This window comes from Alteromonas sp. KUL49 (genome assembly GCF_006538345.1).
Taxonomy (GTDB): Bacteria; Pseudomonadota; Gammaproteobacteria; order Enterobacterales; family Alteromonadaceae; genus Alteromonas.
In genome coordinates this window covers 1-115,343 of the sequence record NZ_BJKL01000005.1, presented here as the reverse complement: position 1 = coordinate 115,343, position 115,343 = coordinate 1, and the positions used below count along the sequence as shown (strand labels likewise).

Below are 115,343 nucleotides of genomic sequence, written 5' to 3'. Positions count from 1 at the left end.
GTAACTATGATCCCACCAACTGTGTACTTATGCTCTGTAACACCAGAAGGAAGTGACGCTCGCTCGTACGTACCACCAATAAAGAGTTTATCGGTAATACCATCACTGGTGACTAAGGTTTGGCGATAGAGTTGACGCGCTGTACCGTACTTGAAGTTTACGGTTGTACTGCCCTTTTTAATTTGCGTAGGTAAATCGAAACTAGAATATGTAAACGTTCTAGAGCCGTCACTTTCAACGTTACCACGATTATCGTAAGAGAAACTGTAAGACAAGCCATTTCCACTCACACTTTTAAGTTCATTGGCTACATTATTGTCGTAAGTGTAATTAAGCCCATTGTTGGTTTCGATATTGCCCAATCTGTCGTATGTATAACTCTCTTGTATGTTTGAGCCGCCGATATTATGAGTTCTGCCATCCAAGCGATTCATATCGTCGTAAGTGAACGTTTCTAATGAGTTTTGAGCACTGCTAGTAGCACTGTAAGTATTGCTGCGCGTATTTATATTACCATTAGTGTAATAGGTATAATTCTGGCTTCTTACTACATTACTGGAACCATCAGAAACACCAATGAACTTTAACCAGCCAGTATTATCATAGAAATCTTTTACTTGAGTAACGCCATTGCCATAAGACACACTCGTGACTTGACCACGGGCATTAATGCTATCGACGTGCTGATACACCTTTCCTTCGTCGCGATGCCCAGAGGTAGCGTTAACTACTGAATCTGGGAACCCGAGTGACGTGTAGGTATTTTTAACGGTGAATCCATTTGCTGGGTAAGTGGTAAAGCGCAAGCGATTAAATTCATCGTAGCTGAATCGAGATTCGAACACTTCGCCGTCTGCTATGTAGGTTTGTGACTCTACTTTACCAAAGCTTGTAAACGTATAACTTTCTGAATAGTTTGGTGTTCCTGAAGCACTCGACTTACCTTCGTAAAGAGCTACCGCGGTAAGCTTTCCGTCGGCATATGCTTGGCTGTCGTTATACGTCCACAGCGTAAAGCCGTCATCATCCTTTCTAGTTAGTTTTCGGCCCGCATTATCATAGGTAAAGGTTGTAGTTTGACCACTGCTGTTGGTTTGCGATACCAGCTCACCAAAGTCGTTGTAGTCGTAAGTCCAAATACCTTTGTTTTCATCGTCAGTTTTTACTTTTCTGCCGTATTTATCAAAGGTATTTACTACTTGAGTATGTGAATAACTTGACGAATCTTCATAAACATTAGCCTTCCATAGATTCAGACCAACCGTATATTGATAGTCTAGTCTTGCCAGTGTTACTGTATTTTTACGGTCGAGAATTCGATACGGCTTACCCGTCCAATTGATGTACTCCACCAAACCCACACCATCTTGGTCGTGTTTATCAATACCCTGATGATTAGTGCTTTGCCAGTAGTTGTAGTTAGTGAAGCTTCCATTGGGATTGGTCTGTTTCTGAACTCGCCCCATTCGGTCGTATGTCATCGATGTATAATACGTTGAATAGGTATCACTATTTGCTTCACTGCTGACATTGATGGGCTCGTAAGAGAACTTGACCCGTCCGTTGCTATCATACGTTTTTAGCGTGACCGTCCAATTTCCCGAGTGATTTTGTACACGAGTCGAAACTTCGCGCCCCCAAGCATCAAACAATACTTGTTTTTCAGGGGCCCCGGAAGACACTTCAATGGTGCGATAATACGCATTGCTATTTGGGCAAGATACAGAGCTACAATAACTGTGGTACGTATACGTTTCTAGTGTTGGATCGTCTTCATCAGCGCCGGTCACTGTTTGACGTGTTTTGGTACCAAATTTATCAAAATACACATGGGTGGTAATTCCATTTGAATCTGTTGATGATATCTCGCGGACTCGGCCGGCATCTGAACCGTTCATACCGATAGTTATGGATGTCGCTGTATGCCCAAGTGCATTGGTTGTAGACTCAACATATCGACCTCTCGAATCTTCAAAAGAAGAAAATTGAGTTCTAGTCTGAGAGACAGAGTTATTTGCATCAACATGGCCAACTACCTGAACTGACTCTTTGTTGCCAAATTTATCATAACCATAAGTTGTAGTGAGTAATCCATCATTTGACGTTTTTAGCAGTAGGTCGTTGTAATACGTGAATGTACTAGTTAGCGAGGTCTGCGCTGGCTCATAGCTGTTATAACGGTAGTCCTTTACCACAGTTGTTTTCATCAAGCGGCCGAGTCTTTTATAACGGACGGAATTACCATACTCACTGGTTGCTTCAGTATATGAAAATTGCGTATCGGGATTTGACGCATGCTGCATCTCAATCCGCGAGTAGGTTTGGTTGCCATACGTGTCGTATTCAAATTCAGACACAACTCGTCCATACCTCAACGTAGACGTAACACTGTCATTGATGGAATATGATTCTTCGATAGAGCTCTCTATGTAGGGGAAGAACCCTTTGTCAACCGTGGTTAAATTGGCCAGCGTATTCTCAGAATAACTGATTAAATTACCGCCTTCGCCAATAGACTGTATGGTTTCTAACGGCATACCAATAAATGGGAATTCTTGGGAGTAACGCGTTTCGGTGGTTATACAATCATCGGGATATGTTGTAACGCCGGGTTCTGACGTACCGTTCAGGATGATTTGGACTTGAGTCACACAAGATTGCATATCAAGGCTTCTAACCACCTCGAACCCAAGCATACCTCGACCTTTTTTGTTGAGTAGCAATCCGCCGTACTGGTAGCGAACAGTATTGGTATTATTGACACTGCCTGTAGTGCTGGGAGAGGTATCAGATGTGGCTTCACTTACAACGAAATATGCGCTTTTAGGTGAAAACAAATCTGGAATCTCATCGCCGTTCTCGTCATAGCGAAAGCTGGAGTCTTGCTGTGTATAGGTAAATGTGTTGGTAATGTTGGTGTAGTTGACACGGGTTTCTAAACCAAAACCATTAGTGATTTTGCTGATAACATCTTCCGCATCATTAACAATGCCGCCACCAGCGAAGAGACGCCAATTACTGTGATACTCTAGATAGTCGAGCTTCCCGTCACCATTAACGTCGGCAAAACGGCGATGCTTCTCTCGATTAAAGCTATAACTTCCGCGCTGTTGAAATATAAGCTCGGACGCATTATCCACAAAGCCAAGGGAAAAGTAGCTCAGCCAAGCCGAGCCGTTACTATTTGGAATAAGTAGGTCGGTTCGCCCATCACTATTTACATCAAGGAATACGGCGTAGTCTTCATCGTAATCGCCTACACTTAGGTTAGCTACGCCTCCACTGTTAGTTAAGCGCTCAACCATTTTCACAGCCATCAGCTGCGTACCATCTGATAAACGGTAAGCCCAGCCGTTATTAGTAGGATAGATAATATCGCTTAACCCATCGCCATTTAGGTCAACAATCTTCAAATCAAAGGTGTAGGTCACTCCACCGGGGCCTGTTGAGCTGAGAGTTTTAAGTGTTTGAAGCTCCGTTAAGCTGTCTTCTCCAGTAGAGACATATAGTTTCCAAAAGTGGGTCTCACCTTCAACCCACTCTCCGAGAATATCTCGTTCACACTCGATTCGCCCTGAGACATGAATTCTTACTCCTCTGTACAAGCAATGTGAATTATTCTCGATAATTTTGAAGATTAAATCAGATCGACCATCACCATTAACGTCAAATGAAGCGGCATTCTTGAGATTTGCAGTGGAGCGGAACAGTCGCCCTATACCAAGGTCAGGAACTAGGCCGGAAGCGGACGATAACGATGAATCTTGTGAAATATCGGCTATTACTTTACTTGCGTTAAAAGAGCCGTCGCCATTGTTTCGGAAGTATTTGAGATCTCCACCCTCAACTATGACAAGGTCAACAAGAGCATCACCGTCTACGTCGAGTAATTGTGTTTTACCCTCTAGCCCAGTTGCTTTAATTCCGGTATCGATAGTCTTTATTGTTTTTGGAAAGTCGTAACACTCACCGCGACTAACACAGTTTCGAACTGTGACTTGGCGCTCGAACCCATAACTCAAAATATGCCAATTACTCGACGTATTCTGAGCCACAAGAAGGTCTTGTACACCATCACCGTTGTAATCGAATACAAGTGAATATTCGGCATTATCAGTATGCCCCGATCCTAATGTAGTCGCACTTCCGCTGAAATTTGGCCCAAGTTTGACCTTCCAAGCACTGTTCTCTGTATATATTGCATCAGCAAATCCGTCACCATTGATGTCGAATATTTGAGACGTACCTGGGTCATTGTGGCTACCAAGACTATTAAACGATGTTCTAAAAGGCTTAAATGGATCGGTATTAACTACCTCGTAATCTATTTCATCACCATCTTCATCTTCATATGAAAGCGTTGTAGAACTTGAGGTTACCGGCGCACGTTTGTCCCAATGGAATGTAAGCGGTCGTAGACAATCGTTGCTTTCATTGTCTTCAACACACTCGGTTATAGTTTCTAGATAGTTGCGTTCTTCATGAAAATTGGACTCAAAATATCCCAATGTGTATTTACGGTGCTGTTCTCCGTCAATACTAACCGTAATGTTTTTCAGTAGTTTAGTTGCTTGCCACGGGTAACCGGCTGTCCAACCACTACGCGGCTTTTTATTTTGTGCGTAATCAAAACGAATACTAGCGTATGGAGATAGTACGGGTGATACCGCAGTGTTTCCAGTATAGACAATTTCAGATAGGTTATGCTCTCCATGCGGTTCATTATTATTGTAACGATACAGTATGTAGTTGTCTCTGATGTCTCTAACAGCCTTTAACGCCCAGAACTTTGCTATGTTAGAGTCTTCGGTAGTCTCATGAAATGCATCCTCGCCTGTATCGTCACTGCCATTCACCTTAAAGGAATACTTGAGTAACTTTTCCGAAATCGCTTTATCGTTAGAATCTGTTTCTCGATTAGTTTTCCCGTAATAGTGAATCTCACCTGCCTTATTCTCAACGGTAAAGCCAACTAAGTGGCCCCCTACGTAATTTGGTCGTACATACAACTGCGAGTCGACTTCAGTATGATAAACCGCTGAAGTGCTCCAGTATTGAGCGTCAGTTTTTTCTTCATAGATCTCACCTGTTGCGCTCGGCGTTTGTAGAGTTGCTCTTCCATTTAGAATAAGGCGTTGGCCGTCTAAACAAAGTCTATCGCTGTTGGTATAGTTAACACCGCTAATTTTGCCATCGTGAATAAAGGTTTTTGGGCATCGAGCAATAGAAGAACTTGCAGCTAATGACCAACCATGACCAACAAGGCCACTTCCGCCCTGACTGCTATACTGTAGACTTACCTCTGGCTGAACACCTGCAGTACCAGCGGGGATACTGATTGGTACAGAATAAGTGGCGGCACCAGACTCAGACACCCTAAATTGCCCGCCAGTAGCTCCAACAAATTCCCGAGTGCTATCAGAAACTGTCGGGGTACGTGTACCAGATCGGTCTAGCACTTCAATGTTTGATGTATAAGTTTGATCTGAGCAAGCGAGTTCTCCGCTCTGAAAACCTGAAACATCACAACCGCTACCAGTCATACAAGCTGAGACTTGATACCTGTAAGTGCCTGATGAAACGTCTGAAATTAGGATTTGATTGTCATTTGATGAAACGAGATCCGCTGTTTGGCACGCCCAACCACTGAAGCTACCTGTATCCTCATTATAAGCGCGGTAATAGTAAGCCTGATTTGAGGTAGTGTCGCCCACGCTAATCGAAACCGTTGAACCGGTGGAGTATGGGCTTGACGTTAAATCGTTGATATCGGGAAGAGGAACAAAGATAGTCAGGTCGCCGTTGCCTACCGGAACCCATGTTGATGCCATGGAGAGCGAACTGCACAGCATAGTTGCCACTAAAACAGACTTAAATACGGACGTCATTTGATTCCCTTCTAACTATTTTCTAATTCTTACAGCAATTTTTTCAAACAAGAGGTCTTGTTGATAACCCCTTCGATGTGTCGACGTATTAATCAAACTAAAATGCACTAAAAACGTTACGAATTGACATCGACTTTTAGGACAAACGTCAAAACTAACTTATTAATTAACAGATTTGATTATCATTCTTTTACATATCCCCAGTCCCAAGATTCCATCACAGAATACACTGAGCAAGTGCCCGTTCCAGCGACCCACATTTTTTTCTTCGATGTATAAGCTGTCAATGCAGTACTTAAAATAGCTTTACCACCGTCTGTTTTAGTATCGAAAGCAAGCATGTTTTTGTAAAAATCAATTGTGCACGAGGGTAAGCCAGTGGAGGATGCGGTTAAACTTTTATCGAACTCAACATAACCAATGCCACTCGCATCAACACGAACCGACTTAACCAAATACATATTCGCAATTCCAACTGAGCAGCACTCAAACGCCATCAAAAACGTAAAAAGTGTCAATACAAATTTCATAATTCTCATACGATATTAGTCCTTAATACTTCCCCAAGAGTAACTCTCGATTGTGCCGTATACAGAGCATGTGTTGGTACCTGACGCCCAAATACGTTTTTTAGTTGACAGTGCAGCTAACGCGATGCTCAATATGGCCTTGCCTCCATCAGTATTCGCATCAAAAGCGAGCTTATTTCTTTGCGTTGAGCCACAAGACGGGAGCCCCGTAGAGCTTGCATTTAACGTACTTGAAAATTGAATCCATCCTTTTCCTGATTGGTCTGCTCGAACAGCCGTAACGTAGTAACTGTTTGCAATTCCTGAGGAATAAGCATTAACACTAACAAACAAAGCCAAAACCACTAGCATGCGTTTAATCACAACAGATTTCCTTACTCGCTAAAGATCAAAATTCAAAGTAACAATTGGGACGGTCGAAAATCAATGCAGACTAAACGAGTTAATTGATATCAACTAACCGCTAGTCACTGCGGAAAAATTTTATAGCAAGCGGATGAGAATAAGGGAAAAATTCGAATTGAAAAGTTCCTTTTCTCTACTACCACACAACCAGTCCTAAGTTGAGGAAATCTAAGTTAAATTAGGGTCTGATGTTAGTCAAGTTAAAGTTATAGTTCCCCTCGAATGACTCGGATTATAAAGTACCTGCCTGATTAATTTGATGATAAAACAACATTTAGAGCTCTAGGTCGTCCACTCACACGCCTCTCATCTAGCAGTCAAAACTGTCCCTTCCGTCAGTATTTAGCGCTCTATGTGCTTGATAAACTTTCACTGACTTCAAAAGTCACCAACCAAACAATAGAAGGATTTAAATATGTTAGTGGAACTATCAAACGAGGATGCTTCACAAGTATCTGGAGGTTATTGGGCACACGTAGCTATCGCAATTGCTGTGGCTGACGCGGCCTATGATTTCTATCAAGGTTATTCAGACCACAGACGATAAGGAGACAGTGATGAAAACAACACTTTCAACGGAAGAAATTAACCAAGTATCAGGCGCAGGTTTATTTTATGACTTAGGCGCTTTCTTTGCCCAAGTGGGTAACGCAAGTGATTCAATTTACAACCAGTATGGCAATACTAATCGCAACGATCACTGGTAATGGGCATCTAGCCTTGAGACTGTAAAGCACAAAAAAGGAGTCAACATGCTTACTAAACACTCACCAATCGCTCTTAATCTTGCTGCTGGCATTTTTATTTGCAGAGCGCTCTACTCTCTTGTAACCCAAGCAGAAACGAGCGTTTACTTGGGAGAGCTTCAGGTTGGGTTGCTATTTTGCTTGTTGGCTCTTTGTACCAAGATTTATAACAAAACTTAATTCGCGGTGGATAATGGCTACGTGGACTATTTTAAGATTAAGTTATTTTTCTTCAAATAAGCCGTGTTTTTCTAGCGCATTGTTAATCGCCTCTTCTACATCTTGGGCGATGGTTTGGTGTCGTTTGTGAATAAATGGAAACATGTCTAATGTTTCAACATTAGACACCCTAGCTAGGGTATTTCCTACCGATTTAGCATTATATTGATACACAAATAAGTCACCCGATATCATGGCGTCCACTTTTTCGTTGAGTACCAATTGTAAAGCGTCGTCTTTAGACCAGGTGGTAACGATATTAGTGAGTGCATACTTCTTTACGTAGTACTCGCTCGCGAGCGATCCGCGTTGATAAGTAACACTGTAGTTGTTTTTCTGAGCACTGATATCACTGAAGCTCTGCTCGTTCTTGTCTAGCACCCACAATGCAATCTGAGACGAAAGCAGAGGTGTTGGTATTTGGATTAAATCGGTGGCGATAGGCATATCTTTGAACATTGCAATTTTGCCGCAAAGCCCATCAACAGTTCCTTTATCAGCCTCTTGCATTGCTCTGGCAAGGCCCAAGGGAACCATCTCAAACTCCATTCCCAACTCGGCAAATGCCGTACCGTAGATTTTCTGAAAATAATTTTGCATATTTTCAGGTAGCTCGGCACAAGCAAACACAATTTTTGTAGAATTAGAGTCGGCATTCACCGAAGAAATACTGGCAAACAAAAAAATGAGGCTCGCTAAGTAAGTTGCAAAACTCCGCGGAAAGGCTGGGTATCCAAACATCAAACGACAACAAAAAAACACGTAGTGTTTAAGGTTAGGACTATTCGTATATCAATGCAATTTATACTTCAGGCCGTTTCCCTTGGGATTTTACGTTTCGCCACACGGAAACGCTTTAAAGATTAAAATCACAGAAAAAATCACCACACACTTGGTATACATGCTTGTAATTGCTACCAAGTGCGGTGATGTAAAGACTACAGAGGAAAGTGTTTTAGCGTTGCGCAACTAGGCTGGTACCTCGATGCCATCTTCTCTCATCCTTGCGAGCTTGTATCGTAACGTACGAGGGCTTATACCCAGTTTTTCAGCAACATCTTTGCGTTTACCATTGCAGAGTGTAAGTGTATCTAGAATGATTTGGTGTTCCTGATAACGAAGCTCTGAACCCAAGCGACTTGTCTCTTCAGGTTCCGGCATAACCTCAACTTCAGGCTGAGTATCCATAGCCATATCTATCATCAAATCACCGGCATCAATTTCTCCGTTTTCACACAGAATAAGTGCTCGCTGAATGACGTTTTCGAGTTCGCGTACGTTGCCCGGCCAAGTATATTGAGCCAGCTTGCTCCTGGCTGCGGCACTCAAACGCACATTACCTAGCCCTTGGTTTTGTGTATGACGCTGAATGAGGTGTTCTGCCAGTGGCACAATATCACCCGGACGTTGCGCCAGCGGTCGCCATGTAAGTGGGAATACGTTCAAACGATAGTATAAGTCTTCTCTGAACTCACCAGCATCCACCGCTTTGCGAAGATCTCGGTTGCTTGTGGCAATAACACGAACATTAAGTTTAATGTTTTTACGCCCACCTAATCGCTCTACTTCTCGCTCCTGCAATACTCGCAGCAGCTTTGCTTGTAAGGCTAAATCCATTTCTGTGATTTCATCGAGCAACAAGGTACCGTTTTGCGCCTGCTCAAACTTACCCGGACATGCTTGGATAGCGCCTGTAAATGCGCCCTTTTCGTAGCCAAAGAGTGTGGCTTCAAGCATATTCTCTGGAATTGCTGCACAGTTAATGGCGACAAACGGGGCTTCGTTTCTCGCCGATTGATCGTGAATATAGCGAGAAAGTACTTCTTTCCCCGAACCACTTGGTCCTAAAATCATTACGGTAGCTTCTGACTTTGCCACTTTTCTCGATAGCGTGAGCAATTGCAAACTAGTAGGGTCCGCCACGATTGGCGTTCTCGATTCTACCTGTTGAGCAGGTGCATACCGACCTACTAGGTTCAACAATACCTCTGGCGAAAATGGCTTAGACAAATAGTCTGTCGCACCGTCACGCATCGCTTTTACCGCGTCATCAATGGTGGCATAGGCTGTCATTAGCAACACCGGCATATTGGGGTATTTAGCCTTAATGTTTTTAAGCAGTGTGAGGCCGCTCATTTCACCCATTTGGATATCGCTCACCACAAGATCTATCTTGCGCGCTGCCAAAATCATCAGTGCTGACTCAGCACTGTCGGCGTCGACGACGTTGTAGTCACCTAGCAGTAGCGTATCGTAGAGTGCTTCACGTAAGCCTGCGTCATCTTCAACAATTAGAATGGTAGTTTTTGACATTAGGGCGTCCTCTTTAATCAGGCTACGTTCTTCGAAAGAACGGTATTATCTAGGTTAGTTTGCGGTGAGCATGGTAACGCCACCGTAAAACACGCACCTCGTTCTTTCATATTGGTCACAGTAAGATTGCCATGGTGTGCTTTGACCACAGATTTAACCACGGCCAGTCCTAACCCCGTACCGTGAGTTTTAGTGGTAAAAAACGGTTCAAAAATCTTGGCTTTGATTTGCTCAGGCACACCTTGACCACCATCAATGACAGATATTGCTAGCCCTTGATGGGCAACAGTCGCGCGCACGGTAACGTCATAGCCCTTAGGAGTGACCTGACTCGCATTGTGAATAAGATTTAGTAATGCACCTTGTAACGCTGTTAGGTTTCCAGTAAAGCAAACATCACTCTCAAACCCCTCAAAACAAAGCGGTTGAGCTTGCTGACTTGTCATGCTGAGCGCACTTGGTTCGATGGCGTCTTTAAGCTGCTCAAGACTGATATTGGTAACGACTTGATCTTCACCAGACTTGGCAAACAACAACATGTCATTCACCTGACTCTCAAGTTCCTTCAAGCGATCTGTCAGTTTGTTAGCAAACTGTTCGCCCGCTTCTTGAGGTAAGTTTTTACGAGTTAGGTTTGCGGCATATAGCATTGCCGCAGATAATGGTGTACGGATTTGATGCGCCAACGATGCAACCATTTTGCCCAACGAGGACAAACGCTGCATATGGCTTACACGAGCCTGCAACTGACGAGTCTCAGTAAGGTCAGTAATAACGATTAGTTGGCCAGGTTCACCTTCAAGTGGAGTAATCGAGAGCTTTACTCTGCGCCCATCAACCAAAGAAACTTCGTGACCATCGTCGGCACGAGGCTTAAAAGAGCGAGCAATAATGGCGCGCCATACTTCTTCTTCCAGTGGCTCGCCCAATAAAGCTTTGGCTTGATCATTGGCCTGTTTAACTACGCCTTTGCCATCAATAACGATAACACCTGCGGGCATTACCTTAAGTAGATGGGCCATACGACTTGCTTGTTGACGAAGAGAAACGAGTTCTGCGGTACCGGTCTTATCATCGTCATCAGTGTTAACCGCAGGTGAACGTTGCGAGTTCAGTGGAACACTTGTATCAGACGTAAGAGTGTGAGTATCAAATACAGACCAAGATGAATCTGTTGGTTCGTAGTGACCGCTATCGTATGCCATGGCATCCTCGTCAAATGTTAGACGTTTTATTACCTATGACATGTACTAGCAGGAGGTGTGCCAAATATTTAAGTCAATTAATTCAAAATGTTATGATTATTTTTCAACAAAAAAAGACGTCAAAGTCCTGACGTCTACGCTTCTTCAACCCGTTGGATATCATACTTACGCATTTTTTCGACCAAGGTCGTTCTACGCATGCCGAGTTTGTCAGCGGCTCTTGCTACCACCCAATCTTGATGCTCTAGCGCCTGCTTAATCAAATTAATCTCAAGCTCGGACAAGTATTCTTTTAGGTTAACACCTTCTTCAGGAAGCTCAGAGCTCACTACCATTGAAGATTCTGCATCTAGCGCAGAGTCGTCAACGTCTTCGGCGTTCTGTTCTTTTGCTGCGGCTTCTGCAAACAACGCATTAAAGGCGTCGCGCTCAAGCAGCTCTTCAGGGTAGTCAGGCTCGTAGGCTTGTATTTCGCCGTATTGGTATTTTTCAGGAAGGTCGGTAACGTCTACGATTTGACCCGGGAACAAAATAGTTAATCGTTCAACAAGATTAGAAAGCTCACGCACATTACCCGCCCATTGATGTTCCATCAACGACGCAATGGCTCTCTCGGTAAAATGAACCCCGTCAACCCCGTCGCCTTGAATTCGACTATTGAGTTCTTGCAGCAATAGCGGGATATCGTCTTTGCGTTGACGCAATGCTGGGCTGTCGATTGGGAACACGTTTAAGCGGTAGTAAAGATCCTCTCGAAACTTATCCTCTTTGATCATCGTTTCTAAGTTTCTGTGAGTCGCTGCGATTATACGCACATTGCACTTGAGGGGTTTATTCCCTCCTACTCGCTCATAGGTCTTTTCTTGCAATACGCGAAGCAACTTCACTTGCATCTGCAATGGCATATCGCCAATTTCGTCGAGGAATAAGGTACCGCCTTCGGCTAATTCGAAACGACCTTTACGGGCACTGATGGCCCCAGTAAATGCGCCTTTTTCATGACCAAACAACTCACTTTCTAGAAGCTCACCGGGAATAGCACCACAGTTCACTGGAATAAATGGGCCATCTTTGCGCTCAGACAAGAAATGGACATTACGTGCAACCACTTCTTTACCTGTGCCTGATTCACCAAGGATCAACACCGTAGCATCGGTTGGGGCAACTTGCTCAACAAGCCTACGTACAATTTGGATTTGTTCGCTTTTACCAACCAAACTGCGGAATAAACGGGTTTTAGCGCCACCGCCGCGAGGAACATTAGGTTTTCTTCGAGAATACTCCTGACAACGATGAATTGCTTGAGTGAGTACAGGATAGGTTAGCGGTAGTGTGGCAACACTCACTAAATTACAGTCGGGTAAACTTTCACCGTCAGTAGGTTGAATAGCCACAAAAGGGATATGAGGAAAAGTCGCTAAAAGCTTTTTCACTTTAGCGGGCTTCACAAAATCAATTAACACAGCGTCAGCACTTTTGTCTTTTAAGTAAGCCTCACACTCTGAAACACTTCGTGCTTCGCAAGACTCGCCCAAGAAAGTGACGACAGTTTGTAAGCTGTGAATTAAGTCCTGGTTATCACTAACCAGTAAAATATCCTTCATCAAATCCCCAAAACGCTTTGTTATTATTTACAGTTTAGCGCATCTGCAAATTGTAACTGTAAAAGATCACAGCGCAACCTGTGATTGAGGAAATATGGAAATAAAACGCCAATATTGGTCTTTAGTACAATGAGTTTTGTAGATTCGTAGCGAACAAAAGTCGTACGCTTGCTCGCTACGAATGCGATTAGCTCAGCAATGCCAACACCTGACCTTGTTGCTGGTTTGCTTGGGCCTGAACCGATAGAGAAGCCTGCCCTAATACGTCATTTGAGGCTTGCTCAGATGCAGCTTGCGCGTAATCTAAGTCTTGAATTCTGCTACGTGCTGCCGACGCACTTACGTCTGCTTGCGTCAAATTGCGCGCAGTGCTCTCTAACCCGTTTTGAATCGCTCCCAAATCACCTCTGGCGCCACCAATAGTCTCAATGGCTGCATCTGTAGCGTCCAATGCGTCGTTTACGCTTGTACCTGAAGTAAGGTCAATAGATAAAACGTCAGACAACTGTGAAGCAATATCAAGCGTTTCGATATCTCTTGTATCTCCTGCACCCGAGCCTACTTGAAAGCTGAGTGAGCCGTCTTCTGACAACAATGGCTTTCCACCAAAGTTAGTCTGTTCGATGGTCTGAGTGATGTTGTCTTGTAATTGGGTAATTTCAGATTGAATAGCCTGTTTATCGCTATCGCTAAGGATGCCGCTGCCGGCTTGAATAGTCAGCTCTCGTATGCGGTTAACATCTTCGTTAATGCCACCCAACCCGCCTTCAGCCACCTGTGCTAGCGAGATACCATCGTACACGTTGTTAACGGCTTGACGATTACCTTCAATCTCTGAGGTTAGCCTGTCGATGATCTGTTGCGCAGCGGCGCCGTCTGCGGCACTGTTGATTTGCTTTCCAGAAGCTAGCTTCTCAGATAGCTTTTCCTGTCGCTGTTGGATTTGCTCAATCAGCGAAAGCGAATTGTCTGCATTAAAGTTAATCATTAAACCTCTCCTCTACCTTAAAGAATAATAGCAGACAAATGCTCACAAAGTAAGCAACTCGATATTTTTTCCGTATACAAAATCATACGCAAGTATTAGTATCCAATATCGCGCTATACAAGCCTTTGCGGCTTATTAAAGGACCATGCAATTTGGTCGATAAAAAGAATATAAACAGCGGAAGTATCGGTAACAATGAAACTCAAAGCAGCCGTATTGAAACAATGTGGTCAGCCACTGGACATCGTAGAAAATATTGAAGTACCAGTGTTAAGGCCAGGTCAAGTTCTCGTCAAAATTCATTACGCCGGAATTTGTCATAGTCAGCTAATGGAAATGTCGGGCGGGCGAGGCGAAGACCGCTATCTCCCCCATATGCTCGGACATGAAGCTACGGCAACGGTTGTTGAAGTGGGCCGCGACGTCACCACTGTTGCTCCAGATGATACCGTGGTGTTGAGTTGGATTAAAGGTACTGGTATCGAAGCCGGAGGTAGTGTTTATGAGTCGCCGATGGGTTCGATCAATGCCGGCGCGGTTACCACGTACAGTGATTATGCCGTAGTGTCAGAGAATCGTTGTTATATACTTCCCAAAGGTATTGGCTTAAGAGAGGGAGTATTATTCGGCTGTGCTATGCCCACTGGTATGGGTATGGTTCAGAATCAACTCTCTGTTTTGCCGCAACATTCTATCGGTATTCTCGGTCTTGGTGGTATCGGAATGTCGGCACTCATGGCCGCAGTTGAATGTGGAGCAAATACAGTAGTTGCCATAGACACAAACGAGGACAAACTTACACTCGCGAAAACTATTGGTGCTCATGTTTGTATCAATCCGCAAAAAGTTTCTCTTCTCGATGCCGTAAACGAAATCACCGATGGTCGCTTGCTTGATTTTTGTATTGAAGCTGCCGGTAGCTGTCGCACCATCGAATCAGCGTTTTCCATTGTTAATCGCAATACGGGTAAGTGTGTTTTCGCCTCTCATCCCAAACACGGTGATAAGATTCAGCTTGATCCTTTTGAACTCATTTGTGGCAAAACTATTCAAGGCTCTTGGGGCGGTGGTGCAGATCCACAACAGCTTCTTCAACACGCCTCATGCTGCAGCAGTTCGTCATTACCGCTACACTCTTTATTATCAGACGATTACAACTTGAATAATATAAATCAAGCGGCTGAGGATTTGCGCCAACAAAAAGTCGTTCGAGCGATCATTAAAATATCAGAAAAGGTGTAATGGCATGAGTACTAAGGACCAGCAAATTCAGCAACTCATTGATGCTCGCAACAGCGGAAAATCAATATGCTTTGTTTCTGGGAACTTTAATATTATTCACCCTGGGCATTTGCGCTTTTTGCTATTCGCGTCGGAACAAGCCGATATATTAGTCGTTGGTTTGTACGACCGGAAAGATTCATTGCATGCTTTTTTTGACAATGAAGAGCGAGTAATGGCCCTGCAAGCGTTGTCTTGCGTTGATGATGTGATTGTCGTTAATGGCGATAGGCTGAAGGTTATAGAAAAAATTCAACCCGATGTGGTTGTAAAAGGGAAAGAATTTGCTTCGGCACAAAATCCTGAGACGCCGATTGTTGAGACCTATGGCGGTCGTCTGATTTTTAGCTCTGGCGACAAATTATTATCTAGCCGTGAGCTACTGTTGCAACAAATTAACGAAGATTCTCGTTTGTCGAGACTGCTTCAAGGCTATCACGAGCGTTACAACATTAGCCGACCTACGCTTGAGCAGCATTTAGATAAGTTTAGCGCTCTTAATATTGCGGTTATCGGCGATATTATTGTTGATGAATATCAAGAGTGTATGGCGATTGGTATGTCGCAGGAAGATCCGACTATTGCTGTCAGTCCACTCGAGTCTTTTAGCTATTTAGGGGGCGCAGGCATTGTTGCAGGGCACGGTGCCAGACTCGGCGCCAACGTGACCTTCTTCAGTGTGTGTGGTGAAGACAAACACGCCGCTTTCGCGAAGAACAAACTTGAAGAGTACGGAATTGACGCTGTTGTCAAAGAAGATACCTCTCGCCCTACCACGCACAAATTGCGGTATCGAGCCAAAGACAAAACTCTGTTGCGCGTTAATGAATACCGTCGTCACGACATTGATTCACCGCTCATAAATTCGTTTGTTAACGATTTTGAGCAACGTGCGTCTTCCTTCGACCTTGTACTATTTGCCGATTTTAACTATGGCCTATTGTGTCCTGAACTGGTGACGCGAATCAGCCATATTTGTCACGCACAAGACATTCCTATTGCGGCCGACAGTCAAACGTCTTCTCAGATGGGTGACCTTGGAAAATTCAAAGGGTTAATGTTGACAGCCCCTACAGAACTAGAAGCTCGGCAAACCATACAAGATGAGAGCAGTGGCTTAATTGAAGTCTCGAAGAGCTTATCTGAAACATTGGACGCGAAAAATGTATTGGTAACGTTGGGCGGAGAGGGTGTACTCATACGCCATCTTAATCCACAAACCAATGTTCTTGATACAGATAACCTACCAGCCTTTGCCGATTCAGCTATTGATACCGCAGGTGCGGGTGACGCTATGTTTGTTACCACTGCGCTCATGCTCGCAAGTGGCGCAAATATTTGGCAGGCGGCATTTGTGGGAAGTATCAGCTCGTCAATTCAGGTGAGCGTGCGTGGAAATGTGCCCATTTCTAAAAGTGCAATAAACAAGAAGCTTAGTGAGCTATTAAATTGAAAGTAGTGTTATTGGCTGCGGGGTTTGGTACTCGATTGAAACCGCTCACCGACAATACGCCAAAGTGTTTGGTACCTATTAACGGTCGCCCGCTATTAGATTACTGGCTAGATATGCTTAGTACTAGCCCTCACGTATCTGAGATATTTATCAACACACACTACTTATCTGAGCAGGTGGAAAAGCACCTCAATGACCATTGGGCACACTTGTCCAATCTCACTGTGTGGTATGAAGAAATACTGTTAGGCACTGGGGGAACCATACGAGCACACATTCCCGAACTGGCAGATGACGATGTAATGGTTATACACGCCGACAATCTCTCGTCATTCGATCTAAAAAACTTTATTGAACATCACAATAATCGACCTACGCATTGTGAAATGAGTATGATGCTTTTCCGCACTGATACACCGTCTTCTTGCGGGATTGTCGAACTAGAAAACAATACAGTGACAGCGATGCATGAGAAGGTAGTCAATCCGCCCGGAAATCTTGCCAATGGCGCTGTGTATATCTTTTCACCAAAAGTAATAGACTGGCTTTCTACTACAGCGTTTTGTGATATCAGCAACGATGTCATTCCAATGCTTCTTGGAAAGATCACGGCATGGACAAACACCAGATATCATAGGGATATTGGTACGCCTGAAAGTTACACACAGGCACAAATAGACTTCAAAGCGCTGGCATAACGCACTAGCTATCAAACCCAAAGTGCGTTACACCACTCACCGCTATTGAATCTCTATCGGAATGAGGTCATGTCGTAGTTTAGGTTTTCGTAACTCGCGATAGTGTTAAACTTTTTATCGAAGTGCTCTAGAATGTACTCGAACATAAAACGGCGAGGCTCATCCCAAAAATCATTGTAAATGTCGCTTAAGCTTTTGGGCACAACCACATGGTGACTATTTATTTTTCCGAACTCAAAAACATTACTTAAATAGGCGTCGGTAACGTCTAGCGTCGGGCACAAGTAACTCACAAAGCGTTTAAACTCAGTGGGTTCCGTTGTTAGAGACTCATAAAAGAACAATTTTTCTTTGTCTAAAGTAAGTAGATCAATCTCGTACTTGAATACGCGATAGCAAACTACGGCAAACTCAACTTGTCCGTGAGAAAAGCACGTTCCATATTTGTCTAAAAATGCATTAAAGAAGTCAGGAATTTCCTTCAAAAGTAAGTTCAGGTTTCCACGATAACGTTCATACTTAGGTGGAGCGTTATTGCGAGTTTTTGATTCTGACTGCGAATTTATTCTAAACACTGGGTGTCTAAGCAGACCTGCGAATTGCCCTCCCTTGGATTCAATAGGCTGCTGCATTTCGGTCCCATGCCAAGGAGTAATGTGAATGGTTCCCACATAGTTACCAGATTCAGCGACCTTAGTTGCTAGCGATGTTGCAAGTGCTTCCTCGCTTTCTAATGTGCTTTTGTCCTCAGTTTCTTCATTTGCATGCCAAGCTGTGATGCTCTCATTTAAGTTGAGCACACGAGATACCCATTTCGTTGCACTTGAGCCAGATGAGGCAATCATAAAACAGTTTGGAGTCATTCTACTCTTCCTTTACGTTGGTAACGCTTTAATGTCGGCTGAAACCGTGAAGACTTTAGCATGGGATACTTCGTGAAGTTCGTAATACTGACGATGTCCCGTCCCGCCGAAAGTTCTAACGTGTTATTATTACTTAAGTTATCTTAACCTTTTCCGATAACAAACTTGTACCCTAAATTTAAGTTCTGCGGAACCTGTAATTAGTGTCATACGTCAGCAGAGATGTTCACGCTAGTTGCCTCAACGAGTACTAATTTGACTATGAATATACTTGGATTACACAGTGGTGTTACGGCGAATCAACACGACCCAGCGGCCGCTCTTATTATCGACGGCACCATCGTTGGCGTGTATGAAGAAGAGCGCTTTTGTCGTGTTAAATCTCCTAGGGGAACGCTTCCAATCCGAAGCACTTCAAACCTGTTGAAAGACAACAACCTCACGATGCAAGATATCGATCTTGTTGTTCACTCTGGTGTGACTTTTGGCGACTTATTACCTCGTTTAGAGCGATTTTTACGTCACTATTTTGGACACGTACCAAAAATCGAAATGGTGAATCACCAAACTGCCCATCTTGCTTCTGCTTACTACTGTTCCGGTTACGATGAAGCTATGTGTATTTCGTGGGATGGATACGGAGATGGTTTAAGTAATCAATTTGGCGTTGGTAAAGCGGGTAAGCTCAACATTTTGGATTCGTATCCAGCCGACCAATCTATCGGTCAATTCTATACCAGTATTACTTCATTCCTCGGTTTTAAACCCGACGAAGACGAATACAAAGTCATGGGTTTGGCTAGTTTTGGAACGCCGGAGTACGATTTGTCGTCGTTAGCACGGCCAAGCGACAACGGCTACATAGTTAACAGAGAAATATTCGAAGCTTCTCCTAAAATCATGTGTAGCTTTGAACCCGCTTATAACCATGTTCACACACAGCTTTTAGGCGAGCATAGAACAATTGTCGAGCCTATTACGCAGCGTCATATGAATATTGCGGCATCGGCGCAGAAAGCACTGGAAGACTGTTTAGTCTCTCTGGTGACAAAGCTTCACAAAGACACCGGTCTAAGAAAGCTCTGTATTGCTGGCGGAGTTGCTCTTAATTGCTCAGCTAACAAAGTCATCTATGAGTTGCCCTTTATTGACGAACTGTTTGTACAGCCAGCCTCAAGCGACCGTGGGCTAGCGCTTGGTTGCGCCATTCTTGGTGCAGTTGAAGAGGGCTATACCGACTTTACCCTTGAGCATGCATACTATGGCCCGAGTTACTCGAATGACGAGTTAGAAAAAAGCCTGCAATTAGTGGGTATCCCTTACACTGAAGTAGCGTACCCCACCGAAGAAGCCGCAAAGCGACTTGCACAGGGTCAAATTTTAGGTTGGATGCAGGGTAGATCAGAATTTGGTCCAAGAGCGCTGGGACATCGTTCAATTCTTGCCGATCCGTCTTCACCTACCATGAAAGACAAAATCAATGCGCGAATTAAGTTTAGAGAGGAATTTCGTCCTTTTGCTCCCGCAGTAATGGCTGAAGAAGCAAAAAACCTTTTTGAAATGAACCAACTATCCCCCTTTATGACAATTACGTTTAACGTAAAAGAAGAGTGGCAAAAGAAGATACCTGCTGTTAATCACGTCAACAACACAGCTCGAGTGCAAACAGTAGCGAAAATGGACAACTCGAACTTCCATCAGCTCATTAGTGACTTCAACAATATTACGGGTGTTCCTACGGTATTAAATACCAGTTACAACGTAATGGGGCAACCCATTGTAGAGACAGCGAAAGATGCTTTGACCACGTTTGCTTCCAGTGGAATGGATGCAACATTCATTGGTCCGTTTTTAGTTAACAAAGACAAGCTGTAATGCCGCAGTGCTTTATTATTGCTTCTCTTGGCCGATGCGGTTCAACGTTTTTGAGCCGCTCGCTAAATCAATACCATAATGTCTTTTGCGATCATGAATTAGTTGTTCGTGAACCAGAGTACGTTCGAGAAGGTCATATCAACTTGACCATAAACGACAGTAACTTTTCGTTTCGCAACACTATTCAAAGGCTTGCTGGATCGTCTTCTATATGCGGTAGCAAGTTATCCATCCCCCATTATCAATGGGATGATACTGACTTGCTCTCAAAGCTTGTCGAAAAAGTCAGTAATGAAAAAATCGCGGTAGTTCATTTGTCTCGATGCTTTTTAGAACACTTTGTATCGAGAAAGATCGTTGAAGCCAGCGGCGTGTGGCATGTTTACGAAAACGATGACTCACCGGACAAACTCAAACGTTCGCTAGCGCCAAAGTCACTGCGAATCTCGGTGCAAGAAGCCAATCAGTTTTGCCAGAGTGCGTTGAGAGCCGAAACAGAGCTCGCTAAACTTACAACGTTGACTGACTATAGGTTCTTCGACTACTCAATGTTAACGGCTAAGAGCGATGAGATTCGTGCATTTTTAAATATTGATGGTTCCGTAGTCACGGGTGAAAGTAGTCAGTTGCAGCTTCCAACTAAGTCAATTGGAACACCTCATCGCAATCTCATTGCAAACCTAAGTGAAGTATCATCACTTTTTGCCGATTGGAACCACCAAAGAGAAACCCTGCTGTATGAACAACTTTAGTCATCCAGACCACAAAGTCGCCGTAATAGGTACAGGAGGTAGTGCAAAAGCACTGCTAGAACACGAAGAAATAAACGGTGAGATAACTTATTTCTCCTCAATGGATTCCGGTTCATTTAACGGACGTCCTATTCATGCACTTTCGTCAATGCTCACCCGTAATTTCGACGCTTATATCGTTGCGATTTACGACTATTCTGAGTTGTTAGAAGTGCTTGAAAAATTGCCACAAAATAGACTCTATTGGTTCGACAACACACAGAAAAAACTGGTAAAAATCGGCGACCTTTACAATGATAAAAATCAATTATCGATTAAAGAAAGTCAAATACTGACAGTAATTTACGACTTCCGTGTAACGCCTCCAACTTATGACTTTCTGAATTTTATGGTTCACGCCAAGTTAACAGCAAATAAGTTAGGGCTAACCACGATAAAGGTCATTTTTTGCCCGGGGGACAAAGCGGGTTTTCGCGAAGATATTTCATTTTTTTCTATTGATGAAATGAACTTTAGATTTAATAACCTATTGCTGCCCTTAATTTCTCTCGTTGATAAGCACGCGAACTTTTCAGTTTGCCGAACAAGAGAGGAAGCTAGGCTACTCTACCGACAAGCATCTCACCGGTTTCCGTTGGAACACAATTTCTTGCGACCTAAAGCTGTTCACTTTTTTGACGAACTACTTCGTTTTCATACCAGCGGCACATCAATAGCAATACTAGAATCCTCGGCTTTTTATCAAGAAAAAGTGAAGTCGTGGGCTAGCGCTAGAAAAATTACGCTAGATAAAACGGTTGTGGTCACACTAAGAGAATGTGATGCTCATCACGAACGAAACAGTCACTTACCCACGTGGAAGTCAGTATGCATGGAGCTAATATCCAAGGGAATGAACGTGGTGGTCATTAGAGATACAGAAAAAGCTTTGTTGCCGCTGAATTGGGATGGTGTATACGAGTGCTCAGAGGCTGCATTATCGGTACATATGCGCTTTGCACTTTACGAGCTATGTCACATAAACCTAATGACGAGTAACGGCGCCCAAGCACTTGTGTCTCTGTCGCCCCGCTGCAAATATATTCTGTTTGGTATGTTAAATCCCAGTTGCACGTCTAACACCGTCAGTCACCTCACAAGAATCGGTATTGTTCCTGGAAGTGACCAGCGAATAAGTGCCCGAGAAGGTCAGTATCTGGATTGGAACGCCATTACAACCGAGAGTGTGATGGCCGCCATGAATCGATTTTTTAACGTGTAGTTACTAACCGTGCTTTGGTTAACGCGCTTTTAGCGCATATCTCTCTGCACGTAACAAAGAAACGACAATAGATTCCAAATCCTCGTCGGTGTATTTCTCGTGAAATAGAATATTGATACTTCTTTGCCTGTGTCGAGTAGCATTTGGGGTGGAAGACTGACATCCCGCCTGCTCTTTAAACCAATCCCACTCGCTAACTACATAACGATAATCTGGATTTATCGAGGTTTGCTCGCCATGCAAAGCATGCTTTAGACGCTCAACCTGATGGTCACTTAGGTTGTCACTGAGTTTCACGTTGTGGAAAAAATATGATGACACCGATTGCTCAATCGGCAATACCGGAACGAAGGTTTCTGAGTTAGCTAGCAAGGTGTTGATATAGTCCACCTGCCTTTGACGAGTTTCGATAACACTTGGCAAGGTATTGAGTGACTGTAAACCCAGTGCACAAGAAATTTCGTTGGCGTTGTAATTGAGCCCAGGACCAAGGAAGCTACCAGGGTCGCGTTGATTGAATCCTTCATTTCCGAAGGGTTTTCTGCGATCAGCGAGACCTCTTACAACCCAATAGTCACTTTCATCCTGACAAAGCACCACTCCTCCCGTACTACCCGTCGTATGGTTCTTGGTAAACATGGTAGAGAACACTGCAAACTCGCCGAAGCTTCCCACCATCTTACCACTGATAGAACCGCCATGAATTTGCGAGCAATCTTCTATAAGCCTTATTTGATGCTTACTGAGTATTTTACAGATAGCCGGCATATCGAGTGCCAATCCACCAACGTGGGTGAGCACTGCTGCTTGAATATCTTGCCCATGCTCATCAATAGCCTGATTGATAGTCTCTGCGTCTAGGTTAAAGCTTCCTGATGCAGAATCACATATAACTGGGGTAAGTCCAGCGAGCATAACTGCTGACACAGACCCTGGGTCAGTCACAGGTGACACAAGAACCTTTGCTCCCGGAGCTAAATTTAGCGCTTGAACTGCAAGGTATACAGCAACAGATCCAGAGTTTACGGCATCGGCATATCCTCCCCCGTAAAAATCGGCAAAAGCTTTACAGTACTCGTCTTCAAAATGTGCTTGATAAGGAACGTCTTGTTGTTGTTGCCAATAAAACTCAAACACTTTTTCGACCTGAGCTAGTGCTTCCTTACCCATTACGTCACGACAGGGGAAAGGTGAATGCCGGACGGGGCTTCCTCCCACTACCACTGGTTTAGAAATTAATACCTCAAGACTCGCCTTGTCAAAATACTGCATTTAAAAAGGTCCTTTAAACCATGCTCCAGGAATATCATGATGTTGCGATGTTTGAAAATCTTCATCTATTTCAACACGTACACCCAAGGCATTCGCCACATTGCTTACAATGTTCTTTGCATTTTGGTAATACGACTGCGTCAAAAAGTAACTGGTTGGTTCTGGGTAATTAGGCAGCGCTAAGCGCATCGGTGGTAATTTAAGAGAAGAAAAACAGTGCTCCGTAACGCTACTAGACAACTCGGCAGCGACAGAAAAGTGCTTATGAGCACTGTCACATATGATCGCGCGCCCTGTTTTATTGACCGACTGATAAATACTCGTCCAATTATCAGGATCCAGATGAACAGTCTCTAAAACGTCTACATGAATTCCTTTCGTTGCCAAATAGTCCGCTGCTACCAGTGACTCAACTAACATGTAGCTATTGGCGATAATCGTACAACTATCTCCTTGGCGATGCACACGAACAGGTTCTGGAGCACTGTCTATCGCCACCACTTGCTCGGGTTTACACGTTTGTTCATGAAGCCACCGGTGCTCAATAAACAGCACTGGGTTGTCATCCATTATTGCATCGTACAACTGACTGGCAACAGCGTCTGTTGTACTTGGAACAACAACTTTCAATCCTGGAACATGAGCAAACCAAGATTGCAAATTCTGTGCGTGGGTCGGCCCTTGCCCCCAACCTCGACCAACAATGACTCTTACTGTTAACGGTACTTTCATTTCACCGTTGAACATGTAATGCCACTTAGCGGCGTTATTCACCAATTGATCCATTGCCAGTAGAAAAAAGTCCATGCGTTGATGACTCATCAATACGCGACTACCCGACAACGCCGCACCAATACCGATACCAGTCATGGCGTTTTCCGCTGTTGGCATATCGAAGACGCGATCTGAGCCAAATTGCTCTGCTAGTCCAGACGTTGTGCCAAATATTCCTTTGGGGTCATCGATGCCTAAACCAAAACTAAGCATGGCGTCGTCTTGTTTCATAGCTTCGTGCTGAGCAAAATTAATTTGTTCTTTAAACGTAGTGAAATCAGGCATAAAGATAATCCCCATTGTTGACTTCACTGGGCTCAGGAGCACTTTCGGCAAAGTCAAAGGCCTGTTTAACTTCTGAATCGATTTCAGTAGTCATAGCCCTAAGCAGTGATTCAGAAACACCATTGGCCAATAACTTATTGTATGCCCGATCTAAGGGGTCATTAGAAATCCAATGTGCTACTTCTTCAGACGGTCGATAGCCCAAATCGTCGTCAAAATTCGGGCCACAATGTTCTCTGTGTCGATAAGTGTGGCATTCTATCAACGCAGGCCCCTTGCCAGAGCGAACGCCCTCTAAAAGGCTTTGTGTCGCATCTACTACTTGCTCTACGTCGTTGCCATCAACTTCTACTGCATTCAATCCAATCGAGTTTGCAAGTGTTACGATTGAACGTGAATCCGGTTGACGCACCGACAACGGACTGTATACGGAGTAACGATTGTTTTCACACACAAACAACACTGGCAGCTTACGCAGTGCAGCAAAGTTTGCCGACTCATAAAAAGCGCCTTCTTCGGTCGCACCTTCGCCGAAGTACGTCACCGAGATTTCGTCGAGCTTTTGCACTTGTTGATGAAGACCATTGCCCACAGCTAACGGAATACTGTTACCAACAATTGCCGTACTGGCGACAAACCCCACACTTAAGTCACTTAAGTGCATTGAACCACCACGCCCGCCAGTGCACCCCGTTGCTTTACCATAGAGTTCACTAATCAAGGCGTCCAATGAGCCACCTTTCGCCAAATAGTGAGCGTGTGCTCTGTGAGAACTGTATGCTTTGTCAGCATTTTTCAAGCATGCAGATACACCTACAGCCACTGCTTCTTGGCCTATCGACAAATGAGTTGGGCAGCGCATTTTCTGTTCGCTATATCGCGCTGCAATTGCTTCTTCGATACGCCTGATTCGCAAAATTCTGCGATAATGCTCTAGTAATTCACTCATGGAATAAACCAATAATAATCGCCGGTGTAACCTACTTCTTTAAAAAATGCTTTCCATTCATCAACGTGCATAATGGTTTTCGCCGTGAGGTTCCACTCATACATACGAGCTTCCTCTTCTTCATTGCGATAAGCATCAACGGTGATAAACGCATTTTTACGAGAAACGCGAGTAATTTCCTGAAGCGCTTGACCGCATTGGTCTCGCTCCAAGTTATGTATAGTGTTTACGCTCATGACCAAGTCAAAGCTATTATCTTCAAAAGGTAACTCGCTGGCACACCCGACTTGCATTAGCTCTGCCACTTCTGGTTTGGCGTTGGCTATTGCGTACTCAGAAATATCAATGCCCTTACATGCAATTCCCGGAATGACTTGTTGTAAGTCATATAAAAAGAAACCTTTTGCACAACCCACATCGAGTACGTTGCTATTGGCCGATAACCCGTATTGTGCTTTTAAATCTGGTACCACAGGTTGCCAAAACCGCGCGTTGTAATTGAAGCCGCCGTATCCATACTGGCGTTCGCCATCGAAAAATTGTTCTCCAAACTGACGCGCAATAGCACGCACTTCCGGCGTTTTTTCTTCACTGCGCGCCTGAGTGTTACGCTTCGTTTTTGGGTAACTACGCAGTAGATCTATTTCCATCGTACAAGTACATCCTATTCTTTATGCTGGTATGTCAGCGCCTGACTCTTTAAAACATCAAAATTGTTTTTCACCCACTCAAGGGTTTGCTCAAGTCCAGCCTCTAAACTAATTTTGTCTTGCCAACCTAATTGAGTTCTCAGTTTGGTCGCATCTAGAAGGTAAGCAGAATCTTTACCCGGTCTGTCGTCTGTAATTTCACATACTTCATGCACGTCAACTTGCATGAAATCACAAATCATCTCCACTAGCGCTCTAATCGTCACCGTTCGCACTGTAGAGATATGGTAGCTCTCACCAAGAGTACCCTTTTCGCTTATTAGCTGTGTGGCGGTAGATACGTCATCTATATGAATGAAAGAACGCTCAGAATGTCCACCACCGTGCAGGGGCAGTTTTTGATTGAGTAAAATACTCATCATTGTTTTGGGAATAATCCGGTACAGCTGCTGACCTGGTCCGTACACATTGGCGGCTCTCGTCGACACCACTGGAAACTGATGAACATCAAAAAATGTTTGTAAGCTCATATCTGCCGCCGCTCTCGACACGGCATATGGTGTACTCGGTTGGTAATGATCGTGTTCAGCGACACTGCCTGACATAGAACCGTAGACTTCTGGCGTCGAAATATGTACGTATTTATCAAGATAGTCTTTATGTCGCAAACAATTATGAAGCTTTACCGTAGATACAGCATTGGTCATAAACCAATGTTCAGGCCAATCCCAAGACTGTCCAACCATGCTCTGTGCGGCAAAGTTAACAACGGTGGGCACTTTATGCTTGTCTAACAGCGCTTCTATTGCCAAGAGGTCTTTATTCAAGTCCAATTGGTGAAATTCGAGTGTGTTTTGCTGTCCCCATTTGTAAGGAAGTAACGCGTCAACAGGCTCGGGAGAACGACTAATAGCGATAACGCGCTTTTCTTGCGCGAGTAGGTGCTTGACATAACTTGCACCAGAAAAAGAATTACTGCCAATGACGGCTATTGTCTCGCTCATTGTGCCAGCTCTCCACATAAATATTGCATCAACATATGTCCCACGATTAACTGAAGATCTTCAGCGACTTGCATATCATTTACATCGTTGTGAATAGCATAATCAGCCAAGCTTAGCGCCTTCCCGCCAGAGAATCCGAGTATGGCAAAGCTCTGCATTTCTAGACGTTTTGCCTCGGTAAGCGCGTTCACTATGTTTGGGGAGTTGCCACTTCCTGACAGCACTATCAATACATCGTCCTTGACCGCTTTTACAGTCAGTTGGTGGGCGAAAATATTGTCATATCCAATATCGTTGCCTAAGCAAGTAATGACTGCCGAATTCGCGGGTAATGCTTCAACATTTAACGCTTTAGAACCATCAGGGCAAATTCCGTACAGAAAGTCGTTGGCTAGGTGAATTGCGTTACCCGCGCTTCCGCCATTGCCACAAATGAACACCTTTCGCCCCTCTCGAGCACAACTTAATAGCGTACTCGCCAGCGTCTCAATGACCGCACTATCGAGTAATTCAATTTGCTCGATAATGCGCTGCTGATAACGTTGAATAAGGGATTTCATTAAAGTACTTCCTGCTGCATCCACTTGAGGTTGTACCAACGATCCTCGTTTTTAAGTTCTCCGCGCTTGAACGCCTGTGTAATTTCGTCGATGGCGTGCTGCACGGTTTTCTTTGGTTTGAAGCCAGTGGCGAGCAACTTATCAGAGTTAATTCGATATGAGCGGGGGTTCATTTGAAGGCGTGACAATAATTTCTGTATCGATCCCTTTGCCAATTTGTTCTGCAATATCAAGAATGGTGATATTTTCGAACCCAGCGTTATACACGCCTGTGTTCTGAGGGTTATCCAATAAAAATAGATACAAGTCGGTAATATCATCGATGTGGATGTTAGGTCGTGCTTGTTTTCCGCCAAATACAGTGATGACGCCGTTCAATAGCGCCTGCATTGTTAGCATGTTTACTGCTACGTCCAAGCGCATACGCGGAGACAATCCGCAGACCGTAGCTGGACGAACAATTTGCACTGTCATTCTATCTGAGTAGCTCAACAACACGCGCTCTGACACCATTTTCGTCTTGTTGTATTCAGAAATTGGTTCCAAGCTCAGATCTTCGGTAACCTCATCTTCGTCTTTTACCCCATATACGCTACCTGATGACGCATATATGAAGTGCTTAATCCCCTCTCTGGCAGCGCGGTCTGCAAGCTGCATAGTGGCTAGCGCACTCACCTCCCAGGTCAGTTTTGGATCTAAATCGCCACACGGGTCGTTTGCAACCGATGCCAAGTGAATAATGGCATCGATTCCTTGAAGATTAATCGACGCTGTATCTCTAACATCATGTTGAATAACATTTAAGTTATCGTGGTCTGGCAAAAAATTACCAAACCATTGGATATCTAATGCATCAACTTCATGACCTTGTTGCAACAATTTAGGGATTAACACCGAGCCCTTGTAACCACATGCACCGGTAACCAAAATCTTCATAATCAATACTCTTTTAATAAATCTCGTGTTCTACAACGGCATAAGCCTGAAATGCACTTATGCCATGTAAACACATTGAATTCCTTGACTCTCTAACGGCTCTGCTAAGTTTTTAGAAGACCCGACAGAGGTTAAAATCACAGTGTCTTTTGGGAGAAGATTCGCCAATTCGGGAGAAAAAACAGGAATATTATCAATACTCTGTCCTAATCGCGCTTGCGAATCGATAAATCCAGCAACGTCAATCCCCTTGCTTGATAGCGCTTTGTGCAACTGCAATGCAACAACACCCGTGCCCCAAATAAATATTCTGTCATAGTTGGCCAACTGAGCTAACTTAGTCACCAACTTGTTAATATATGATTGTGCAACAAGCTGCATATCGGCCTGAAATGTCAAATCACTAGACTTTCTGTACTTCTCGACAAGATTAAACAAGCCAAATCGCTTGTTCTGCTCCCACTGACTGCATTGTCGCAGTATTTCACCAACATCTAATGCTCTCTCTAATGCGATCTCGAATTTATTCAGCAATGCGCCAGCGTCATACAACTCAGCCATTTCGCTCCATAGGAAATCAGCGATGAGATCTTGTTGAGCGTCAATACTGTGCTTAAACACTTCAGTTGCCGCAAATATTTGTGCTTTGCCTGCTGCCAGATGTTGTGAAGCTTCTGTGCTCTGATCATTCAACAACGCTATTTTGGCAAGAAAATAATGGGACTCGATAGCCTTAATATTCAACACCGAACAAAAAGCAGAGCAGTCCGCTCTTGTCACTAACAAGAAATACCGACTCGCCTCAGCAAACTCTCCGTTTTCTAGGTATTTACATGCCGCTAAGAAAGCCAATGAAACATACCAGCGCAACGTAAAGGGTGCCATGAGATCGGTTGATAACACTACCTCTAGCCCATCACTGGCTTGTTTCAGCCAGTTTCGTTGCAACGCTGTATTATCTTTTGGTAAGCCATACCCCATTAATGTCAGCAGCATAAGCGTATCAGAAGAGCCAGTCTGAAGCAGTTTTGAAACATACTTCAGCCGTACGTCACTGTCTTGAATACGCTGACCAACTTGCACGACTTGTCTGTGTAACCACGGATTGGCATAGCCCGAGGCAAAATCAACAAATTGCGGCAACTCTCCCTGAGCATACTGAGGATTCTGATAAGGAAATTTTTGCTGTTCAGCCCAAAGCGGATGGGTAAGATCTGGAGTAGCAACCACTACAAGCCATTCGGTTTCAGTTTCTGGAGCTTCAATTGCAGATTTTTCAAAGCGTCTAGGTGATTGGGGTAGTTTGAAACCACCTGGTGCAGTTTGATGATACCTTGCTTCAATGAGAAAGCCGTATTGCTCAAACAAGTTCTTAAACTTGTGCCAGTCGAACTCATGAAAATGATATGGGTTTGGGTCTTTACCGGTCTCATCTACCCACATGTAGGGAACACTTGCTATCACTCTGCCATCAGGCTTTAAGCAACGCAAACATAGCTTGAAAAATGAATGATAGTCTTTCACGTGCTCGATGGTTTCGAACGAGGTAATTAGGTCAAAGGCTTCGAAGTTAGTATCGGCATACTCATCAATATCTAAGGTCTGATAATTCAGTTTATCGTGGCCATACACTTGATTAGCGTAGCCTACACTGTTCACGCAAATGTCTACGCCCGTTACGTGACTTACACTATCATTCAGTGACATCAAGTAACTGCCGTAACCTAGTCCGCAAGCGCAGTCTAGCAGGTTGTCACCAGGGCGTATAAATGACTGTGCAAACGCATAGCGATATACATGTCCATCCGAGCGACTAGAGAACTCTCGTAACATATCCATGTGCAGATCACGCTCGTCCAGCAGGTTGGCCAACGTACACAACGAATGACCAGTTTGCTTTATACGTCGAAAAGTTGTTGTGGTAAAACGTCGATTATCAGTAAGAGGGGCATAATCCCTTTTTAGCCATTCTCGGACATCTAGGTGAAAATCCGCATGGTAAAAAGTATTTTCGATGTCTTTCTGAGTATTCGTTTCTTGCGCTGTTTGTACCACAGTAACATAGCACTCTTTGGTATCATCTAAGTGACTTAGAACATGGTTGATTACCACACTGGTCTCGTCAGTCGTGCACACAAAATGACGTGCCATTTGATTCGATTCTGGGTCGTCGACTATGAGCTTACTCACCGGAAGGGTGTGCCCGAGCCCATCAAGACTTTGTTGAGATAAAACGGAAAAATATTGCGTATTACTATACGGTGTCACGGGTAAACCTTGTTGAGTATGTGTGTTCATATTATTGGTATCACTCCGTATAGATTACTGACATTCACTACAAACTAAGTATTTCAATCGGCTTTTGAGATGTAACTGACGACTGTTCATAGATATTGCGCGCTATTTCATCTTTGAAAGCGAACGAAGAGATAAGTATCTTTTTGCACCCACCCGCCAGTGCAGATTTCAGCGATTGAACCTTGAACCCTGCAACGTCATATTCACCAGAGATCTCTGCTTTTCGATCAATCACTTGCTCTATATTCAAATTGTATTTTTTCACATAGGGTAATAATTTTTCAAAAAACAGTCCCGCGCCATAGACAGAAAAGGTTTCCCAATTCTGCTCTAGTACGCGCTCCACTAAATTGAGTACGTCGCCGTCGGTATCCATTGACAGCAAACCGTACTGCCTACTTAAAAACTTCTCATCAGTTAGGGCTATTGCCGCCTGAGGCCAGTGAATTTTACCTACTTTAACTTTAGGGTACTGGCAAAACTCCTGATAAAAGCCCTCGAGCGGCCATTCGACGATTTCACGAACTTGGGAGTCAGTGATTATTGGATACATATCGTTTGAGCCGAAGTTATCTTGATGCTGAATAGCAGTAAACAGCTCAGCTTCTACCCGTGTAGGCAACTGCAAATAGCGATACAACACTGGCAACACATTGTCTACTTCGATAGTCGGCAATTGGTACTGATGGTAAACATCGAAGAAGTGCTTTAAGCCTGCGAAGAAGTCATTAACATATTGGCTGTTTTCAGGTAAACCCTCAGCTTGTTCTGGGGAAGCGAGTTCGTCACTACCATATCCGATAACTGTACCGCAGTCTCCGACCAAGAAGGGCTCAATGCACTCTGGAGAGCGAGATAAAAGTTGGCGTATATTTCGGGTATCTGATTGCACGTTTATGAAGCTGCTATAACAAGATTTGCTCGAATAGCGATAAATACGCTCTGACGAGTAGAACAGCAAATTAGCACGGCTCTGCATGCCCATTATTGCTTCTATATGATGTGGAATGGTGCCGCCATTTCCCAAGTCCAACACCACAGAATCACTCAATGATGTTTTGATATTTGCGTTGTAGTAGGTAGTGAAACGAGAGCGCTGAGCAGCGATATAAGCGCTTAACTGTGCTTTTTTACCACGTGCGTTTTCGGTCAATAACTTAAGTAAGTTCTCACCTTGCTCAAATAATCCATCGGTGTCTCTGATAGCCACAGCAGCATACCGAGTGAGAATATCATCCTCATCGAGATGAAAATCTCTGTAGAAATCTTGAACAGAGTAACCTCTGCGCTGAACAAGCACATAGATGAGATCCTCAAACCAATGAGTCTCACTAGTGTCGATTGCTGGCCAAAATGTGGACTTACGTGATGCATAAAGCTTTTTAACGTTTAGTCCAGAAATACCTCGCTGAGTCAGACGCCATTCAATAATGGGGGCAAAGACCTCAGCTTCACGCATGAGGCATAGTATTGATTGACTCTGAGTGGCGAGTGCTTTGTCAATTGCCCAATCAGCGAAAGACAACAGTATCGGCCCCCATACGAAACTACCAACATCAAACGCAGCAGAGCGGTTTTGATGATAATGAGACGCTGATATGAGTCGCGCAGCATTGAAGTTTTGCTGAACAGAGAACAATGAACTTTCATGTCGAAGAATTTCAGATTCATTCAGCACCCCTCTAAGAAGTGCCGCATGAATCCCGGCTTTCTTGGCCATTTCACCATCGGAAACTGGGTTGTCGCCAATGTGTAACCACCCCGACGGGTCTAGCTTTTCAGATTGCCTTACATGCTCGAAAAGCTGACCGGATGCTTTGTTGCAGCCGTGTTCCGATGACACATACAACGGCAACGTAACAAGGTGACTACAGCTACTGAAAAATGTACGTCGAATTTGCTCAGCGCTCAGATACATGTCGGATATAAACAGAACGTTTGTACCATTACTGACCAGCGCATTCAGTAGGTCTAGTATGTCCTGATTAATAAAGCTTAACGCAGATTCCGTTGCTAATTCAGCTGTTAATAATCGTTGTTGAGTAGCTTGAGGGAATGGCAATGCTGAGATAATTTCTTCGAGAGTCACCTCTCCACTGGGAGCGTCGCGCTTAACACTTTGTTCAGTGCTTTCTCTCAATTCTTTATATTCAAATGCACTTAATGGAAGGGTATTTTCGTCCTCAATATTTTGGTAGGCGGCGACAAACACATCTGTAGGTTTACCGACAACACGGTGAACAATGGTATCGAAGATATCAAAAGAAACCGTCGTTATTCCGTCTTTCTGAACCTGTGCTAACACAGATGAAGTAAAGGGCGTCAAACCAAAATCCCCCGCTCTGACAACATTTTGTGCAACAGTGACTTAGCATAGGTTTGGTCTTTTGCGCTCAATGGAACACGCACCTGATCACTTTTCAGTACGCACACTTGATTAAATAAACGGTCCATCCAAAGCAAGTCTCCGTCGCGAATAAAACCAAAATTCGCCGGGCTATTGCCTTTCAACGTGGCAGAGTGTGCAAAATAAGCGAAGTCTCTATCATCATTGCCCAGCGTGTTACCCAACAAAGATGGGGCATAGTCGATACCGAGTAAGTCAAAAAAAGTGGGAAATAAATCAAAATGACAAGAATGCTCGATGGAGCGCGATGATAAACTCGGATGACTCAGCATAAACGGTACACTAATCTGAGGCAAAATGACTGAGTTGCTGTGAAAGCTGTACCCGAACTCTCCAAAGGACTCACCGTGGTCGCCGGTAAACACCACAATCGTATTGGATAGGTCTACTTTTTTGCTGAGCTTATTGAGAAACTCATCTAAGATAAAATCGACCTCTTCCACAGCGTTGAGATATTTGGCTTTATCTCCCCCACTATGTCGATTGAAGCGCTCTGTATCCACAACCTCGTAAGGCATATGAGTCTGGTCATTTATCACGTGTAGAAAGAATGGGTTTTCACCCACCTGCTCTGCGATATCGTCCACCATATTCCAAAGCCGATAATCAGCTTTTAGTCCATTGGCAGGAATATCTTTACTTCCCCAAACACGGTCAAAGCCGATACGTTGCAACAAACGTTGATAGTCATAAAGCCCTGTATCAGCACTGTCTAAAAATAGGGTTTGGTAGCCATTAGCCTTGAGATGTTTGATGTACCTTGGGTCTTTCCCTGGAAACAAGGAATCTGTTTTGTTGTATGGGTTATTCGAGTAATACCCGGTGTACATCTGATTAGTAGACACTGTGGTATTAGGGCAGAGGCTATAGTGATTTTGTGATATCCAACTATGCTGGTGAAACCTTTCGGCGAGGCGTGAAATTGCCCCTTTTTCAGTGTAAGGATTGATGTAGCAACCCAAGGATTCCATAGTTACTAGGATTATGTTGGCATTTTTGCACGCCCCGTAGTACTGACTCGTGCTGCCTTTAGATACTTCAGGGGTAACATGTGCCTTGTGTTCATCCCTGGGCGAAAACGACGAAGATGCCTTGAATGAGTCATCCACCATTATGTTGCCCAGTAACGTCGGAGACGTCATAAATGGATGTTGTGAAACAAATAACTTTCTCAGTACGGCAAGCAAAACGATAGTGCCTACCAAAACAACATAAGCCACAGCAAAAGCACTATTCAACACTGATGGCAATGACACAGGTAACGTTGCTAAATACGCCCCAACAGCACTCAGCACAAGAATTGGTAGAGTTCCTACTGATAGATGTAAACGACACAGCCCAGCTACACACAAACACAAAGCTAGAATGTGAACAATATATTCTCCCGCACCAAACAACACCACGTATAAGGAGACCAACCAAACCACAGGGATAGACAACGCTAGAGGAAAACGGTGAAAGAGCGACAATAGATGAGGCATACCTTTGGCCAAACCTTTACTGCCAGTGAAGAACCAGGATATTGTCTGCCGATTTATTTCAATACGATACTGCACGAATAGGATAGCATCCGCCCACACCAGTAAACCATAGAGCCCTAGAACCGCAAAAGTGAAGACTGACAAAGCTACTGTATTGACGACAGATGTGATGCACACAACTGCCGCGGGAATAAGTAAAAGTAGGAGGTCATCTAGATTGAGTGCTTTCGATAGCGCGCCACGCTGGCTCCTCACCGACTTAATGCAGTGCACCGTTCCAATACTGATAACCAGCGTTATAAAAGCATTAGTAAGGTAATACAACATCTTCCTCAATCTAGGTTTATATGGCGCGTTAGGAGGGTAAATAAACGATAACCATCCCATTCAGGTGTAAAAGACAACGCTTTGCCAAGAGATACACACCTATCAACACCCTGTATCGACGGCTCAGCCAGTAACTTTAATAGCTGATCTTTTGCCACACCCCAGTAGGTCAGCGTTTGTACAGAATCAGGCAGTTGAGAGCGTAGCGCTTCCACTGAATTTATCTTTACCGCGTAAAACAGTCCATCACCGCTATGCTGCGCCATGGCTTCCGCGCTCACCGAAGGCATCGATAAAACACACACTCTTTCGTTAATGAGGGAACGCCCTGCTATACCCTGCATTTGAAGCAACTGAGCAACCACTAAATGTTCGTTACATCGAGATTGTCCCGTTTTTCTCTGCTCGGAAGAATCACTTTTTTGTGCGATAGCATTCAGGCGTTGAGAAAACGCTAACAAACTGGTTTCGCTTCCCATCCAGTAGATAACGCGAGGCGATGAACACGCCAATTGATTGTGGGCTTTTGTATCATGCCAAAGAAGCTGGGCTGTTTTATCTAGTAACGCAGGTTCATTATCGTCAACGTCAATGATTGTTGCGGAATAACGATCGGCAAAACTTATGTCTCGACATCTTGGCTTTGTGCTGAATTCTCGGATAGCGCGAACACTTTCATCGCCTCCCCACAACATACGAGCATCGGCGAATAGAGCCAAGTCTTTGTTTAGTGAAGATTGCTTATCAAATTGAATGAACATATTACGCTGAGCAATAGCGCTAAATTCGGCTTGCTTAAACAAGGATGTTAGGACTTCAAGCAATAGCGATTTAGCCTGACTGTCTGCGCTACCCAATCGAACAATATTGTTGTTTCCAACGAGTAATGAGCACACCCAACTGTACATGAACATACTATCTACGTTATTGGGTGTGTAGTGCACCACGCAGCCCACAGGCTTAATGATGGCGCCTTCAGACTCTTTGGCCAACATATCTAGCCAAATGCGAACTTGAGAATCACGAAGCCAAAACCCTAACGCAATAATCTCTGGAAACGGCTTGAATTCGGGTGAACGTAAAAGCTTTTCAGATAGCTTTTTAAGAAAACCCAATACTTCAGAAGAACCCACTGTAAGTGGAGATAGCTCTGCTAGTTCGCTGAAGGTCGACGATGCAGAAAGTTGAAATTGTACTGGAGATTGTTGACTCACAAATACTCCTTAACTTGCAGCAGCTGCAGTATCACTACAGCCACGAAGTTCAACCTTAGGTAAACGACTTTCCACGGTGAAGTACTTACCTTTTCTGCCACACTGGCAATCATCTACACCGTGCAGTGTTCCTAAGTCTTCAGTGAGAATACTGAAACCTGGATAGGAATAAGGTAGCGCTGACAATACTTGGATGAGTCCCGTTTGTCCGACATTTAACTCACTAAAATCATAACAGTCTCTAAAGACTACGTCGGCGGTAGAAGGGGCGTGGAGAAAACCGTGTTCACATTCCATGAAGACAGTACCCACCTGCTCTGCCATACCATAAAAATTCGTGACTTTTGGAATACCAGTGAGGTTTAACACCCCTGCTTTAAAGGTATGATTATCGACGCTTTGAGATTGAAGTTTTTTCCAACCGCCACTGTGGAAAAGATGAGCATTGGGAAGTCTCACAGTGCGATTGGCACTTTTAATCGCCGCGATAAAATAATGCCAAACCATAAAGGTAAAACCAAACACTAGGACGTTATCGTTTTCATACTTGCGACAAAAAGCCTCTACTGCTTCCCAATCAACCGTCATATCATTGTTAAGTGCATAGGTGTGATCACGTCCAAACATGGCTAAACCTTGAATACCAGCAAATCTCGCATTGACCCTTGAGCCAGATTGGTGGTTGCCCGGGCTGTCAATGATCAGCATAGGAAGACGCTGTTTTCCCAAAAACTGCTGTAGTATTCTGACCAACACTTTTGATTGCCAGCGGCTGGTAATAGCATCTAAGAAAATTTTGGCAGGTACTTGCCCGGAGGTGCCCGATGACGTCAGGCACTTGAGAACCTTGCTTTCAGGAACGCTTTTCAACGCTAACAACTTAAAAAGTCTAACGGCGACAAATGGTATGTCAGATAATTGAATATTGTCAGTCTTCCACGTGGATGCTAGACGTTGATAAGACTCACAGTTTTCGACGTGATGCTGATGCAGTGTCGCTAATACCTCGACTAATAGGCGCTCTTTTTCCACTTGAGAGACATCGTAGACCGGCACTTCAAATAGGCTTTCAAGCTTGGTTAGATAATTATCTTCAATGGTCATAGGTATATCAGTTTCAACAGAGTCATCATCTTGCACTATTTCTTCAATCCACTGAAATGTTCTGACAGTTGCTTAAACTTACTGAACTCACTCTTTGTAATTGTATCGGCCAATAAGTGTTCCGCCATTAGCTGCTCTTGAATCCAGTCGCCGCGATTACCGAGTTTATCTACAAGAACTGGGTTATAAGTATCTCTTGGAATTGCCAAATATCCGGGGAAAGATATGAATCTGTCCCATTTAGGTAGTCTATCAACCAATTGCTGTAGCCAAACGAGTGCGTGTTCTCGTTCTCCAGCAACAAAGTTAAACTTGGGGATGAACCAAACAGCGTTATCCATTAGCAAATAACACTTCTTAACTAAAACCTCGTACATATTTCGGTTGAGAACCGGTAGACAACCATTCAGTATTTCCTTCTCGTCTTTATCAAAGTCTGGCAACGGGATAGTCATACTGTAGGACAGTCCATCACAAGACTCTGGTGACCAGTTTAAATCATCACTGATCAGCGCCCAAACCCCTCTTATGTCCTCCAGTGGTATGCTAATTTCATCAAACACCTCGACGTTGTCACTGAAAACCAATATTTCATTGGTGTGTAGAACCGAAATCTCCTCCATGGAAACTTCTCGCCAATGTCTAAAAATAAAAGCAAATGTCTCGCTCAGACCTGAGTAGTTTCTTATCAATGTCACAACAGGGAATACGGCTAAACTTCGCAAATATTCACGTTCTCTGAGACCTCCAAAAGAGGACGTCATGTCGAAACTGTGAAAGTCAGCACATATTTTAGTGGCAAATTGCTCGAATCTACGAAGTAAAATACTCAGTGCTTTCTGACGAATGTCTTCACTAGAATCTGAGGCGACCACTTTGACTAAAAAGGCATTAGCAAAGTTTATTGACCCATAGAGATAGTAAAACAAAAGTGACTTTTTATTAGCGTATGACTCAAAGATAGAACGTTTTAATGACTCAATTAGCCACATGATATCGTTGTTGCCATCGAGAACAGAGTTTATCTTCTCAGATATTGATGCGAGCTCTTGCTCGATTTCAGCTTGTTGATAGCGCTCACTGAAGTGATGTTTATATTCAGGCTTATCAATCGCAACAAATGCTTTTGACTTAATTGCGTCAACTGCACTTTTTTGCATGTCTGGCGATGACAGCACCAGTACATTGTCTATTGCTAGTGGCTGGCTACCTGCTATTCTGGCGCCATCACTCGTGTTGTAACAGTCACCACTATAGGTGCGTAGTAAATCTTCAATGAATATTCTAGATACTTTAAATTCATGCTTTGTACTGACTGTTTTACGAAAGTTGCCCTGAACCACTAATCCTGTGTTGTTCTTTTCAGCGTAGTCATATAACGGTTTACCATTTTCATCGTAATAACCAGATTGCTTTGAATGATGGTGCTTTGTATCAACAAACCCCAGATCTACGCCAAACAGGTATATTTGATTGAAATCGAGGGTGGTAAAGAGGTTCAACGTAAAATTACACACCGTAGGGAAAGCAAACTTCAACTCTGCATATTTATCGCGTTCTAATGCTTGTAAGTTAGATTCTGTTGAAGACTCCCCATACTTAAAGCACACCATCACATCGCGGTACAGTTCACAGGTGTCAGGATGGATACCGTTGCACGCAATCAGCGTAATCTTCTTCAAGTAGTCTAAGTCGCCCAAACGAACTGCCCAATCAAAAGTTGAGCGGTTCTGTTCAATTTCTGCATGGAAATCAGGCACTATATTGTGCCGATGCAACACTTGCAGAGCGGTGCCACAACTGACAAGAATGACTTCATCCCTATTTTCTTTGATAGTGTCTATGGAATAGTCCAATGATGGGCCATTACCAACAATAAATACTGGGCATTCTTTATTGTCGTAAGACAGTTGTTTAGAAGGCTCATTGACCAAATGCGGATATTTTCTGTCAATCCCTTCTAGGGTGTGATTAATTCCGTAATAGGCATGGTCAAAATACTCACCCATAGAGATAACCACTTGGAGTTGCTCTCTTAGCTGGGCAACAGCAAAGCTTAGCTCAGCATTATAGTAAGCCTGATAGAAATAGGTATGGGCAAGATTATACGGGCCTATGGAGTAAAACTGACTAAGTAGATCGTGAAACAGGTTAGCGCCGTCGTCTCCAATGTTAATGTATATTCGGTATCCCTGTTCGTCGAAGCGTTTTAGTATTTTTGCCCAATCAACAGCAAACAAAGAAGCATAGAAAAAGTCTCTATTTGGTTCGCATAGAAAAAGCATCTCCACATCGTGATTTTCTAACAATGCCTCTAATTGGTACCCTGAGCCCAACCCAAACATGATCATTGACTTAATTGTTTGCGGAAGTGCCCCTTGGCTTTCACTGATGCTTTCGAGTAACTTTTCGCTCTCCATAACAAATTTATAGTGAAGATAATGGCGTAACTTAGTGCCATTGTATCCTAGTACTAACCCATCCCGATTAGGGTGAGATGCGTAGGCCTCGTACGCTATCTGTGAATCTTGTTTTGCAGAATCGCCATACCATGTATTCAAACTGTGCTTATTGAGCAGATTTATCTCGTCTGATGCAGTTCTGACTGAGAGCCAAGTGGAAGGCGAGTAGTCACTAAATTCCTTATAAATTTCTGGAAAATAATACTTAAAAGCCGCCAAGTTACTCTCGAATCTTTGGTCGCTGTGGTCGACAAGTGCCGCTTCGCTTAGATCTACTGAGGGGAGCCACAAGGGCTCGTAGTTTCCGCGCTCATAGCGCGTTGTTATATCCAGCCCGGTTGCAACTATGTTAGACCACGACTTAGTTCTTAAGGTGTAGTCGATAGCATTGAAAACAGGACTGTTGTAGTGTTTGAAAACAAAAAATCTGTCGAACGAGATTTGCTCTCTTAGTTCATTAATGTTGCTAACTAAATCTCTACCGTCTTTGCCAAGCTGGAAAAAAAGTGCTGTGCCTTTTTTTTGTGCTAAATCCAACACATGACGCCAACTCACAATCATATTTGAACAAGAGAAAAACTGAATGTCAGGCTCGTAAATAACCATATTTTTCATGGTTCTAGACTCTAGCAAATAGCGAATGTGTTCACCCAAACCAATGCCTAGGACGACCAATGTATCGACAACATCTGGTAACGGAGAAGATGCTAAATAGTTCTGGTATCCGTCAGTTTGAGGACCCGACGCTGGACTTAATGGGGTTGAGGAGCTGTCATTATCTTCCATGAATACCACTGAACTGTGTTGGAGATAATGGTCAACTTGTTGACGTATTTCTTGTTTTGGATGAAAGCCATAAAACACACGCCCCAACCCAAAATCAACAATATTCGCTTCACCATGCTGGTTACAAATGATTGAGACATTTTGATTAACCGCTGATTTAACGTACTTTTCTAGACTGGGAATTTTGCTTTTGAATGCCCTGAGGTTTTCATTAAAGGTAGTTTGTAAATCAGCAGCCAACGCCTTTTCAAGTTCGGCTTGGTGTTCTTCATCACTGTCTATATGTAGCTTTATATTTTTTAGCATAGTGCGAACTTACATCATTAGGGTACTGCCTGAGCAGCTAATCTTTGTGTTAACGCTTTGCTTACTCGTCGCGTTCCATTAAACCAATGAGGAACGAATAATCTATTTTACCGTTTTCAAGCAGTTTCCACTGCTCCAGTTCTACGACTTTTCTATGACGTTTAGCAATAATTTGATGACTCTCAAGCGCTTGATGCAACTTTGATACCATAGAACTTAGCACACAAATAACCAATAGGTCGTCTGTACCGACACAGTGAGCTTCAATTCCCATTTTCTCAAAAACGGTTTCAATAGCATCGAGATTCATTCGCTCACCTGCTATTTTTATGAACCGCTTTTGCCTGCCAACAATTTTATAATCACCGTCCCTGTCTCGTCTCGCTAGGTCTCCAGTGTTCAACCATGATTGCTTAATGAATGATGAAAGGTCATCTTGCGTACTTACATAACCCAACATAACATTGCCGCCTTTGTAACACAGCTCCCCCTCGACAGCAGTGCTACTCAGTTCGCCCTGAGCAGTTTTAAGGGCAAACTCTCCTCCGGGTATGGCTTTGCCAATAGTGTCTGGCTTATTGAGAAGCGTGTTTTGCTTAGTATAAGCCATTCTCGCTGTAGCTTCTGTCTGACCATACATCACAAAAAATGACTTATCGTTTTCTTCGGCGTACCTTGCAAATTGAGTAACGAGTTCATCGCGAAGTCTGCCACCTGCTTGGGTAAAGTAACGCAATTCCGGTAGAGCCATACGAGTGAATCTTAGTCGATTCAAGATCTCGTAAAAAGACGGCACTCCCGATAATGAGTGTATTGGGGTTTCTTTAACCTTTGACCAAAACTGTCTTTCAACCGCACCATATTGTGTGAAACAAATGGTAGCGCCTACTTTGAGGTGGGTATGGAGTACAGATAATCCATACGAATAGCTCAAAGGTAAGGTCAGCAAGGTATTGTCTGTAGGTATTATTGGCAAGTAAGCCAATATTGAGTTGCAGTTCGACAATAGGTTGTCTTGTGACAAGGCCACACACTTACCGGCACCTGTACTTCCCGATGTAGACAATAACACAGACACCTGGCAGTCGAGCAAAACAGGCATTTGATGAAGCACTTCCAGCGCACCCTGCTCTGCAATGGCATTGGGTTTGAGCTTAGTGACATAGGTTTGGAGTATTTCATCACTGCAATCTGGATGGAGCAACAAGACCACACCATCAAGCGACAACAATGTGAGGTAATCGACAACACTGTCTATCGTATTGTGCATTTTTACGATAACGAGCGGACGAGAGCCACTAAGAGTATCAACAAGTGCACTACGCCATGACTTGGCCTGAGCATGCACACGTGAATTTAAGTCAACATATGAGACTGCCTGAGTATCATCTTGCAGTGCTATTGCTGAACTATTGAGATGAGCCTTAACAAAAGGAATATCCAAGGCACTCGTCATGGCTGGAACAAGCCATCCACGGGTAATACATGCCCTGTCGTATAATTAGAAGCGTCGTCTAATAAAAACACGATGGCCTGAGCAACTAATTCTGCTGAACCTGCTTTTTTTAACGCTATACGTGAAAATATTCTCTCACGCTGAGCATCGTCATAATGGGCCGTGAGCTCTGTTTCAATAAACCCTGGTGCAACTGCGTTGACTCGAATACCTATAGGTGCGAGTTCTTTTGCCAATGATTTTGTCGCGCCTGTTAGCGCAGCCTTGCTCGCTGCATAGGCACTCAACCCAGCATTACCTTGCTCTCCTATCTGAGATACCACATTGACGATGGCGCCGTGTCGACTGCGCGCCATAAGGCGACTTGCCAGTTGCATATGTTGATATGCAGAGAGAAAGTTCACATTAAGCTGATGTTTGAGTAAGTCCATGTTACTCGCAAGCAGCGGAGCTTCTTTCATTTCCCCAGCATTGTTGACCAAGCCCACCAGCATTCCCACATTAGGTTCAAGCTGTTGTTTTTGAATGGAACGAAACGCTTCTTTAACTGACTTTTCGTCAGTGACATCATACTGGAGGGGAATAACATGACCAGAAGTACTCTCGACCAGAGCCTCTAAAGCAGCTTTACTTCTGCCCGCAGCAAACACAGTGGTACCACGCTTGCTGAGAAGTTCAACAATTGCACGCCCAATGCCGCCTGTGGCACCTGTCACCAGCACAGACCCATCACGTAAAGACAGCTGTTCAGAAGGTGACGTCATATTTTCCCAGTATAGATTTTGCCTTCGCTACTGAACTCATATCAATAATATCGTCCGTATCGAGCATTACGTCAAAAACCGTTTCCAACTCTGAAATCAGTACCATATGCGCAGTTGAATCCCACTCCTTAATGGTATTGTATTCCAGCGTATCTTGAACCAAGTCTTGGGCTATACCCAATGCATCACTAAACGCTTGTACTAACTTTTCTTGATTGCTCACGTTTGCCCTCAATCTTTATTTAGCGAGACAAAAACCGCTTTATCATTGTGGTATCTGCTCGATAACTTTCTCTGTCGACCATCAAGGTCACCATGTCTTTTCGGTCTACTTCTCGATAGCCTAGCTTTTTATTGTAATTCATCGCAGCAATATTATCTTGCTTAACTTCTGCTCGTAACGCGTTGATTTTAAGATAGTCAAAACAATAATCATAGAGTGCCAATGTTGGTGCAAAAGCAATGATATTTCCCTGATACTTAGGTTCTCCAATATACAGACCAGGTGCCAGTTCCTCGGCTTCGCTAACAGGCGTGTTATCTGAGGTTCGAATATTGGTAGCGCCTATGGGGGTGTCTTTGTAGTAAACCACCCAATGTTGTTGAGAGCTATCGGTTTTTAACTTAGTAAACCAAGCCCCTTGCTGTGCCTCATTGATTAGCTGAGTATTAACCATCTGCTGACGCACAAAATCACTGTTTCGCCATGTCCTGAGCAAGTCTAAGTGATGCTCTTGAACTGGAACGAGTACTATCTGATAACCACTTACTTCAATACCGCCGGGAGTTGAATTAACGCTAATCACGAATCACCTCGGCAATGACCTGCAAAATCCTAGTAGCACCCAGCGCGTCATAACGCCCTTCTGCATTCTGTTGCATTCGAGCAAGTTTTTCTTCATCTGTGCATAGGTTGGCAATGCGAGCAGCTATTACTTCAGCGCCAAGCGATTTGTCGACCACGTCGCACCAGCCCTCATTCACAGCAAGAAGTGAAGCGGCTTTTTGATTATCGGCAACGGTAACGAGTATGGAAGGTGTTTGACACACTCCTAATTCAAATTGACTCCCCCCAGCAGCACTTACCGCTAGCTTTGCACTACTCCACACCTGCGCCATATCTTGACAATTGTGAATATGCTGCACAGGGTAATTCAACGTTCTGCAAAGTGAACTCACTTGCTCATGATAAGGATTTGCCGTACCGGTGATAACACGAACTGGGGTATCAAAACCCAAAGTATCTAGACACTTGAGCAAAGGAATAGTCAGCTGGGCGGGATCACTACCACCAAAGCAAATCACTAGGCCATGACGTGCATAAACAGGCCGTGGACTTAACGACAAAAAGTCTCGCCGAAGCAGCCTGTATTCTCCCCCCACACATAAATGTGCAGTTGGTGATTTATCATGATACGAGTCATGTGTCGCTGCAGGGTTTACAACAATATCTGCGAGATTCACGAAGCGTTTGTCACCGTCGTCCATAGCAACGATACAGCTGACTAAAGGTTTAGCTTGCTCAACTAGATCAAAGGGAAGGGAATATCCATCAACAACCAGAACGGCAGTACCAAGTCGCGACAACAGTGTCGTCAGCGCCGGCTCTATGTTGGCGCGAATTTCAGCGTTACTCTTCCCCTCGCAATATTCAACAATGGGAAAATCCCAATCAAATTGCGCTTTGGCGATATCGGCCCCTTCTCCCGTCACTAAAAAATGACTATCCACTCCCTGATCACGGGCTGCTTGTGCTAGCGCCATACACCTGAACAAATGACCAACACCTGCTTCAGCACCAGCCTCACACATAAAAACAAACGCCGTCACAGAGCAACGTGCTCCCATGAAAGTGCGGTGCCTTTGGGTAAATCCTGCGTTGCTGTTTTACCGACAACTTCTTTCCAGTGCTTGGGCGGTAGTCCAAATGCCGGCCTTACAATTCGCATATTCTCAGAGTTGAGTAAATCGCCTTTTTTTACGTCTTTGCTAATGTAGATAGAACGACGGTATTGCTTCGACGCAAGTTCTGCACTGGAGCCTCCATACTGTACTCTTCCTATCGCTTTCCACGCGCGCTCAGTTTCAACAACTAACACCTTTAGTTCTTCAGGTTCTAGTGAAAACGCAGCATCTACTCCACCATCATGTCGATTGAGAACGAAGTGTTTTTCTATAACACTAGCTCCGAGCACAACAGACGCAACGGCAGCACCTATACCGCCGGTATGGTCGCTCAAGCCAACTTGACAGCAGAAAGCCTCCCTCATGTTAGGAATAGTAATCAGGTTGGTATTGCTGGGATCAGCGGGATACGTACTGGTACATTTGAGCAATATAATGTCGTCACAACCGTGTTCTTTAGCACACGTTACCGCTTCTTCGATTTCGGCTAAGCTTGCCATACCGGTCGACATAATAAGAGGTTTTCCTTTACTTGCTGCATGAGCAATCAAGGGCAAATCAGTCAATTCAAACGATGCAATCTTAAAACAAGGAACGTGCAAGCTATCTAGAAAGTCCACAGCGTCACAATCAAAGGGAGAACTAAACGCCAACATTCCCAAATCATTCGCGCGTTTGAAGAGTGTCTCATGCCACTCGTAAGGAGTAGCCGCTTTTTGATACAGGGTATGTAGTTTTTCTCCGGCCCATAAGCTGTCTTTTTCACCGATAACAAAATCGTCAGAATCAACATCAAGGGTCATTGAATCAGCGGTATACGTTTGCAACTTAATCGCATGAGCACCGGCTCTTGCCGCTTCATCCACCATTTGTTCTGCTAGTGCGAGGTCTTGGCCGTGATTACCGCTGAGTTCAGCGATAATAAAAGGGGGTTCATCAGGACCAATGAGTCTATCGCCAATGCGTACATCGTGCTTCATTTAGCCTTCTCCAACAATTCACAAATGTCATTTACTAAGACGTTTGCATCAACTTTCTCATTCAGTGTAGTAGCAAAATCTGGCATGGTTAGGCGAGGATCAAATTGGCCACTAATCAACAGTGTAGGTGTATTCGTCGCAACGGCGTACCACTGAAAGGCAGACGCTGTTGTCACAAGTAACTCTGCATTTCCTATAATAGATAACGATCTTTCAATAGGGTCACTGTCGCCTAACAACTCATATTCAATATGGTTTTCGTCGAGCAATGACAAAAGGCTTGGAGCATCTATGATACTGCGTGCTTCATGCCCAAGATAAATGGCGAGGTATGGCTTCTTATCGGCTTTTTCTTTGTAAGGAAGAGACATATCCATGGTGATATCCGAATACCCGCAGCAACGCGCTAAGTAATATTCGCAATACCCTCGATCTGGAAGATTGTCCGACTCCCACCAACGACTATACCACTGGGAAAAACCGAACCAGGTACTATTGATATACATTTCAGGGTTTGTCACAAGCTCGGGTGATAGCGTTTCTTGCTGTATTCCGCCAATCAACTCATCAAAAGAAAATGAGATCAGATTGCCTTCGACTGCCTCACCCGCGTCTTTTAAAAAAACGCGCCAAAAAGCATGGCATAAATGCCGTATCTAAATTTACGATGCGACTAAACCCTTGGCCTATTATCTTTTCAGCCAGCCCTAAGAACGTTTCAATAGCATTGATAATATTCTCTGGCCATTCGTCTTGGGGAAGTGTTATTAGGCTCACACTCGGCTCGGCTATAGTAAAAAAGCCTGCGCAATCGCCGTAAGTCAAAACGCTAATATCAGCGTTTGGAAACTTTGTTTTGAAGTAACGAACGGCGGGAAGTCCCACTGATAGCACATCACCAGCTTCCGCCATTCTAATGAGTAAAATTTTATCAGTCATATTATTCTGACATTTTGTAAGCGCGATACATTAGTTCCGCTCGCTTCCAGTCTTCTTGGGTATCAATATCTTGCACTAGGTATCTTGGCAAAATTACGGGAATACTATGAGTTGCAAAGGTTGCTTTACTCTCTAGCCATGCTGCTTTTGTACCCCAATAGAACTGACCAGCATCGTGATAATATTCTTCCAAATCTTGTGAGCGCTTACCTATTTGATCAGGATGCACGGGAGTAACGCCACCTTCCGACAAACGGATGGAGCGCTGAACAGGGAAAGGAAAACTCGTCACAGAAAAAGCAAAGTATTTTGAATCGTCTGCTGAAAGACGATTTATGCCTTCTTTTAATCTCTCAGAAGAAATAAAGGGTGCAGTGGCATAAATACAACAAACGTAATCCACAGAGCATTCCGCTTGCTCATACTGCTGAATTGCATGTTTAACCACTGGAAACGTACCTATGTGGTCATTGGCAAGCTCATCGTCTCGGCGAACTATATAGGTCGCGCCACTCGCTATTGATACATTGGCAATATCATCGGAATCGGTAGTCACTATGATTTCATCGAAAAGCTGGCTTTCTCGCGCAGCTTCTATTGAATACGCAATCAGTGGCTTACCAACAAACTCTCGAATATTCTTACCAACAATGCGTTTACTACCACCACGAGCGGGAATAACGGCAATATTCACTTAAGTACCTCATGCAAAATATCGATAACACTATTTTGCATATCGGCGGTAAGCTCAGAATATAAAGGCAGGGTTAAAGTATTGTTGTAGTAACGTTCGCAATTAGGATAGTCATCTGCAGAATAACCAAGATTCTTATAGTAAACGTGATGATAAATAGGAATGTAGTGAACATTGACGCCAACGCCACGATCCCGCAACTCATCAAACACTTTTTTTCTGTCGTGCATTGTTAACTCAATAGTGTACAAATGCCACGCACTGTTTGCATCACGTTCAGGTAACTCTATTGGCAACGAGGCCAGTGCTTGATGGTAGACTTCTGCTTTCGCTCGACGTGCAGCAATAAAACTGTCTAGACGCTTAATTTGACTGTTGCCAAGTGCCGCATGTAAGTCGCTCAACCGGTAGTTAAAACCAAGAGACTGCTGGGAATAAAACCAGGCATTACCTTGCTCTTGTTCGGAGAAATCTTTACTGTTTTTTGTAATACCATGGCTAGCATGCAGTCGAACGTTATTTGCTAAAGACTCGTTGTTAGTTAGTACGGCCCCACCCTCAGCGGTAGTCATAGACTTCACAGGATGAAAACTCATTACAGCCATGTCTGAGAACTTACACGCACCTATAGGATGACCGCTTTTGTCTTTGCCTCCAAGACCATGCGCTGCATCTTCGATTATAATAATACCGTAACACGACGTTAATCGGTGAATCGCTTCCATATCGCAGCTACTCCCTGCGAAATGAACAACGACGATAGCTTTCGGTAATGTGCCATTCGCGTTCGCAGACACCAACTTTTCGGCAAGTAGTGCAACACTCATATTCCTGGTGCGAGGGTCTATATCAACAAAGTCTACATCTGCCCCACAATATAATGCGCAATTGGCAGAAGCAGCGAAAGAATTTGGCGAGGTCCAAACCCTATCCCCTTTCCCTATACCCGCTGCAATACAGGCCAAATGCAGTGCAGAGGTTCCACTGTTTACAGCAACAGCATAACGAGCCCCCGTATAATCACATAAATTCTTTTCAAACAGCGGTACTTGTTGCCCCTGAGTAAGAAATGCATTTTCTAACACATCGACAACGGCGTTAATGTCGCCTGCGTCAATGGAATGACTGCCATATGGGATCATGACGTCGCCTTATCTAGCACTCTTAATTCTTCAATCGTTAAAAACTGCGGATTGGTCCCCGAGTGATACTCAAACTTATCAGCGACCGGTGTTCCGACTTCACCTGCTCTGTTCTGCGTATAATCGAGGTCTTTGTCAAAGAATGTAATTGCGGGAACAATTACGTAATGGTCTTCAAATTCCAGCGTATGATGTGCCATTTCTTCAGGAACCATGACTTCGTGAAGCTTTTCACCGGGACGAATTCCAATCTCGTCGTATTCTCTGCTCCCACTCATCGCCTCTACGAGGTCGGTGATTCGTATTGATGGGATCTTGGGCACGAAGATTTCACCACCTTGCATGCGTGAGAAGTTTTTAACCACAAATTGAACGCCCTCGTCCAACGTGATCCAGAATCTCGTCATCTCAGGATGCGTCACCGGTAGACGAGTTTTCCCCTCATTGAGTAACTGACGGTAGAAAGGAACGACTGAGCCTCTAGAGCCAACTACATTGCCGTAGCGAACCACTGAAAAACGCGGGCCAGTTGCACCGGATATATTGTTAGCTGCAACAAAGAGCTTATCAGAAGCTAACTTGGTCGCACCATAGAGATTCACTGGATTAGCGGCCTTGTCAGTAGACAAAGCGATGACACGAGAAACGTTATTGGTTATCGCCGCATCAATAACGTTTTGAGCGCCATTAATATTCGTTTTTATGCACTCGTTAGGATTGTATTCAGCTGCAGGAACTTGTTTAAGCGCGGCAGCATGTACAACGTAATCAACGTCTTTCATCGCTATTTTCAGGCGCTCGTTGTCTCGAACGTCGCCAATGAAGTAACGCATACAAGGTTCAGAAAAACGCTGCTGCATCTCAAACTGCTTGAGTTCATCTCTGGAGTAAATAATGATTTTTTTAGGCGAGTATGTGGCTAATAAATAGCTAACGAATTGTTTTCCGAAACTTCCTGTTCCACCGGTAATGAATATAGATTTGTTATTAAAGTCCATCATGATGAAACTCTTTTTAATTTGAAATTATTAGTCATCAGTCCTCACGCTTCCAAAGAACTTCCGAAGTCTTTTTATTTGTATTTCTTTATCGCCACTTGACTGCGAACAAACTGAGTTACATCATTTTTTGCCGATGCTAGCCAACCTTCTGCCTGCTTCGTCAAATTGTCATTAACTTTTATTTCGCTACTGGCAAATGCTCTTAGAGCATCTTCATCAAGTGCATCCATGTGTGCTTTTATAACTTCATCTCGCTCTTGAAGTAAAGCATTTAGCGCAGGGACATCGATATCGGGTGGTGATTGCAAGAGCTCGACAATTCTCTGATTGATCTTGCCGAGCACTTTGGGAGTGTATGGATGATTTAGTTCGTCTAGATTCACACAGCCTGCCGTTTTTGACGTTGCGCCTCATACGCTTCTTGCTTGGCAGCTTCGGGAATCTGTACCCAGCCGTCTCTTATAGGCGTGAGCAAGCTCGTTACTTCGTCAAGCAAGGCAATATCGTTGTTAACGTGCGCATCATTTAATCTCTCAATCATATAATCGTATAGGGAAAACAGGTTTTCTGCCACTTCGCCACCGACTTCTAGATCAAGAGTATCTCTCAAATGCATAATAATTGCGTTAACTTTAGAGATATACTCTGCTTTCGCTACAAATTCCTTACGTTCCATCGCTCCTTTTGCGTATGCAATACGATCCAGGGCCCCCTGTAATAGCATCAATGTCAATCTGTGGGGATCCGCATTCGCAACGTCCTGCTTTATACTTCCTTTACGATACGCATTAATACCTTTAAGTGCCATAACAACTCCAAAACTCTCTTTAAACGCCTAAGGCTGCAATAAGTGCGGAACCTGTTTGATTCAACCGTGCAACCGTTAAATCTAATCCTAAATATCTATCTCTTAAAATGTCTTCGTAATTCAACATCCGAAGCTCAAGTGTTTCTCGCTCATCAAGCAAACTGTCACGCTCTTCCTTGGCCGCATTTTCTCGTAAACTAATCAATCCGCTATAGTTAGTGTATTGATCTGCAAAATCATAAAGCTTAGTAGCGATACCATCGTCTTCGTCTGTAAACAAAGTCGCAATATCATCAAAGTAATCCTCTATAGCATCGTCGAGACGCTCTTCACCCGAGCCTAAACCAAAATCAGTCGTTCCTATTTCGAGTTTGCCGTCATCGGTAAACTCAACACCAACCTGGAATAAACTACCGAGTTGAGAGTTGTTAACATTGTCACTAATTATCGAAGCGAGCCCGCTCTGAATTCCTCTGAGCAATGAATCACCGGCCAGCGCACCATCATCCTCTAATTCGGACTGACCGTAACGAGTCAATGTGTCAATCTCACTAATGAGGCTGTTGTAATTGTCGATGAAGTCTGTGATTTTGTTTTTTAAACCATCTCTGTCGTATCCAATTTCAAGCGTAGTAGCTTGAAAATCACCGTTGGCATCTAGTGAAGAAACTTCTTGAACTTCAAACGACACATTTTGAATCGTATTTTCGAATTCATTACTCTCACTTTCTACTTGGATACCATCAATATACGCTACTGCGTTTGACGCAGAAGTAATGTTCCCTGCACTTATATTTGCTGTACCACCCGTCGTAGATACTCGGTCTAACTCCGCAGCACCAGTGTCGTTGGTAATTACCAAGTCATTACCGGTTCCGGTAGAGTCAGAAGTAAATACAAGTTTTGGACCAGAACTTGTGCCAGTATCGATGATATTCGCTTGAACACCGAAATTATCGTCAGAGTTGTTGATGGCTTCTCGGAGTTGGGTCAATGTCATTCCCGTGGAAACACTGATAGTAAAACTTTCACTACCACCAACATCAAAGGTAAGAGAGCCCGTTCCCGAAGTGAGCACGGAATCTGAAGAAGACGTAAATGCACCATCGTCGGTAACAATACGGCTGCCGGTGGCGAGTTGTTCTACGACAATCTCGTAACTACCACGAAGCGCTGAGTTGGAGGCTTCAGCAGTTAACGTATCTTCGTCTTCAGAAGGTGTACTAATAATGGGTTCGCGTCCGTTGATATCAGCATCACTGCGGAGTTCATCAACGGAGTCTTTGAAGTCAGATAATTTGGATTTAATTTGGCCAAGCCCAGAAATCTCAGCTTCATTCTGCTCTTCTTTGGCAGTAAGCGCTTCTTCTTTGGGACGTCTTTCAGCCTCTAGTAATTGACTGACTAGGTCATCTAGCGCTAAACCAGACCCCACTCCCAGCGATTGAATAGACATGAGCTACCTCGACCTCATTAAACCTCGTTGTTGATAAAAACTCCCACACTGCTACCTACATCCTGTTGGAGCTCTTGAATACGTTCGGCAAGTTTTAGCACTTCTTCGGAAGGAATTTGCCGTATTACGTCACCAGATTCAGAGTCTTTTACCGTTACTACTGATTTGCTCGTTTCCTCGTCAACACTGAATGTTAAATTACGGTTCTGTGTTTGAAGAAACGATTCAACTTCACGAACCGCTTCGTTTAGCGACTCGCTCTCAACCTCTCGTATAGATATATCGGCACTATTTGTAGAAGCTTGAGTAGTATTGTTGCTAGTTTGCTGTGTACTCTGTTGAAAGTCGACAGAGTTTCGCCCCGGCTGTTGATCCGATAAATTTTGCTGCTCTTCTGGTGCTGTTTCTACAACTGCATTCTGGCGCGGTTGTGCTGGAGCATTGGCGGCGTCCTTCGCTACGACGTCAGATGCAAAGTTTTGGCCAAACTGATTTGATACAATTTCCATGAAATCCACCCTCCCATTGAAACGACAAAACGGGCCCTTGCCTACGCAAGCACCCGTAACATCTCAACCATGGTAAGTTGAAGTATAGCTTAACCTAGCAATGAAAGCGCTGTTTGCGGGCGCTGATTTGCCTGACTAAGAACCGAAACAGATGCCTGCTGAACAATCTGATTACGCGTTAAATCTGCGGTTTCAGAAGCAAAATCAGTATCACGAATACGAGATCTTGCGCCTGATAAGTTCTCACTAATACTACTTAAGTTTCTGATAGTAGATTGAAAGCGATTCTGCAAAGCACCAAGGTCTGCACGCACAGCTCCGATGCCAGAAATTGCAGCGTCAATGTCTGTAAGAAGCGCGGAAGCACCATCAGCAGTATCAACACCGTTACTCGTGATACCTAAGCCAGTCGAACTGAAGCCGCTGATAGAGCCTAAGCTCGTCGAAGACAGGTTGACAGAAATGGTTTGACCACCGTTAGCACCAACCAGAAACTTAGCCGAAAAGTTTCCGTCAAGTAAGTTAACACTACCAAACTGGGTGTCAGTAGCAATACGAGAAATTTCTGTTCTCAGTGCAGAAACTTCTTTTTGAAGCGCGTTGCGGTCCGCGCTGCTGTTGATACCGTTTTGAGATTGAACGGCCAGCTGGCGGATACGCTGAAGTGCAGTCGTTGTCTCAGCCAACGCTCCCTCAGCGGTTTGAGTTAGTGAAATCGCATCATTAGCGTTACGAACGGCTTGGTTCAACCCTTGAACCTGAGACGTTAAACGGTCAGATATCTGCAGGCCAGCTGCATCGTCTGCTGCACTATTGATACGAAAACCTGAAGACAATCTTTCAAATGACGTACTCAATTTATCACTTACGTCAAAAAGCTGTCGTTGTGCGTTCAATGAAGACACATTGGTATTTACGTACAAAGTCATTGTATTACCTCCTAGGGATCAGATGACACATGTGCTATCATCAAACCCATCCAGTTCAAATTAGCGCGGGTCACTACTCCCTGCTAATCCCCTCTCATTTAGTAAATTAAATTACCCCTCAACAATAGGTATCGGCCATCCCTTGAGGTTCTTTAGTTTTTTTCGATTTTTTTTTAAAAAACATCACAATCAAAACTCAAGTCACTGTTTTAATTGAATAAAATAATTATATTTTTTTGAGAAAATTTACAAAAAAGTAGATTTATTGGCACTAATCACAACTTGATGACTAGACAATTGAACAAAAGTGCGTTCATAATTTCGACACTGGTGCAACGAGAACGCTAGGGTGTGGAGAACTTCTGATAAGCGGGATACTTGATTTATGTTCCAGCGTCATCTAAATACATGAATTGAGTAACTCATCATATTGGCACAGAACATGCTTTACTAGTTTTGTCAGCGTTGCTCACTGAACGACGCAAGTTGGAAGAGTGTCTCGGAAAGAAAAAAGGCCGAGACATGAATCTCGGCCAATTTGCTCGTGTGTTAGGAGATTGAGCAAATCTGTTTAAGTCGACTGGCGGGCACTATAGTGGAATTAACTGGCCTCTCAACCAAAACTTCTACATTCTCGGTCCTGTTAGTCGACGTCTCTTGGTAAGGCGGCCTTTTGGCCGCCTTATTCATTAGGATGGCCTCTCAACTCCTTCCTAAAACGCCTTTTAAAAATTACCCAAGTAGTGACAATGCAGCTTGTGGACGCTGGTTTGCCTGAGACAAGATAGTTGTGCTCGCCTGCTGTAGAATCTGGTTACGGGTAAGTTCTGCCGTTTCAGTGGCAAAGTCGGTGTCTTTAATACGCGATCTTGCCGCAGCAACGTTCTCAGAGATGTTACTTAAGTTTCTGATAGTAGACTGGAAACGGTTTTGTAACGCACCAAGGTCTGCTCGAAGACCACCAATTGCCGATACCGCTAAGTCAATCGCCGCTAACATGCTTGAAGCGTTTGATTCTGACAAAACATCTTCGCCTGAAATTCCCAACCCAGTTGCGCTGAAACCGTTGATTCCAGCACGAGTAAGTGCGGCAGTAGATAGATTTACAGAAATCGTTTGCCCCGCGTTTGCACCCACTAAGAATTTCGCTGAAAACTCACCAGAAAGTACGTTTACACCAGCAAATTGGGTTGTTGTAGCAATACGTGAAATTTCTGTTTTAAGCGCAGACACTTCTTTTTGAAGCGCAGTGCGGTCAGACGACGTATTAATACCGTTTTGAGACTGAATCGCCAACGTTCTGATACGTTGCAGTGCCGTAGTTGTTTCTTGCATTGCACCTTCAGCTGTTTGCGCCAAAGAAATACCATCATTTGCGTTTCGAACAGCTTGGTTTAAGCCTTGAACCTGTGACGTCATTCTGTCGGTAATCTGTAGGCCGGCAGCATCATCAGCAGCACTATTAATTCTGAAGCCTGATGACAAACGCTCAAACGCTGTGTTCAAGTTGCCATTCGTTGTGAATAACTGACGTTGTGCATTCAACGATGATACGTTGGTGTTTACAAATAAACTCATGGATCTCTCCTAACAGTGTTTTATTGCGCTATTGCTTTTATTATTTGCGCATCAAGTAAATTATTGGCACTTATCGTGCTTAGTTAAGATGCCAGTGGTAATTTACTGGCGCTTTTCGGTCACTCCGAAAAGCTTTGCTACATTGAGTTAGCTTTATGCTTTCTCATTGCTGACCGGTGGGTTTGTTGTTCCAGAACCTCAAACCTCTCACTACCTCCTGGCTTCAATCTCGCCGGTTAGCAGCTTCCTTTCAGCGGGTAGCCATTCATCTCTAAACTTATTTCTTTATCGGCTTTAAATCATTTTACTTAACTAATTTATTAAAAATAATTTTTCTAATGTTAAAGCACTGAAATCAAATAACTTTAGAAGCATAAGAAAGTAAACTAACAACAACACATCTCGCATATAAAACGCAGTTAAAGCTTATTTTCTTACTTAAGTGGAAGGATTAACAACATTCCCCCCTTTAAACTAGTTATCGTTCAAAACAGGGAATTACTTTAGGAAAATTTGAAAAAATTGTGATTTAATTTGGGCAATAAAAAAGGCCGACATTATGTCGACCTTTATTCATTCTGATTACAGAACGATTGCTACAAGTACCTAAAGGATCACTACCTCCTGGCCCCTGTTTTTTTCACTAGGTTTAACCTAATAACTGCAATGCAGCCTGAGGACGCTGGTTAGCCTGTGACAAAACAGTAGTACTCGCCTGCTGTAGAATCTGATTACGTGTCAGCTCTGCAGTTTCAGTAGCAAAGTCAGTGTCTTTGATACGTGAACGAGCAGCAGAAACGTTTTCAGAAATATTGCTTAGGTTACGAATCGTAGATTGGAAACGATTTTGAAGCGCACCTAAATCAGCACGAAGACCACCGATAGCAGAAATGGCAGTATCTACATCTGCAAGCATGGCTGAAGCGTTTGACGCAGTCAAAACATCGCTGTCAGTAACACCCAAACCAGTTGCACTAAATCCATCAACGCCCGCTCTGGTTAATGCCTGACTCGATAAGTTAACTGAAATGGTTTGCCCTGAGTTAGCACCAACGAGGAATTTTGCCGAAAACTCTCCAGAAAGTATGCCAACACCAGCGAACTGTGTAGTTGTTGCAATACGTGAGATTTCTGTTCTTAGTGCTGAAACTTCTTTTTGAAGCGCAGTACGGTCAGCAGAAGTGTTGATTCCGTTTTGTGACTGGATTGCTAAAGTACGGATACGTTGCAAAGCAGTAGTTGTTTCTTGCAAAGCTCCTTCCGCAGTTTGCGATAGTGAGATCGCATCATTAGCGTTACGAACAGCTTGGTTAAGACCTTGGACTTGAGAAGTCATACGGTCGGTGATTTGAAGACCGGCAGCATCATCAGCAGCGCTGTTGATACGAAAACCCGACGACAAACGTTCGAATGATGTGCTCAATGAATTGCTAACATCAAATAACTGACGTTGTGCATTCAATGAAGACACATTGGTGTTAACGTACATAGACATAAAGTCTCTCCTACACTCCCAGTCAAAAAAAGACTGGCTGCCGGTATTCCGGCAATTACTATAATGGTAGTCATCAACACCTGAGGGGTAATTGATGAACTGGCTCTCTCGTAATCTGTATCGACACAATCAAGAGGCTCTTTAGTAAAAAATCCAAAAATTGCCGTAGTGTGGAAAAATCTTGCCCCTATAATGAGACATTAATTGACGTATTTTCGGTGCTGTAGTGGATAACATTCTCGATATCAAACAGGTAAAAAAGATCTCTTCGTCGGCCAAGCATTGCGCCTTTACCGATCTGATTAATAACCCTTTTTCTATGAGTTCATTACAATTCCTGTGTTGTTACCGAGAGGCTGAAGATCACGTGAGTATGGACGGTGTAATTCGCATTCAAAAATTAACTCAGAGTCTGTCAGTCATTGGGAACATTACTTTAAAAATGACAAACACTGATCTCAGAGATCCAAAATTTGTTTTCAATGGGGAACGGCTAATCGTCACCGCTTACGCAAAAAGCAAATTTACGGATAAACCCGGGCTTAACATTCGCATGGTGTCTTTCTATTCAGATAATGGCGATGATTGGAATGAGCCGGTCGTTTTTTCTCAGAGTGACTATTGGATTTGGAGGAGTACTTGGCATAAGAACACTGCCTACGGCTTCGGTTACAAACGTGCAGATGAACAACTCAATATCTATCGCGGTGATCCCACATCCAAAATGACATTGCTTGCGGCTGAAGTGCTCTCGCTCGATAAACACGAAGCAGGTTACCCGAACGAAAGTCATATACTGTTCGACAGTACTGATAATGCCAACGCTATCGTCCGCCGAGATGCTGACTCATATTCCGCAAAACTGGGCTTTTCAAAACCACCGTATACCGACTGGCACTGGAAAGATTTAGGAATTTATATCGGCGGCCCAGCAATGACTGTGCTAGCGGCAAATTTTTTCTTAGTTGCGGGAAGGGATTGGGATGAAAAAGACGACGACAAGCTCACAACGAAAATCTGGTTACTCGATACCAAGGTTCCCAGTCTTACCGAAATGCTGACATTACCTAGTGCAGGAGACAATAGTTACCCTGGACTATGTGTAGTAAAAGATACGGCTTATTTGTCTTATTATTCCAGTCACGAAGATGACCAAACGTCTGTGTATTGTGCAGAAATTTGCGGTTTGGATGCGCTGTTAGATGTAATTGAACAAACTTAAATTAGCCACTTGAGGAAAAGATGCCAATGCTGCGTTGAGCGCAGTTTCTTGACGAGCAAATTCAGTAGACGCTTCAGCATAATCCACATCTTCAATTGAAGAACGGGCTGCTTTTGCTGAAATTTCTAAATCCAAATTACTTTCATACAATGACTCGGCAACATTCAAGCGGCCACCAATCGACGCACGTTCAATGGAGATTTTTTCTAGGCCATTATCAATGTTAACGAGAGCATCAGCGATTGATTCTTGAAGTTGACTACCTTCAACCGTGCTGTCCATCAAAATATTAGTCATTTCATCAAGCGCTTGCGCAATACTTTTCTTTTCAGGCGCGTCTAGAGAGAAGTCAATGGTGTCACCTACGGCTGCATCAGCGGTAAAGGATAGCCCCTTAACCACAAAGGGCTCGCCCGATGTGAAGTTTACCGTATCGACAACCGTACCTGTTCCCGTGTTTCTCAGCTCAGCTTGGCCAGTGGCGAGTATGGTAATTTGATAGTCATTGTTGGCGGCGGTACTAGAGTCATAATTTCTATCGAAGAAGGTATCATGTGTGCCTTGCTCTTTGATAATTGCAGACTCTAAATTCGTTACTGTATTTGCTGTTACAGTGAAATCATAACGTGCTAAAACGTTCTCAAAAACCTCTTGGCCACTGGTTGTCGATTGGATACTCGCACTGTTCGAGAGTTTCATAAAATTGTTACCACCATCACCCGCAAACTCAACGGTGTTTCCGGTGGCAGAGGGATTGTAGGTAAACGCTTGATTGCCCGATTGAAACCCAGCGTAAATATAGTGTCCGTCTGCGTCTTGCGAGTTCATTAAGTCGAACACTTCTTGTCGAATTTGTTCGAGCTCTGAGCCAATAGATGCCCTATCGGTGTCGGTGAGAATACCTGAGCCAGACTGAACTATTAGTGTTCTAGCACGATTAACCGAGTTGGTTATATTGGTTAGTACCGCTTCTTGTTGCTCCAAAGCATTCGTAAACAAATCAATATTGCGCTGATACTGGTCGAGTGAATCCAACTCTTCGGCAATACGAAGCACTTTTGCAGCACCAACTGGGTCATCAGAGGGACTATTGATACGTTTACCAGTAGCCAACTGTTGCTGCGTACTAACCAACCCCGTTTGATTATCCATAATCGAACGAATATTCTGGTCATAAATTTGATTAGTAGATATGCGCATTTTTTACTACCTCGCAGCCTGCAAGATGGTGCTAAACAATTCTTGTGCTGTGCTCAAGATCCTCGCCGCTGCAGCATACGACTGTTGGTACTTGATCAGGTTAGATGCCTCTTCATCCAAGCTTACACCAGAAACTGATTCAAACCAGTTTTCGGATTGTGCTTGCATGGCCTCTGCAGCTTGCAAAGACACATTGGCCGTAGCTGCATCTTCACCGATTCGCCCTACAAGTGATGCATAAGCATCATGAAAACTGCGTTGCTCGTTGGTAGATTCACTACTTAACTGTACGAGTTTTTCGCCTTGTAATGAAGCCAACGACAATGCATTTGTGTTGTCGTTAAACCCGTCAGTATTGTAACTCAGCGTAAAGGTATCTCCCGCGGCGGGGACACCTTCCAAGCTAACATCATAACCGGGATAATCATCCAGAGATGAGAATGCCGTAGGCCATGCAGGCCCAGTACCATTCGCTTCGGCTTGAGCTAGCAGATTATTCAAATCGGTTACACCACTCACCGTGGTAATAACGTTTGCTGGACTTTCTCCATCCAGTACTTCGAAACTCGTCTCTGAGGTAAAAACAATTTGCGCAGGCGCTCCAAAAGAAGTACTCGGAGAGCCAGCTAGGTCGTGAATACCACCAGCGCCGTCAAAGGCAGACTGGTCATTACCTGTTCCCACTTCCGTGTTAGTGATGGACACACCAATGACTTGAGCTCCACCTAAGTTATTGATGTCCGCATCGACCCGTATGGGCGCAGCAAAAGCAAGATCTTCTGCTCTTTTGGTGGCAAAATCTATTTCAGTGGCAGCATTTTTAGTGGGTTGAAGCAAGAAACTATCGCCAATGCTGTAGCCACTTCCCGTCGTAAATTCTATTTCGATACCACCAGCAATCTCGTTGTATCCCGTGGTTATCGCAACATTCGAGAACACCAAATCATTACCACTACCATCAGTTTGCGGTGTACCGTCACTATTGAGTAAGGTCACTTCCACTTCAGTAGGCACACCCGCTGCAACATTAGTCACTTCAATGCGATAATCTGCATCGGTAAGTTCGCTTCCTTTGCCTTCTGTGACTTGGGCAAATATTTCTTGAGTGCCTGGTGTCCCCTCATAATTTAGCCCCTGAAACACTGGCATGGTGAATACGTCATTGCCAAGCTGGCCATCTAGGTCCATACCAAGGTTATTTTGGGCATTAAGTGCATCAGCGAAAGCTAGAGAAAGCTGACCAACGTCCCGCATAGCAGGTCCTAGTACGTCATCTCTATATCTAAACAAACCACCCAAACTTCCACCCAATTCAGATTCGAACACGTTTATTGATGTGTCGTTTTTTGTGTCGGAACCAAAATCCGTAGACAAGCTAAGTTGCTTGAACGTTAAATCAGCGTCACTGGTCACATCAAATAGGTTAAACGTACCATTCTCAAGAACCAGAGAGTCGCCAGAAGTAAGGTTTATCATCACAGCACCGTTTTGCTGAGTACTCTCTCTCACTTCAATTGACATAATGGCCGCAAGCTCGTTGATAGCTTGGTCACGCTCATTGAGAAGCGCCGTTGGCTGCTCACTCGTATTGTTACCATTGGCGACAATAATATTTTTGTTCAATACCCCGATGCTCTGAATCAAGCTGTTAGCGCGATTCACTTCTGACATTATCTCGTCGTTGAGCTCGTCTTCTCTCTGTGCCATAAAGTCGGTGAGTACACCCATGCGCTTGTAAAGAGACTCCGCACTACCCAACACTTGTTCACGGGAAGCTAAATTTGTGGGGTCGTCAGAGGCAGTTTGTAGAGCACTGAAAAAGCCACTCAACCCCGCCGATAACGAATTAGATTCATTCGCAAGCATATCGTCAAGCAGAGAGGTTTTCGTTGAAAATGCCTCCAATTCACCCACTTGCGTGATATCACGACGTAGCTGATTTTGAGCGAACGTATTCACGATTCGCTCGGTACTACCGACTTCAACACCAAAAACGTGGCTATTTTCTAACTCGGTACGCTCTCGGGTATAACCTTGCGTATTGACGTTAGCAATGTTGTTACTGGTCGTTTGTAATAGCTTGCTGCTGGCAGTAACACCACTGTTGGCAAGCGTAAATAAATCTACTGAACTCATAAAATTACCCTTCTACTCATGGCATTCTCGCGCCGAGGCGGTCACTGCTGTAAACGCTCATGATTTTCTTAGCGTAATTTGGATCCGTAGCGTACCCCGCATCTTGAAGAGCTTGTGTGTACTGCTTTGCGTCACCAGCATTGTCGACTGCTTGAGCGTATCGAGGCTGCGAAGTAATAAAGTTCGCGTAGTCACGCATTGCGCTTTCAATAGAGTCGTACTGCCTGAAAGCGGCTTTTTGCTGTTGCGGTATTTGGTCGACAAATTCGAGCGTACTTACCGTCACTTGCTCACCTTGCCACCCGTTGTTGGCTTTAATACCAAACAAATTGTGACTACTGTTGCCTTGAGTATTGTGAATAACGTATTTACCCCAACCTGTCTCAACGGCCGCTTGTGCAATCATCGCTTTCGGGTCTAGTCCAAAGTCTTGCGCTACCTTCTCTGCAATGGGTCGCAAGGTATCAATGAAGTCTTCGGGAGAGCTGAACATAGCGGTTTTAGTTGCATTGCTCACACCCATACTGTTTGAGCTTATCGCGCTTTCCGACAGCTCTCTGGTGGCAGCTCTTCGCATAGCGTTAAGAGAGGCAAAGTCACCATCACTACGGATAGTGCTTGCAGGTCGATAACTATCGTCTTGCTGACCCAACTGCTTAACAATGAGGTCGGCAAGGCCCATACCGCCACCTGAAGACAAATCGTTCGCAAGCTGTTGGTCGTGCATATCACGGTAGAACTTCACTTGCTGTGAATTAAATGGGCTATTCTCGTCAGCCAAAGCATCTTGTGCTTTTCTCATTGATTTGAGCATCATCTGAACAAAAATAGCTTCGAACTGCTGTGCCGCCTCTTTCAATACCCCTTCATCACCAGAAGCAATAGCTTCACGCATGGTGTTGATACTGCCCAAGTCATGGACATTACGCGCCATTTCTAACTGATTTTGAGTATTTAACGCATCCATTAGATGATCACCAATTCGCCACGCAACGCACCTGCTTGGCGAAGCGCTTCGAGTATCGCCATCAAGTCGCCCGGTGCAGCTCCTACTTCGTTTACTGCTCGAACTAATTGGTCGAGTGTCACACCCGGCTCAAACTTGAACATGCGGCTGTCGCTCAAATCAATATCAACAATAGACTGTGTAGTAACGACCGTATCGCCATCACCAAAGGTATTGGGTTGTGACACTTGTTGGTTTTCAGCGATAGTAACGGTCAACCCACCATGAGTAATCGCGGCTGGAAGTAGTCGTACGTCTTGTCCGATAACGATGGTGCCTGTGCGACTGTTTATGACAACACGAGCAGGAGCGTCCGCAGGCGTGAATTCAAAGTTTTCGAGTGTTGCTAGAAAACCTACACGCTGACCGACGTCTCGTGGTGCTGAAACACGCACTGACGCAGCATCGATAGGCGTTGCAATGCTATAACCACTCTCGGGTTGCGCTCCAAACCTTTCATTAATGGTATCCGCCAATCGCTTTGCCGTAGAAAAATCTGGATAGTGAAGGTTGAGTGTCAGTGTATCGCCATTGGCAAAACCACTGCGAACTTCTTGTTCTACCATAGCGCCATTAGGAATGCGGCCTACCGTGGGTGTATTCACTACAATTCGCGAACCATCGCCGCCTTGGGCACCAAAACCGCTTACCACCAAACTCCCTTGAGCTACTGCATATATTTTGCCGTCCACGCCACGAAGGAAAGTTTGTAATAAAGTACCACCTTGCAAACTGCTAGCCTCGCCAACAGAAGACACGGTGACGTCAATGGTTTGACCGGGTTTTGAAAATGCAGGTAAGTCTGCATGAACGGCTACCGCTGCAACGTTCTTAATTTTTGGCTTTGTGTTTGCGTCTAAGCTGATGCCAAAGTTACTCAGCATGGTTCTAAAGCTCTGTTCTGTGAACGGGCTTTGCTCTCCAGTTCCAGGCAAGCCTACAACCAGCCCGTAACCGACCAACTGGTTGCTTCGTATACCTTGAATACTGGCGACATCTTTAATTCTCTGAGCGTAAGCTTGACCCGCTATCAACGTCAATATGAGTATTTTGAATATGATGAAACTGCGCATATTAACCTCTCGTGCTAATTAAAGCGGGAACCACGAAGACGCGAAGAACTTAGATAACCAGCCTTTTTCCTGTGCTCTTGCAAAGCTACCGGTACCGCTATATTGAATGCGAGCGTTGGCAACTTTTGTCGAAACTATTTCGTTGATAGGGCTTACGTCAGCAGGTCGTATAATGCCCGTTAGACGTATGTATTCATCACCGTGGTTGAGGGTGATCCATTTCTCACCGCGAATGACGAGGTTATCGTTGGGTAGCACCTCAACAACGGTCACAGAAATACTACCCGTTAGGCTATTACTCTGATTAGCGGCCGCATCACCGGCAAACTCGTTATCAGTGGCAACACCAAGTTGAATGGAATCACCACCAACGGAAGCATTTAATCCACCTAAACCAGTGATGGGATTAATGTTTACCGTGGAGTCTCTTGACGTAGTAGAGCCTGCCGCTTTTATTGCATTGGTATTTTCACTCAAGGTGACTGATATGATATCGCCTACTCTGCGTGCTGTGACGTCTGCGTATAAGCTGTTCGCTCGTTGCTGGCTGAACAGTGAGCCATCTTCAACAATTTGCTCTCTAGGGTACTCTGGGATTACGGGAGCAAACATGGGGTCATCGGCACGAACGGGTGTTTGCATGGTACTGCCACACCCACTCAGTATGATAAAAATTGCCAACAAGGAGAGAATACGCATAACACTACCCATCACTAAAGTTGCTGAATTACCTGACCAAGCATCTGGTCAACAGATGAGATAACTTTCGAGTTCATCTCATACAAGCGCTGACTTTCAATCAGATTTACCAATTCTTCGGTAACGTTCACATTGGATGTTTCAAGGGTACCTTGTGAAATAGTGCCTAGTCCTTGAAGCCCTGGAATACCTTGAATAGGCGCTCCGCTCACGGCCGTTTCCACAAATAGGTTTTGTCCAATGGGTTGCAACCCTGTTGGGTTGATAAAGTCAGAGATATTCATTTGCCCGAGCACCTGAGGATCTGCTTGACCTCGCACCGTTGCACTCACTTCTCCGTCTTGAGAAATCGTTATCTGCTGTGCATCTTCAGGAATGGCAATCGCTGGCTGTAACAAGAAGCCAGCGCCAGGGGTGACTATTTGCCCCTGGTCATTGAGGGTAAACTGACCGTTTCTGGTGTACGCAATAGAACCGTCAGGCTGAAGGATTTCAAAGTATCCGCGGCCTTGAATAGACATATCCAACGAATTGTCAGTGGTCAAAAGGTTACCTTGTGTATGCGCCTTTTGGGTGGCAACCACTTTTGAACCCGCACCTAGCATCAGACCTGAAGGTAACTCAGTATCAGCAGAAGACCGGCCACCGGGTTGATTGATATTTTGGTACAGCAAATCTTCAAATATGGCGCGGTCCTTCTTGAAGCCAACGGTAGATGCGTTGGCCAAGTTGTTTGATACCACAGAAACATCAGTTTGTGCGGCATCAAGACCAGTTTTACTAATCCATAACGCAGGATGCATATCAACCTCCTAGCATTGCTCAATGATGCAATGCCAATACTCATTTCATTAAATAATTCGAAGCAACATGTTGCCGCGTGTATCAAGCTCTTGTGCTTGCTTCATCATTTTGACTTGAAGCTCATAATTTCGCTGTAAACTGATCATGCTTACCATTTCATCGATAGCATTCACGTTAGAGCCTTCAAGCATGCCCGACATAATGTTTACGTTCTCACTCTCGAGGGCAATCGAGCCGTCTTTCATACGAAAGAGACCGTCTTCGCCACGCTCCATGTCGCGATAATTAGGGCTAACCAGCTTTAATCGACCGATATCTTCGATGACAGTTTCTGGGGCACCTAGTTGACGCATTGACAACGAGCCATCAATGCCAATATCGAGGTTATCAAGTGGAACTGGTAAAAAGATTGGACCGTTTTCACCCAGTACTACGCGGCCATGAACATCTGTCAAAATACCGTCATCGCCCAGTTGAAAATTACCGTTTCTCGAATAGGCCTCTTGTCCAAACTGATCTTGAACCGCAAACCAACCGTCGCCTTGAATAGCAACATCTAGTTCTCGCCCGGTTTGAATCATTGGACCAGATTCATAATTATTTGACGGGCTTTCTGTCATTGCGAACACGCGAGTCGGCAAACCTTCGCCGTAGGCCGGCATTGACCTTGCCTGTTCGAGTTGTGCGCGGAAACCCGTGGTCTGTGAGTTAGCCAGATTATTAGCTCTGACCGACGTACCCAAGAGGTTCTGTGAGGCACCACTGGCTGCGATATAGAGGAGTTTGTCCATGACTAACTTTTGACTCTTATTTAAACGTATCTCTACGATTGCAAGCCAAATGCCAACATGCTGTTTCGGGGGTGATAGGGAGGAAAATAAAAAAGGCCGCTGAAATAGCGGCCACTGTGTCAGTTTAAATACTATCGGATATTCAGTATTGTCTGATTCAACTGGTTATTAACTTCTAGTGCTCGCGAGTTAGCCTGGAAGTTTCTCTGAGCGATAATCATGTCGATAAGCTCAGTGGTAAGATTAACGTTGGCCTGCTCAAGTGCAGACGAATTAATTTCACCAAAGGTACCTGTAGTTGCCTCTCCAGCCAGTGCTTCACCAGAAAGAATACTCTCTTTCCACTGGGTACTGCTTTGCTGAGTAAGGCCTTGCTCATTGGAGAAACGTACGAGTGCTACACGAACAATTGGCTCAGAAGTACCGTTAGAGAAAGTCGCACGTACCAAACCATCAGGACTGATCTCAATACCTGTTAATCTACCCACTGGTAAACCGTTTTGCTCAAGTGAAGTCACTTCAAATGCTGATGCAAACTGTGTTGGCTCGGTGGTGGTTGCGCTTGCTGGATCAAGGTTAAAATCAATAGCAATTTGCTGGGTTGCATCTGAACCATTAGCAAGAATACCTGCGCCTAATGCTTCAGTGGTAATCTTAAAGTCTGATGTAGTAACACCATCCGGTGCTTGCATCGCTGAGAAATCACCACCTTGAGTAAAGATAAGTTTAGCTGCGGTAACACCATTACCGGTGGCTGTACCGAGCGCATTGGTCGCCGTTGCCGGGTCAGAGTCCGTACCGTCTGAGTTAACCATATCTACTAATTGGTCATCAACTGCTGTGGCCACATACCATTCATTAGTTGCTGCATTGTCCTTAACGAAGTAATAGGTCATCACATGACTGTCGCCCAATGAATCATAGACGGTTACAGACGTAGATGCATTGTAAGAAGACGGATCCTCTGGATCGAACTGTGTGGGATCTAATGCGCTATCTCCTGCTGGTAAGTTCATACGAATATCAACTTCAGAGGTTTGAGTAGGAGAGCCTGAAGAATCAGGAATGCGCACAGGTTCAGTGGTACTCAGTGCAACTGATGAGCTTGTGCCATCCGAGTTCACTGGAAAGCCCAGTAGGTTGTCACCACTGCTGTTTACCACAAAATTGTCATTGTCTAGCTTAAACTGACCGGCACGAGTAAACGAGAAATCGCTAGAGGCAATATCTGGTACTGTGGCGAAAAAACCGGTCCCAGTTACCGCTAGGTCAAGCGCATTGTTAGTAAACTGCAAACTACCTTGGGAAAACTGCTGTGCGACTTCTTGTGTAAGCACACCATCACCGACTTTGGTTTTACCACCAGCCAGTAGTGAGGCGGCAAAAACGTCGCCAAATTCTGCACGAGACTCTTTAAAGCCTACGGTGTTTACGTTAGCAATGTTATTCGCGGTGACATCCAAATCTTTTTGAGAAGCCGCGACACCACTTAAAGCAATATTAAAAGACATATTCTCTTCTCCTACTAGCTACCGATTTGAATGACGTCGTCTAAACTGATACTCACGTCACCATCCAAATTCAAAATAATACTTTGACCACTTCCGGCCAAACTCACACTGTCAACATGACGATTTACCGCGGTGGCCAGTTGCACACCTTCACCATTGGCATCGCCATTCGCTTTAATTACATAGTCACCTGGGGGCATATTGTTGCCTTGAGCATCTTTACCATCCCAGCTGAACTCGATATTTCCTGCAGCTTGTGTACCTGCATCAATAGTTTTAATCACTTCACCAAACTGATTTTCTATAGTGATTGTCATGTTCTGAATAGTTTGGTCGTTAACCACCACACCAGACAGGCCATCTCCCTCGTTAGCCATATGGCCCACGTTGCCTTGCACTAGGACATCTTGACCTATCAAACTTGACGCTTGAAGTGCTTGATTCGAGGTCATGGATGCTGCGAAGTCATTAAAGCTCTCGTTGAGCTGAGTAATACCATCGGCCATAGTAAACGACGTCATCTGAGCTACCATTTGGTCGTTATCTACAGGCTTCGTTGGATCTTGGTTAGCCAACTGCTCGGTCAACATGGCGAAGAAATCCTCTTGCGATAGCGTCTGTTCTGTTCCATCTGCAACCGGTACGGTTTCTTCTTGCCAATACAAATCCGTATTTAGACCTGTGTTGTTAATAGTGTTCACGATAAATTCCTTCCTTCAACCAGGTGGCAACTTATTGCCCTTGTCCGAGCTGTAGCACACGACGGAATATTCTTTTAGTTGTGTCAGCGACTTGGACATTGGTCTCGTAGGCTTTGGACGCCGACATCATGTTTGCCATCTCTTCTACAACATTAACATTGGGTTTGTAGATATAACCGTTCTCGTCGGCTAATGGATTGTGAGGAGCGTACTCTACTTGCAACGGGGCATCACTTTCGACAATCCCTTTAACTTGGACACCTGCTCCCATTGACTGACCGTCGATAGCGCGTTGAAGCTCAGTAGCAAACACAGGTTGGCGGGCGCGATATGTCTCGTTGTAACTACTGCCAACAGTATTAGCATTTGCGATATTACTGGCGGTAGTATTCAGTCGTACGCTCTCTGCCTTCATTCCAGTGCTGGAAATTTCCATCACGTTAAATAGACTCATGATCACTGCCCTCCGTTACTACTTAGGGCCTTTTTCATCCCTTTAATTTTACTATTCAAAAATTCGACACTGGCCTGATACCTTAACCCGTTGTCAAGAAAACGGTTTCTTTCGGCTTGAACTTCTACAGTGTTACCATCGCCAGTATCTGGTTGCTCAGGAATGCGATATTGCATATCGAAACTAGAGGCTGACCTAGGTCCACCTGTCATATGACTTTCGTGTGTTCTTACTAAGTTACTATTGCCGCCTGAAGGACTTTTTTGGTCTTTCAACGCGCGGTTCATAGCGCTATTAAAATCAATATCCTGCGCTTTGTAGCCTGGCGTATTAGCATTGGCTAAATTCCCTGCAATTACTTCCATACGATCTGTCCGTAAGGACACCGCGGTATGGTGAAATCCAACAAGTCTGTCGAGGTTTATTGCCATCATACTTTCCTAAAACAGCGGCAGAATTGGTCGATAAACGTCATTCTAGCCTGAGTATGAAAAGTATTAGCAAGTGTGATGCCAACATCTTGGAAAGTGCTATTTGTGGAACGGGGGGCTATGCAAAGTAACCCCAGAAATGAAAATTAATTATTAATTTCAGAAACTTACTCTTTTGGTAGTAAAGACCAGGATGGCACTTAACCATAGAGTAATAGGATGCTGATGTACTGATAGACTCAGACGCGCCAAGGAATAACACCCCCTCCGGTTGGAGTAATCCGGCAATTTGTTGCAGTATTTTTTGTTTCACTTCCGGTGAAAAGTAAATCAGCACGTTCCGGCAAAAAACAATGTCAAAACGGCCAAGTGTTGCATAGCTACCTAACAAATTTAGACTTTTAAAAGTTACCATTCGACGAACCTCTGGCGATATTTGCATACGACCGTTGTCTACTGGCTTGAAGAACTGTTGACGGCGTTGCGGAGACAATCCTCGAGCAAGGGACAATTCGTCGTAGATACCCTCTTGACATTTGGAGAGCATTTCTGAAGATAGATCCGTCGCCATAATCTCAACACCTTGCCGCAAACTTCCAGGCTTTTGTCTTTGGTATTCCAAAATAGACATGGCAATGGAGTATGGTTCCTGTCCAGAGGAACAAGCGGCACTCCATATGCGGATCTTCTGACGCTTATCCGCTAGCTTAGGTAAGAGATCATTGATGAGGAGTGTAAACGGGTAATTATCTCTGAACCACAAAGTTTCGTTTGTAGTCATCGCATCGATAACATCTTGCAGTAAATTCCGATTGCCACCTCGTACAACTGTGTTAATTAGTGTATCGATACTGTCGTAATTATATTGATACAACAGAGAAGCCAAACGACTGCGAACCAAATACTGTTTGTTATCGCCAAGTACAATACCGCATTGTCGCTCTAAGAAATCTCTGAAACGTATATAGCTATCAGGTGAAACGTCTCGATTACTCAATCCCTGCGTGCTCCGTTACTCGCATTCAGTCATAAACCACTTTTGGACAGCAGTCGCTAGCTCGTCCGGATGGAACTTAGCAATAAAATCATCAGCACCCACTTTTTGCACCATGGCCTGATTAAATACGCCGGATAGGGATGTGTGCAGAACAACATGCAATTTACTTAAATTGGGCGTATTCTTTATCTCTGCTGTCAGTGTGTAGCCATCCATTTCTGGCATTTCGATATCAGACACTAATACCCCCACCCGTTCAGTGACATCGCCATATTCTTCGGCGATCTCTTTAAGCCTGTTCAACGCCTCAAGACCATTTTTGGCCAATTCCATCTCAATTCCGAGCGCAGTTAGGGCCTTTTTCACCTGATTTCGCGCAACAGAAGAATCATCTGCTATGAAGATAATCTTGTCTTCTCTGCCTGTGGTAGCAAGATTCTGTTGGACTTCTTCGCTTACATCCGTGCTCAGAGGGGATATTTCGTTGAGTATCTTCTCAACATCTAGAATTTCAATGAGCTCGTTTTCTACTTCTGTTACCGCCGTGAGGTAACTCGCTCTTCCCGTGCCCTGAGGCGGGGGCATGATTGAGTCCCAGTTGGTATTGATAATACGCTCTACCGCACCAACGAGAAATCCCTGAACTGAACGGTTGTATTCCGCAATAACAATGAACGCGGTCGAGAGATCTTCGATACGCTTACCACCGGTGGCCATACTCAGGTCGATTACCGAAATGGTTTGACCACGAATATGCGCGACACCGCGAACAAGAGAATTCAATTTAGGCATAGATGTCAACGGCGGGCATTGTAGAACCTCGCGGACTTTAAACACGTTAATGCCAAAACGCTGTCGGCCATTAAGCCTGAAAAGTAGTAACTCAAGCCGGTTTTGTCCGACCAACTGTGTTCGTTGGTCTACCGAATCCATAATACCCGACATATATCACCTCTTGTTAATACTGGGCATGATCATTGCCTTACCTAGAGAGCATAGACAATATCACTAAAATTATGCACGTCAAACGACAGAAAAATGACGCATACATAAAACAACAAACGTCGAATGAGTAATATTCATGCCATCAGTGACGATTTCCACTGTAAGCATAGTCAATATATAACTAACTGAAAACGAAAAGTGAAAATGAAAAATCAGATTTTACACAAGGTTATTCTGCAAAAGTATATTTTTAAAATAGCTTTAGTGCTGTCACTTGCAATCAGTTGGTCAAATTACGCCCATGCTACCAAGCATCAAGAGATCCAAAACGGTGTTGAAGCCTTTTTGTTGAATTTACTCGACACTGATGAAGGTGATACTAACACCAACGTGAAAATTGTTACTATAGACAATAGGATAAACATTCCTGAGTGTGCCTCTGGATTTCAATATCACATTTCTGACGAAGCACTACAGCAATCCTACATGACAGTTCGCGTTAGTTGTGGAAACAACGACTGGTACTTGTTCACAAGCGCACAAGTGACACGTACCAAAAGTATTGTAGTTACCTCTGGAGCGATAAGTCCTGGCACAGTGCTCACTGCAGACAATCTCACCTTTGCCGATGTGGATGTTCGCCGTTTACGTCACACAGCCTTCACGAGTATTGATACATTGATTGGTGCCCGAATGAAACGCAGAACTGCGGGTGGTCAAGCCATTCAATCAAACATGTTGTGTTTCGTATGCAAGGGCGACAGAATAACTATCAGTGCTAAACTATCGGGTATGGCGGTAAAAACGTCGGGTATAGCCCAGCAAGACGGGGTTATTGGCGACAATATCAAAGTTGTAAATACCAGCAGTCAAAAGGCAATTATTGCAGAAGTCGCCAGTTCGCAAGAAGTCGTGATACACTTGTAAGATAGGTGGGCAAAAATTACCGCATTTACGCTCAAAAAGATTAAAGAATCGCCGTACTTTGCCGATACAATTAGTGAGGTAAAAAGGTAGTGGAGAAATCCTATGGCAATTAACAATATAAACAATGGGTTACCCAAAGCGCCCATTGATAATGGTAAGGTTGCGCAACAAAATCAAGCGCAACAAACGCAGCAGCAAGCCGCGAATCAAGCGTCGGCTCAAACTGCTCCGCGTCAAGATTCCGTGTCGTTAACGCAATCTGCACAGCAATTGAATCAAGTACAGAAAAAAGGTTCAGAGGCGCCGGTTAACCAAGAAAAAGTGGACCGTTTGAAAAAAGCAATTCAGAGCGGCGAATATCGCGTCAACCCTGAAGTGCTTGCAAATAAGATAGCTAAGCTAGAATCGCAAATATTTGGTCAGAAGTAACAAGGCTGCATACGTAAAGCAATGAGCATTAATGAACTCGCTTCTCAAATAGCAAGACAAGTCGAACAGCTGACGTTGTTGGGCGAGCTGTTGGAAAAAGAGTTACACCTCATTAGTACTCGTGATGCCGAATCGCTTATCAGCCTACTTGAAGAAAAGGCAGCGCTGCTAGAAGCTATCCAACAATTGGATAGTCAGGTTGAGCATAGCTACACCAAAGCCAACGACCACACAAAGCAGAGTCCCGAAATCGAAGCACTACTCGCCGATGCCAAAGCACAGCTTGAAAATTGCAAGTACCGTACTGATGTTAACGAGAAAGCCGTAGAACAAGGCCAACTCCGCCTCACACACCTTAGAAACCTGATGTTAGAGGTTCGCGCTAAAGAGTCGCTTACCTACGATAAAAAAGGTAAGCCTAAAGGTGGTACCTTAGGCTCGGGCATCAGCGCCTAGCCCTCTATCCGTTGAAGTTGTCGCCAACGATCGTTCTCGACCACACCTCACAGTCTGAAAACCCAATAATTGACTTTTAATAGTACTGAATATTCTTGATACGTTGTGGCTTTGCTGTAGACAAATAGATGTTGTACACCTGCTCCATATCAAGCTCTAATTCAGTAGCGTAAGTGTCCTCACCGACGGGATAGCTCTTGACTACACGGGCACCTCTGATCACTCCGTCTACTGAAGCCTTAAGTGCTTCGTTTTGCATAACGAGATTTGAAACTGATTGCGCTCCTTCTATGCGTTGACCGTACACCTGCTCAGCGAGCTCGCGGTATGCATCAAGCTTAGACGCTTTCATGGCCATCAACATTTTCTGTGTATCGGTGTCACCATATTGTGTTGTAACGGGAGCGTACCCTACTGCAGTGAGTACGGGATAGGTTTCGGGCTCAACAGTTTCCCATTCCACATGCTTGTCGACCAACATGCTACAACCAGACAACATTACCAAAGATAAAAGAACAAAGATGCTGCCGCTCTTTATCCACATTTTTATAAAGCTCTGCATAACTGACCACTCTTCATCGTCTGGACAAACATTTTCTCAACAACACAGCAAAGAGCGTGCCCAGTTAGCCAAAGCTATACCGTTTAAGGTTGGCATCTATCTTGATACGACAATGATAAAGCATCACTGAGTAAGTAGGTTTACTTGTTAGTGATACGTAAGCGCTTTAATAGTGGTTGAGAACCGATTTGCCTGAAACTCTGCGAGCAAGCGGAGTTAGTGACAACGAGCATTAAACGATGAGTGTAAAAAAATTTTTTAACCCGACGACACTGTTGCCATTTATTTGCCTCTTGCTGTTTATCCAGGGGCAAAGCCATGCCGCTTGGTACGAAGCTACTGGACAAGCCTTGATTCATGAAGGCGACAAGGGAGCAGCGAAACAGCGCGCCACTGAGGAAGCGTTAAAACAAGCACTCATGTTTGCAGGCGCGTCAATCAACAGCGTACAACAGATGACAAATGGATTACTCAATAATGATCAAATAACCGTACGCAGTTCTGGTGACGTCGACAGTGTAGAACTTATCAGTGAGGTCTGGCATAGCGACTACGTCACTGTGCGACTCCGTGCCGACATATTCCCGCAAACTAATCAATGTGAAACGTCGCCCTATACCAAAACCCTTTCTACAGCTTACTTTTCAAATAACCAAGCTGGCCACTTAACTGACGGTGGGCTTAGTGAGTTTCCCAAAGCATTAACACATAAACTTGAATACCAATTTGCCCAACATTCAGACAGCCTAAATCTCAACTACATAGCCCCTTACTCAGCACAGTGGCGCGCATCGCAGGTAGAGAGTGATGTTCTTGCCTTGTCTAAAATGTCCAATACGCAATTTGTTATCGTGGGAGAAATACAAGATTTGAGTGTGGCTCGAGATGCTCCGAGAACGTTAACGTTTTGGAGAGGAGAACGAGCAACCCGATACTTGCGCTTCAATATGCGAGTGTTTGACGGGATAAACGGAGGACTCGTTTTCGATAAGCACTATCAAACCAAAGCACCTTGGAACTTTGATAGATTTACACATATAGACAGCCACTCTATGCGGTTTTGGGAGTCACCTTTTGGCGAGTCCGTATCCGCTACATTACGCAATGCGATTGATGATATAGACGAAGCATTGTCTTGCCTCCCACAAACAAGCAGAGTTATTCAACGGTCTAGCGACAGCCTCTCAATTGCTTTGGGACGGGACCAAGGTGTCATGCCAGGAGATAGATTTTTTGCGTATCAGATAAGAGAAGTTTCTGACAACTATCAATCTGAGCACATTCAATACACACTGCATCCTGGAGAGTTCAAAGTCACTCAAGCATACGCGAACAATGCTACCTTGATGCCAGTAGACGATACGATACTCGCCAACATTCAAGTCAGTGATTTTGTGGTCAAACGATAGCATTAAGATAACAATACTCCGCGATGAAACGCAGAGTATAACTATGAAAAACAGTAAGTTTCCGCTAAACTCTTGGGTCGCATTAGGGTTGAAGCAATAGCTTTTTCCGCAGTCTCGATAGCTCAGCTGGATAGAGCATCCCCCTCCTAAGGGGAAGGTCGTAGGTTCGAATCCTACTCGGGACGCCATTTGCTTTGTGCTTAGCTATTTTATTGTTCATGTTCTTAGCCCTAATCTTTTCTTTCTTCGCCACGTAAGAAGTAGTTAGATTAAAGAGGGAGATAACCATGAATGTACCCTTTGATGATGATGCCCAATCCTTCTTGGACGCAATGCAAGATGTAAAACCCATTGCAAAAACGGACAAAGCCCAATTACATGACCCTAATAGCTCTCTCGAGGAGAAAAAAAACGCGCGCCGCGCTGAAATTGGCCGAGCAAGAGAAAATTAAAAATCCCCTCAGTATGGAGGGAGTTAAGCCGGTACCAATTCAAGACTTCATTGAATTTCAGCAGCCCGGTATTCAAGATGGAGTTTTCAAGAAACTGAGACTGGGTAAATATCCATTAGAATTTACCTTAAATCTGAAAGGAAAAACCATAGCTGAAAGCAGAGAGGCAGTTTACAACACGCTTCTACAGTGTCACGAAAAAGGTATTAGGGCGTTAATTATTCAACATGGAACCGGAGAGAAATCAAAGCCTTTTCCGGGCGCAAAGCGCAGCTATGTCAACCTTTGGCTAAGAGAGATGAGCATGGTGATTGCATTTCATACTGCACAACCTATGCACGGAGGCTTTGGTGCTACCTATGTACTTCTCAAAAAACACCCACAGCAGAAGCTGATCAATCGAGAAAAGAACAGAAAGCGATAAAACAGGGGAGTGTTGCTCTCCCCCCTAACACTATTCATAATCAGAAGCATAAGTATCTTCATATGAATGTGAATAGAACTCAAAGAGGTTGCCAAATGGGTCCTCTAAATACACCATTTGGGCTTGTCTAAGCTCATCTTCTGGATGGTAACGCATGATGTCCATTCTGACTTTTCCGCCATAAGCTTCGACTCTCTTAATAGCGGTGTCGAATTGCTCTTTAGGCAACTGCAGACAGAAGTGGAATATACCAAGGCGAGAGAAATCAACCTTGTGGCGTTCCTCTCGGTCGACCATTTCAAACAACTCCACACCGATCCCATCTGTCGTCACGAGATGTGCGATATTAAAACCTTTAAAACCTTCACCAAACACGGCAATACACATGCGACCAATAGCAGATTCTCGCTCTTCGATGACTTTAGTGTTGTTCATTACGACTCTGAGGCCGAGAGCCTGAGTATAAAACTCAACGGCTCTATCCATATCACCGACCATAATACCTACGTGATTCATCTTCATTAGATAACCCTTATTTGATGTGTTTCATAAAATCAGTGATGAAAGTATAGATGAGCATTATCATTAATTTAAATTATCAAATATAATCAAAACAATAATATTTTTTTATCCAAAATCATCATGCTAAATCCACTATGGTTAAAAACTTTTATTGTTCTTGTTGATACGGGGCACTTTACGAAAACGGCTGAAAAACTCTACATGACTCAACCTGGTGTAAGTCAGCACATCAATAAGCTTGAAGGAGTTTGCGGACACTCACTAATAAAGCGAAACAAGAAATCATTCACGGTTACCGAACAAGGCAAATTGGTTTATAACTACACAAAAGCACTGTTTAAGAGTGAAAGTCGCTTGATTGAGCAACTGAATTTTGACGACCCATATACAGGGGAATGTTCATTGGCATGTTCTGGATCAGTAGCATTATTACTTTACCCGAGACTCTTAACGCTTCAAAAGCAACACCCCAATCTTCACATCAACATAAAAGCCGCACCTAATCACCAAATCATACGAGACATTAAAAATGAAGTGATTGATCAAGGGATCGTGACAGATGTCCCTAACGAAATATTTTTTGATTTTAAAAAGATCGGACAAGAAGAACTCTGTTTAGTTGTGCCAAGCACAACAGTCCCTCGATCAAACTTGACTGACTTACTCACAGACACAGGGATAATTTCTCATCCAGATGCTGAACACTATTTATCTTTGTATTTTAAGCAATCTGACAACCAAAACCTAAAGCGACTCGATATTGATAGTGTCCCAGTCGTAGGGTCAATAAATCAAATTAGCCAAATATTAGAGCCGGTCGCTCAAGGTATAGGATTTACCGTGTTACCGAGGAGCACCATTGACAACTTTCACAGTCCAGGACTTTTGAATGTAATCCCATCCCGACAGCCCGTGGTTGAAAATCTGTACTTGGTTAGCAAGAAAAATAGAGACTTACCCGCGCGTTATGAGGCACTTACTGCAATCATAATGAACGCTTGGATTTAATTTAATGATGGTGATGAGAGTGTTACCTAAGTAAAGAGCAGTGAACACGCGTACACTGCTCTTTTTAATTTCACTACTTAGATATACAACTGCGGCAAATTACTACAATGATTGCGCAATATGAACTGATGGCAATTCGGTCGATTTTGCTGAGGTACTAAATACTGCTGTGATAAACATCAACACGACCGCGACAGCTACGCCTGTCAAGCCAAACCCCTTTGAGGAACGATTCATCTTTCGTCTCTTATTATCAAATCCGACAATTTGTTTTATTTGTTTGTCGGTACACCCAATTACCTAACTCCTGTTACCGAGTTGCATTCCTTGCAATTGCTAAGATAGATCAGTGACATATCGATGACAAGTGTTCTTGTACATTTTTTTGACACTAAGCCAATCTATTGACACATTAATCGATAAAAAAGGCTTTTACAGCGCGCTATAAAAGCCTTCAATCTTTTTATGTGACCTTTAAAAAGTTCAGCAAAATCAATGCCGAAAATAACTAAAATGATTATTTTCGGCAACTCGACATGATTTAGCCGACAAATTTGCGCGCGTTGCGGAAAATTCGCGTCCACGCACCATCTTCTTGCCACTCGTCTGGGTACCAAGAGTTTGCCACGGCTCTGAACACACGCTCTGGGTGAGGCATCATAATAGTACAGCGACCATCCTCTGATGTAAGGCCTGTGATACCTTGTGGTGAACCATTCGGGTTTGCCGGATAGCGCATCGTAGGTTGACCGTAGTTATCTACATAGCGCAGTGCAACTTGAGAAGACACTGCATCAATGGCTCCAGCATTAGTGAACTCTGCACGCCCTTCGCCATGAGAAACAGCAATAGGCATACGCGAACCCGCCATACCTTGAAGTAGTACTGACCTTGACTCCATGACTTCGACCATCGCCACACGCGCTTCAAATCGAGCTGATTGGTTTGTTACGAAATGAGGCCAGTGGTCAGTGCCCGGAATTAACGCTTTTAAGTTGGATAGCATCTGACAACCATTACACACGCCAAGGCTAAAGGTAGATTCACGAGCAAAGAACGCGCTGAATTGATCACGCGCTAGTGGATTAAACAAGATAGACTTAGCCCATCCCTCACCTGCACCAAGCACGTCACCGTATGAGAATCCGCCGCAGGCAGCTAAACCGGTGAAGTCGTCGAGTGATACTACACCGCTTAATACATCACTCATGTGAACGTCAATGGCATTGAAGCCAGCGCGAGTAAATGCCGCCGCCATCTCAAGGTGCGAGTTTACACCTTGCTCTCTAAGAATGGCGACTTTCGGCTGAACACCCTTAGCTATAAAGGGCGCAGCAATATCTTCATTAATATCGTAAGTGAGTGAAGCGTGTAGACCAGGGTCGGCAACATCTTGCTTTGCTTCGTGCTCCTGGTCGGCACATTGAGGGTTGTCACGTAGCGCCTGCATCTTATGAGTAGTCTCTGCCCACACGGTGCGAAGCTCTACACGACTTGCGCGGTATATGCTTTCACCACCTAGGCTGATTTCCAACGTATCATCCGCATTAGTCGTACCCACGTCGAAGCAGTAGTCACCAAGACCGGCCTCGGCGAAGATTGCGCTTACTGCATCGACATCGGTATCTTTTACCTGAATTACGCCACCCAATTCTTCGTTGAACAATAGGCTAATAGCGTCACCACTTAATGCATCAAGTGAAAGGCTAACACCAGTTTTACCCGCAAATGCCATTTCTGCTACTGTGGTAAACAAGCCACCATCAGAGCGGTCGTGATAAGCAACAACCAGCTGTTTTTCAACAAGTTGTTGCATGGCGTTGAAGAAACCTTTCAAGCGTTCACTCGACACTACATCAGCACACGCATCACCGAGTTGCTCGTAAACTTGCGCCAAGCAGCTTGCGCCAAGGCGGTTATTCCCTTCACCCAAATCAATTAATAGTAGACGTGTGTCGCCTTTATCAGTACGCAGTTGCGGCGTTACCGTTTTACGAATATCGCGTACGGCACCAAAGGCAGAGATAACCAAAGATAGTGGTGAGGTTACCGACTTATCTTCACCGTTCTCTTGCCATGCCGTTTTCATCGACATTGAGTCTTTACCTACAGGAATGGTCAATCCAAGCTCTGGGCACAACTCTTCACCAACGGCTTTAACCGCTTCGTAAAGGCCAGCATCTTCACCTGGGTGGCCCGCAGCCGACATCCAGTTAGCAGACAATTTAATGCGCTTAAGGTCGCCAATATTTGCAGCGGCAATGTTAGTTAAGGCTTCACCCACGGCTAAACGAGCAGACGCACCATGTGAGAGTAAAGCCACTGGTGTACGCTCACCCATCGCCATCGCTTCACCGTGATAGGTATCGAACGCACTTGCAGTTACTGCAACATCGGCAACAGGTACCTGCCAAGGACCAACCATTTGGTCACGACTTACCAAACCGGTAACCGAGCGATCGCCGATAGTGATAAGGAAGGTTTTCTCTGCCACTGTCGGTAAACGCAAAATACGTTTTACCGCATCAGCAATGTCAATAGTCGAAGTATCAAAGGCTTGAGTTTCAACCTTGGTTGAAGTTACGTCTCTGTGCATTTTAGGCGGTTTGCCTAGCAGCACATCAAGCGGCATATCAATCGGCTGATTATCAAATTGGCTATCGTTCAGCGTCAGGTGTTGCTCTTCTGTCGCTTCACCTACCACTGCGAATGGTGCGCGTTCACGACGACAAATAGCTTCAAATACCGGAAGATTGTCTTCTGATACTGAAAGTACGTAACGTTCTTGAGATTCGTTACACCATAACTCCAGTGGCGTCATGCCAGCTTCGTCAGACAACACGTCACGCAGTTCAAACTTACCGCCACGCTCTCCGTCATTAACCAGCTCAGGCAGTGCATTTGATAAACCACCCGCACCTACGTCGTGAATAAACTGAATAGGGTTGTTGTCGCCTAGTTGCCAACACGCATCGATAACTTCCTGACAGCGGCGCTCCATTTCTGGGTTGTCGCGCTGCACTGACGCAAAGTCTAAATCTTCATTTGATTGACCAGACGCCATAGATGATGCAGCACCACCACCTAAGCCAATGTTCATTGCTGGACCACCAAGCACAATAAGCTTGGCGCCTACTGTGATTTCACCTTTTTCAATATGGTCACGACGAATGTTACCCAAACCACCGGCAAGCATAATTGGCTTGTGATATCCACGAACCTCAACGCCATTGAAGCTATTAACTTCTTGTTCGTAGGTACGGAAATAACCCAATAGATTTGGACGACCGAATTCATTGTTGAAGGCAGCGCCACCCAATGGGCCATCAATCATGATATCTAATGCACTGACAATTCGCTCTGGCTTACCATAGGCTTTTTCCCAAGGTTGCTCTGCACCAGGGATACGAAGGTTTGATACAGAGAATCCAACCAAACCTGCTTTTGGCTTAGAGCCTCGGCCTGTTGCACCTTCATCACGAATTTCACCACCCGAGCCAGTCGCTGCACCAGGAAACGGTGAAATAGCCGTGGGGTGGTTATGGGTTTCGACCTTCATCAGAATATCGATATTTTCTTGATGATACTCGTAGGCGTGAGTTTGCGGATTTGGGAAGAAACGCCCCGCATCCCAACCTTCCATAACTGCCGCATTGTCTTTGTATGCAGAGAATACGTGGTCTGGCATTGTCTCGAAGGTATTTTTTATCATCTTGAACAAAGACTTTTCTTGGTCTTGTCCATCAATGGTCCAGCTGGCGTTAAAGATCTTGTGGCGACAGTGTTCTGAGTTTGCCTGCGCAAACATGTAGAGTTCTACATCAGTTGGATTTCGCTGTAGGCGGGTAAAGCTATCAAATAAGTAATCCACCTCGTCGTCAGCTAACGCTAGCCCTAACGAAATATTTGCATCAACTAACGCTTGTTTGCCATCTTTTAGCACGTCAACCGTGCTAAACGTGCTTGCGGTTGATTGTGCAAACAGTACTGTCGCATCGTTTAAATCGGTAAAAACAAACTCAGTCATTCTGTCGTGAAGTAAAGCCGCTACTTTCTTGTAGTCTTCACTAGACAGTGGTTGTGCGGTCTCTACATAGTATGCACATCCCCTTTCGATACGCTGGATGGTGTCTAAGCCACAGTTAAGCGCAATATCCGTTGCCTTTGAAGACCAAGGAGATAGAGTACCTGGACGAGGGGTTACAAAAAATAAGGTACCTTGAGGGCTCTGATTTTTCGCTGATGGCCCGTAGGTTAAAAGCTTGTTTAGGGTGTCTTTTTGCTCTGCAGTTAAATCACCCGTAGAATCTACAAGATGAATAAACTCGCTGTAAAGTGCTTTAACTTCAATGCCGGATTGACCCAGCTTTGCAATCAGTTTAGTTTGGTTAAACTCGGATAGTGCGGGAGCGCCTCGAAGGACCAACATATAGCTTTACCTGGTTTGTTTGGAAACAACGTTCACCAATGGACTCGTTGCCTCTTGAATTGATGAGTATTTCGGCGCGGATTATAGAGGAATTCTGGCGAGTTGATAAGCAACAAGCTTCCTTATGTTGCAGGTTTTTTTATAGGGATATGTGAATTAACAATGACAAGAACATTACTATGCAGCTAAATAATTACAAAAAACGAATAAAAGCATTCGTCATAATCGTTTTTTGCTTTGTTGCAACCAGCTGTGGCCTCCCCCCTGTATCCAATGCTTTAGCAAAACTGCTTGAACGAGAAACTATAAAAGTCGGTACACTGTACGGTGCAGCAACATATTATAATGGCACAAATGGCCCGCAAGGTTTTGAGTACGAGCTCCTTGCCGGTTTTGCTGACTATCTTGGTGTAACATTAGATTTATATCCATTTTACAGCTACGACGCTATGCTAGACCAACTAGAAAAGGGTCATTTAGATATTGTTGCCACGGGAGATGCTGTAACACCGTCGTTGCAAAACCGATTTAATTACGGGCCCGCCTATCAAACCGTGTCACAACAATTAGTGTTTCAAGCTGGCTCGCCCCGCCCCAGAGATACATCGTTAATTAAGCAACCTGTTTATGCCGTAAAAGGGAGCAGTCAAGATCACTTACTTAACACGATAAGTAACCTCTCAGGTGACTATATCATCTCTACAGACGACTCAGATTCAGAGGAACTTTTGGCTCAAGTGGCTGCGGGTGAAATACTTTACACCTTGGCCGACAGTAATCGTCTGGCACTTCAGCGTAGACGCTACCCTAACCTTGCCGTAGGTTTTACGTTAGAAGAAAAAATGCCTATTGCATGGGCGCTACCTCCGCACCAAGACGGCTCGGTGAGATCTGCGTTGGTTGAGTATTTCGGCACTGTGCATCAATCGGGTTGGTTTACCGTATTAGAAGATAAATACTTTGGTCATGTACGCCAGTTCGATTACGTCGACACGCGTGCTTTTATCGCATCAACCAACGACGACTTACCCAGGTTCAAATCTCTGTTTCAACAGTATGCTGGTGATATTGATTGGCGTTTACTGGCAGCAATGAGTTACCAAGAAAGCCACTGGGATCCAGAAGCCATCTCTAAGACTGGGGTAAAAGGGCTAATGATGCTTACACTAGACACGGCAAATGACTGGAACGTATCTATGCGAACCGACCCTGAACAAAGTATTCGTGGAGGCTCCGCTTACTTTGCAAGTCTAGTGAGACGAATTCCAGCTCGAATCACTAACCCAGATAGAACGTGGATGGCGATGGCTGCGTACAACATAGGAATGGGACATTTAGAGGACGCGAGAATATTAACCCAACGTCAAGGCGGTAACCCCGACCTTTGGGTTGAAGTGAAACAAAGGCTTCCCCAGTTAGAGCAAAAGAAATACTACCGCACTACGCGCTATGGGTATGCAAGAGGAAACGAGGCGTTAAAGTATGTTGAGAACATTCGACGCTACTACGACACCCTACTTTGGCTAGATGCCCAAGGACAAATATAACTTCTTGCTCTTGAAATTTGTCATTTGGATGTCATGTTACCTGAGTAAAGTGAAATGGAGTGATACAAACACGCCTGTGAGTCGTTCTACACAGACGCATATACTTTCACGTATTGAGGTGTGTTTATGAAGAGAAACAAACTAATGAAAAAAGGTGTCAAACTGAAAAATAATAACCGTCGTAGACTCATGTTAAAGCGAGTACATCAAAAGGTGCTTCAGCGCCGTAAATTATATGTCACGAGCGATATGTTCACTCAGTTGGTTCGCCCCCCTGAAGAGACTCGCGCCTAGCTTTTTTCGCCGCTTTAATTTCCTTTCGGCGGCGGCGAAAAAAGGCTGATAACTTCTCTCCGCATTCTACAGCAAGTATTCCTGAGGTAATCTCCACATTGTGATTGAGGTGTTCGTGCTGAAGTAGATTCATCACCGAACCCGCAGCACCGGTTTTTTCGTCCCACGCACCAAACACAACTCTTTTGATTCTGCCGTGAACTATCGCACCAGCACACATGGGGCAAGGTTCAAGGGTGACATACAAAGTCGCGTCAATGGCGCGATAATTCTCGATCGTTTTAGTAGCCGCTCTCAATGCCGCCATTTCTGCGTGGGCAGAGGGATCATGGTCAGTAATAGGTGTATTCCATCCCTCTCCTATCACCTTTCCATCGGAGACGATGACAGCGCCTACAGGTACCTCCCCCATAGCCTCAGCTTTATCGGCCAGCGTTAACGCATACCTAATCCAATATTCGTCATCTTTTAGATGACTAAATTCTTCACTCATTAGTCAAAATCACTATTTGCAGTGGTCAATATTATTATCATGCTACAAATAATCTTTGCCACAAAATATAAGTAATTGATTATTAATAACTTTCTCAAATTGGCAACATGTTTGCAATTGTTAAACAAAACAAACCTTGTTACTGATAATATGAAGTCTTTCGCTCAAAACGCGTTATGATGTATTGATAAAGTAACCTAGTCTACTAAAAAGGAAGACTCTATGGATATTACAGCGATTGCTATTGTTGGGATTATTGCCTGGACTATTGTGTCTATTACGGGTGCCACTAAAGACAAACGGGCGGCCAAAAAGAACAGCTATCAGAGCGACGAGCTTACCAAAGAAGTCGCTGCGCTCAAAGAGCGAGTATCCGTACTGGAAAAAATCGTTACCGATGAAAAGTACGACCTAAAAAAGCAGTTTGAAGCGCTCGAAAAAGATCGCGTAGCGTAAAAGGTGATAGTGAGGGAAGTTAACTTCCCTCCAAAAGCTTACGTTCTGCCCGCTCCACTCGTCTCGGTTTACCGGCGATAACGAGTACATCGTTAGGCAGTAACAACTCCTCTTTGTCGGGCTCAGATATTTCTTTACCGTTACGTCGTAATCCTTTTACTGACACTCTCATTCGCTGAAAATCTATTTCCCCCAAACGTTTTTGAATACAATCAGCACGTTCAGAGAGCACTACCGCGTGTATAAACTCTAACTTGTCCTCAGTACCATAGGTAATTTCGGTAGTTTCTCCGGGGTAAAATCCGTGGAGATGATCATATCGTCCTTTCCTCTCTGCTCGCACGCGCTTAAGGATCCTCGACATAGGAACACCCGCATAATGAAGCACCTGGGAAATAAGCATCAAGCTCCCTTCCTGCAGTTCAGGGACAACCTGATTGGCACCTGCACTGTACAAACTTTCTAACTGATAATCCCGCTTTGTGCGCACCATTACATCGATGTCGGATGATATTTGATGAGAGGAACTGATCACTTGCTTGGCTTTTTCTGGCTCATCAAACGTCACAAGGACCAAGTTAGCTTGCGACGCATGTGCATTGTTTAAAATATCTTTTTGGCTAGCATCACCAAATAATACGGGCTCCCCAGCATTACGACTTTCTTGCACACGCACAGGGTCCATATCAATAGCGATAAAGGGAATACCCTCCATTTTTAGCAACCGAGCAACAGATTGCCCCACTCGTCCAAAGCCACAAATGACCACATGTTTACTAAACTCACCTGCCGATAACGAATAACCTTCGTCTTCAGTGTATGGCTTATTAACGATTCGTTTAGCAATTCCCAAACTGTTATCCATCAACCATGGGGTTAATGCCATGCTGATTATCCCCATACTTACAATAAGCGAGGACTGAGTCGTAGTAAGCACTTGATGTTGTGTGGCGAGAGCTGCAATAACAAAGCTAAACTCACCCACCTGACAGAGTTTAATACCCGCAGACCACGCATCGACAGGATCGGTTTTCACCGCACTGGCCGCTATACGTACCAACACCACTTTGACAATGATGAGTGCGATGACGCCAACAATAATTTCAGCGAGATGCTCTACCAACACAAACAAGTCGAGTTGCATACCCACAGTAATGAAAAATAGCCCCATGAGAATGTCACGGAAGGGCCGGATATCAGCTTCTAGTTGATATTTATATTGGCTTTCTCCAAGCATCATGCCCGCAAGAAAAGCCCCAAGCGCCATGGACAAACCAAAGTAGTATGTTAATCCACCAGCCAATAGGGCAATGAGAATTGTGGTGAGTACAAATAATTCATCTGTCCTAGTCTTAGCAACTTCTCGGAATACCCAAGGAAGTAACCACTTTCCCACAGAGAGTAGAAACGCGATGACTACAACACCTTTTAACAGTGCGATACCCAAAGCGACAGAAATACTCACGTCGCCATTTCCTGAGAGTAAAGGAATAGCAATCAGAAAAGGGACTACAGCAAGGTCTTGAAACAACAACACACTGATAGAAAGTTGCGTGCGACGATTATTCAAGATCCCCATCTCTGCCGCCTGCTTAATAACAATGGCAGTAGAACTTAACGCTAATGCCCCCCCGATAATGATGGCGGTGGAAAACGGAATACCAAAAACGTAGGGGATGATGGTGAAAAACGCAGTGGTTAAAAGCATTTGTCCAAACCCCACACCAAACACCATGGAGCGCATAGCGATAAGCTTGGGCAGTGAAAACTCGAGGCCGAGGGAAAACAGCAGAAAAACAATGCCTACTTCTGCTAACAAATGCATATCCTCGGGATGAGCAAAGATACTTAGAATTTGCGGTCCTACAAGAATGCCGGAAAACAAATAGGCCAATATTGGCGGTAGGTGCATGCGCTTGAACACCGCTACACAAAATACGGCGACAACCATCAGAAGAATAATATTTAGAAAACCACTATCTAACACCCACTACTCCTAAACAACGCCATTGCGATAGAAAAACCTAGCTTTTCCCAGAGGTTATCACTAAACCTCACCATATATTTAGAGTTTGGCACCACCTTTGCAAATATCCACATAACGACGCAAAAACGGCAAATTTTGCCTGTTTATTGATTAAAAGCGTCAACGCTTTGGCATTTTAAAAGCGAGAGCAAGTTAACGCGTTTTTTAAGGGGTATGTCCGTGGACTTTTCAACTACTATCTACGATAGCACAGAAGATAACAACTATTATCCGTCAACAAAGGCTGCGCCTACCCTGTCAGCCAATGCGTTTAATAACTTCGTTTTGGAACTGCTATCGACAATCGAGCTTGAAACGCTTGGCGCGGTCTACCACAAACAACTTGCCAATTTTTTGCCACTAGAAGGCTTAAGTTTGACTGATTTGGACTCTAGGTGGGTCTATGGTCGAGCTTCCAACCCTCGCCAGCCAATTACATTGCACGTATCTTATAATTCACTCCAAGGCACTGAACGCAGTAACGTGTACTACTACTTCACTCGACCTTTGACCATTGATCAGCGTCAGATTTTAGACCAATGCCACGGCATTTTTGCTCGGCAAGTGGCGCATGCATTGGAGTTAATGCGCATGCGTCAAATGGCGACCAAGGATGTGTTAACCGGGCTAGGTAATAGGTCGGGCTATGATCAAGCTGTTGATCGCGTCATTAGCCAATCATCTCGTAGTCATAAACCGTTTGCTTTGCTGATGATTGATTTAGACAACTTTAAATCAGTGAATGATACCCATGGACATAGAGAGGGCGACAAAGTTCTGGTTACCGTTGCATCTCTATTATCTCAATCCCTTCGCAACGGTGATGAAGCCTTCCGATTTGGCGGTGACGAATTTTGTTGCATCTTAGATTGTAGTCAGCAACAGCAGTTAGCGAGCGCTGCGGCTCGCATACAAAAGAAAATAAATAGTTCTAAATATCTGACAAAACTCAATGTGTCATGCAGTATTGGTGGCGCTATTTCGAGAGACAATGACGACGCTCATACTATTTTCGACAGAGCCGACACTGCATTGTATAAGGTCAAAGAGTCCGGCAAAAACAGCTATCGCGCCGCATAGAAGTGTTTTGGGAGGGGCAAACTATTGCCCCTTTTCATGCGGTTGCGCCTCGACAAGCAACTCAATCCCCTCAGGACAATCAGAAAACATAATCGGTTTGTTGTCCACTAGGGTGCCAATTGCCTGTTCCCCACAATAGAACACAGGTGTGGTACGTCTTAACCACACGGGTACCTTCCACGCCTTAAACCATCGATTGATTGGTTTACTCACTGACGCATTCATCGGTTTCACAACCAAACCATGGACATTGGTTACAAGTTTAAAATCTTCACTGAGCGAAGTCGTTTTAATTACGACAGACAGGTTGAACCATGCGAGATGCTCAGGTTTATTCGGAGAAATAGACAGCTTCTCTGGCGCTTTGAGACTATCTTTTACCACCCAATAAAGATCGCCATCATGTCGACGAATACTCCCCCATGTAAAATCGATATGAGGTGTGGCGTCGTCACGTAGCACTAAAAATCCCATTATCTCTTCGAGTTGCTTTGAAGACGGAGGTTGCTGTTTATGTACCTCAAACCACACACGAATGACTTCCGCTTGCCACGCCGAAGAATAAGCGCGTAAGGCCTCGCCACTCAGCACGTAGTTGCCGTTACTCACATGAGCTAACTTGTTCAAGGCCTCTTCAACAATGAGTGTATTTTGCTGTGCGCACAAAGCAGCGCTGCGTCCTACAGTTTTGGACAATTGAGGCCAGCGTTGAGTCAGTAGCGGCAGTATGCGATTTCGAAGAAAGTTTCTATCGAAGTCATCATTCTGGTTAGATTCATCCTCTACCCAAAATAGTTTGGCATAACGAGCACCTTCGAGAATATCCGCCTTGGCAATATTGAGCATTGGACGAAGAGTAAAAACACCTTCTTTACATTGTAATGGCGCCATACTGGATAGACCTTTGGGGCCAGCGCCTCTTTTGAGCTGTAGCAAAAAAGTTTCGAGTTGGTCTTCGCCATGCTGTCCGAGTACAAGCACACCGTGGTTCGCTTTACAGTACGTAAGTAAGGCTTTGTAACGGGCATCTCTCGCTTCACTTTCTAAGCTTTTGCGGTTACCCGTATCGACAGTGACAGGAATAGCGGTAAACAAAATACCATACTGCCGGCATACTCGTTCACAATGGGCTTGCCATTCATCGGCATTGCTACTCAAGCCGTGATTTACATACACAGCATGAATTTCTATATCGTTATTTGAAGGAATTTTTTGATAACGACAGAGCGCATCAAGTAGGACGGAAGAGTCAACCCCTCCACTGTAACCCACTACAAGGGTACGCGGAGTAGTTGACGGCAAATCGGTAAGTACGTTATCAATCGCTTGGTGAATTGATGCAAAAGTCTCGTGCACTTACCGACATTACCTATTTTTCGTGATCAATTGACTAACAGTAACCAAACGACATCAAACGTTGATAGCGCTCTTCCATTAACGTGGATGTGTCTAAAGACTTTAATTGGCTTAGCTGCTGTTTAATAGTCGCCTTCAAATTAGCTGCCATACCATCGTGGTCGCGATGTGCCCCACCCAGTGGCTCGTCAACAATGCTGTTAATAAGACCTAGCTCTTTAATTTGAGGAGCACTTACGCCCATAGCCTCAGCGGCAAGTGGCGCTTTTTCAGCACTCTTCCATAAGATAGATGCACAGCCCTCTGGAGAAATTACCGAGTAAGTAGAGAATTGAAGCATATTAACCCTATCACCGACACCGATAGCGAGCGCACCGCCCGAACCACCTTCACCAATAACGGTACAGATAATTGGTACGTTAAGCTCAGCCATTTCGAACAGGTTTTTCGCAATTGCTTCACTTTGTCCACGCTCTTCAGCACCTACACCTGGGTATGCTCCTGGTGTATCAATGAAGGTAATGATTGGCAATTTAAAGCGCTCAGCCATTTTCATCAAACGCAGGGCTTTTCGGTAACCTTCTGGCTTAGGCATGCCAAAGTTACGCTTAATTTTTTCGTTAGTATCTCGGCCTTTTTGATGACCTATAACCATCACAGGTTGATCATCCAACATGGCCGGGCCACCCACAATAGCTTTGTCATCAGCAAACGCGCGATCACCTGCCAATTCATCAAACTCAGAGAATATCCGTGGGATGTAATCTAGCGTATATGGGCGCATTGGGTGGCGAGCAAGTTGAGAAATCTGCCACGCTCCCAAATCGGAGAATATTTTCTTGGTTAATTCACCGCTCTTGCCGCGAAGCTTGCTGATTTCTTCTTCAATACTAACATCAAACTCACCGCCTTGATTGACCAATCGCAACTCTTCTATTTTTGCTTCTAGTTCGGCGATGGGTTGTTCAAAGTCCAAAAACTGTATGCTCATTCTTTGTCCTATTCGTACTGCGCATGTCAATCCAAATCTGCGTTGCTCAATCTATCGAACTTGGCCGATTAATGATAGAGGATCGACACTGCTTTTTCTCCCAAGCACTGCTTGAGATCGTGTAATAACTGGTCTTCTGGCGTTACGTACCATTGCGCACCACATGCGAGGGTAACTTCTACATCTGGATGGGTTACTCCAATTTGTACGGGACACGTACCATCGTTGAAATTACCGAGTATCGACTGAAGTTGATTTATTTTTGCTGGAACTAACCTTTGGGTATCAACTTGAAGTGCTAAAGCTCGTGCATTTTTTTCACGGGCTTGAACAATATCCATAACATCTCGGGCGGTGATTGTATTGCCCCCAGAGAAATCATCAAAGCTGACCTGTCCTTTTATGAGCAAGATTCGGTCAGATTCTAAAATACTTTCGAATTGTTCGTACATATCAGGGAAAAAGCGCACATCCATTCGGGCACTTTTGTCGTCTAATGTGACAATTGCCCAACGTCTGCCCTTTTTGTTGGTCATTACTCGCACCCCAAGTACTAAACCAACCGCACTCGCCATGGCGTCTTTGCCTGTTGGCTTAAGGTCGACTAATCGTCCGTCGGTATAGTGAGTAATTTCCTTCGCATATTGATTGATAGGGTGGCCCGTTAAATAGAGGCCCAATGTATCTTTTTCGCCCTCTAACCATACTTTCTCTGGCCATTCAGGCACATCGGCAAACGCTTGCTCAACATCCTCAGGCTCGGTAGTTAGCAAGCCAAACATATCCGACTGCCCGAACGATTCAGCTTTAGCGTGTTGGTCAGCCGCAGCAATTGCCTCTGGCAAAGTAGCCATAAGTGCAGCTCTGTGAGGACCAAGATTATCCATGGCACCTGCTAGCACTAACTTTTCCAACACTCGTTTGTTCACCCGCTTAATATCGACTTTAGCGCAAAAATCGAAGAGGTCAGAGAATGTGCCTTGGTTTTCCCGCGCCTCAATAATAGCGTCGATAGGGCCTTCACCTACACCTTTAATCGCGCCGATACCGTACACAATGCGACCTTTGTCATCTACAGTGAATTTGTACTTACCTGCGTTTAAGTCAGGCGGAAGTATTTCTAATCCCATGCGTTCACATTCGTCGACCAAGGTAACAATTTTATCGGTATTGTCCATATCGGCAGACATTACTGCGGCCATAAACTCCGCAGGGTAATGCACCTTTAACCACAAAGTTTGATACGAAACGAGAGCGTAAGCGGCTGAGTGTGACTTGTTAAAACCATAACCTGCGAATTTTTCCACAAGGTCGAAGATTTTCATTGCTAGCTCAGGGTCGATGTTGTTTGACTTGGAACCCTCTTCAAACGTACCCCGTTGCTTTGCCATTTCCTCGGGCTTCTTCTTACCCATAGCACGGCGAAGCAAATCTGCGCCACCAAGAGAGTAACCCGCCATTTCTTGGGCTATCTGCATTACCTGCTCTTGGTAAAGAATAATGCCATAGGTAGGTTCAAGAATTTCTTTCAGACATTCGTGCTGATATTCGGCATCAGGATAAGAAATTTCTTCTCGACCATGCTTACGGTCGATAAAGTTTTCTACCATGCCCGACTGCAAAGGGCCGGGTCTAAATAGGGCCACCAATGCGATAATATCTTCAAAACAGTCCGGTTGAAGGCGTTTAATCAGGTCCTTCATACCGCGAGATTCCAACTGGAATACTGCAGTTGTCTCTGAATTTTGAAGAATACGGAAGCTCTTTTTGTCTTCCAAAGGAATGGCACTGATATCGATATCAATACCCTTACCTTCCTTAATCATATCAATCGCCCACTGAATAATAGTGAGCGTTCGCAAACCTAGAAAGTCAAATTTAACAAGCCCTGCCGTTTCAACGTCATTCTTATCAAACTGTGTAACTGGGTTCTTACCCTCGTCGTCACAGTACAACGGCGAGAAGTCGGTAATGGTTGTAGGTGCAATAACAACACCACCGGCATGCTTGCCGGCATTTCGCGTAACACCTTCGAGAATACGCGCCATATCGATAAGGTCTTTCACTTCCTCATCTTGGTCATAAACTTCGGGTAAGCGAGGCTCTTCTTTAAAAGCCTTATCGAGGGTCATTCCCGGATCAGGAGGAATGAGCTTTGAAATACGGTCAACAAAACCATACGGATGACCCAGTACGCGCCCAACATCACGAATAACCGCTTTTGCTGCCATGGTACCGAAGGTAATGATTTGAGAGACCGCTTGTCGTCCGTACAACTCGGCAACGTGATCGATAACTTCGTCTCGTCTGTCCATGCAAAAGTCGACGTCAAAATCGGGCATGGAAACACGTTCTGGGTTCAAGAACCTTTCGAAAAGCAGATCAAATTCAAGCGGGTCTAAGTCAGTAATTTTTAGCGCATAGGCCACTAAGGAACCTGCACCTGAACCACGCCCAGGGCCAACAGGTATGCCGTTGTCTTTACTCCACTGGATAAATTCCATAACGATCAGGAAGTAGCCGGGGAACCCCATTTGGTTAATAACTTCTAACTCAATACGGAGTCTGTCATCGTACTCTGGCCTTTTTTCAGCCCGCACATTTTCGTCGGGAAAAAGGAACTCTAACCGCTCTTCCAGCCCCTCTTCAGAGACTTTCACTAAGAAGTCTTCAGTGGTCATTCCGCCGGTAGGAAACTGAGGAAGAAAATATTCACCTAGCCGCACGGTGACATTACAGCGTTTGGCAATTTCTACCGTATTTTCAATCGCCTCTGGTATGTCGCTGAATAATTCAATCATTTCATCAGCAGTACGCAAATACTGCTGATCACTGTAACGTTTTGGACGACGAGAATCTTCAAGCGTGTAACCATCGTGGATACAAACACGAATTTCGTGGGCATCAAATCCTGCTTGATCAATAAAACACACTTCGTTAGTGGCAACGACGGGTAGACCCACTTCATCAGCCAGGGCTACAGCGCGATGCAAATAGTCCTCTTCGCCGGCCCGTCCTGTTCGAATTAACTCTAAATAGAAACGGTCTGGAAAGTGGGTGGTATAAAACGCCAGAGCTTCATCTCGTAGCTTTACATTGTTCTTGGCCAGCGCAACACCGATATCACCGTGTTGAGCGCCTGAGAGAACAATAATTCCCTCCGAGTGCTCTGCTAACCAAGCTTGGTCGATAACGGCCTTATACGCCAAGCTACCACGCAAATACGCTTTTGAGATGAGAACGGTAATATTGTTATAACCCTCATTGTTCATCGCCAAAAGGGTTAATCGAAAAGGCTCGTCACCAAAATGTTCGTTGGTTACCCAAAAATCGGTGCCTATAATAGGTTTAACACCCAAGCTATGCGCTTGAGAGTAAAACTTAACCAACCCACACATATTCATTTGGTCGGTAATAGCCACAGCGGGCATGTTGTACTCTGCGACCTTTCCAAGAATCGGCTTAACTTTGTTAAGCCCATCCATCATGGAAAAATCACTGTGTACTCGAAGGTGAATAAAGGGCGAAGACATGTAAAAAATTACTCTAAAAGAAGCGTCTTGACGGGTTTAAAGCTCTTACGATAACAGTTAAGCACGCCATGTGCAGCAAGTGCTTCAAAATGGGCTTTCGTTGGATACCCTTTGTGCTTTGCAAATCCATATTCAGGATGCAGTGCATCAAGCTCAATCATATCCTGATCTCGAGCTACCTTAGCAATAATTGATGCCGCTGAAATCTCCTCGAATAAACTATCACCTTTGACTACTGCCTCTGCGGCATAGTGCCATTGGGGAATTCTGTTACCGTCAACGCGCACCCAATGGGGTTGAATATGAAGCCCCTCAACCGCGCGCTTCATTGCAAGCATAGTGGCGTGAAGTATGTTAAGTGAATCGATTTCTTCTGGTGTAGCTCTGGCTATATGCCAACTCAGTGCGTTTTCTTTTATTTGCTCTGCTAAGGCATTACGCTTTTTTTCGCTAAGCTTTTTGGAATCGGCTAAACCTTCAATGGGTTTATTCGGATCCAATATAACTGCAGCAGTAACAACGTCACCGACAAGTGGACCGCGTCCGACTTCGTCGACTCCGGCAATGAGTTTATCCATTGAGTATTTCCAGTACTGCACGTGCTGAGCTTTTATCAGCATCGCATTTGAGGGTGTGATGAAGCTCTGTGAATCTATTGATCAGTGTAGAGTTGTCTGTATTAAACAGAGTGAGGATGTGGTCACACAGCGTAATAGGATTCACATCGTCTTGCAGCAACTCAGGAACCAAAGCTTCATTTGCTAAAATATTTGGTAGTGCAAAATAGTCAGGTTTGTATAAACGCTGCATTATTTTGTGAGTCAGTGCTGACAGTTTGTAGGCGACAACCATAGGCCGTTTACACAACATTGCTTCTAACGTCGCGGTGCCTGACGCCAATAAAATCGCATCTGACGCAATCATGGCATGCCTGGCTTCAACATCGACAATGTGCACATTGAGCCGAGCTGCATTTTCACCAGCAAGAGACAAAGACTCTTTGATCTGGTCGTGCCTCGCTGCATTAGCTGCGGGGATTACAAAATGAATGTTGGGTCGCTCTTTTGCTACCCTTATCATAGTGTCGATAAATATTGGCATTAATGCTGCCACTTCACCTCTACGAGAGCCAGGAAGCACAGCCAAAACATCTTCATTATTGGGTAATGCTAAAAGCGTCCTCGCTTGATACTTGTCGGGGTCTAGAGGGATTGCGTCTGCCATAGTATGCCCAACAAACGTGTATGGCATATTATATTTTGCGTATACTTGCGCTTCGAAAGGAAACAGCCCCAAGACATGGTGCGCTGCCCTGGCAATCTTGTGAATTCTTCCCTCTCTCCATGCCCAAACCGTGGGACTGACATAATGGACAGTTTTCACACCTCGTTTTTTGAGCTCAGTTTCAATACGCAAATTAAAGTCTGGGGCATCTACACCAACAAAAATATCTGGACGATGTTGCTCAAAATGAGACAACAAGCCTTTTTTGACTTTGAGTATTGATGGAAGACTCGACAGAACCTCGACGAGTCCCATCACAGAAAGAGTTTCCATATCGAAAAGACTGTGAAAACCCTCTGCCCGCATATGTTTTCCGCCAATACCCTCAAAAATTGCGTCAGGGTGTATTCGCTTGAGCTCTCTAAGCATACCTGCTGCGAGCACGTCACCAGATGGCTCACCAGCAACTATTGCAATGCGCAAAGGCTTAGACATATTAGCGGATGATGCCTCTAGTGGCGTTGCTTAGAAAATCTCGCATCATAGCTACGCTACCTTCTTCAGATGCAGGCACCTCAAGACTATCGATAGCTTGAGCTACGGTGTTGCCCTCTCTGTAAATGGTTTTATAGGCGCGCTTGATTGCCAGTATCGAGGACTTTTCGAATCCACGCCTGCGTAGACCTTCAGCATTAATGCCCTGAGGAATGTGTTTGTGACCACTCACCATGACAAATGGCGGTACATCTCGCAAAATAATAGCGCCACCACCGATAAAGGCGTGAGCGCCAATCTTACAAAATTGATGTATAGCTACCGCACCACCTACGATAGCAAAATCGTCAACGTGCACGTGACCTGCGACAGCGACATTGTTCGCCAAAATACAGTCGTTACCGATGATACAATCGTGAGCGACATGAGCATTCACCATAAGCAGGTTTCTAGACCCTATGATAGTGATGCTGTTATCTTGAATAGTGCCACGGTGCACAGTAACACCTTCTCGAAACTCGTTGTCGTCGCCGATAACGAGCTCGGTAGGCTCACCGTCATACTTCTTATCCTGACAGTCTTCTCCAATCGAAGTGAACTGAAAGAACGTATTGTTTTTACCTATGCGGGTTGGACCTCGCACGACAACGTGTGACTTCAACACACATCCGTCACCTATGGTGACATTATCGTCTACTACACAAAAAGGCCCAATTGTTACATCGCTACCTATAGTAGCGCTGTCAGAAATTACCGCTGTTGGATGGATCACGTTATGCTATCTCTCTCATTGCACACATAAAATCGGCGCTACATACTTCGGCTCCATCCACTAATGCAGTACCTTTGAACTTCCAAATCCCTCTTTTCTCTTTAACCAATTGCACGTCAAATACCAACTGATCGCCAGGTACCACTGGGCGTTTGAAACGCGCACTATCAATACCTGCATACAAGTATAACTTATCTGACTTGCCCATGGTTTTAAAACCTAGCACGCCAGCAACTTGTGCCATCGCTTCTAGAATTAGTACGCCAGGGAAAATTGGCTGCTCTGGAAAATGCCCAGTAAAACACGGCTCATTTATCGTAATATTTTTATACGCTTTGATAGACTCACCTAAAACATATTCAGTGACCCTATCGACTAATAAAAATGGATAACGATGGGGAAGCAAATCCATTATTTCTTTTATTTCGATGGTATTAAGTGCGTTGGACAAAAACTCTCTCCTTTATTTCAAGCATGACCTAACCACTAACACGTTGGGCAGGGCTGCCATTAATCTATAAAACGGCGGCAACCTTACGCTGTTAAGCGTAAAAAACAAATCAGACCAACACCTCTCGGAGTTGGTCTGATAATGGTTGAGCACTAAACGTACTCAAACACAGAGACTTAGTTAGTTTTGCTAACTTGCTCTAATACTGCTTCTGAGAGGTCGAACTCTTCTTTTGCAAACGCTACTGCGCCAGCATTAAGCACTAAATCCACGTCTTGTGTAGAAGCAACAGTGTCGATAGCCATACGAATAAGGCCCAAAAGCTTGTTGCGTTCTTCACCTTCACGACGTTGAATTTCTTGTTGAAGTGGCCCTGCTTTTTGCTCAAGTGCAGTACGAACCTCAATGATTTTCTGCTCAATCTCAGACTTTTCTTCTGCGCTCATTGTCGCAGCATCACGCTGAAGGCGCTCAGCATAGAACTGACCATCACGCTGTAGTTGTTGAAGTTCTTCAATTCTGTCTTTGAATTCGTTTTGAATAGTATTCTGAATCTCAGCTACCTGAGGCATAGATTGAAAAATACCTTGAACATCAACCACTGCAATTTTTTGCTCAGCCATCGCAGACGTACTAAGAAGTGCAGTACTAAGTACCGCGCCTGCAATCGCATTTTTAACCAACTGTTTCAAAAGGAACTCCTTTTTTATCTCTTTTTTATATGGGTTTAGTTCTTAACCCAACATCATTATTAGAAAGTTTGCCCGATATTGAAGGTGAAGAATCTTGCATCGTCACCGTCACGCTCTTGAATGGCCTTAGAGAAACTAAACACCATTGGGCCCATAGGTGAAATCCATTGTACCGAGATACCAGCAGAACTACGATACAGGCTCCAGTCAGAATAGTCCAACAGCTCGCCGTATTGGGTGTTCGGTTGTTCGAAACTACGGTACTTGTCATAATCAAATTCCGTATCCCAAACATTACCAACATCAAGGAAAATACTCGTTCTTACCGAGTTATCCATATCTTCTTCCACAAAGGGGGTAGGTACGATTAATTCAACGCCACCAAGCGCCATCGCATTACCACCCAAACTACGGCGAGATAGAGATATTAAATCGTCAGCAGGATCATTCGGGTAAACTTGGCCATCAGGACCGGTAATTGAACCGCTCGATTGACGAATAATACCACGTGGACCAACGGTATTGTTCTCAAAGCCGCGTAGTGAATCAGCACCACCAGCGGTGAAGTTCTCGGTAAACGGCATAATTTGCTCGTTTCCATTAATATCGCCATAACCGTTACCATATCCAAGGCGAACTCGTGCAAGCACAGACCAACGTTGGTTGCGGCTTAACGGATAGTACCACTTACCATCGAATATAGTTTTGAAGAAGTTCACGTCAGAATTAGGCGTTGTGACGCTAAACGACGCTCTTTGCGACGAACCCGCTGTTGGGAATAAACCGCGATTTAGCGTACTTCTACTCCAACTCACACTGGCCTGAAACGACTGATATTTAACAGCAGCATCTGGATCGTCACCATCAAGGAACTGGTCATAAAACTGTTCAGTCTGCTCATAATAACCGCGATTGAAAAGCTCTACGTTAGAATAAGTAAGGCCAAAGTTAATGCGGTTAAACTCGTTAATTGGATAACCAATGTTCGCCCCAACAGACCATTGCTTCGAGTTATATTGGATAACATTAAAGTCAGAACCATCGAACTCACTATAACCAATACTTCCACCGAGGCTAATCCCATCTATGGTAAAGAATGGGTCGTTGTAAGTGATTTGTGCAGAACGCTGATATGAGACGGTGCTTAGGTTTAAACCAACTCGTTTACCCGTTCCCAAGAAGTTATCTTGCTGAATACCCGCTTGAAGACTTAGCTTGGTTCTGTCACCGTAACCAATACCGGCGTTAAACGAGCCTGCTGGTTGCTCCTTAACGTTGAAAACAACATCCACTTGGTCTTCTTGGCCTGGAATTCGAATAGTTTCGAATTCAACTTCTTCCATGTAGGTGAGTCGAGACAACTGATTTTTAGAAGACTCAAGCAGGTTGTTTGACAACCAAGCACCTTCCATCTGACTCACGTTGTGGCGAAGTACTTCATCGGCGGTGATCACATTACCATTGAATTGAATGCGACGAGCGTAAATACGCTTACCTGGGTCCACCGACAAGGTCAATTTAACCGTTTTGTCCTCATCATTAATCTCGGGAACCGTGGTTACCGTGGGATAGGCGAAACCAAATCTACCCAGGTATTTACTAATAAACTCTTCTGTGTAAGTTACTTCAGCCTGATTGTATAACTCGCCAGGAGTGAGTGGTAAAACGCGTTCAATGTAATCTTCATGGCCCAATACATCACCAACGAGTTCTACTTCTGAAATCGTATATTGCTCACCTTCAGTGACGTTTAGCGCAATGTAGATGCCTGATTTTTCAGGTGTCATGGACACTTGCGTCGAATCAACGTTAAAGCGCAGATAACCACGATCTAAATAGTGGTTACGCAGGGTTTCCATATCACCTTGCAACGTCTGTTGTTGATATCGCGTTTCAGAGAGGAAATCCCACCACGGCTTATCATATTGAAGCTCAAAACTTTCCATCAATACAGCATCAGAGAAAATCTCATTACCAACAATATTGATCTGTTGAATTTCGGCGGCATCACCCTCTTCAAACAGCAGTTTGAGGTCTACGCGGTTTCTTGGAAGCGGCGTTATGATAGCTGTAACATCAGCATTGTATTTACCAATGCTATAGAAAAAGTCTTTAAGGCCATTTTCAATCGATGTTAGAACGGTTTTATCGAGGGGCTCACCGACTCGTATACCATTGCCGTCTAAGCTTTCCTGCAATTGCTCATCTTTGATGTCGTCGTTGCCATCGAAAATGATGTTACTGATTGTCGGGCGTTCTGAAACGCGCACAACTAACGTGTTGCCGTCACGCAAAATTTCAACATTCTCGAAGTGAGTTGATGAGTAAAGTGAACGGATCAACTGAGTAACTCTGAACGAATTCAGATTGTCGCCCACCTGGACGGGGAGATAAGTCAACGCCGCACCGAGTGCAACTCGTTGTAACCCTTCGACTCGAATGTCTTCGACTACAAATTCTTGGTTTGAGTCTGCAGCATTGGCTAAGCTAGCACTGGTAGCAATTGCACCGGCTGCTACTAACTGTTTAAACTTCATGTATATATTTGTTCCTGGCCGCGTTCTTTCTTCGCTATTTTATTATCTTCCCGACATCTATCAGGTGATACGAGCAATGTCATTTACAATGGCGATGCTCATTATCGTGAACAATAACATGCCACCGATCCTGTACCCCCACTCCTGAACCTCATCGGGTACAGGTTTACCTCGTATCCATTCAATGGCGTAAAACAGTAAATGCCCGCCATCTAACATTGGTAAGGGAAGCAAATTTATTATGCCTAAATTAACGCTTATCAAAGCAAGAAAACTTAGAAAATACGCAAGTCCGAAGCCGGCACTTACACCCGCTCCTTGCGCAATTGAGATAGGTCCGCTCAGATTTTTAACCGATACATCACCGGTCAATAATTTCCCTATCATTTCAACACTCAGCGTTATTAAACGCCATGTTTTGTCAAAAGCTCTTACAACAGACTCTACTATGCCATATTGATGGGTAAACACATACCCTTTTGGCCAAGGTTCGAACACTGGACTAACGCCCAAATATCCTCGCTGACCTTCTGGCGTATCTTGTTTTGCTACCGTTGGGTTAACAGTGATTAGCTGTCCATCCCGTTCGATACCCAAAGACAAAATGGCTCCCGGGCTATCGACAATTTTATCAACCAAAAACTGCCAATTGCTCACTTGTTCTCCGTTAATAGATACAAGTACGTCACCGGTCTTAATCCCTGCTCGTTCTGCAGCACTGTCATCACCTACAAAACCTACCTCTAGTGTAGGTGCGGGTCTAAACGGTGTAATACCCAAGCTGCTTAAAGGAGACTCTTTATCTGGGTCAAAGTTCCAACCGGTCAATGTAAATGTTAATTCTTTTTGTACTTTATCTTTGTTTACTAGTGTAACCAGAGCTGCCTCTTTACCTATATGCGACACGAGCTCCATATTAACAGCCTCCCAATCAGGAGTACTGCGCTCACCCACAGCAATGATCTCGTCACCTTTGGTTACACCAGCTAACTCAGCAATACTGTTTGGCTCAATGGTATTAACCACAGGCTTCACGGTTTGCAATCCAACTAGATACATTATCCACAATGCGAAAAAAGCGAATATGAAATTGACCCCAGGGCCGGCGGCAATAATAGCCATTCGCTGAAGCACAGTTTTGTTGTTGAACGCCTTGTGCGCCATATGCTCTGGTACATCATCCACTCGTCCATCGAGCATGCGAACGTAGCCACCTAGAGGTATCGCAGCAATAACATACTCGGTACCGGAGGTACTTTTACGTCGCCACAATGGTTTACCAAAACCAATGGAAAAGCGCTCAACATGAACACCGCAACGGCGAGCCACGTAAAAATGTCCCCATTCATGGACCGCGACTAAAATCCCTAACGCAACAATAAACGCACCAGCGCTCCACAAAAAACCTAACACGCTGACAATCCTCTAATTACTTGCATCGCCATATCTCTAGCACTGCTATCTTGCTCAAGAATTTGTTGGAGCGATGAAACTGTTATTGGTTCCATTTTATCGAGAGTTTCTGCGTTCACCCGTGCTATGTCTGTAAACCGGATTTTCTTGGCTAAAAACGCCGCTACTGCTACCTCATTGGCTGCATTTAGACGTGTTGTTGCCGCTTGTCCATCGATACATGCATCAATGGCGAGTTTTAAATTTGGATAACGCTCGAAGCACGGAGAGGTAAAACTAAAATCTCCAATCGTATTAAAATCTACAGGCGCTACACCCGAGTCGATTCTATGCGGATAAGCCAAGCCATAAGCGATGGGAGTGCGCATGTCAGGGTTACCCATTTGAGAAATGATTGAACCATCGACATATTGGACCATAGAGTGAATTACGCTTTGGGGGTGAATAACCACCTCAATGTCACTAGCTTTGGTTCCGAACAACCAACATGCTTCAATAAACTCGAGACCTTTGTTCATCATCGTCGCAGAATCGACGGTAATTTTCTGTCCCATGGACCAATTAGGATGGGTACAGGCTTGCTCCACGGTTATCTCATTGAATGTAGACAAGCTACGGTCTCTAAACGGACCTCCTGAGCCTGTAAGTAAAATCTTTGAAATACCTGAATGGGCTAAATTGCCATATTGAAAATCATCGGGTAAACATTGGAAAATTGCATTGTGTTCACTGTCAATGGGTAGGATAGACGCCCCACTTTGATTGGCTGCATCGATCAGCAACGCTCCAGACATGACTAGTGCTTCTTTGTTAGCAAGAAGGACTCGCTTGCCCGCCTTTACTGCCGCCAGTGTTGGCAGTAATCCAGCTGCACCCACTATTGCTGCCATAACAGTATCAACTTCAGGCGCTGAAGATACTTCTTCTAGCGCATCGCCGCCACACAAAATCTGCGCATTAACACCGTGTTGTTTTGCTAATGATACTGCCTCTTCATAACGGCTATCATCCGCAAGCACAATGTAACGTGGTGAACAAGCAGCAGCTTGTTCGATGAGCCGCTCTACTTGACTATTGCCAGTAATAGCGAATACGCGAAACAAATCAGGATGGCGAGCGATAACATCAAGGGTACTACACCCAATAGAGCCTGTAGCCCCAAGCACAGTAACGGTTTGCATTAAGCCATCCACATCACATAACTAAAGGCGAACACAGGAAACGCAGCCGTTAAACTGTCAATACGGTCTAACACACCACCATGACCGGGTAAAATGCGTCCACTGTCTTTAATTCCTGCAGTTCGCTTGAACATACTCTCATTCAAGTCACCTAAGGCTGACACCGCGACAGTGACACCACCAATAACTAAATGTAGCCAGATTCGAGAAGGCTCCACCTGATAATGCAACGCGGCAAATGCGATGATTGCTGAAGAGGCAGCGACCCCGCCTAAAAGACCTTCCAAGGTTTTCCCCGGAGAAACATTGGGGCGTAACTTGTGACGACCAAACTTTACGCCTACGAAGAACGCACCAATATCAGCGGCCCACACAATGCCTAGCACGTAAAAGATCAACGAAGCGCCGTAGTACTCATCCACGTCATACAAACTTGTTCTTAGCGCAACGACTGCTATCCAAGTGGGAATGAGAGTGACTACGCCAAAAGACAAGCGAATAGCACGGTTTTCTCGCCACACTTTGGAGTACTTGGGATAAGCAATAATCATGAACAATGAAACTACCCACCACACCACGGCGATACTAAGGATAGATTTGTACAGGGAGTTTAACTGTCCTTGATGCCAAATTGATTCACTACCAACTTGCACTGACAACACGATACACACCAAAAATGCGGCTATCATAAAGGCCACTTTTTGTGGACGCTGGGTGAAACCAGACATGTTGGCCCATTCATAAGCGCCTATGCCTACAACACCGGCAATAGCAATTTCAAACCAAAATACAGGTAAGAAGAGAATGGCAAAAAGTGCCAAAGGGGCGAGAATTAATGCAGTTATTATTCTTTGTTTTAGCATAATTGGCTCTTTGCTCCTGTTGTCAGGTCAAGCCTGGTGCTGCTACACATAACTAAGTATTAGGCGTCAGCACTTGTTCACCTGTTAGCCCAAATCGGCGTTGGCGAACATTGAAATCATCTACAGCCAACTGAAAAACATCTTCATTAAAATCAGGCCATAGTACATCGGTAAAATACAATTCAGCGTAAGCACACTGCCACAGTAAGAAATTACTGATACGGTGCTCACCGCCAGTGCGAATTAACAAATCGAGTTCTGGCAACTCCGCTGTAGACACATAATTGTTGAATGTATCTTCAGTGACGCTTTCAGCATCCAGCTTCCCGTTTTGAACGTCATTCGCAATTTGTTTAGTGGCGTTAACAATGTCCCAACGGCCACCGTAGTTTGCCGCAATATTTAACACTAAGTCGTGATTGTCAGCGGTCAGGGTCTCAGCTTTGTGGATCTTCTCAACAAGCTTGTCATCGAAGGCGCTAACGTCGCCGATGACTTTCAAACGTACACCATTTTTATTCAAGCGTTTGACTTCGTTGTTCAATACAAAGTTAAACAACTCCATCAACACACTGACTTCTTCTTCAGGGCGCTTCCAGTTTTCACTAGAAAAGGCAAAAAGCGTAAGAGATTTAATTCCCGTCTTGCGCGCGAACCTCACCACAGCTTTGACTGAGTCAACGCCAGCTTTGTGCCCAAATGTACGAATTTTCCCTTTCTTTTGCGCCCAACGACCATTGCCATCCATAATAATGGCAACATGCTGAGGCCCTACATTAGATACAGGGCTTTCAGTCATTTGTTCCGGTTGTTTTGTGACGCGAGACCGCTTCCCAATCATAATACTGCTTACACTTCCATCAGTTCTTTTTCTTTGTCAGCAAGCATACCATCTACTTGCTTGATGAACTCGTTTGTTAACGACTGAATATTTTCTTCAGTAGCACGACTTTCATCTTCGCTGATTTCTTTTTCTTTCAGGAGCTCTTTTACATCGCTGTTTGCATCGCGACGAATGTTACGAATAGCTACACGGCCACCCTCAGCTTCGTTGCGAACAACGCGGATCAAATCTTTACGACGCTCTTCTGTTAACGGTGGTAACGGAATGCGTATAGAACCACCGGCGCTCATAGGGTTAAGGCCGAGATCTGACTGCATTATCGCTTTTTCAACCGCTTGGATAGCACTCTTATCAAACACTGTCAGTGCCAACGTACGACTGTCTTCAGCAACTACGTTAGCGACTTGTTTAAGTGGTGTATCTACGCCGTAATAAGGCACCATAATACCGTCGAGAAGGCTGGGGTGAGCACGGCCGGTGCGAATTTTACTTAGCTGGCTTTTAAGTGCACTGATGCTTTTTTCCATACGCTCGCGCGCATCTAATTCAATTTCATCAATCACAATGTGTTTCCTATTGTCTTAACTAATTTTTTCAACATGATCGATAAGTGTGCCCTCTGGCTCACCCATGACTACGCGCTTTAAACAACCAGGCTTGTTCATGTTGAACACGCGGATTGGCAGACTGTGGTCACGAGCCAGCGTAAACGCTGACAAATCCATCACTTTTAATTCTTTTTCGAGGACTTCTTGATATGAAAGTTGGCTGTACAGTGTTGCTTCAGGATTTTTAGCTGGGTCATCACTGAATACACCATCTACTTTTGTACCTTTTAATACCGCATCCGCTTCAATCTCTATACCGCGCAGACACGCTGCTGAATCCGTTGTAAAGAAGGGATTACCGGTACCGGCTGAGAAGATGACCACACGACCAGACTTAAGCAAACTGATCGCCTCTGCCCAATTGTAGTTGTCACATACACCGTTTAATGGAAAAGCAGACATCAAACGTGCGTTAACAAAAGCTCTGTGCAGCGCATCACGCATCGCTAGGCCGTTCATCACAGTGGCAAGCATACCCATATGGTCACCTACAACACGGTTCATACCAGCTTTTGCTAACCCTTCACCGCGAAAAAGGTTACCACCGCCGATAACTAAACCGACTTGAACACCTAACTCAACAAGTTCTTTGATTTCTTGCGCCATACGATCTAGTACTTTTGGATCGATACCAAAGCCTTCTTCACCCATGAGGGCTTCACCACTAAGCTTTAAGAGAATGCGACGATATGCTGATTTTGGTGTGATACTCATTTTTGCTTTTTCCTCGTAAACGCGTTTGTCCTATATATTCTATTTTCTTCCATAACGGTAAATCACCAAGAAAACATAGGACAATTCACTTACTATCAATAAGTTAGTAGATTTAGCAACCTACCATTGTCTCAGTGCCTAACTCAAACTGTTCAATAGATGAGCAAACACATAAAAAAGCACCTCCGAAGAGGTGCCCGTAGTGTATCTGACTATCGCAGATTGCAAAAGCTTAACGCAGAATTATTTCTTCGCTGCTTCCATCTGTGCAGCAACTTCAGCTGCAAAGTCTTCAGATTTTTTCTCGATACCTTCACCAACTTCGAAACGAACGAAGTTGATAACGTCTGCACCGTTGTTCTTAAGAAGGTCACCAACGCTAACTGAAGGGTCTTTAACGAAAGGCTGACCTGTAAGGCTAACTTCGCCAGTGAACTTCTTCATACGACCAGCAACCATTTTTTCTGCAATTTCAGCAGGCTTGCCAGATTGTACAGCGATTTCGATTTGGATTTCTTTCTCTTTCTCAACAACTTCAGCCGGAACGTTTTCAGGCTTAACGAATTGAGGGCTAGCCGCAGCAACGTGCATAGCAACATCTTTAGCTAGGTCAGCTTCACCACCAGTTAGGATAGAGATAACACCGATACGACCACCGTGCACGTATGCACCTAGGTTGTCACCTTCAACGTTAATTACACGACGAGGAGAGATGTTTTCACCAATCTTAGCAACAAGTGCGTCACGAACTTCACTTACCGTTGAACCGTCAAGTTCTGCAGCATTGAGCGCGTCCATGTCGTTGATGTTGTTTGCAGCAGCAAGCTCTAAAAGCTTGTTACCGAAAGCTAGGAAACCTTCGTCACGAGCAACGAAGTCTGTCTCACAGTTAAGCTCAAGCATAGTTGCGCGGCCGTCAGATACCTTAGTTAAGATAACACCTTCAGCGGCGATACGACCGGCTTTCTTAGCCGCTTTTGCTTGACCAGATTTACGCATGTTTTCAATGGCTAGCTCAATGTCGCCATCCGTTTCAACAAGGGCCTTTTTACAGTCCAGCATGCCTGCGCCAGTACGTTCGCGCAGTTCTTTAACAAGTGCTGCAGTCACTGCCATTTTTCAATTCCTCAGCATTTAATTTAAATTCAGTAGGTAAAAGGGGCGATGTCGCCCCTCTCAATACATAGTGTATTGTAGCACTGCCATGTGATTACTCTATGACAGTGCAGTACAGTGCATTACTCAGCCGCTTCTACGAAGTCGTCTTGTTCTGCTTGTACTTCAAGGTTGCTTTCGCGGCCTTGAGTGATTGCATCAGCTGCAGCATTTAGATACAACTGGATCGCACGGATCGCATCGTCGTTACCAGGAATGATGTAATCAACACCGTCTGGGTTAGAGTTTGTATCTACAACACCAATTACAGGGATGCCAAGGTTACGTGCTTCAGTAACAGCAATGTGCTCGTGGTCAGCATCGATAACAAAGATAGCGTCTGGAAGGCCACCCATGTCTTTGATACCACCAAGGCTGCTTTCAAGCTTGTCCATTTCACGCTGAAGCATTAGCGCTTCTTTTTTGGTTAGCTTTTCGAAAGTACCGTCTTGGCTTTGCTGCTCAAGGTCTTTAAGACGCTTGATTGATTGACGAACTGTTTTCCAGTTAGTCAACATACCACCCAACCAACGCTTGTTTACGTAGAATTGGTCACACTTAAGTGCCGCTTCTTTCACTGCTTCGCCAGCTGCACGCTTTGTGCCTACGAAAAGTACTTTGCCTTTCTTAGAAGCTACGCCAGATAAGTAGTTAAGCGCACCATTAAACAATGGAACAGTTTTTTCCAAGTTAATGATATGAACTTTGTTGCGAGCGCCAAAGATGTAAGGTTTCATCTTTGGGTTCCAGTAACGAGTTTGGTGACCGAAATGCACACCGGCTTTCAGCATGTCACGCATTGAAACATTTGCCATTTTAATTTCCTCTTGGGGTTAGGCCTCCATATACCCCTAGTATCGATCCAGCCTTGGCCGAACACCCCGATACGCGGTCATGGTATATGTGTGTTTTAAATAAAATTAATGTACTTAAAATCCGCTATCACTATCGACAACAGATTTCAGCGCGCGCTTTATACCATAAGGAATCCAGATACACAAGAAATACCCAAATTAGGAACTAACTTTTAATCACTTTTGGGCGCTAGGCAGTCTGATTTAACGTAGGCTGCATCGCGTTTAACTATACACAAATGCGACTAAGCGCTACCATATAAAGCAATTAGTCCAACATTGAACGTAATTTTGTTGGGTGATTCGTAGATTGATTTAACTTGAGAGACCCTGTGGCAGCAATAATTAAAACTCCAGAAGAAATTGAAAAAATGCGCGTAGCCGGGAAATTGGCTGCTGAAGTACTAACAATGATCACGCCTCACGTGAAAAAAGGTGTAACCACAGACGAACTAAATACGATTTGTCACGATTACATTGTGAACGTACAGAAAGCAACGCCTGCTCCACTTAATTATGGCCATCCGCCTTTTCCAAAGTCTATCTGTACGTCAGTAAATCACTGTATTTGTCACGGTATCCCGTCTGATAAGAAACTAAAAGACGGTGACATCATCAATATAGACGTCACTGTCATCAAAGATGGCTATCACGGTGATACATCCAAAATGCTTGTGGTAGGTAAACCAAGCATTTTGGCTGAGCGACTCATCCGTATTACGCAAGAGTGTTTATACAAAGCAATCAAACAAGTTAAACCAGGTATGCGCTTGGGTGACATCGGCCACATTTGCCAGACGCATGCTGAAGCACACAACTACTCTGTAGTGAGGGAATATTGCGGCCACGGTATAGGCGCAAGTTTTCATGAAGAGCCGCAAATCGTTCACTACGGTCGCCCTGGAACAGGAGAGACTTTAGAACCAGGCATGTGTTTCACCATAGAGCCTATGGTAAATGCCGGAAAGCGCTACTCAAAAGTATTACCAGACCAATGGACGGTAGTCACAAAAGATAGAAGCTTGAGTGCGCAATGGGAGCACACTCTACTGGTTACTGAAACTGGCGTAGAAGTCCTCACACTGAGAGAAGAAGAAGACCTTCCTAGAGTGATTTCTCACAGCTAACCCGAATATACGCCGTCGTCACTCTTGACTTCGGCGTGTCATTGCTGCAATTAAATATAACTTTTTCTTATATTTATTCACATATTCCCGTCGTTTTCCGCACAATTATGCGCTGATCCTATTATTGATTCGTGGTATCTTTCGTCCCGGTTAAATAGATGTAATAGTAAGAAGGTCGATTTGGCACTCCCATCACTTATAGAACGTGTAGAAAACATTGTTTCTGTGCAAGACTTACCTGCAATCAAACAATGTATTACCGACAGCTACGAATGGCTAACGTCAGCTTTTGCTGACACGCCGGTGAATCAACTGGTCACCGGTCGTGCACAATTCGTAGACGCCCTTCTCTGTCATCTATGGCGCTTGTACGGCTTAGACCAAGTAAACGATTTGTCCTTGTGCGCCGTTGGCGGTTACGGTCGCGGTCATTTACAACCCCATTCTGATATCGATCTCCTGATTGTCAGTAAGCGCAGTTTAAAACCTGACGTTCAAGAAAAAATCAGCCAATTCATCACGCTTTTATGGGACATCAAATTAGATGTTGGCCAGTCTGTCAGGACCATCAAAGAAACCGTTAAGCAAGCAAAAGGCGATATTACCATTGCAACCAATCTCGTTGAGAGTCGCCTGTTGTGTGGCAGCGAGACTGTTTTCAGTGATCTATGGGACAGTGTCAATAGCAAGAGTGCATGGTCAAGCAAAGCATTCTTCAGTGCTAAGTATGAAGAACAGAAAAATCGCCATTTAAAGTTTAATGGCACAGCCTACAACCTAGAGCCAAATATTAAAGAGAATCCTGGCTGCCTTCGAGATATTCAGTCAATTGGTTGGGTTGCAAAAAAGCATTTTAAAGAATACGACGGCTGGAACTTAGTCGGCCACGGTTACTTCACTGAAGAAGAACACAGCGAACTTATCGCCTGCCGTATGCATTTGTGGCGCATGCGGGCCGCTCTGCATTTAACTTCTGGTCGCAGCGAAAACCGCTTGCTATTTGATTATCAACCTGAAGTCGCTAAGCTGATGGGTTACGGAGAAGAAGGCAAGCGTTCTGTAGAGAAAATGATGCGTGACTTTTTCCGCGTAGTTGGTCAAGTTAACGAACTCAATCAAATGCTTCTGCAACGTTTCAAGCACGACATGCTCAACCTCAGTGTGCCTCGAGCAAAGGTAATAGACGCAGATTACGAATTGCAAGACACGCTAATCTCTCCGCGAAGAGAAGATGTTTTTAACACGCCTGAGTCTGTACTGGATTTCCTTCATGTAATAGCGACAACGCCCGAAGTGAAGGGACTAACTACAGACTGTATTCGACAACTTCGAAACGCTCGAAGACGTTACAAAGGTGAGTATTTTGTAGAGCGCCCAGAGTGTCGCGAAAAAATAATGCGGTTATTCCGTCAACCCAAGTTTTTCGACTTTGCTTGGGATGTGATGTATCAGTACCGTATTCTCAGCGCTTATCTACCAGAGTGGGACGCAATTGTCGGGTTGATGCAATTTGACTTATTCCATGCTTACACTGTGGATGAGCACACCCACCGTCTGGTGAAACATGTAAACCATTATTTTAGTGATGACAATGTTGAGTTTCCACGCTGCGGCAGAATTTGTAAGAATTTAGATAAACCTGAAATCATCTACATCGCCGCTATATTTCATGATATTGCAAAAGGTCGAAATGGCGATCATTCCACTCTTGGAGCAGTCGATGTTGCGGCGTTTTGCGAACGCCATAGCGTAGCAAAAGACGACGCGGCTATGATCAGCTGGCTGGTTGAAAATCACTTATTGATGTCGGTGGTTGCACAGCGTCGTGACATTTACGACCCTGAAGTTATCAGTGAATTTGCGAGTGCGGTGAAAAGTCACAATCATCTAAATTTGTTGTACACGCTAACACTGGCTGACATTCGTGCAACCAATGATAACTTATGGAACGATTGGAAAGCTTCTCTGCTTCGCGAACTTTACTTAATGACACAAAAAGCACTAGATAATGGATTACAGTGCAGAGCAACGATAAAAGAACGCTCAGATGATCACAAAGCCCAAGCGTTACAAATGTTGCTCGAAAGAAAGCTCAATGCCGTTGCCGTGGAAACGCTATGGGCGCGTCTAGATGATGATTACTTCGTTCGATTTAAACCTAATCAAATCGCTTGGCATACCGAAGAAATTATCAATGCACAGGCAGATTGGCTGACAGATGAAACCGATGCTCTCTTAGTCAAAGCGAATGATGAGCTCGCAAAAGGTGGTACAGAAATACTGTTATACGGCAAAGATAGGCCCGCGCTGTTCGCCCAAGTTGCATCTGTATTAGATAGCCGCAATTGCTCTATTCACGATGCGAGTATTACTGTTACTCGCGATGGTTACGTATTTGACAGCCTGCTTATTTTGGAACAGGATGGCAACCGCTTAGCATCTGAGTCTCGTCAAAAATCGTTAGAAAAAGCGATTATCACTCAGGTAGAGAAGCCGGGTAGGAAACACGAAAATAAACGCAAACTTTCTCGGCAAATGCGACAACTTGATGTGCCCATCAAGATCCGCTTTTTCACGTTAGGTGATGACGCTACTTTGGTGGAACTTGAAGCTCTGGATGCGCCAGGGATACTCGCCAAAATAGGTCACGCTTTTGTCGATGAGCACGTCACCTTGAAACTGGCGAAAATCTCCACTATTGGTGAGCGTGCTGAGGACATTTTCATAGTAAGTAACGACGAAGGTCATGCACTTACTCAAGAGCAACAAGTCGCTCTTAAAAAACGTATTTTACTTAAACTCGATCAACTTGAAGATATCACAATACCATGAATGAATTGAAAGCCATTATTGAAGAAGCCTTTGAAAATCGTGACCAGATCAGTCCTGATGCGGCGCCTCAGGAAGTTAAGCAAGCAGTGGCAGATGCCATTGCTATGCTGAATCGCGGCGAAGCGCGTGTGGCAGAAAAAATTGCTGGTGAATGGGTTGTTCACCAGTGGTTGAAAAAAGCGGTGTTACTTTTTTCCGTTTACACAATAACGAAGTTATCGATGGCGCTGAGAGCCGCTTTTACGATAAGGTTCCACTAAAATATACCGACTACACTGCAGAGCAATTCGCGGCTGACGGCGTTCGCATTGTTCCACCTGCGGCAGTAAGAACCGGAACCTTTGTTGGTAAAAACGCTGTGGTAATGCCATCTTACGTAAACATTGGTGCGTTCGTTGACGAGGGTACTATGGTAGACACGTGGGCGACGGTTGGCTCATGTGCTCAAATCGGTAAAAACGTTCACCTTTCAGGTGGTGTTGGCATTGGCGGCGTTCTTGAGCCATTGCAAGCAAACCCAACTATTATTGAAGATAACTGCTTTATCGGTGCGCGCTCAGAAATCGTAGAGGGTGTTATTGTTGAAGAGGGCTCAGTAATTTCAATGGGTGTTTATATCGGTCAAAGCACACGCATTTACGACCGTGAAACAGGTGAAGTTCACTACGGACGTGTACCTGCGGGCTCTGTTGTAGTGTCAGGTAACCTACCAAGTAAAGACGGTAAATACAGCCTATACGCAGCTATTATTGTGAAAAAGGTAGACGCAAAAACTCGTGCTAAAGTAGGCATTAATGCACTACTTCGAGGCGCAGAGTAATTAGCCTTGGTAGCCGCGCACTCCTGTGCGGCTACCACTTTATTGATGTTAGGTTAACCAACGAGCTTGTCGCTAATACCACCCACCCACTCAACTACATCTTTTTCTGGCTCAAGGGTCTCAATAGCATCAACTTCTAGCATGTCAGCCACTGGATTACCCTGAAGCTCTGATAATAGCGCGTGAAACTGTTTGCCAGCTCCGCAAAAACTTTCACCGTAACTACTATCACCCAGTGCCGCTACTGCGAAAGGCTTTCCTTCGAGCGAAGGGGCATCATCTTTTAAGTCAGAAAAGACAAACTCTAAGTTAGGTGGAATATCACCTTGCCCAGTGGTAGAGGTAATGACCAAGATTGCATCGGCACCGGTGAAATCATCTACCGACGGATCACTTTCCAACTCTACATCAACGCCTTTACTTGCTAAATGTTCTTCGACTTGTTCAGCTACGTGTTGTGCATTACCGTAAACTGTTCCCGCAATAATTTTCAATGTCGCCATTGCTATACCTCTAATATATGTTCTGTATTCTTTATTTTTCGTAGCTGCCTATTGAGAGGCAGTTACATCAAAATCGTTCAACGCTGACAATAGCCTTTGCATCTCTGCATGGAAAGGCGCGCTAATTTCAACCCAGTTGTTGGATACTGGGTGTAGAAATCCCATCTTGGTACAAGTTAAGGCCAAATTGGTGAAACCAAAGTGCTCTCGCAAAAATTTATTCTGTTTACCATCTCCGTGAGTGGTATCCCCCAAGATCGGGTGACGAAGATGAACCATGTGCCTACGCAACTGGTGTTTACGCCCCGTCGATGGGTTTAGTTTAACGAGAGAATATCGCGCTGACTGATATTTACCCACAGGTACGGGGATTTCGAAACGCTTCATCACCGAATACATAGTGGTGGCGGGCTGAGGCGGCTGCTGTGGACGTTTGTGTTTGTCCGCTATTTTGTCGTATCGATATTTAAGTGCATAGTCAACAATACCAGTCCCGTGAACAAAACCTCGAACGAGTGCGTGATATTCTTTTACCACGGCTTTTTCCATCATCTGCTTACCCAGTTCAGCGGCCAACGCGCCACTCGTGCTGAAAAGCAATACGCCCGAGGTAGGCCTATCAAGTCTGTGAGCAGGAAATACGTGTTGCCCAATCTGATCTCTTAAGGTTTGGACAGCAAATTGTGTTTCATGCTTATCTATGGGGCTTCGATGAACTAATAATCCAGGAGGTTTGTTTACTGCAACTATAAATTCGTCTTGATAAAGAATATCTAACACCGCGGTTCCTAATTACTACCCAAAGAGAGAGTGTCCATCGCTTCTATGCCTTTTTCACATCATACGGACAGTCTGGTAAATAAACGTCTAACGCGGGTGTAATCGCCATCGCAGGGATATCCTTGTCTTGTTCAATAAGCTCCAACAACTTTGGACAAAATACAAAAGCGAGCCATTCGTTAAATTGAAGTCGATCCACAGAGAACGGTACTGTACTCGCTAATTCATAAGGTGTGGGCTCTCTAGAGGGCCATAAGTCGTTCGCTTTCAAAGCTTCAGTAAGAGCGAATAATGACTCCGTCATACGCTTTGCACCAACATTTTTGCTCATTATTCTATCTTCTACCCTTGAAATTTCGGATGGGGATTATACATGAGAGCGTGGTAAACTTGGGCGTTTTTTGTCAATGGGAAACTCAACTATGCAAAACCAGAGCATTAACTCTGTCAGTGAATTTCTGCTACACGCAGGCACAGAGTACTGTGTCTTTGATATGGGCCGCGGCTTATCAAAGGTTGATACTCAAACGTTTCTAGACATTGAAAATGGTTTGGTGTGTGCCCCCTACCCTCGTCAAAAGCACGCATGGTTTGGCATTGTTTTTTGGAATAAAAATGCGTCGGAAAACCACTATATCTGGTTTCTGAAATTTCCTGTAGACGAACAGGGCTTGGTGATGAGTGCGGCACGAAATCACTTTTTGCAGATAATTGTAGACGCCCTCGGACAAAGTATTTCAGAAGACACCGAGAAGGCACAACAGTTACCCGACAACCCTTATTCCTTTGTGCCAACTCAATCTCAAATGGCACAATTCAACGGGTTTGTAAAAAAGGAGTTTAATGTTGAGCCGCCCTCTTCATCGTCGCAACATGTCATGGCTTACATAGATGCCCCCCAAGTAGCAGATTGGAGAGGTCTTTCAATTCAGGCGGTTGCAGATGTATCTGTTTGTCTAGACGATACAAATACGGCACAGCGAGTAGCAAAGAACTTTTCATTGTATGCGCCTGAATTCAAAAACACCCTCATGCGGGCAAGCGAGAGTCTTCCGAAACAAGACGTTATCATTACTGCTTTTATCGATGCGCTAGCGATCAGTGGCGATTTTTGTATAGAGGCACTTGCGGGACTTGGCACATCAAGTGCCTCAGAATTGATTCAAACCTCGTTGGTTGAACTACTCAACTCTGAGCACGCTATTCGCGTGGACGTTTTAAGTGTTATTGCGGCTCGCCATTTCAATCAGTTCAATGACGCAATATTACTACTTTTCTTTGAAGCTGCGGCCGAGGCTGATGAACATCATGGACACAAAGGCGAATTGTTCATTGGCCTTTTTTCTGATCTTGTTCAGGTCCCATCACTTCGAGATAGCGTACTGGCAATGCTTAGAACACCAGAACGCAGTGATACTTTGGCAAAAGCCATTGGCCATTTATTTTCAAACACCAGAGGTGCCTAGTGAATCTATTTGATCTCTGCGTATTACTCGTCATTAGCTTCGTTGCATTTCAATTTTGGCGGATACGCAGTATCTCTGAGATGACCAAACGCTATTTGGCCACTTACTGTGACCAACAGCACTTACAGTTAATCAGCGTAGCTCGGAAAAAAAGCACACTCAGTTTTGGTTCAGGCAAGATGGATTGGAGAAGTACATACTACTTCGAGTTTTCGAGCAATGGCGAGGATGCTTATACTGGCGAGGTAGAACTTATTGGTAACAAAATCATTCGAACCGAATTACCTGCATACAAAATTTCGTAGTGAAACATTAGTAAGCGTGAAATAAAAAAAGGGTGGCTTACAAGCCACCCTTTTTCCAAAATTTTGAGCTTCCTTCTCTGCGTTCCATTGCAACTAAAATCTTCCCGATTAAAATCCGTATACGCCCCTTTCCTTCTTTTCTCACATCATCCTGTGTGAGCCACTTATCCTTAAGTAGGTCCCTTTCCTTTTATCCTTTCATAACCACACATCCTCCGTGCGGCATTCCTCTTCCTGAGGTTGTCCTTGACTAAACTCCGTCAGTACTCCCTTTTCCTTTATTCCATATGTAACTGCTAATCCTTAAACAGTCTTCCCGTCCTTAGGGTGTCCAGCCGAGCGCGCTCGGTATCGTCCATAAATCCTTTGTACAGGGCATCATGCCACAGTCTTCCATACCTAGATGTTTGTGCTCCTTGCACTATCTTGCCACCTTGCAAGATAATCTTAGTATCCTTACACTACATCCATGTGACACACTTCCATTTGTTTGTGCATCTTGCACATTCCTCATGTCCAAACTCCTGTTTGGAAAGCTCATCCTGAGTTGTCCAGTTCATCCTTCGTGTCGTCCTGACTCGTCGTGTATTCCCTGTGACTGGATTTATAATATCGCGCCCAATAATCGACGCTACTAGGAATTCAAAGTTTTTTATTTCAAATTTGTTACGACTTTCGTCTAAAACAAAAAACCTTAAAAATCAATAACTTTATACTTTAGTATAAAAAAATCATGCAGAAAAAAGCGCGATATCGTACTTTTTGTAAGAAATATCGTACAAGTATGATGG

General features: G+C 44.4%; 102 protein-coding genes, 1 tRNA gene and 1 pseudogene (1 of these 104 running past the window's edge). 25 read left to right on the top strand and 79 right to left on the bottom strand.

The window, feature by feature from the left end; translation table 11 throughout:
* The 3 genes from EYS00_RS10235 to EYS00_RS10225 form a co-directional block, all read right to left on the bottom strand.
* A protein-coding gene (locus tag EYS00_RS10235; protein WP_130636459.1) for an RHS repeat-associated core domain-containing protein crosses the window boundary here: on the bottom strand, positions 1–5,888 show its 5' portion. The gene continues 439 nt to the left of window position 1, outside the view; 5,888 of the gene's 6,327 nt are visible here — the first part of the coding sequence; its start codon is at positions 5,886–5,888; its stop codon lies off the left edge, out of view.
* 182 nt (positions 5,889–6,070) lie between these two features.
* Positions 6,071–6,427, bottom strand: a complete 357-nt coding sequence (locus EYS00_RS10230) for a hypothetical protein (RefSeq protein ID WP_207301700.1) — start codon at positions 6,425–6,427, stop codon at positions 6,071–6,073.
* A gap of 6 nt (positions 6,428–6,433) precedes the next feature.
* Positions 6,434–6,781: a hypothetical protein gene (locus tag EYS00_RS10225; protein ID WP_130636457.1), complete on the bottom strand. Its 348-nt coding sequence runs from the start codon at positions 6,779–6,781 to the stop codon at positions 6,434–6,436.
* A 457-nt stretch (positions 6,782–7,238) separates the two neighbouring features.
* On the opposite strand from EYS00_RS10225, the gene EYS00_RS20935 reads away from it, so the two are divergent.
* Complete coding sequence (locus EYS00_RS20935) at positions 7,239–7,370, top strand: hypothetical protein (RefSeq protein ID WP_258313025.1); 132 nt, start codon at positions 7,239–7,241, stop codon at positions 7,368–7,370.
* Between the two features lie 10 nt (positions 7,371–7,380).
* Positions 7,381–7,530 carry a hypothetical protein gene (locus EYS00_RS20530; protein WP_165399356.1) on the top strand — a complete coding sequence of 50 codons (150 nt, stop codon included), beginning with the start codon at positions 7,381–7,383 and terminating at the stop codon, positions 7,528–7,530.
* Between the two features lie 261 nt (positions 7,531–7,791).
* Here EYS00_RS20530 and EYS00_RS10220 read toward each other — a convergent pair whose 3' ends face one another.
* The 5 genes from EYS00_RS10220 to EYS00_RS10200 all read right to left on the bottom strand — a co-directional run bounded on the left by EYS00_RS10220 (position 7,792) and on the right by EYS00_RS10200 (position 13,898).
* Positions 7,792–8,388, bottom strand: a complete 597-nt coding sequence (locus EYS00_RS10220) for a transporter substrate-binding domain-containing protein (protein ID WP_165399355.1) — start codon at positions 8,386–8,388, stop codon at positions 7,792–7,794.
* Between the two features lie 369 nt (positions 8,389–8,757).
* Entirely contained in the window at positions 8,758–10,101 is a 1,344-nt protein-coding gene (locus EYS00_RS10215) for a sigma-54 dependent transcriptional regulator (RefSeq protein ID WP_130636455.1), read from the bottom strand.
* Positions 10,102–10,118: 17 nt separating this feature from the next.
* The gene (locus tag EYS00_RS10210) at positions 10,119–11,306 is read right to left on the bottom strand and encodes a PAS domain-containing sensor histidine kinase (RefSeq protein WP_130636454.1); all 1,188 of its coding nucleotides are present in this window, start codon (positions 11,304–11,306) and stop codon (positions 10,119–10,121) included.
* A 134-nt stretch (positions 11,307–11,440) separates the two neighbouring features.
* Positions 11,441–12,910, bottom strand: a complete 1,470-nt coding sequence (locus EYS00_RS10205; RefSeq protein WP_130636453.1) for a sigma-54 dependent transcriptional regulator — start codon at positions 12,908–12,910, stop codon at positions 11,441–11,443.
* Positions 12,911–13,097: 187 nt separating this feature from the next.
* Positions 13,098–13,898, bottom strand: coding sequence for a flagellin (locus EYS00_RS10200; RefSeq protein ID WP_130636452.1), 801 nt, complete (start codon positions 13,896–13,898; stop codon positions 13,098–13,100).
* 195 nt (positions 13,899–14,093) lie between these two features.
* On the opposite strand from EYS00_RS10200, the gene EYS00_RS10195 reads away from it, so the two are divergent.
* From EYS00_RS10195 to EYS00_RS10185, 3 genes are read left to right on the top strand one after another with little or no spacing between them, the layout of a single operon-like run.
* Positions 14,094–15,140, top strand: a complete 1,047-nt coding sequence (locus tag EYS00_RS10195) for a zinc-binding dehydrogenase (RefSeq protein WP_130636451.1) — start codon at positions 14,094–14,096, stop codon at positions 15,138–15,140.
* A 4-nt stretch (positions 15,141–15,144) separates the two neighbouring features.
* A complete protein-coding gene (locus tag EYS00_RS10190; RefSeq protein WP_130636450.1) occupies positions 15,145–16,632 on the top strand; it encodes a PfkB family carbohydrate kinase in 1,488 nt (495 codons plus the stop codon).
* Between the two features lie 5 nt (positions 16,633–16,637).
* A complete protein-coding gene (locus EYS00_RS10185; RefSeq protein WP_242618743.1) occupies positions 16,638–17,330 on the top strand; it encodes a nucleotidyltransferase family protein in 693 nt (230 codons plus the stop codon).
* 53 nt (positions 17,331–17,383) lie between these two features.
* Here EYS00_RS10185 and EYS00_RS10180 read toward each other — a convergent pair whose 3' ends face one another.
* The gene (locus tag EYS00_RS10180) at positions 17,384–18,193 is read right to left on the bottom strand and encodes a hypothetical protein (RefSeq protein WP_130636448.1); all 810 of its coding nucleotides are present in this window, start codon (positions 18,191–18,193) and stop codon (positions 17,384–17,386) included.
* Positions 18,194–18,454: 261 nt separating this feature from the next.
* On the opposite strand from EYS00_RS10180, the gene EYS00_RS10175 reads away from it, so the two are divergent.
* Genes EYS00_RS10175 through EYS00_RS10165 form a run of 3 tightly spaced genes read left to right on the top strand, consistent with a single transcriptional unit; the run spans position 18,455 to position 22,081 of the window.
* On the top strand, positions 18,455–20,068 hold the full coding sequence (locus EYS00_RS10175) for a carbamoyltransferase C-terminal domain-containing protein (RefSeq protein WP_242618742.1): 1,614 nt from the start codon (positions 18,455–18,457) through the stop codon (positions 20,066–20,068).
* The gene (locus EYS00_RS10170) at positions 20,068–20,820 is read left to right on the top strand and encodes a hypothetical protein (protein WP_130636446.1); all 753 of its coding nucleotides are present in this window, start codon (positions 20,068–20,070) and stop codon (positions 20,818–20,820) included. Before EYS00_RS10175 ends, EYS00_RS10170 begins: the two co-directional genes overlap by 1 nt.
* Positions 20,807–22,081 carry a hypothetical protein gene (locus tag EYS00_RS10165; RefSeq protein WP_130636445.1) on the top strand — a complete coding sequence of 425 codons (1,275 nt, stop codon included), beginning with the start codon at positions 20,807–20,809 and terminating at the stop codon, positions 22,079–22,081. Before EYS00_RS10170 ends, EYS00_RS10165 begins: the two co-directional genes overlap by 14 nt.
* Positions 22,082–22,099: 18 nt before the next feature.
* Here the strand turns inward: EYS00_RS10165 and EYS00_RS10160 are convergent, their stop codons facing one another.
* From EYS00_RS10160 to EYS00_RS10010, 32 genes are all read right to left on the bottom strand, one after another.
* Positions 22,100–23,353 (bottom strand): DegT/DnrJ/EryC1/StrS aminotransferase family protein, encoded by a 1,254-nt coding sequence (locus tag EYS00_RS10160; protein ID WP_130636444.1) that lies wholly within the window; start codon positions 23,351–23,353, stop codon positions 22,100–22,102.
* Positions 23,354–24,412 carry an alpha-ketoacid dehydrogenase subunit beta gene (locus EYS00_RS10155; RefSeq protein WP_130636443.1) on the bottom strand — a complete coding sequence of 353 codons (1,059 nt, stop codon included), beginning with the start codon at positions 24,410–24,412 and terminating at the stop codon, positions 23,354–23,356. It lies immediately after the preceding gene.
* Positions 24,405–25,361 carry a thiamine pyrophosphate-dependent dehydrogenase E1 component subunit alpha gene (locus EYS00_RS10150; protein ID WP_130636442.1) on the bottom strand — a complete coding sequence of 319 codons (957 nt, stop codon included), beginning with the start codon at positions 25,359–25,361 and terminating at the stop codon, positions 24,405–24,407. Before EYS00_RS10150 ends, EYS00_RS10155 begins: the two co-directional genes overlap by 8 nt.
* The gene (locus EYS00_RS10145) at positions 25,358–26,011 is read right to left on the bottom strand and encodes a class I SAM-dependent methyltransferase (RefSeq protein WP_130636441.1); all 654 of its coding nucleotides are present in this window, start codon (positions 26,009–26,011) and stop codon (positions 25,358–25,360) included. The genes EYS00_RS10150 and EYS00_RS10145 overlap by 4 nt, the downstream gene beginning before the upstream one ends.
* 14 nt (positions 26,012–26,025) lie before the next feature.
* A complete protein-coding gene (locus EYS00_RS10140; RefSeq protein WP_130636440.1) occupies positions 26,026–27,015 on the bottom strand; it encodes a GDP-mannose 4,6-dehydratase in 990 nt (329 codons plus the stop codon).
* Positions 27,012–27,575: an SIS domain-containing protein gene (locus EYS00_RS10135; RefSeq protein WP_130636439.1), complete on the bottom strand. Its 564-nt coding sequence runs from the start codon at positions 27,573–27,575 to the stop codon at positions 27,012–27,014. The genes EYS00_RS10140 and EYS00_RS10135 overlap by 4 nt, the downstream gene beginning before the upstream one ends.
* Positions 27,575–27,748, bottom strand: coding sequence for a hypothetical protein (locus EYS00_RS20930; RefSeq protein WP_242618728.1), 174 nt, complete (start codon positions 27,746–27,748; stop codon positions 27,575–27,577). The genes EYS00_RS10135 and EYS00_RS20930 overlap by 1 nt, the downstream gene beginning before the upstream one ends.
* Entirely contained in the window at positions 27,723–28,511 is a 789-nt protein-coding gene (locus EYS00_RS10130; RefSeq protein WP_242618727.1) for an NAD(P)-dependent oxidoreductase, read from the bottom strand. The genes EYS00_RS20930 and EYS00_RS10130 overlap by 26 nt, the downstream gene beginning before the upstream one ends.
* A gap of 57 nt (positions 28,512–28,568) precedes the next feature.
* A complete protein-coding gene (locus EYS00_RS10125; protein WP_130636438.1) occupies positions 28,569–30,809 on the bottom strand; it encodes a bifunctional 2-polyprenyl-6-hydroxyphenol methylase/3-demethylubiquinol 3-O-methyltransferase UbiG in 2,241 nt (746 codons plus the stop codon).
* A gap of 37 nt (positions 30,810–30,846) precedes the next feature.
* Positions 30,847–33,135 (bottom strand): HAD-IA family hydrolase, encoded by a 2,289-nt coding sequence (locus EYS00_RS10120; protein WP_130636437.1) that lies wholly within the window; start codon positions 33,133–33,135, stop codon positions 30,847–30,849.
* Positions 33,132–35,024, bottom strand: a complete 1,893-nt coding sequence (locus tag EYS00_RS10115; protein WP_165399353.1) for a sulfatase-like hydrolase/transferase — start codon at positions 35,022–35,024, stop codon at positions 33,132–33,134. The genes EYS00_RS10120 and EYS00_RS10115 overlap by 4 nt, the downstream gene beginning before the upstream one ends.
* A 5-nt stretch (positions 35,025–35,029) precedes the next feature.
* Complete coding sequence (locus EYS00_RS10110) at positions 35,030–36,238, bottom strand: acyl-CoA reductase (RefSeq protein ID WP_130636435.1); 1,209 nt, start codon at positions 36,236–36,238, stop codon at positions 35,030–35,032.
* Positions 36,239–36,247: 9 nt separating this feature from the next.
* Complete coding sequence (locus EYS00_RS10105) at positions 36,248–37,378, bottom strand: acyl-protein synthetase (RefSeq protein ID WP_242618726.1); 1,131 nt, start codon at positions 37,376–37,378, stop codon at positions 36,248–36,250.
* Positions 37,378–40,896 carry a 6-hydroxymethylpterin diphosphokinase MptE-like protein gene (locus EYS00_RS10100; protein ID WP_130636434.1) on the bottom strand — a complete coding sequence of 1,173 codons (3,519 nt, stop codon included), beginning with the start codon at positions 40,894–40,896 and terminating at the stop codon, positions 37,378–37,380. The genes EYS00_RS10105 and EYS00_RS10100 overlap by 1 nt, the downstream gene beginning before the upstream one ends.
* Positions 40,897–40,957: 61 nt before the next feature.
* On the bottom strand, positions 40,958–42,352 hold the full coding sequence (locus tag EYS00_RS10095; protein ID WP_130636433.1) for an AMP-binding protein: 1,395 nt from the start codon (positions 42,350–42,352) through the stop codon (positions 40,958–40,960).
* Positions 42,349–43,116 (bottom strand): SDR family NAD(P)-dependent oxidoreductase, encoded by a 768-nt coding sequence (locus EYS00_RS10090; protein WP_130636432.1) that lies wholly within the window; start codon positions 43,114–43,116, stop codon positions 42,349–42,351. Before EYS00_RS10090 ends, EYS00_RS10095 begins: the two co-directional genes overlap by 4 nt.
* Positions 43,100–43,339, bottom strand: a complete 240-nt coding sequence (locus EYS00_RS10085) for an acyl carrier protein (protein ID WP_130636431.1) — start codon at positions 43,337–43,339, stop codon at positions 43,100–43,102. Before EYS00_RS10085 ends, EYS00_RS10090 begins: the two co-directional genes overlap by 17 nt.
* Positions 43,340–43,358: 19 nt before the next feature.
* Complete coding sequence (locus EYS00_RS10080; RefSeq protein WP_130636430.1) at positions 43,359–43,922, bottom strand: GNAT family N-acetyltransferase; 564 nt, start codon at positions 43,920–43,922, stop codon at positions 43,359–43,361.
* Positions 43,915–44,964, bottom strand: a complete 1,050-nt coding sequence (gene pseG / locus EYS00_RS10075) for a UDP-2,4-diacetamido-2,4,6-trideoxy-beta-L-altropyranose hydrolase (RefSeq protein WP_130636429.1) — start codon at positions 44,962–44,964, stop codon at positions 43,915–43,917. The genes EYS00_RS10080 and pseG overlap by 8 nt, the downstream gene beginning before the upstream one ends.
* On the bottom strand, positions 44,943–46,001 hold the full coding sequence (pseI, locus tag EYS00_RS10070; protein WP_130636428.1) for a pseudaminic acid synthase: 1,059 nt from the start codon (positions 45,999–46,001) through the stop codon (positions 44,943–44,945). Before pseI ends, pseG begins: the two co-directional genes overlap by 22 nt.
* Positions 45,998–46,564 (bottom strand): hypothetical protein, encoded by a 567-nt coding sequence (locus tag EYS00_RS10065; protein ID WP_130636427.1) that lies wholly within the window; start codon positions 46,562–46,564, stop codon positions 45,998–46,000. Before EYS00_RS10065 ends, pseI begins: the two co-directional genes overlap by 4 nt.
* 40 nt (positions 46,565–46,604) lie before the next feature.
* Positions 46,605–46,940, bottom strand: a complete 336-nt coding sequence (locus EYS00_RS10060) for a glycosyltransferase family 9 protein (protein WP_130636426.1) — start codon at positions 46,938–46,940, stop codon at positions 46,605–46,607.
* A 1-nt stretch (position 46,941) separates the two neighbouring features.
* Positions 46,942–47,634 carry a pseudaminic acid cytidylyltransferase gene (pseF, locus tag EYS00_RS10055; RefSeq protein ID WP_130636425.1) on the bottom strand — a complete coding sequence of 231 codons (693 nt, stop codon included), beginning with the start codon at positions 47,632–47,634 and terminating at the stop codon, positions 46,942–46,944.
* Complete coding sequence (gene pseC, locus EYS00_RS10050) at positions 47,631–48,776, bottom strand: UDP-4-amino-4,6-dideoxy-N-acetyl-beta-L-altrosamine transaminase (RefSeq protein WP_130636424.1); 1,146 nt, start codon at positions 48,774–48,776, stop codon at positions 47,631–47,633. The genes pseF and pseC overlap by 4 nt, the downstream gene beginning before the upstream one ends.
* Positions 48,773–49,777 (bottom strand): UDP-N-acetylglucosamine 4,6-dehydratase (inverting), encoded by a 1,005-nt coding sequence (gene pseB / locus EYS00_RS10045; protein ID WP_242618725.1) that lies wholly within the window; start codon positions 49,775–49,777, stop codon positions 48,773–48,775. The genes pseC and pseB overlap by 4 nt, the downstream gene beginning before the upstream one ends.
* Positions 49,778–49,848: 71 nt before the next feature.
* Positions 49,849–50,160: a hypothetical protein gene (locus EYS00_RS10040; protein ID WP_130636423.1), complete on the bottom strand. Its 312-nt coding sequence runs from the start codon at positions 50,158–50,160 to the stop codon at positions 49,849–49,851.
* Positions 50,157–50,585 (bottom strand): flagellar export chaperone FliS, encoded by a 429-nt coding sequence (gene fliS / locus EYS00_RS10035; protein WP_130636422.1) that lies wholly within the window; start codon positions 50,583–50,585, stop codon positions 50,157–50,159. Before fliS ends, EYS00_RS10040 begins: the two co-directional genes overlap by 4 nt.
* A 19-nt stretch (positions 50,586–50,604) precedes the next feature.
* Positions 50,605–52,041, bottom strand: a complete 1,437-nt coding sequence (fliD, locus tag EYS00_RS10030) for a flagellar filament capping protein FliD (protein WP_130636421.1) — start codon at positions 52,039–52,041, stop codon at positions 50,605–50,607.
* A gap of 17 nt (positions 52,042–52,058) precedes the next feature.
* The gene (locus EYS00_RS10025) at positions 52,059–52,550 is read right to left on the bottom strand and encodes a flagellar protein FlaG (RefSeq protein ID WP_130636420.1); all 492 of its coding nucleotides are present in this window, start codon (positions 52,548–52,550) and stop codon (positions 52,059–52,061) included.
* A gap of 89 nt (positions 52,551–52,639) precedes the next feature.
* On the bottom strand, positions 52,640–53,479 hold the full coding sequence (locus EYS00_RS10020; protein WP_130636419.1) for a flagellin: 840 nt from the start codon (positions 53,477–53,479) through the stop codon (positions 52,640–52,642).
* Positions 53,480–54,211: 732 nt separating this feature from the next.
* Positions 54,212–55,057: a flagellin gene (locus EYS00_RS10015; RefSeq protein ID WP_130636418.1), complete on the bottom strand. Its 846-nt coding sequence runs from the start codon at positions 55,055–55,057 to the stop codon at positions 54,212–54,214.
* A 649-nt stretch (positions 55,058–55,706) separates the two neighbouring features.
* Positions 55,707–56,552, bottom strand: coding sequence for a flagellin (locus EYS00_RS10010; protein WP_130636417.1), 846 nt, complete (start codon positions 56,550–56,552; stop codon positions 55,707–55,709).
* A gap of 226 nt (positions 56,553–56,778) precedes the next feature.
* On the opposite strand from EYS00_RS10010, the gene EYS00_RS10005 reads away from it, so the two are divergent.
* On the top strand, positions 56,779–57,774 hold the full coding sequence (locus EYS00_RS10005; RefSeq protein WP_130636416.1) for a hypothetical protein: 996 nt from the start codon (positions 56,779–56,781) through the stop codon (positions 57,772–57,774).
* On the opposite strand, the gene flgL is transcribed toward EYS00_RS10005, so the two are convergent.
* The 13 genes from flgL to EYS00_RS09940 form a co-directional block, all read right to left on the bottom strand.
* Positions 57,751–58,974, bottom strand: coding sequence for a flagellar hook-associated protein FlgL (flgL, locus tag EYS00_RS10000; protein ID WP_130636415.1), 1,224 nt, complete (start codon positions 58,972–58,974; stop codon positions 57,751–57,753). The genes EYS00_RS10005 and flgL overlap by 24 nt on opposite strands.
* A 6-nt stretch (positions 58,975–58,980) precedes the next feature.
* Positions 58,981–61,110 (bottom strand): flagellar hook-associated protein FlgK, encoded by a 2,130-nt coding sequence (flgK, locus tag EYS00_RS09995; protein WP_130636414.1) that lies wholly within the window; start codon positions 61,108–61,110, stop codon positions 58,981–58,983.
* 16 nt (positions 61,111–61,126) lie between these two features.
* Complete coding sequence (gene flgJ / locus EYS00_RS09990; RefSeq protein ID WP_130636413.1) at positions 61,127–62,077, bottom strand: flagellar assembly peptidoglycan hydrolase FlgJ; 951 nt, start codon at positions 62,075–62,077, stop codon at positions 61,127–61,129.
* On the bottom strand, positions 62,077–63,189 hold the full coding sequence (locus tag EYS00_RS09985; protein WP_130636412.1) for a flagellar basal body P-ring protein FlgI: 1,113 nt from the start codon (positions 63,187–63,189) through the stop codon (positions 62,077–62,079). The genes flgJ and EYS00_RS09985 overlap by 1 nt, the downstream gene beginning before the upstream one ends.
* 18 nt (positions 63,190–63,207) lie before the next feature.
* Positions 63,208–63,888, bottom strand: a complete 681-nt coding sequence (gene flgH, locus EYS00_RS09980) for a flagellar basal body L-ring protein FlgH (protein WP_130636411.1) — start codon at positions 63,886–63,888, stop codon at positions 63,208–63,210.
* 14 nt (positions 63,889–63,902) lie between these two features.
* Positions 63,903–64,691, bottom strand: a complete 789-nt coding sequence (gene flgG, locus EYS00_RS09975) for a flagellar basal-body rod protein FlgG (protein ID WP_130636410.1) — start codon at positions 64,689–64,691, stop codon at positions 63,903–63,905.
* A gap of 48 nt (positions 64,692–64,739) precedes the next feature.
* On the bottom strand, positions 64,740–65,483 hold the full coding sequence (locus tag EYS00_RS09970; protein ID WP_130636409.1) for a flagellar basal body rod protein FlgF: 744 nt from the start codon (positions 65,481–65,483) through the stop codon (positions 64,740–64,742).
* Between the two features lie 131 nt (positions 65,484–65,614).
* Complete coding sequence (flgE, locus tag EYS00_RS09965) at positions 65,615–66,994, bottom strand: flagellar hook protein FlgE (protein ID WP_130636408.1); 1,380 nt, start codon at positions 66,992–66,994, stop codon at positions 65,615–65,617.
* Between the two features lie 14 nt (positions 66,995–67,008).
* Positions 67,009–67,695, bottom strand: coding sequence for a flagellar hook assembly protein FlgD (locus EYS00_RS09960; RefSeq protein WP_130636407.1), 687 nt, complete (start codon positions 67,693–67,695; stop codon positions 67,009–67,011).
* A 31-nt stretch (positions 67,696–67,726) separates the two neighbouring features.
* On the bottom strand, positions 67,727–68,149 hold the full coding sequence (gene flgC, locus EYS00_RS09955) for a flagellar basal body rod protein FlgC (RefSeq protein WP_130636406.1): 423 nt from the start codon (positions 68,147–68,149) through the stop codon (positions 67,727–67,729).
* Positions 68,150–68,151: 2 nt separating this feature from the next.
* Positions 68,152–68,580, bottom strand: a complete 429-nt coding sequence (flgB, locus tag EYS00_RS09950; RefSeq protein WP_130636668.1) for a flagellar basal body rod protein FlgB — start codon at positions 68,578–68,580, stop codon at positions 68,152–68,154.
* 118 nt (positions 68,581–68,698) lie between these two features.
* The gene (locus EYS00_RS09945) at positions 68,699–69,577 is read right to left on the bottom strand and encodes a protein-glutamate O-methyltransferase CheR (protein ID WP_130636405.1); all 879 of its coding nucleotides are present in this window, start codon (positions 69,575–69,577) and stop codon (positions 68,699–68,701) included.
* Positions 69,578–69,592: 15 nt separating this feature from the next.
* Positions 69,593–70,522: a chemotaxis protein CheV gene (locus tag EYS00_RS09940; RefSeq protein ID WP_130636404.1), complete on the bottom strand. Its 930-nt coding sequence runs from the start codon at positions 70,520–70,522 to the stop codon at positions 69,593–69,595.
* 204 nt (positions 70,523–70,726) lie between these two features.
* Here EYS00_RS09940 and flgA point away from each other — a divergent pair, with 204 nt between their 5' ends.
* From flgA to flgN, 3 genes are all read left to right on the top strand, one after another.
* Complete coding sequence (gene flgA, locus EYS00_RS09935; RefSeq protein WP_130636403.1) at positions 70,727–71,449, top strand: flagellar basal body P-ring formation chaperone FlgA; 723 nt, start codon at positions 70,727–70,729, stop codon at positions 71,447–71,449.
* A gap of 102 nt (positions 71,450–71,551) precedes the next feature.
* Positions 71,552–71,878, top strand: a complete 327-nt coding sequence (gene flgM, locus EYS00_RS09930; protein ID WP_130636402.1) for a flagellar biosynthesis anti-sigma factor FlgM — start codon at positions 71,552–71,554, stop codon at positions 71,876–71,878.
* 27 nt (positions 71,879–71,905) lie between these two features.
* Entirely contained in the window at positions 71,906–72,334 is a 429-nt protein-coding gene (gene flgN / locus EYS00_RS09925; protein ID WP_373995567.1) for a flagellar export chaperone FlgN, read from the top strand.
* A 76-nt stretch (positions 72,335–72,410) separates the two neighbouring features.
* On the opposite strand, the gene EYS00_RS09920 is transcribed toward flgN, so the two are convergent.
* The gene (locus EYS00_RS09920) at positions 72,411–72,896 is read right to left on the bottom strand and encodes an LPP20 family lipoprotein (protein ID WP_373995564.1); all 486 of its coding nucleotides are present in this window, start codon (positions 72,894–72,896) and stop codon (positions 72,411–72,413) included.
* A gap of 239 nt (positions 72,897–73,135) precedes the next feature.
* On the opposite strand from EYS00_RS09920, the gene EYS00_RS09915 reads away from it, so the two are divergent.
* From EYS00_RS09915 to smrA, 4 genes are all read left to right on the top strand, one after another.
* Positions 73,136–74,305 (top strand): flagellar assembly protein T N-terminal domain-containing protein, encoded by a 1,170-nt coding sequence (locus tag EYS00_RS09915; protein WP_130636400.1) that lies wholly within the window; start codon positions 73,136–73,138, stop codon positions 74,303–74,305.
* A gap of 111 nt (positions 74,306–74,416) precedes the next feature.
* Positions 74,417–74,493 (top strand) — tRNA-Arg (locus EYS00_RS09910).
* Positions 74,494–74,592: 99 nt separating this feature from the next.
* Entirely contained in the window at positions 74,593–74,757 is a 165-nt protein-coding gene (locus EYS00_RS20925; RefSeq protein ID WP_242618746.1) for a Smr/MutS family endonuclease, read from the top strand.
* On the top strand, positions 74,684–75,181 hold the full coding sequence (gene smrA / locus EYS00_RS09905) for a DNA endonuclease SmrA (RefSeq protein WP_242618724.1): 498 nt from the start codon (positions 74,684–74,686) through the stop codon (positions 75,179–75,181). The genes EYS00_RS20925 and smrA overlap by 74 nt, the downstream gene beginning before the upstream one ends.
* 30 nt (positions 75,182–75,211) lie before the next feature.
* On the opposite strand, the gene EYS00_RS09900 is transcribed toward smrA, so the two are convergent.
* Entirely contained in the window at positions 75,212–75,703 is a 492-nt protein-coding gene (locus EYS00_RS09900) for a VOC family protein (RefSeq protein WP_130636399.1), read from the bottom strand.
* A 120-nt stretch (positions 75,704–75,823) separates the two neighbouring features.
* On the opposite strand from EYS00_RS09900, the gene EYS00_RS09895 reads away from it, so the two are divergent.
* The gene (locus EYS00_RS09895) at positions 75,824–76,711 is read left to right on the top strand and encodes a LysR family transcriptional regulator (RefSeq protein ID WP_130636398.1); all 888 of its coding nucleotides are present in this window, start codon (positions 75,824–75,826) and stop codon (positions 76,709–76,711) included.
* A gap of 541 nt (positions 76,712–77,252) precedes the next feature.
* On the opposite strand, the gene purL is transcribed toward EYS00_RS09895, so the two are convergent.
* Positions 77,253–81,140, bottom strand: coding sequence for a phosphoribosylformylglycinamidine synthase (gene purL / locus EYS00_RS09890; RefSeq protein ID WP_130636397.1), 3,888 nt, complete (start codon positions 81,138–81,140; stop codon positions 77,253–77,255).
* A 179-nt stretch (positions 81,141–81,319) separates the two neighbouring features.
* Here purL and mltF point away from each other — a divergent pair, with 179 nt between their 5' ends.
* Positions 81,320–82,687 carry a membrane-bound lytic murein transglycosylase MltF gene (mltF, locus tag EYS00_RS09885; protein ID WP_130636396.1) on the top strand — a complete coding sequence of 456 codons (1,368 nt, stop codon included), beginning with the start codon at positions 81,320–81,322 and terminating at the stop codon, positions 82,685–82,687.
* Positions 82,688–82,940: 253 nt separating this feature from the next.
* On the opposite strand, the gene tadA is transcribed toward mltF, so the two are convergent.
* The gene (tadA, locus tag EYS00_RS09880; RefSeq protein WP_130636395.1) at positions 82,941–83,474 is read right to left on the bottom strand and encodes a tRNA adenosine(34) deaminase TadA; all 534 of its coding nucleotides are present in this window, start codon (positions 83,472–83,474) and stop codon (positions 82,941–82,943) included.
* Positions 83,475–83,696: 222 nt separating this feature from the next.
* Between tadA and EYS00_RS09875 the strand changes: the two genes are divergently transcribed.
* The gene (locus EYS00_RS09875; RefSeq protein ID WP_130636394.1) at positions 83,697–83,930 is read left to right on the top strand and encodes a hypothetical protein; all 234 of its coding nucleotides are present in this window, start codon (positions 83,697–83,699) and stop codon (positions 83,928–83,930) included.
* A 19-nt stretch (positions 83,931–83,949) separates the two neighbouring features.
* On the opposite strand, the gene EYS00_RS09870 is transcribed toward EYS00_RS09875, so the two are convergent.
* Positions 83,950–85,881 (bottom strand): cation:proton antiporter, encoded by a 1,932-nt coding sequence (locus tag EYS00_RS09870; RefSeq protein WP_130636666.1) that lies wholly within the window; start codon positions 85,879–85,881, stop codon positions 83,950–83,952.
* Positions 85,882–86,136: 255 nt separating this feature from the next.
* Between EYS00_RS09870 and EYS00_RS09865 the strand changes: the two genes are divergently transcribed.
* Positions 86,137–87,036, top strand: a complete 900-nt coding sequence (locus EYS00_RS09865; RefSeq protein WP_130636393.1) for a GGDEF domain-containing protein — start codon at positions 86,137–86,139, stop codon at positions 87,034–87,036.
* A 21-nt stretch (positions 87,037–87,057) separates the two neighbouring features.
* Here EYS00_RS09865 and tilS read toward each other — a convergent pair whose 3' ends face one another.
* The 17 genes from tilS to rpsB all read right to left on the bottom strand — a co-directional run bounded on the left by tilS (position 87,058) and on the right by rpsB (position 106,680).
* A complete protein-coding gene (tilS, locus tag EYS00_RS09860) occupies positions 87,058–88,392 on the bottom strand; it encodes a tRNA lysidine(34) synthetase TilS (protein ID WP_130636392.1) in 1,335 nt (444 codons plus the stop codon).
* 34 nt (positions 88,393–88,426) lie between these two features.
* On the bottom strand, positions 88,427–89,383 hold the full coding sequence (gene accA / locus EYS00_RS09855; RefSeq protein ID WP_130636391.1) for an acetyl-CoA carboxylase carboxyl transferase subunit alpha: 957 nt from the start codon (positions 89,381–89,383) through the stop codon (positions 88,427–88,429).
* Positions 89,384–89,451: 68 nt separating this feature from the next.
* Entirely contained in the window at positions 89,452–92,916 is a 3,465-nt protein-coding gene (gene dnaE / locus EYS00_RS09850) for a DNA polymerase III subunit alpha (RefSeq protein ID WP_130636390.1), read from the bottom strand.
* An 8-nt stretch (positions 92,917–92,924) separates the two neighbouring features.
* Positions 92,925–93,494: a ribonuclease HII gene (gene rnhB, locus EYS00_RS09845; protein ID WP_130636389.1), complete on the bottom strand. Its 570-nt coding sequence runs from the start codon at positions 93,492–93,494 to the stop codon at positions 92,925–92,927.
* Positions 93,487–94,635, bottom strand: a complete 1,149-nt coding sequence (lpxB, locus tag EYS00_RS09840; protein WP_130636388.1) for a lipid-A-disaccharide synthase — start codon at positions 94,633–94,635, stop codon at positions 93,487–93,489. Before lpxB ends, rnhB begins: the two co-directional genes overlap by 8 nt.
* A 1-nt stretch (position 94,636) precedes the next feature.
* Positions 94,637–95,407: an acyl-ACP--UDP-N-acetylglucosamine O-acyltransferase gene (lpxA, locus tag EYS00_RS09835; protein WP_130636387.1), complete on the bottom strand. Its 771-nt coding sequence runs from the start codon at positions 95,405–95,407 to the stop codon at positions 94,637–94,639.
* 1 nt (position 95,408) lies between these two features.
* Entirely contained in the window at positions 95,409–95,858 is a 450-nt protein-coding gene (gene fabZ, locus EYS00_RS09830; protein WP_130636386.1) for a 3-hydroxyacyl-ACP dehydratase FabZ, read from the bottom strand.
* Between the two features lie 176 nt (positions 95,859–96,034).
* Entirely contained in the window at positions 96,035–96,550 is a 516-nt protein-coding gene (locus tag EYS00_RS09825) for an OmpH family outer membrane protein (RefSeq protein WP_130636385.1), read from the bottom strand.
* A 59-nt stretch (positions 96,551–96,609) separates the two neighbouring features.
* On the bottom strand, positions 96,610–99,087 hold the full coding sequence (bamA, locus tag EYS00_RS09820; protein ID WP_130636384.1) for an outer membrane protein assembly factor BamA: 2,478 nt from the start codon (positions 99,085–99,087) through the stop codon (positions 96,610–96,612).
* 60 nt (positions 99,088–99,147) lie between these two features.
* Entirely contained in the window at positions 99,148–100,500 is a 1,353-nt protein-coding gene (rseP, locus tag EYS00_RS09815) for a sigma E protease regulator RseP (protein ID WP_130636383.1), read from the bottom strand.
* Positions 100,494–101,681, bottom strand: coding sequence for a 1-deoxy-D-xylulose-5-phosphate reductoisomerase (gene ispC / locus EYS00_RS09810; RefSeq protein WP_130636382.1), 1,188 nt, complete (start codon positions 101,679–101,681; stop codon positions 100,494–100,496). Before ispC ends, rseP begins: the two co-directional genes overlap by 7 nt.
* Positions 101,681–102,544 carry a phosphatidate cytidylyltransferase gene (locus tag EYS00_RS09805; protein WP_130636381.1) on the bottom strand — a complete coding sequence of 288 codons (864 nt, stop codon included), beginning with the start codon at positions 102,542–102,544 and terminating at the stop codon, positions 101,681–101,683. The genes ispC and EYS00_RS09805 overlap by 1 nt, the downstream gene beginning before the upstream one ends.
* Before the next feature lie 52 nt (positions 102,545–102,596).
* Positions 102,597–103,385, bottom strand: a complete 789-nt coding sequence (gene uppS, locus EYS00_RS09800; RefSeq protein WP_181412796.1) for a polyprenyl diphosphate synthase — start codon at positions 103,383–103,385, stop codon at positions 102,597–102,599.
* An 8-nt stretch (positions 103,386–103,393) separates the two neighbouring features.
* A complete protein-coding gene (gene frr, locus EYS00_RS09795) occupies positions 103,394–103,951 on the bottom strand; it encodes a ribosome recycling factor (RefSeq protein WP_130636380.1) in 558 nt (185 codons plus the stop codon).
* Positions 103,952–103,969: 18 nt separating this feature from the next.
* Positions 103,970–104,710: a UMP kinase gene (pyrH, locus tag EYS00_RS09790; RefSeq protein ID WP_130636379.1), complete on the bottom strand. Its 741-nt coding sequence runs from the start codon at positions 104,708–104,710 to the stop codon at positions 103,970–103,972.
* Between the two features lie 243 nt (positions 104,711–104,953).
* Complete coding sequence (tsf, locus tag EYS00_RS09785) at positions 104,954–105,826, bottom strand: translation elongation factor Ts (protein ID WP_130636378.1); 873 nt, start codon at positions 105,824–105,826, stop codon at positions 104,954–104,956.
* A 122-nt stretch (positions 105,827–105,948) separates the two neighbouring features.
* Positions 105,949–106,680 carry a 30S ribosomal protein S2 gene (rpsB, locus tag EYS00_RS09780; protein WP_130636377.1) on the bottom strand — a complete coding sequence of 244 codons (732 nt, stop codon included), beginning with the start codon at positions 106,678–106,680 and terminating at the stop codon, positions 105,949–105,951.
* 371 nt (positions 106,681–107,051) lie between these two features.
* On the opposite strand from rpsB, the gene map reads away from it, so the two are divergent.
* The 3 genes and pseudogenes from map to dapD all read left to right on the top strand — a co-directional run bounded on the left by map (position 107,052) and on the right by dapD (position 111,498).
* Positions 107,052–107,846, top strand: a complete 795-nt coding sequence (map, locus tag EYS00_RS09775) for a type I methionyl aminopeptidase (RefSeq protein ID WP_130636376.1) — start codon at positions 107,052–107,054, stop codon at positions 107,844–107,846.
* A gap of 180 nt (positions 107,847–108,026) precedes the next feature.
* On the top strand, positions 108,027–110,678 hold the full coding sequence (gene glnD / locus EYS00_RS09770; protein ID WP_130636375.1) for a [protein-PII] uridylyltransferase: 2,652 nt from the start codon (positions 108,027–108,029) through the stop codon (positions 110,676–110,678).
* A pseudogene (gene dapD / locus EYS00_RS09765) lies at positions 110,675–111,498 on the top strand (2,3,4,5-tetrahydropyridine-2,6-dicarboxylate N-succinyltransferase). The gene glnD and the pseudogene dapD overlap by 4 nt, the downstream one beginning before the upstream one ends.
* 53 nt (positions 111,499–111,551) lie before the next feature.
* Here dapD and EYS00_RS09760 read toward each other — a convergent pair.
* Genes EYS00_RS09760 through EYS00_RS09750 form a run of 3 tightly spaced genes read right to left on the bottom strand, consistent with a single transcriptional unit; the run spans position 111,552 to position 113,112 of the window.
* Positions 111,552–112,001, bottom strand: coding sequence for a flavodoxin domain-containing protein (locus EYS00_RS09760; RefSeq protein WP_130636374.1), 450 nt, complete (start codon positions 111,999–112,001; stop codon positions 111,552–111,554).
* A 48-nt stretch (positions 112,002–112,049) separates the two neighbouring features.
* Positions 112,050–112,781 carry a tRNA pseudouridine(65) synthase TruC gene (truC, locus tag EYS00_RS09755; protein ID WP_130636373.1) on the bottom strand — a complete coding sequence of 244 codons (732 nt, stop codon included), beginning with the start codon at positions 112,779–112,781 and terminating at the stop codon, positions 112,050–112,052.
* Positions 112,782–112,824: 43 nt separating this feature from the next.
* Positions 112,825–113,112: a YqcC family protein gene (locus tag EYS00_RS09750; RefSeq protein ID WP_130636372.1), complete on the bottom strand. Its 288-nt coding sequence runs from the start codon at positions 113,110–113,112 to the stop codon at positions 112,825–112,827.
* 91 nt (positions 113,113–113,203) lie between these two features.
* Between EYS00_RS09750 and EYS00_RS09745 the strand changes: the two genes are divergently transcribed.
* Both EYS00_RS09745 and EYS00_RS09740 read left to right on the top strand, forming a co-directional pair.
* Positions 113,204–114,247, top strand: coding sequence for a DUF3549 family protein (locus EYS00_RS09745; protein WP_130636371.1), 1,044 nt, complete (start codon positions 113,204–113,206; stop codon positions 114,245–114,247).
* The gene (locus tag EYS00_RS09740; RefSeq protein WP_130636370.1) at positions 114,247–114,552 is read left to right on the top strand and encodes a DUF3301 domain-containing protein; all 306 of its coding nucleotides are present in this window, start codon (positions 114,247–114,249) and stop codon (positions 114,550–114,552) included. The genes EYS00_RS09745 and EYS00_RS09740 overlap by 1 nt, the downstream gene beginning before the upstream one ends.
* Positions 114,553–115,343 lie beyond the last annotated feature (791 nt).

Bases quoted from the DNA above. Each gene is read 5' to 3' on its own strand.
- EYS00_RS10230 (WP_207301700.1), bottom strand. From the start codon at position 6,427: ATGAGAATTATGAAATTTGTATTGACACTTTTTACGTTTTTGATGGCG.
- EYS00_RS20935 (WP_258313025.1), top strand. From the start codon at position 7,239: ATGTTAGTGGAACTATCAAACGAGGATGCTTCACAAGTATCTGGAGGT.
- EYS00_RS20530 (WP_165399356.1), top strand. From the start codon at position 7,381: ATGAAAACAACACTTTCAACGGAAGAAATTAACCAAGTATCAGGCGCA.
- EYS00_RS10220 (WP_165399355.1), bottom strand. From the start codon at position 8,388: ATGCAAAATTATTTTCAGAAAATCTACGGTACGGCATTTGCCGAGTTG.
- EYS00_RS10215 (WP_130636455.1), bottom strand. From the start codon at position 10,101: ATGTCAAAAACTACCATTCTAATTGTTGAAGATGACGCAGGCTTACGT.
- EYS00_RS10210 (WP_130636454.1), bottom strand. From the start codon at position 11,306: ATGGCATACGATAGCGGTCACTACGAACCAACAGATTCATCTTGGTCT.
- EYS00_RS10205 (WP_130636453.1), bottom strand. From the start codon at position 12,910: ATGAAGGATATTTTACTGGTTAGTGATAACCAGGACTTAATTCACAGC.
- EYS00_RS10200 (WP_130636452.1), bottom strand. From the start codon at position 13,898: ATGATTAACTTTAATGCAGACAATTCGCTTTCGCTGATTGAGCAAATC.
- EYS00_RS10195 (WP_130636451.1), top strand. From the start codon at position 14,094: ATGAAACTCAAAGCAGCCGTATTGAAACAATGTGGTCAGCCACTGGAC.
- EYS00_RS10190 (WP_130636450.1), top strand. From the start codon at position 15,145: ATGAGTACTAAGGACCAGCAAATTCAGCAACTCATTGATGCTCGCAAC.
- EYS00_RS10180 (WP_130636448.1), bottom strand. From the start codon at position 18,193: ATGACTCCAAACTGTTTTATGATTGCCTCATCTGGCTCAAGTGCAACG.
- EYS00_RS10175 (WP_242618742.1), top strand. From the start codon at position 18,455: ATGAATATACTTGGATTACACAGTGGTGTTACGGCGAATCAACACGAC.
- EYS00_RS10170 (WP_130636446.1), top strand. From the start codon at position 20,068: ATGCCGCAGTGCTTTATTATTGCTTCTCTTGGCCGATGCGGTTCAACG.
- EYS00_RS10165 (WP_130636445.1), top strand. From the start codon at position 20,807: ATGAACAACTTTAGTCATCCAGACCACAAAGTCGCCGTAATAGGTACA.
- EYS00_RS10160 (WP_130636444.1), bottom strand. From the start codon at position 23,353: ATGCAGTATTTTGACAAGGCGAGTCTTGAGGTATTAATTTCTAAACCA.
- EYS00_RS10155 (WP_130636443.1), bottom strand. From the start codon at position 24,412: ATGCCTGATTTCACTACGTTTAAAGAACAAATTAATTTTGCTCAGCAC.
- EYS00_RS10150 (WP_130636442.1), bottom strand. From the start codon at position 25,361: ATGAGTGAATTACTAGAGCATTATCGCAGAATTTTGCGAATCAGGCGT.
- EYS00_RS10145 (WP_130636441.1), bottom strand. From the start codon at position 26,011: ATGGAAATAGATCTACTGCGTAGTTACCCAAAAACGAAGCGTAACACT.
- EYS00_RS10140 (WP_130636440.1), bottom strand. From the start codon at position 27,015: ATGAGCGAGACAATAGCCGTCATTGGCAGTAATTCTTTTTCTGGTGCA.
- EYS00_RS10135 (WP_130636439.1), bottom strand. From the start codon at position 27,575: ATGAAATCCCTTATTCAACGTTATCAGCAGCGCATTATCGAGCAAATT.
- EYS00_RS20930 (WP_242618728.1), bottom strand. From the start codon at position 27,748: ATGAACCCCCGCTCATATCGAATTAACTCTGATAAGTTGCTCGCCACT.
- EYS00_RS10130 (WP_242618727.1), bottom strand. From the start codon at position 28,511: ATGAAGATTTTGGTTACCGGTGCATGTGGTTACAAGGGCTCGGTGTTA.
- EYS00_RS10125 (WP_130636438.1), bottom strand. From the start codon at position 30,809: ATGAACACACATACTCAACAAGGTTTACCCGTGACACCGTATAGTAAT.
- EYS00_RS10115 (WP_165399353.1), bottom strand. From the start codon at position 35,024: ATGTTGTATTACCTTACTAATGCTTTTATAACGCTGGTTATCAGTATT.
- EYS00_RS10100 (WP_130636434.1), bottom strand. From the start codon at position 40,896: ATGCTAAAAAATATAAAGCTACATATAGACAGTGATGAAGAACACCAA.
- EYS00_RS10095 (WP_130636433.1), bottom strand. From the start codon at position 42,352: ATGACGAGTGCCTTGGATATTCCTTTTGTTAAGGCTCATCTCAATAGT.
- EYS00_RS10090 (WP_130636432.1), bottom strand. From the start codon at position 43,116: ATGACGTCACCTTCTGAACAGCTGTCTTTACGTGATGGGTCTGTGCTG.
- pseG (WP_130636429.1), bottom strand. From the start codon at position 44,964: ATGGGAGCACGTTGCTCTGTGACGGCGTTTGTTTTTATGTGTGAGGCT.
- pseI (WP_130636428.1), bottom strand. From the start codon at position 46,001: ATGAAGCACGATGTACGCATTGGCGATAGACTCATTGGTCCTGATGAA.
- EYS00_RS10060 (WP_130636426.1), bottom strand. From the start codon at position 46,940: ATGACTGATAAAATTTTACTCATTAGAATGGCGGAAGCTGGTGATGTG.
- pseC (WP_130636424.1), bottom strand. From the start codon at position 48,776: ATGATCCCATATGGCAGTCATTCCATTGACGCAGGCGACATTAACGCC.
- pseB (WP_242618725.1), bottom strand. From the start codon at position 49,777: ATGATGGACTTTAATAACAAATCTATATTCATTACCGGTGGAACAGGA.
- fliS (WP_130636422.1), bottom strand. From the start codon at position 50,585: ATGGCACTTAAAGGTATTAATGCGTATCGTAAAGGAAGTATAAAGCAG.
- fliD (WP_130636421.1), bottom strand. From the start codon at position 52,041: ATGTCTATTCAATCGCTGGGAGTGGGGTCTGGTTTAGCGCTAGATGAC.
- EYS00_RS10025 (WP_130636420.1), bottom strand. From the start codon at position 52,550: ATGGAAATTGTATCAAATCAGTTTGGCCAAAACTTTGCATCTGACGTC.
- EYS00_RS10020 (WP_130636419.1), bottom strand. From the start codon at position 53,479: ATGACTTTGTACGTAAATACCAATGTGTCTTCATTGAACGCACAACGA.
- EYS00_RS10015 (WP_130636418.1), bottom strand. From the start codon at position 55,057: ATGAGTTTATTTGTAAACACCAACGTATCATCGTTGAATGCACAACGT.
- EYS00_RS10010 (WP_130636417.1), bottom strand. From the start codon at position 56,552: ATGTCTATGTACGTTAACACCAATGTGTCTTCATTGAATGCACAACGT.
- flgL (WP_130636415.1), bottom strand. From the start codon at position 58,974: ATGCGCATATCTACTAATCAAATTTATGACCAGAATATTCGTTCGATT.
- flgK (WP_130636414.1), bottom strand. From the start codon at position 61,110: ATGAGTTCAGTAGATTTATTTACGCTTGCCAACAGTGGTGTTACTGCC.
- flgJ (WP_130636413.1), bottom strand. From the start codon at position 62,077: ATGGATGCGTTAAATACTCAAAATCAGTTAGAAATGGCGCGTAATGTC.
- EYS00_RS09985 (WP_130636412.1), bottom strand. From the start codon at position 63,189: ATGCGCAGTTTCATCATATTCAAAATACTCATATTGACGTTGATAGCG.
- flgH (WP_130636411.1), bottom strand. From the start codon at position 63,888: ATGCGTATTCTCTCCTTGTTGGCAATTTTTATCATACTGAGTGGGTGT.
- flgG (WP_130636410.1), bottom strand. From the start codon at position 64,691: ATGCATCCTGCGTTATGGATTAGTAAAACTGGTCTTGATGCCGCACAA.
- EYS00_RS09970 (WP_130636409.1), bottom strand. From the start codon at position 65,483: ATGGACAAACTCCTCTATATCGCAGCCAGTGGTGCCTCACAGAACCTC.
- flgE (WP_130636408.1), bottom strand. From the start codon at position 66,994: ATGTCTTTTAATATTGCTTTAAGTGGTGTCGCGGCTTCTCAAAAAGAT.
- flgC (WP_130636406.1), bottom strand. From the start codon at position 68,149: ATGAGTCTATTTAACGTGATGGAAATTTCCAGCACTGGAATGAAGGCA.
- flgB (WP_130636668.1), bottom strand. From the start codon at position 68,580: ATGGCAATAAACCTCGACAGACTTGTTGGATTTCACCATACCGCGGTG.
- EYS00_RS09940 (WP_130636404.1), bottom strand. From the start codon at position 70,522: ATGTCGGGTATTATGGATTCGGTAGACCAACGAACACAGTTGGTCGGA.
- flgA (WP_130636403.1), top strand. From the start codon at position 70,727: ATGAAAAATCAGATTTTACACAAGGTTATTCTGCAAAAGTATATTTTT.
- flgM (WP_130636402.1), top strand. From the start codon at position 71,552: ATGGCAATTAACAATATAAACAATGGGTTACCCAAAGCGCCCATTGAT.
- EYS00_RS09920 (WP_373995564.1), bottom strand. From the start codon at position 72,896: ATGCAGAGCTTTATAAAAATGTGGATAAAGAGCGGCAGCATCTTTGTT.
- EYS00_RS09915 (WP_130636400.1), top strand. From the start codon at position 73,136: ATGAGTGTAAAAAAATTTTTTAACCCGACGACACTGTTGCCATTTATT.
- EYS00_RS20925 (WP_242618746.1), top strand. From the start codon at position 74,593: ATGAATGTACCCTTTGATGATGATGCCCAATCCTTCTTGGACGCAATG.
- smrA (WP_242618724.1), top strand. From the start codon at position 74,684: ATGACCCTAATAGCTCTCTCGAGGAGAAAAAAAACGCGCGCCGCGCTG.
- EYS00_RS09900 (WP_130636399.1), bottom strand. From the start codon at position 75,703: ATGAAGATGAATCACGTAGGTATTATGGTCGGTGATATGGATAGAGCC.
- EYS00_RS09895 (WP_130636398.1), top strand. From the start codon at position 75,824: ATGCTAAATCCACTATGGTTAAAAACTTTTATTGTTCTTGTTGATACG.
- purL (WP_130636397.1), bottom strand. From the start codon at position 81,140: ATGTTGGTCCTTCGAGGCGCTCCCGCACTATCCGAGTTTAACCAAACT.
- mltF (WP_130636396.1), top strand. From the start codon at position 81,320: ATGCAGCTAAATAATTACAAAAAACGAATAAAAGCATTCGTCATAATC.
- tadA (WP_130636395.1), bottom strand. From the start codon at position 83,474: ATGAGTGAAGAATTTAGTCATCTAAAAGATGACGAATATTGGATTAGG.
- EYS00_RS09875 (WP_130636394.1), top strand. From the start codon at position 83,697: ATGGATATTACAGCGATTGCTATTGTTGGGATTATTGCCTGGACTATT.
- EYS00_RS09870 (WP_130636666.1), bottom strand. From the start codon at position 85,881: ATGGTTGTCGCCGTATTTTGTGTAGCGGTGTTCAAGCGCATGCACCTA.
- accA (WP_130636391.1), bottom strand. From the start codon at position 89,383: ATGAGCATACAGTTTTTGGACTTTGAACAACCCATCGCCGAACTAGAA.
- dnaE (WP_130636390.1), bottom strand. From the start codon at position 92,916: ATGTCTTCGCCCTTTATTCACCTTCGAGTACACAGTGATTTTTCCATG.
- rnhB (WP_130636389.1), bottom strand. From the start codon at position 93,494: ATGGATAAACTCATTGCCGGAGTCGACGAAGTCGGACGCGGTCCACTT.
- lpxB (WP_130636388.1), bottom strand. From the start codon at position 94,635: ATGTCTAAGCCTTTGCGCATTGCAATAGTTGCTGGTGAGCCATCTGGT.
- bamA (WP_130636384.1), bottom strand. From the start codon at position 99,087: ATGAAGTTTAAACAGTTAGTAGCAGCCGGTGCAATTGCTACCAGTGCT.
- ispC (WP_130636382.1), bottom strand. From the start codon at position 101,681: ATGCAAACCGTTACTGTGCTTGGGGCTACAGGCTCTATTGGGTGTAGT.
- EYS00_RS09805 (WP_130636381.1), bottom strand. From the start codon at position 102,544: ATGCTAAAACAAAGAATAATAACTGCATTAATTCTCGCCCCTTTGGCA.
- uppS (WP_181412796.1), bottom strand. From the start codon at position 103,385: ATGATTGGGAAGCGGTCTCGCGTCACAAAACAACCGGAACAAATGACT.
- pyrH (WP_130636379.1), bottom strand. From the start codon at position 104,710: ATGAGTATCACACCAAAATCAGCATATCGTCGCATTCTCTTAAAGCTT.
- tsf (WP_130636378.1), bottom strand. From the start codon at position 105,826: ATGGCAGTGACTGCAGCACTTGTTAAAGAACTGCGCGAACGTACTGGC.
- rpsB (WP_130636377.1), bottom strand. From the start codon at position 106,680: ATGGCAAATGTTTCAATGCGTGACATGCTGAAAGCCGGTGTGCATTTC.
- EYS00_RS09760 (WP_130636374.1), bottom strand. From the start codon at position 112,001: ATGGCGACATTGAAAATTATTGCGGGAACAGTTTACGGTAATGCACAA.
- EYS00_RS09750 (WP_130636372.1), bottom strand. From the start codon at position 113,112: ATGAGCAAAAATGTTGGTGCAAAGCGTATGACGGAGTCATTATTCGCT.
- EYS00_RS09745 (WP_130636371.1), top strand. From the start codon at position 113,204: ATGCAAAACCAGAGCATTAACTCTGTCAGTGAATTTCTGCTACACGCA.